Raw genomic sequence first — 83439 nt, 5'->3', positions numbered from 1 at the left:
CACGGAAGAACCATCATAAGTAATCGTGACACCCGATAAACCCAAGGGGTTAGTCGTTGCAATTACTGATTTCCCTGTCCCGTCGTAAGTTTGAGCAAGACCACTTAAAGCAATCGAAGCCGTGCCTTTACCAATTACCAGACTGCCTGTCGCATCAGCTGCAGTATAGTTCGCATTGTTCAAACTTGCAACTACCGCATAAGTTCCCGCAGCTGTAGGTACTATTGAAGCACCATCATAAGTAATTGTAACACCCGATAATCCTGCTGGATTAGTAGTTGCAACTACTGATTTCCCGGTCCCATCGTAAACCTGAGAAAGACCACTTAAAACAATTGAAGCCGTACCCTTACCAATTACCAAACTGCCTGTTACATCACTGGCACTGTAGTTTGCATTATTCAAACTTGCAACTACCGCATAAGTCCCTGCATCTGCAGGCAATACAGAAGAACCATTGTAAGTCACAGAAACGCCCAGCAACCCCAATGGACTAGTGGTTGCAATAACTGATTTTCCGGTCCCATCATAGACCTGAGAAAGACCGCTTAAAGCAATTGAAGCTGTTCCTTTTCCAATCACCAGATCTGCACCGGCATAGGTAATCGCATAATTATTGCCAAGTGTTAGGGTATTCAGCTTAATCGCATAATTCCCCACATCTTCACCTGGATCACGATTAAGGCTTCCGGAAAAATTATCACCGGTTAGCGGTGCAGAACTGGTTGTATAAGTCAGTGTCGGATCAGTAGCACCGAAAACCTTAGTTTGGGCATTTGCAGTAATGGTAATTGCAATACCTGTTATATTTGCACTGGTAGTAAGCGTCGTACCATTCAATTGATAATTAAAGGCTTTCAATCCTGCAATACTAATATTACTCAACGTAACTGTTTTGTTCAGCCCTGCGTTCTCATTGTCAAAAGCTGCCGTATAACTCACCGTCAGATCGTAATTATTGATCCTGTCATCGGTTATATTTACAGTTGCAGTAACATTTTTGTCGTAAATTTTATTAATCCCGGCTGCGGTTATGGTTAACACCCTTGGACTTACTGTACTTGAGACCACAGCTTTGGTCACATCAGCTGTCCCCAGACTCCCCACCACAATATTCCCTGTATAAGTCCCTGCTTCAGCATCTGCTGACAATCTTAAATATATTGTTGTCAAAGCTACTGATCCGCTTGTCTGAGCTAAAGTAACTGTCCTCGAAAAACCAGTCGTAGCAGAGCGGGAAACTTCAAACCCAACAGGAGCATTAACCTTTATATCTGCTGATAAACTGCTGCCTTCAACATTAAAACTGGTATTTACTGATGCCGTCCCATAATCGGTATTTAAGGCCGTAACTGTCCCTGTTACCAAAATTGAGGAGGGTATAGCAACAGCAATATTTACGTTCGTTGCACTGCTGCCACCTTCATTATAGGCCGTCACTGTAAAATCCTTTGCAGCAGAAAGCGTAGTTGGCGTACCGCTGATTTTGCCGGTGGTCTGATCAAAGACCAAACCATCAGGCAGTTCCGGACTAATTGTATAACCTGTAGTAGTAATCTTTTTAAGCTGCGGATTAGTATTGTCCATTTCATATACATTCCCCTTTACATCTACTGCCAGACTAGTGGGACTGTTAAAGCCAGAACCAATCGTACTGATGCTCCCATCTATCGCCGATATTCTTTTAACCGCATTCTCCGTTCTCGCGCTCACATAAATATTTCCGATCGGATCTATCGCAACCCCAACAGGAACACCGAGATTTGCCACAACAGACATAGAACCATCTGAGGCCGAAATCTTTTTAAGCACATTATTTCCACTATCTGACACATACAAATTACCTGTTGCATCAACTGCAACCCCTAAAGGCCGGGAAAATCCAGGGCCAAGGTTAATCATTGCCTCGGAAGTTATTTTGAACACATTGTCAAAACCAGAAGAAAAGTCCGTTACATATACATTTCCCGCGGCATCTGTTGCCACACCCCTCGGGCCATTATAAAGACTGCCATCGCCAACATAAGACATGGCATCATCAAGGGCTCCGACTTTCATCACCTTCCTAAGAAAAGCATCGGCCACAAACACATTTCCGGATGCATCCAGCGCAATTCCCGCCGGTGCATTAAAGCCCGATCCAAAATCTACCCTCACATTCCCCCCCGGTGGAATTCTTGATACCTTACCATAGACCCCGTCGGAAACATATATATTGCCTTTAACATCTACTGCCAGGCCATTAGGACTGCTAAAACCTGAAGCCAGGCTAACCACACTACCATATACCGTTGCAGGTACCGCCCCTCCCGTATTGACCGGCAATACCGGAGTAATTGCCGTCCCTAATGCGAATACCTGTTGACCATAACTAATCACAGGTGTAGCAGGCAGTATATTAACTGCAGCCGGATTTCCTGAAGCAGTGCTGCTCAGATATTTTTCACTTCCCGGCAAACCATCATATTCAAAAACGATGACCTGATAAACATTTGGAGCTTCCAAACCGGTAACATCTACAGTAGTCCCACTCCCCTTATATACACAATACCAATCTGCTCCTAATTGTGATCCGGAGCCAAAAACCGGATTAGCAGTATAACTGACATCAGTTGCAGGATAAACATTACCAAGTGTATTTTTAGCAACAAATACCAGCCTGGACTCCCCATCCCCTTTTGTCCAGCTGATGGTAGCTTTTGTGGAGCTCTTATTGGTAAATACAATTGTTTTTGTCTGTACAGACGGGACCTTAAACACGCTTATCTGAAGATTTGCTGTACTACTTCCTCTGGAATTATAGGCCGAAACCGTGTAGTTTTTTGCCACAGAGAACTCAGTAGGTGTACCGCTGATCACACCTGTTTGCTTGTTAAAATTTAATCCCGCAGGCAAAGCAGCGCTGATCTCATAGCCACTCAGCGCCAATTTGCTGACTTTTTTTACACTTCCCAATGAAGTGATACACAGATTACCGAAAAAATCTATTGCCAGGCCGCCAGGAAGATCTAACCCCGTTACCAATGTACTCAACGTACCATCAACAGCCACCTTCTTCACCGAATTGCTCCCCTGATCACTCACATAGATATAGCCAAGAGCATCCAACGTCAGCCCAAAAGGCTTGTTAAACCCCGCCCCCACTGTACTGATCAAACCATCAGTAACTGAAATCTTTTTAACCAGATTGGCCCCTCTGTCAGCGACATATATATTTCCCTCAGCATCCACCGCAATACCCGTAGGTTCCACAAAATCTGAAGAAACCACCACCCGCGCAGCTCCCGAAACCGGTAATTTTGTAACCGAATGCTTTCCTTGCTCAATCACGTAGATAGTGCCAGATGCATCCAATGCAATGCCCGTCGGTGAATCTAAACCACTCGCAATTATACTCCCATTAAGAGAAGAAGTAATTTTTTGAATGGTACCATTCCCCACGTAAGTCTGATACAGGCTTCCCAATGGATCAATTGCTAATCCTTCTCCACGGGGATACGCAGGCACAAGAGATGAAGGGTTACCATTAGGAGCGATTTTCTTAATGAGATCATCTTTAAGATCCGAAACATATAAATTCCCAAACCCATCGGCTACGATACCCGGTGAGTTAATACCTGATGCAATTGTACTCTGCTCGCCATAATTATAAGCAGGCACAGCACCTCCGGAATTAACAGGAATAAGATTAGTAATGGCTTTCCCCTGCACATATCCCTGGGGTGTATGATAACTGATCGCCGGAGATTGTTGCGGTATAAATACATAACCAGGATTGCCGGGAGAAGAACCGGATAAATACTGCGGACTTCCGGTATTATTATACTCAATCACCATCACTCCATAGGTATTACCTTCCGTTAAACCACTCACATTTACTGAAGAACCATTTCCATTATAAACACAATACCATCCGCTTGAACCAATCTGATTACCGGATCCAAATACCACATTGCCACTGTAAACCATCCCATCAACAGGTGTTACCGCTTCTACAGCAGGCTTGCACATAAATACGGCCCTTGATGTTCCCAGACCTGAAGTCCAGCTCACCGTAGTTGCCTTATTCGTTGTCCCACTAAACTTAATGTTACCTGCAGAGGGATCCACTACACCAATATTGACAATTGTCTTACTGAGTCCTCCGGTATTATAAGCGGTAATCGTATAATCTGTGGCTGCAGAAACCACCAATGGAGTACCACTAATAATTCCGGTCCTACCATCAAAGCTAAGTCCTGCAGGTAATGCCGGACTAATCGTATATCCATTGGTAGAGACTTTCACAATCGGAACATCAATAAATGGACTGCGATAGACCACATAGAGGTTTCCCGCCCCGTCCATGGCAATTTTTTCCAGAATGTGATATGGCCCGGTTACAGTGCTGACTGAACCATCCAACACAGATATTTTTTTGACAACCCTTGCCGAATAATCACCAACATATACGTTACCAAGCGCATCTGTCGCCAAACTGTTGGCCATTAAAAAATCGTAACCTATAAGCGTTACGTTCCCTTCCGGGCTGATTTTTTTGACCTTATCCTGGTTCAATTCCGTCACATATAAATTTCCTTGTAAATCAATGGCCATACTCAGAACCTTGCTAAGCGGACTATTGACCACAAAATCAGACATCGAACCATCAGCCACAGAAATCTTCTTAATAGCGCCCCCAAACAGTGACAGATAAATATTGCCATCAGTATCGACACATACACCTGTACCATCACTAAATCCTGAAGCAATCACTGACATCGTACCATCCGAAGCCAGAATCTTATAAAGTTTATTATCAAAAATGATATAAACATTTCCTGCCAAATCTGTTTCAATACTTGCTGGCTGACTAATACCTGAACCAATAATTGTGGTACTGCCATCTGACGCATTAATTCTTTTAATCTTACTGTTGTTGCCTCCGATATAAATATTACCCGCAACATCTGCTTTTAAATCCATAAGATATGCGGCATCACACTTGCCAAAAGCATTAGGGGCTCCATAAATTTCGGCCGGCACATTCCCCCCGGTATTATTCGGAACCGCTGTATTTAAATGTTTTGCAAAAAAGGTTTTCGCCCCCCCATAACTGATTGCCGGTAGTTGTGGCAACACCGCGAGATTAGCCCGGTTACCAACACCTGCAGTCGCAAAATAATGTTCGTTTCCAGGCAGCCCGTCATACTCTACGACCATTACCTTATAACTCTGACCGGTAATCAGGCCTGTCACGTTAACAGAAGAACCGGTGCCATTATAAACGCAATACCAACCGCCAGAACCAAGCGCCGTACCTGAACCAAAAACCGAAGCGGCTGTATAACTGCTGCCATTCACAGGGCCGGTATTACCACCAATATTTTTTGTCATAAAGACAAGTCTGGATGATCCATTGCCATTTGTCCAGTTCAGCGTAGCTGAAGTTCCGGTTTTATTGGAAAAAGACACATTACTGGCCTGTACCGGGGGGGTAGTAACACTGATGTTCAATATTGCTGTAGCCTTTGAGCCAGTATTATGATGAGCAGTAATGGTATAATCAGTTGCCGCGCTTGCCACATTTGGCGTCCCGCTAATCACCCCCGTAGAGCTATCAAATACCAAACCCGAAGGCAGCGCCGGACTAATATAATAACCACCATTTTGCTTTGCCTGAGCCAGCCCAATGGTGTAATTCTGCGTAGTCACACATACGTTTCCGGAAGCATCCACAGCAACACAACCAAGTGTCGGATTACCGACGGTACCAATATTTGTTTTAACTCCATCTACGACTCTGTAAATGATGTTATTGTATTGCACTACATACAGATTCCCTAAATTATCAGCTGTCAGGCCAGCGATAGATGTAAAGCCCTGGCTAACGATCGTAAGCCCCGATAAAGGCACCGGAGCACTCCTGTCCAAGGGTATTTTATAAATGATATCTGATCTCCCCTTTCCTGTCGCATATAAATTACCTGCAGGATCCATCGCCAGCATTCCCAGATTCGATACTGCACTGCTGATCAGTGTCACGCTGCCATCCTGTGCAGAGATCTTTTTAATATTATCGACACTGTTTTCAGCCACATAGATATTACCTGCACGATCTGTGACCACACTATATGGATAATAAAACCCGGTACCTACCATTGTTTTCACTCCTGCCGGCGTAATTTTATAAACTGATCCCGGATCTGAAGAATCGAGAATGTAAGTATTACCCAAGGCATCAATATTCAATGATTTGGAATTATAATTATCCGGACTGAACTCAGTATATGAACCACCACCCGGAGGTATCCGAATCAGCTTATTCATCATAATGGTATACATGTTTCCCGAAGGATCAATCGCTATCGGCCCCAACGTATAAGCTAGCGGATCAAATATTTTAGTTTGCACTGCTGCATATCCAAAAGGAGATACATTATTTGCTATAGGTGTAACTGCTGTAATCGCTGTACCGGTCTGGTAAACTTTCGGGCTGTTACCATAACTGATTACAGGTGTTTGCGCGGCTACTGAAAACGGTAGCAGCAGCTTTATCAATAGGATCAATAAAGCTGCCCGGTATTTTACCGTTTTCATTAAAAAAAGAGCGTATTCTAATAAGTAAAGTTTATTCATATCATCATTGGATTCAATTGTTCGATACCACATTTCGAAAATGAGCGCATGGGTTTAAATATTGTTTTCGAAGTAAATAACCGGGACTGCAGGGGCGATTAAACAGTCGGGGAATATTTTGTAAAGGAACAGAAGTCCTGATGAAAAGCTGAAAAACGGGTATCGACAAAGTGTATACATGCCGATTTATTTCACAGGTACAGTAAAGGAGAAATGATTAAAGAATAATGCTGAAATAAAGGAGGTTAGCTCATATTTACTGCAAACTTGTTCATCTTTTTATTTAACCTTGCCTTTGCCTGTCTGACGCTGGCCGGTTCAATATTGAGCAATGTGGCAATTTCCTTTGTAGAGAGATTGATATGGAAGTAAGCATATAACCTCAACTCATTATTGGTCAGGCTTGGATGTTTAACACGAAGGTTTCCGAAAAAATCAGGATGTACCTGTTCAAAATGAAGCTTGAATTTCTCCCATTCTGAATCAAGATACTGACTATCCTTTATGGAGCTCTCTATATTTTTTAAAGCCGGATATTTATCATCAGGATAATGCTTACTAATGTCCTTGATCTGGAGCTTCAGATCGGAAAGCAATTTGTTTTTCTGGTGGATGTATACACTATTACCGACCAGTTCCCGTTCATTCGCTTCCAGTCTTTGCTGCAGGAGGTCGTTCTTATTCTTCTCTTCCCGAATGGCATTAATGATCTGCTGATTTTCTTCCTCAGCAAGCAACCGTTTATATCCTGTTACAGCGATATCTGTTTCCAGTTTTATCGTTTCCTGCTCTTTTAATCTAAGCTCTTCATTAACTATTCTGACCCGTGCAACCAGGGCAACGGCGAAGGTAAGAATCTGAGAAAGTATAGCCAGTTCCGGTAAAACAGAAGTGTTGTTGGTATAGGTTGGGGCCGAATTAATGATGTAATAGCATGCTAAACCAGCCCCAAAAATCAGAGGCAGTGTATTTGCCAGTAAAAAATATTTTGCGGCAATGATCCTTCTTTTGTAAGCCGCCATACTGGTTAAAAAGATGGTAAGAACAATAAGCAACACTAAAATATTGTCCATCATCAGGGTATAATGATCCAGATAATACCACCCTGTGATGGTTACTATTGCCGGAATGAATCCGTAAGCCGCATACACATAAATCATGTATTTCAGTACCCCGTCGTGTACAGGTAACAATTTCTTAGTATTCAGGTAAGTTCTGGTCAATTGGATCATGCCAAAAAAAATCAGAATTATACCGATGTGAAGCAAAAAGGAATTGAGGTTATAATGATAAACAGATCCATCTGTATTTAATCGTAGATTATATCCCGTAAAAGGAATCAATGCATTAAAGAAATGCTTAAATGCAGTAATAAAGATGATTGCCCCGATTTGAATAACCAATCCATAAAGATAAATCTGCTCCTTTAAATGAAAATAGATATATAGATTATAGCAGCTGAAACTAAGTAATACCGCAATACAAATGTACCAGGTAAGCCATGAAATCTTTTCACGGCCATCAAATGAAATCTCTTTATTCAACAGGATAACAGGAGCTATAGCATGTCTATAAGACTTGATGTCAGAGACATCGACTTTAAAATATAATACATTTTTTGTCTGCCCCTTAAAACTAAAAGAGATAACACCTCTTTCCCTTTGCAGATCTGCTACCGCTGGTCCCGAAGTACGACAAATCCATTTTTTATGGAGATCATCAAAAGAGTAAAGAGAATAATTGAGTGGTACAGAAAGAGAGATGCGATAGTGCTCCTGATTAGGATAAGGGTTTTCTATGATCGTTTTTATCCAATAATAATCTGCGCCAGTCCTGTTCAAAGAACTGTTATTCCTAAAAACAAGAGTAGTATCGTTAAGAATTTTATCGAAACTGTAATGCTGGTCAGAAAGCACGCCATAAGTCCTGACCTGCAAAAATTCAGCATTAGTTAATACCTGTATATTTTGTGCTGATGATGCAAAAGAAATACAGAAGAGGAAACAACATAAGTACTTTTTGACAGAAGAAGGCATTGTTGCGGTGTGTACTACATTTAAGGCTAAAGTTAATGTTTTATCTACAAAACCACCAAATATTTATCATGGGTTTATCACCCTTCTTTTTCTCTTTTTGTAAACGACTTTAAATTAGATTTGTAAGATGAGCTATGTTAAACAAATATTCTTCTCCCTTGTGGTTTTACTTGCTTTCTTTTCCTGCAAAGACAAAAGACATGATAAAAGCAAAGAATACCTGCTGGACGCTTATGCTTTTAATCTTGTTGCTGATGTGACCTTCCGCGAACAGAGGTTGGCGGCTTTTATGCGAAAAGCAATTCAGGAGAAAAAGAAAATCATGATAAACCCCAATAGAGTCGATACGGTGTTTGGGAACAAAAAGTATATAGATGATTATGACAAGGGTATCCTCAATGACGGTTTAGATTCCATATTATTAGTTGGCAAAAAAAAGCCTGTTGAACATCTGGATAATCTGACCAGGGAAGAAAGCAGGTATTTGCAGGAAAAAACAACCGATTTGGCAAATGTATTTCATCAGATACAAACGACTTACAAAGCCTTTGATAATTATTACAGAAGCAATAGTTTTAATCTGGACAAGGGAAAAAAGGGATTTGCTTTAATAGATTCTATTCAGCGCTTAGACATGAGGTTTACCGCTATAAGCGACAGTATTATTCTGAAGTCGGATGTGATTTATCGCGATATATACCTCATACCGAAAAACACCAGGCCCTCCGCAAAATGTGCATCAGCAATGAAACAAGCTATAAAAACCAGCAACAAATTCAACGCGTTGCTTGACAGCCTTACTTCAGGAACAAAACCCTACAATAAAGCAACGCAAAAAGATATTGCCAAACTAATGGAATCTATCGAAAAAGCGGCGTACGCAGACCCTACTACAACGTTATTCCCTTTGGCACAGAGCAAATTGTTTTGGGAGTACCATTTATATGCCAGATTTAGAGATTTGCAATCTACAATGACCATATATACCTACAGCTTCCGGCACAACAGGCCCACAAAAGAAGATCTTGATTATTTAAAAGATATTGAGCAGCGCATGAAGCATTGCTATGCGCTTTATATAAAGTTGTAGAAGAAAATAAAGAGTAATAAGACCAACTTCTATCAGAAGTAAATAATCCATCATTTAATACAAATTGTCCATTTTTAAAGATGAGCTCATATCATAGCTTTATTAAGCAATTAAACCTATGAATCTAAAACTAGTAAAACATCCCTTTAATGGTAAGATGGTAATTGGCATCATAAGCCTGATCTTACTATTGTCATCATTTAATAAGGGCTATGCTAAAAATATTGCCACTATAACTTTGGATACGGCTTCTCTGGAAAATAAGTCTGCGGTTGTACCTGCTGGTGCCCGATTTATCGCTGCCCTGAAAAAAGGGAAAAAGATCACTATCGTCACTATGGGCACCAGCCTCACTGGTGGTGAATGGTGCTGGCCTGATGTGATGATGAACAACTGGCTCAAAAAAGCGTTTCCCGGACAAATCACCTTCTTTAACGAGGGGGTCAGTGCCTCCTCTTCCAGCGTGGGTCCCAACAACAACCCCGCCCTTTCCGGCTTAGGTAAGCTTCCTGTTGTTATCGCCCATAAGCCAGACGTGGTATTCATTGAGTTTACTACAAAAGATGCCTACCTGCCCTATAAAATCTCGTTGGAGGACTCAAGGAAAAACCTCAATTTAATCATCGATAAGATCCTTTCTGCTAACCCCAATACCGAGATTATCCTTCAAACGATGAACACAGTAATGGACAAACCCGGCTCAGGATCCCATGCCTCCGATCGCCCTAAGCTTGCTGAGTATACACAAGGTTATAGGAATGTTGCTAAAGCCCGGGGACTACTTATTGTTGACCACTATCCCAATTGGGAGAAGCTGATGAAGGAAAATCCGGGAGTCTTCGATCAACTAGTACCTGACCGCATCCACCCGCAGCTCTCAGGCTATAAGAAAATTCTTCTGCCTGAATTAAAAAAAATACTGGCTCCTACCTCAGCAGCACCAGATAAATGAAGATATTGACCAATTATAAAACAGCTTTCTATAAAGAATCATCAAAGAACTAAAACTAATTTTCTTTTGTTGCTACAACACATGAACTGTTTCTGTAGAGAATACTGCACCCAGTCTGGATTATTCCATTAACCAGCTCAACCTGTCTGATGACTTCACAAATGCTACGATAGATTCTTACGGGCTAATCTGGCTCGGCGAGCAGCTCAAAATAATGAAATAGAGCTAATTATTAAGCAAATCGTATCAATATTTCTACAGATCATATCGATCTTAAAAGGCACGGGTATCTTACATTATAATTGAATTATATTTAATCTAGTGAAGAACACTATCCTCATGTTCAATGACGATAACACGCTTCATTATTTAAAAATAAATTCTCTCATTATGGCAAATAACGGACAAAACCACATCTACCCTGACCATCCTGTTTTCGTTAAACCAACAGCACCTCAGGTTATACTTGTCCCAGATTCCCAAATATGAGCTTATACGAAACCAAACTTACGATTGTCGTTCCATGCTATAATGAGTTTCAAAGATTCCCCACCCCTATTTTTAAAAATTACATTTCCAGCAACCCTGCTATTTTGTTCTGTTTTGTTAACGATGGAAGTACCGATGATACCCTCTCTATTTTAAATGAATTGAAGATCCTGAGCCCCGGAAATGTGCTCATTCTGCCTTTATCCATAAATGTGGGGAAAGCAGAAGCCATAAGATTTGCCGTGAACCATAATAAAGGCGAAAAGAGATCGGAGTACATCGCCTTTCTGGATGCAGATCTGTCTACCCCTATCGGGGAACTCCTGAGGGTTTTCTCTATCATGAAAAAGCAAAACCTCCTGCTCGCTTTTGGTTCCCGTGTATTTGTTTTCGGGAGCAACATCAAAAGAGTAGCCTTACGTCATTACTTCGGACGCGTGGTTGCTACTATGACCAGTTTGATTTTAGATCTCGCCATTTATGATACCCAATGTGGAATCAAAATATTCAAAAGTGACCTGGCCGAGCAACTCTTTTTCAAAAAATTTATAAGCAGGTGGCTTTTTGATGTCGAAATATTTGCAAGAATAAAGATGCTGTACAGCGCAGATCAGCTGACCGGGATTATGAAAGAGGTTCCACTGATCGAATGGATCGAAAAAGGAGATTCCAGGATAAAATTCATTGACGTGATCAAAGTCCCCTACCTGCTCATGAAGATCAAAGTCGCTTACAGAAAGAACGGCCGTCACTGGCTAAAGAGCTGACAAACCTTACGCTTAAAACCAAATATAAATGAAAAATGAGAAAGAATTCACTGCACTGGTAATCGGGGCAGGCCCTGGTGGACTAACAGCTAGTTATGAACTACTCACCAGGACAAATATCAAGGTCATCGTTTTTGAGGGATCAAATCATATTGGAGGTATTTCTAAAACCATTAATTACAAAGGCAACCGGATCGATATCGGAGGGCACCGGTTTTTCTCAAAATCCGAAAGAGTCATGGAATGGTGGAAAATGTTTTTTCCCATACAAGATGTATCGCAAACTGATCCCCAGCCCGTGATTGCTGAGAAGCAGTACCCTGATCAGGCAGCTTTGAAAAAAGCCAACAACGTAATGCTGATCAGAAATCGGCTCTCCAGAATTTTCTATTTGCGCCGCTTCTTTGATTATCCTTTGAGTCTTAGTCCAAAAACATTAAGGAATCTGGGAATTACCAGAATTGTAAAAATTGGATGGGGCTACACTTTAATCAGGTTCTTCCCTATTAAAAATGAAAAGAATCTTGAAGATTTTTTCATTAATCGCTTTGGAAAAGAACTTTATACTACCTTTTTTAAGGATTATACAGAAAAGGTCTGGGGTATCCCATGTGATCAAATACAATCCGATTGGGGCGCCCAGCGCATAAAGGGGTTGTCTGTATCCAAAGCCATTTACCATGCCATAACTATGGCCTTCAAAAAGAATTCATCTATAGAACAAAAGAAAACTGAAACCAGTTTGATCGATAAGTTTATGTATCCTAAGTATGGTCCCGGTCAGCTATGGGAAGAAGTTGCAGAAATTATAAAAGAAAAAGGTGGCCAGGTTATTCGCAATCATACAGTCAACAAAATTGAATGGATCGACAAAGATCACGTTCAGCTCACCGTTTTGGATGTATTAAAAAACGAAAGTAAAGTCTATTCAGGAAATTACCTGTTTTCAACAATGCCGGTAAAGGACCTGATCAACAGTATGGGAAATACGGTTACAGATCACATCAGACGCATAGCCAATGGACTGCCTTACAGGGATTTTATGACAGTTGGACTACTGCTCAAAAAATTAAGGATAAAAAATAACGGAGACTCTGATCAGAAACTGATCCCGGATAATTGGATTTATATCCAGGAAAAAGATGTTGCTATCGGAAGATTACAGATCTTTAACAATTGGAGCCCGTATATGGTTGCAAATCCGGATCATGCATGGGTTGGACTGGAATATTTTTGCAATGAAGGAGATGATTTATGGTCTATGAAAGACGAACAATTTATTAAGTTCGCCATTGACGAACTCGTTAAAATTGAGATTGTATATCATGAAGATGTTTTAGACAGTACATTGCTCCGGGTACCTAAGGCCTACCCTGCCTATTTTGGGACTTATAACGAGATTAATGATGTCATCGAATTCACCAATTCGTATGAGAACATGTTTCTTATCGGCAGAAATGGCATGCATAAATACAATAACCAGGACCACTCGATGTTAACAGCAATGGTTGCGGTAGACAATATTATCGGGAATCAAACAGACAAAAGAAATATGTGGGAGATCAACACAGAAATGGAATACCATGAAAAGGACAAGAAAGCCAAATCCAGCATTTAATCTCCTGAGGGTAGAATCAAAAATATTTTTCATGGCATTAATTGTGTTTTTTATGGCAGCCACATTTGTGCTGCTAAAAAATAAAGCTACATTTTCAAATGCTACAGTAATTGGCCCCAGAGGAATAGTTGAACATATTGGAATACCTTACAGCTCAAACCAGGATGGGGATATAGGCATGTATACCTATAGCGTGACCTTAAAAAACTCCATCCTCTTTTCAGGGACGCTTCACGTTACCCCCGACGATTGTATCACCAGCATCCGCATTAATGGTCAGCTCCAACCTGAACTGCTAAAAGAAACGCAGCATATCTGTGATTGCATCAATGGTCTTTATATCGATCTCAAACCTTACCTCAGTAAAGGCAACAATCAGATTATTATGGAAATCCGGAATACCCATGGATTTTACGGCCTGAAGATGATCGATAAGACTTTCTACGAAAAATATACCATTGGTTTATGCCTCATTTTTATACTCCTGTTTGTTAACCTGAAACAGCTGTTCCTGTACCTTCGCGATCAGTTTTATGTTGTTTTCCAGCAAAATCCATCGTTGAGCTGGCTGCTCAGTGGGCAACTGCTCGTATTCGTCCTCCTCATTCTGGCCGGAATGCGCCATGACCTTGCTGCCCCCTGGTATAAATGGTCAATTATTGCCTTGTTGATCTCTTGCGTATGGGTTCCTTTAAATCTCTCGATTTATAAAAAATTCCTGTACGGGAAAGCCGCATCTTTACTCTTTCTGTTTTCCATATCCATTTCAGTGGCTTATCTGATCGTCTTACCGCACGATGTCTTTTCTTATGACTATGAAGGTCATCTAAGCTATATCCGCTACATTATGGAAAGAGGTCATGTACCAGTTTCTTCAGGTGGATGGTCGTTCTACCACCCATCCTTATACTACCTCAGCATCACCTTACTCTTAAAAATAACGAATGCCGGAGGTTACTTTACACCGGAAGAACTTCCCAAAATCATCCAGGCCTGCTCCCTTCTCTTTTTCATGGTCTACATCTATTTCTCCCTGAAAACTATAGACAAGATATTCAGAAGTTTGCCTGCTTTAGCTGATAAAAAGAAAGACAGGATATTCAAAACTGCCTACCTGCTGACGATTGCTATTTTTCTTTACTGGCCATCGAATGCCATCGTTTCAGTAAGAGTAGGGAACGATATTCTGTTTGATCTTTTTTATGCAATGTCATTTTATTTTATCGTTTGCTGGTGGTTTTCGAAAAAAACAGGCGCATTTGCAGCTGCCTTGATTTTTGCAGCTTTGGATGTCTGGTCCAAGACGAACGGCCTGATGTTGTTTGGGCTGATTGGCTGTTTACTGGTAATCAGATACTTCCTGGACAAAGAAAAGACAAGGGATAGAACAAGGTACTTTTCAAAACTGTGTCTTTTAGGGATCTTCTCCCTTTTTGTTGGTTATTATGCATTCCAGGAAAAATTTGAACGCCTGAAAGCCGACCCCGATATGCCTATAATTGTCGGAAATGCCAATGGCTTAGGTCCGGGTTTTCTGGTGGAAAACAAACCGGCCAATTTTTTCTTCTTAAATCCTGTTAAATTCATCAATATCCCTTTTACAAGTTCGCTTGATCCTACAAAGGGAAGAGAGAATTTTTGGTTCTATTTAACAAAATCAAGCCTGTTTGGTGAATTTAGCCCAGAGGGGGAACATACGGTCTGGTTTGCGAAAATACTAAGTTTCTTTTTCCTGCTTTTCTGGACAATAGGGAGCATGAGTTTCTATTTTGCTTTCAAACAAAAAGAACCTTACACACCTGTCCTGGCCAATATCTGCCTGTTGATTATTGCCATGATCGTATTCAGAATCTATTACCCTTATTCCTGTTCTAATGATTTCAGGTATATCTACCCCGCCGTTCTTCCTTTTGCGATCCTCACGGGAAGCATCCTGTTATTTTTGACAAACAGCAGATGGCTGAGGTATCTGACTATGGGAATTATGCTCTGTTTTTTAATTGCGGCAGTGTCTTTTCAGCTGAATGTCCTGCACGGTTATCCGATCCATTTATAATGAAGAAAGTCGTTAAGAAAACAGACCTGGATGAAAAGTGACAGCAGGTAAAAAAGGATGAGGTAATTTTTAAAGGGATCAGCAAATTTCAGGACCAGCAAAGAACAAAAAAACGTCACATAAAACGTCAAGGGTAAAGTATGCTGATATACACCTGTAAAATAAACACAAAAAATCAGGAGTAGCGCGAGTGCCAGTATCTCGGACTTTTCAGGTTTAAAATTCCTTACCAGCCAAAGGATGTAGATGAGGAAAAAGGGGCTGCAAAAAAGATGTCGGTTTAAACTCCATATATTTGTTGCCCCCTTCACATTGAAAGTGAAGAAAGTATCCAAAAACGTCGTTCCTGCCAGGCAGAGTGCAGAAAAAACAACCGCTTTGGGGAGGTTATGAAATGGATAGAGATCCCGGCGGCGGACCGATAAAAAAATCCATTTCAGGCAATGAAACGCAGCGATTGATCCAATCACAAACGCTGCACCATCTACTCCGATGATCCTTTCCGGATCATAAGTAGTTAATGGGAACTTTGGAAAGATCCAGTGTCTTTTCCAGAACTGTTGGATGTCGAGAAAATAAAACCACCTACCCGTTTGCCGGAATTGTACGCAGGCAGAAATCATTAGTCCTGCAGTGCATGCAGCAATACTATAGAATAGATTTAAAAGCAGTCTCCATTTCGGTTGTTTTTTATCATAAGTCAATATTTCCGTAAGTATTATTGCCGGTATGAACAAAAGAGAAACAGACCTTACGGTAGCTGCCAGCAGAAAACCGGTGATCTTAATCGGGCTGCACTTTAACCGATAGCCCAATAAGATCATTGCCGCAAACATAAAGGACAAGGATTCTGAATAAGGTAATGCAAAAAAAATAAAAGATGGGCTGCCAAGCACGATCAATAAGAAAATTGGGGAGACTTCTTGTTTCCTGATCAGCAAATAAAATGAAGTGACAAAGATGGCCAGATTGAGCAGACAAATGGAAACGGCCGACAACTGGCTTAATTTCCACAGGAATGGGAACAGCGGAAAAAAAGCCATATTACAAACTTGTGAGGGCACAAAAACATAGCCCTTCTCCCTGATATCATGATACCAAAAGGCATCCCAGTTCAATAAATTTTGTTCATCCGGAACCGCATCTATCACTTGAAAATGAAGTAGCAAAAGGTACGCGATGATAAAAATATTGAGGTGCAAAAAAATAATGAAAGGCGTTCTGTTCATTTGAAAGGCATTATCTGATCTGATAAATCAAACCGTTCCTGAGTTAATTTTACATGGTTATTTTTCCGAAAGGTAATGAGGTAATTCGCTCCAAAATTCCATAAGAATACGATGACCGTTGCCAGGCATTTACTGAAATAAAATTCATGATGTAACTGCTGATGGGCCACATAGATAATGATGCTATGAAACAACAAACCTATTGCTGAAACACCAATAAATGTTAAATAAAGATTAAAACTGAGCTTTTTTGCTTTTCGGAATGTCCAGAATGAATTGAGGTAGAAATTGTTCGAAGCAGCGACGAAAAATCCAATGGTATTTGCCACATACAGATTTTGATCCAATATATCCTTCAGAAGAAAAGTTAGGGAAAAGTCAATCGCCGTTCCCAGCAGACCAACCAGTCCGAATTTAAAAACTTTACCGGCGATCTTTTTTAGGTGTATCAGGTCCATATCAAATCATTTAATTAGCCATTGTGCAAAACACAGGTTTACTCTGATTCATATAAAATGAGGTTTGCTTCATTGAGCGTTTGATCATAAAACCTGAGGATTTGCTGTACAAAAGGCCGGAAAGTTTGATATCTGAAATGCATGTGCTCCCTTTCCAGCAGCCTGCCAAGCGCAGGCTTATTTATATTTTCAGCCGGGATCACCAACAGCACTTTACCTTGCTGTTTCTTTCTTTCCAGCCCCTTTAAATCATCCAGATTCCGCAGGGCGAGGAGACTAACGGAACCATGACGATAAAATGTATTTTGTGGGGTAATGTCCTGATAAGGATTAGCTCCTTCCGGATAGATCAACTGAACTTCTTGTTTACCATAATGCCGATAGATGTAGGCAGTCAGTTCAACTTTAGCCAGGCCTGCTCCTCTGCAGCTGATCGCGACCAGTCCGCAAAGGTTATAGCAAAAAATTACAAACAGCCCTACAGCTAATGCCAGTGCATTACTTTTTGGTAATGAGGTACTGACATATTGATAGCCTAAGACGACGAACAATGGCACCAAATTGGCCAGAGGGAACAAAAATCGCAGTTCTTTATGCGGAATCACCGCATGAACCAGCAAAAAAGGGAATAGCGCCCATAAACAGATGTGTCTTGGATTTTTAAGGACAATGATCAGTAAGGAGAGGATGATGAATAACCCAAAAATCCCCGGTGCTTTAAAGATGTAGATAAAATACTGGTACCAGGGTGCAGTACCAAAACTGGAAGCGATATCCTGAAGGATATTGGCTTCAAAATAATTATACAACGTAAACGATGGCGATCCATAAAACCAGCTGTCTACACCTATCCCCAGCAAAAGAACCACTAAGATACATCCGAAAAGGACGAGCATCTCCCGGTAGTTGAGCCTGGCAACAACAATCAGCCAGATCAAAACCCCGAAAACCAGCAAGGCAGATTGAAATCTGAATAATATGGACAGCCCCAGCGCGGCACCTAAAAACAGCAACCAGTTTAATGTCCGCTGATCAGAGACCTTGAATACCTGCGTCAAGGACATTAAAAAGCATAAGCCCGACCAGCTCTCTGAGGAGAAACGCACATTAATGTAAGGTAGAAACCATAAAAAATAAGACAGAAAGATAAAATATGGAAACAGGTTTTTAGAGAGGAAAGGCCTTTGCGTTTCCACAAAGCGGTTAATGACCCAGATGGCGCATCCTGCACTAATTAACCTCAGTAGAAATGCGATGAGATAAGGGCTTTCGATTCCAATAGCATACATCCCCTTAAACAACAGGAAACATAAAGATGGTTGTAAAGCAGACCTTATTTGTGCGTTGTACTCCCATGCCAGTTCTGACACTTGTACCTTTCCGGCTTTGAAACCCGCAAATTCGATGATCTGGAAATGTTCATCCCAATGATGATAACCGGTACTATTCCAGGCCACAATCATATAAACGATCACTACAATAACCAGAAAGTAACCTGAATTTTCTATTTTAAATTTTGTCATTGCGGGAACAGATCATGTTAAACTGATTTATTTGGAGCCAAATTGCCGGGGATAGAACGCAACGCTGAACATAAAAAATTGCTGCAGGTTATTCACTGTTCCTAAACTGATGGTGTTGTTGTCTACGTAACTGATGACATTGGTCCTCTGACGCAACAGGTCATTGGCAGAAAACTTTAACTCCAGCTGCTCCTTTTTTAACATCCTATAATACAGGTTGATGTTCCATATTAAATTTTGTACACTTTTTGCCCCTGTGCTTTCATTTATATTATAGTGCATCTGATTAACGAGCGTGACGCGTTTTGGCCATGACAGATGAAAATCAGAACCAATCGACCTGTAATTAAAACTCAGTTTCTGCGTACCCGATTCACTTTTTATGCGGTTGGTATACCATGAAGTACCCGCATCCAAATCAAGCTGCATACTTTCTGAAAGTACATAGTTGATCTTCCCAAGGACCCTGTAATTTGCATTATCAGACTTACTCAACAATCCGTTCAGATAATATGGGTTTTCTGAGAAGTTGGCATAAGGCATTAATAAAATGCTTAAAGGGGCAGAAAACATCTTAAAAGAACGCATATACTGACCAGAAAAATTGATGTATTTACGCCCATCCAAATTCATCGTATACCCTACTCTCCTCCCCTGGTGATCATAAAAACTACTGTCCGTAAAGCCATCTTTAAAAGCACCAGCTTCTATATCCAGTTTAAACATTCCTTTTCCCGGCCTGTTATTGGAAAAATTTAACCTGACGCTTTGCTGATACTGCTGTTTTAACCCCCTATTGCCTATTTTCATATAAACTTGCTGGGCACTGTCAACAAGCGGGGCTAAATTCTCTATGCCGGGAATTTCGGCAGAGGTGTAATAACCGAGCGAAAAACTTCGCTCATACTTCCCGGCTTTCTGAATGGCATAAGTTAAATTTGCAGAAGGCAGCGCAGTATGATAGGTTCTGCTGATGTTTTGAAAACTTTTCTCCGATTTATTCCTTTGACCAATGACTTGCATTTCCATAAGAACTTCGAATGAAAGCCGCTCATCAGATCGCTGGGCAATATTTTTACCGAAATTGCCATTGAATTTAATTCCCGGCCGCTCTGTTAAGATCTGATAAGTACTTTGATTAGACAAATAGGAATTGAGCGAAGTATACGCTCCACTTTGCGCATCCAGATTATAGACCAAATGATCATTTGACTGCCGGAATTGTGATGCATTGTTGATCAGTTTCGTTTGAATTTTTCTGGCAATTCGTAAAAACTGAGAGACATTTACTTCTCCGTATAAAGACTGACTAATTCCAGTTTGATCAAAAAGGGACCTCCGGTTAAAATCAGTGCTATTCTTCGGACTTCCATTGGAAGAAAATTCACGAAGCATCGTGCTGTATGTATTTTCATTATGATAACGGTTGTTCTCGAACTCATATTTAAGATAAAAATCCTGATATAATTTAGTATCAATACTACTTCTGAAATCGGCATATAACTTCAATCTTTTATTATGATCTGAAAAGTCATTTTTCGTGTTGTATTCGCTGAGTAATGATCCTGTACCATTTAAAGTATTGCTTTTATTTTCGTTTTTATTTCCGGAATTACTTTCTTCGTATTCAGGGGCAAAAAAGAAGGACTTAAATTTCTTATTTACACCAATTGAGCTTCTTAAACTATGCTTATACCGGTAATTACTCCCATTTTCAACATTGTTTCTTTTCAATACATCGTCTGTTAAGGAAACCACTTCATTGACATCTTTTAAAGTTTCATTATTTGACCGGAAACCAAAATACCGGGACTTCGATGTCACTGCTTTGTTTACATCCAGGTCGTAATTAAATCCCCAGGCAGAAAATTTATTCAATCCTTGCTTATAGAAATCAGACTGGTACTTCGAGTTGTCACTTCCTCCGGGTTTGTACACGCTTAGGCGCAACATATCGTCGATGCTGTAAGTTTCTTTATTGGTATTATTTGTAGCAGCCATTAAACTAAGCTGACTCTTAGGAGTAAAAGCATTCAGGGCCACATTACCTTCATATCTCCCCTCAGTTCCTATTCCAGCTCCGATTTTTCCAAACAAGCCCTTCTTTTTACCCTCTTTCAAAGCAATGTTCATCGTTACCGTTGGTGTTCTGATCTCAGAATCGGTATGACTTTGATCATTGTATACCTGAACCTTGTCAATAATGTCTTTAGGAAGGTTTCTCATTGCAATAACGGGATCCGATCCAAAGAAAGGTTTACCTTCAACCAGAAGGCGGCTTACAGCTTTGCCATTCACCGTAATTTTGCCATCGCCCCATACTACGATGCCAGGCACTTTTCTAAGCATATCTTCTACCACCGCATTTTCTTTTGTTTTGAAGGCTTCAGCATTGATTTCCAACGTATCCCCACGCATCACCATTGGCGGACGCTGTGCAACGATCTTTACCTCTTCCAAATTGTTTTCTCTCTTCAACAGAAACAATTCTCCAAGTTCAATTTCGGGGACTTTACTACTGAATCTTATTTTCTTATAAAACGTAGTGTAGTTTACATGGCTCAGACTTAAGGTTAACGTACTGTCCAGGGGGAGCCCTTCCAGTTTAAATGAGCCATTCGCTTTTGTAAACAGATAGGTGAGAATTGCAGAGTCCTTTTGTAAATAGATCGTAACCGTAGCCGCTGAGACAGCAGATTTTGACTCCTTGTCTTTTACTATACCACGTAACAGCCCTTTTACCGGGTTTGAATTTGACTGTCCAAAAGACAAATACCCGAAAAAGCAAATCAGCATCAACACAATAACAGCCGTCTTTTTATTCATATACCGGAACATTTAAATACCTGAATATTTCTTTAAGATATTCTGTGGTCTGGTAAGGCACTTCTTTAAAAGGAACAAATATTTTGGTGGCTTTGAAGTCTGGGGTTAATACAAATAAGAAGGGCAGGTTTTTGTTTTCCAGGGGCAAGCCGAGGTTCGTTCCCGGCAGGCCATAGGTGGCAAAAGCATATTTCTTGTTTCGGGTTTTAATTAAGAAATCTCTTTCCGTGTAGATGTCTGTCAGAATCAGCACTTCCGGAAGCTGATCACGTTTAGTAATCCTGTTGATCTGCGAAACCACTGAATCTACACAAACCTCACAATCAATGTGAGAATACCTCAATATTAACTTAGGTTGATCTCCAACCAGTTCTTTCAAAGAGCGGGCTTGGCCTTCGGGAGTTTTAACCAATGTTTTATTAGAGACCAATTTATTATCGCTGGGAATAACCAGGGTTGGATATAAGTTGTAAAAAGCAGATTTCAGCTTTACAATCGGTCCGTCATCCGCCACTTTCGGAGCAACAATTACCTGCTCCAGTCTGGCTTTAGGTTTCATTAACAGGAACACCAATGTGGTGGTTGTAGCCATCAGCAAGGTCAGTGTCAGATTTAGTAAATTATCTTTGTTCATATTTTATTGCTATAAGTTCATGCCCTGCCAATTGTTGACCAGATTGAAGCTGTAATACGCGATGACGATGATATAGATTGTACAGCACCCGATAATTGCTTTATTGCTGAAGGTCAGCTGCTCAAAACGGATATTTCCTCCAACTGCAACAACGGCCATCATTAAGAGGCCAAAGGATGATAAATACATATACCTGTCGGCCACCACAGCAGCCCTTGCCAATGGAAATACCTGGATAGACAATAATAAATGAGCGAAAAAAATCCCTATACATAAGAGATAAAAATTGAAATTTTTCCCGCCCATAAGTAATCCCCTCAACTGCCATGAAAGTAAACCAAACACTATAGGATAAACATAAAATTTAAGTGGCAAAGCTTCTCCGGCAACATTTGGAAAGGGATAATGATAATGAAGGTTGATAGGGACGAACAGGTTAAATACATAAAAACACAGGCAATAAAAAGTCAACACAATCCGCTGGTAAAAAGGATACCGGGTAATGTCATGGCTCCCATCTCCATAAACAGCCGCATAAACGGTGACCAATCCAAATGCCAACGCCAGTGCCATAAAGGGCAGCATATAAACAATGGTCCGTTTCAGGTCCACCTTATCATACTGCCGGTCGTAGCAATAACGAAATACCAGAAACATAACCGATAACAGAACGGCTTGCTCCTTGGCTAAAAAAGCCAGTGTGAACGCTAAAATACTCAACAAATAATATCCTCTACTCCCATTCACATAAGCCTTTATAAACCACATAAAGGAAAGCAGCCCAAAGAAACTGAACAGCAATATTTTTGAGGCAGAAATCCATACCACTGATTCAACATTGAATGGCAGGATTGCCCATAGCACACTGACCACATATGCCAGCACCATTGCATTATTGATATGAAACAACCTGAATATGGTTTTAGAAATGATATAAATTAATACCGTATTCGCTACATGCACGAAAAAAGAGATTAAATGGTACCAATAGGGATCGTATCCATTGATTTTATAAATCAGATAGTAATACAGCGTATTTAAAGGAGCGTATTGCAATGAATTGATATTCGTAAATACCTTTTTTAAAAATTCAGGATCAAATTTTGCCGGTCTGACCAGGACGTCATCTAATAACATCCATTGATCGTCTACATTTGCAAAGCGCAACTCATTCAGTCCTTTATAAATCAAAGACATCAGAATAACCAGCAGGAATACAAAAGGAAGCTTGTTCTTCATATCAGAATAAGGCCATCTTTAAGGGTCTATCCACTCCTAAAAGATGGCTTGAGATAATGGTTAAAATTGGACCTGTTATTTTGTTCCCGTACCGGTACCTCCTGGTGTTGTACCCGTACCGGTTCCACTTCCCGTTCCGGTTCCGCTACCCGTTCCGGTTCCACTTCCTGTTCCGGTTCCGCTACCCGTTCCGGATCCTCCACCCGTACTTGGTACGAACAGATCCTCACATAAATCACCAATTGGTCCAAGAGGTGGATTCAGGATCACTTCCATACAGGACCGTTGCATATTCTCATCCTTTACGCATGACCTTACAGTTGCCTGAACGCTCATTTTTGCACGTTTATACTTAATGCCAACCTCTTTGCCGTCTATCACAACAGTTGCTGATGCTCCGGTCAAACTACAATAAACACAATCTACGGTCTTCTGTGTGCCATTCACATATCCATACACGGCTGGAAGAACCTGGGCACAATTACCCGTTGGGGCCTGAGCAAACAAATTGAATTGTACGCTTAAGCTAAATAGAAAAGAGGTTGCTATCGTAACGAAGAACCACTTCTTCCTGTTTGTTAATTTATTTTTCATAAAATTTAAATTGAAGGTTATAATTATATTTGGATAGACGTTGAGCCGACTTTTATTGTGATTCTTTCTTCACATATAAAAGTGTCAATACCGGATTCTGAAAATTGGTTCCGGAGAAAAACTTCTTCAAAACAGGAGGCAAACTCTTGTCCCACTGCTCGTTGCCACTCAGGTACAACTTAGCTTTGAATAATGATGAGGAAGCCACTAAAGAAACAAGGGCCTGATCAGGTTCTACCCCATAAATTCTCCCTTCTGTTAAGGGGAGTTTAAAAGAAAGCGAATCAGATACGATTGTTCCTATTGAAAATAATTTTTTGCTGGACAAATTGTACAACAGATAATTGTGCAGATCGAGGCCATTTATTGGCCGAAAAGTAATGTAATTCCCTACCTTATAGAAATCTGCAATCGCATAAACGAATGGTTTATGTTTCTCCAGATACCTGATCCGCTTCCCCTTGTATTCATCACTGATAAGGAAATCAGCGGGTAAGACATCCTTCATTGGCAGTACGAACCGGTAACTATTGAATAATTGTCCGGCACTATCTATCTCGTAAACATTATAGTCATATGGTAAAGTCAAGGTCACTTTTCCGGCATGTCTATTATAGAAATATTGAGATACCCCATAGAGATCATCCGGTCCTAAACCAATGGTATCTATGGGTAAATACCATTTTTTTATTTCCTTTTGGTTGGCAACGACAATCCTGCTGCGTTCGGCCTCTTTATTACGGGCAAAATATTGCGCTGCGGATCTATACAACATCTGGTCCGTCGACCGGTAAAAACAAGTATGGTTTTCAGATAGCGCATAGTATCCCTCTGAGTTGAAATCTTTCTTTACCTTTTTAAGGAATTTGCCATCAAAAGCGTAGTAAAAAATATAGTCCGTATGCTGATCGGCAAAGATGACCTGCAGCTTGCTTTCATTTACGGCGAATTTATCGATCTTTTTATAGCTGTCTTCTACTTTATGGCCCCGATTAGAGATCTTGCTATAAAACCGGCCATTCTTAGTAAACAGCAAAATAGAATTTGTCGTCTCGTCAGCAATAATATAATAGCTTTTGGTGACCTCCAGTTGATTAATATTTGAAAACATACTTTCTCCTGTTGTTTCCAAAGGCAGATATACCACCGAATCCAGTATGGCAGAACCTAAAGGATCTTCTTCAGTTTTTGCGGGATCAATTTTCAGCAACTTTAAACTTGCCGTGTCGGGAAGGTAAGTGGCTTTTAAAGGAGGCCTCTTGCCTCCTGTAGTACAGGAGACAAGCAAAATTGCCATCAATAGAAAAGAGCCAAAGCAATATACTCTATTTAGAGTTTTCTTGCAGGTGTGAGCGTATAACATTCAATAGTTAGTTTATAGTAAGATATTGAGCTATTTTTTCAGGTATAGAAGTGTAAGCACCGGATTTTGCAGTTGATCGCCTTTATAGAAATTCTTTAAATGTTGTGGAAGCTGCTTTTCCCAATTTTTGTCTTTACGCAACTTTTCTTTCGCACTGAAGAGCGTTGAAGCCGATAAAGCGGAAATGAAAGAGTTACTATCTGCAACGCCATAAATCCTACGCTGCACAATCGGGAGTTTAAAACAGGTATGATCTGGCATTATTTCAATCATGGAGATCAATTCTGCCGTCTGTAAGTTGTACAAAAGAAAGTTGTGCAGATCCATGCTGTTGACCAATCTGAAAGTAACCAATTTATTTCCCTGATAAAAGTCCGTAATGGAATATACCGCGTTCTTATTATTATTGAGATAGGATATCCGGTTTCCTTTATAAATTGGATTTTTCATAAAGTCATTGGGGAGGCTGTTCATTGCCGGCAATACAAACCGATAGGTACTGGTCATCTTACCTATGCTGTCAATTTCATAAATATTATAATTGTAAGGAATAGAAAGTGTAATCTTGCCGCTATGGTTATTATAAAAAGTCTGGGCTACCCCATACAAATCATCTAAAGCTACAATTGAGGTATCTAAAGGCAAATATCCATACCTGATTTTTTTCAAACTGTCCACAACCAGAATGCTGTTTGTAGCCTCCTTTGGCTTTGATTCAAAAAATGCTTTATTGGAACGATAAAGCATTTGATTGGCACTCCTTAAATAAATATCCAATCCCGTAGACATGTGATAGAAATCTTCTCCGGAGATGACCTTTGGCGTTTTCCTAAGATACTTACCCTCAAAAGAATAGTAAAACCTATAAAAAGAATGGGGATCCAGAAAGGAGATTTCTTCCTTTTTTTCATCGACCACAAACTTCCCGATCTTTTTGTAGCTGCTCTCCACAGTTTTATCGCTATTAACTATTTTATTATAGAACTTTCCATCTTTAGTAAATAAAAATATCGAGTTTAAAGACTCATCAAGGATGACATAACATTTCCTGGTCACCTCCATTTGGTCAATGCCGGAAAATATACTTTGTTTTATAGTTTGTAAGGGTACATAAACTACAGAATCGAATAGTTCAGCTGTCGGAGTTTCTAAGGTTGCTGATGAGGGATCTATTCTAATCTCTTTTCTGCTCAGGGAATCAGGAAAATTTTGGACGTTTATAGCTAAAGTATGATTTTGCGCCTTTGTTTGTAAAAAGAAAAAAAAGACAAGTACAGATAAACTAAATCTGACAGACCTAACCAGAGAGCTATGGTTTCTCATAATAATAAATTAACTATAATATTTGGTTACTTATTTTTTTAACATTATCACACAATTACCTTGTATTCAATGATAATGTAAAGAAAAGTGTTTAACGCATTGCCAATTAAACAAATCGTATCAATTATTCCACAGATTGTATCTATCTTTTAGTTATACAACAAAATTTTGCTAATTGTAATTTTAACTTGCGCATAATCGGACCTGGAAGCTCCCCAAAAGCTGCTCATTTAAAGGCACAATTCTCGACCAAACGTATCGCCAGTCGATAGAAAAAATTCACTTTAAATGGTCATATAAAAAAGTCAATATTAACGGAGATTCAGATTGCGAAACAATCATTAATGGTTTCAATTCGATTGACTTAGCCAAACGTCTCATCATTTCCCGAGTTGAGTAGATTGTAGCACTAACTGTCAAAAAAGGCTGTAAAATGAAACCGCACAAGAGGAAAATTAGGGTATTAATTTGCTCCCTAAATTGTAATTTTCGTTATTTTCCTCTGCCTAAATATGAGCCCGAATACTATTAACGAATGTTACAATTCGTTAAATAATGCTAAAGGGAGACGGCAAACGACACCATCTCCCCTTGGAAAAAGTTTAATCGTTAGCTTTTACTACAGGTGATGCCGGTACGGTTTCCATAACCGGACTCATCTGCATCCTTGGCATCATAATTCCACCCGCATTGCAATTCTGAAGGTTTGACATCATGTCCGCAGCCATCAAGGTTTGCGGCGTTAAATTCCGGGGCAAGAGCAGGATCAGGTTTTGCGCATCCTTATTGTCGCCAAAAAACACAAATTCCTGAACGTTGTCTTTAGTCCACTTACGCATAAAAACTTCTTCCATAGAAACCGTACGGCCATTAAATTTAGCAGGGCCAATACTTTTGCCAGGCTTCAAATCACTCAGGTCAACCAGAAAGTACCTGCCCAATGGCAACTGTTGTTCCGATTCCATAGTTCTTGCTGTAAAGATCGGAGATTGTTGGGCTGCAAGTCCTGGTACAGTCATCTCAATTTGTTGTGCATATGCTCCAGATCCGAACATCAGCAGACACAACCCTAAAAATTGCTTTTTCATATCGCTTATTTAAATATTGTTAAGCCAAAGATCTGACGAAGAAGTGTTAAGCAAAGTTAAACTATGTTAAGAATCTTAAACTGTGGTGGCTTCCCACCGAATGTTAATTTTTTATTCCGTAATCTTCTTATCTCGTAGTAAAAAAATTGATTGGAGACTCGACGAAAAAATCTCCGGATTTCTTGCTCCAGTCTTTATTGAGGCCAAGCATAATAGTTCGGCCGGATTCCGTTGCATCAGTGAAATCATCCATACTTTCAGGATCTAACGGATTACATCTGTGAAATATCTTATCAAAGTCAATTACAAAGAACTTAGGTTTGATAGCATAGTTTCCTTGATATTGCAGTAGATTGTTGTAAGCAATTTTGCTTAAATCATCGAATTTGTAATCATATATGAACATTGAAAAACCTTTTTTAATATGTTGATCAACGATGTGCCGGATCTTTTCATCTTTTAATGCCAAAAAGAGATATATAAGCAGTATTAATGAACCTAGTTTAGGTGTAAGCAGATCATCAAACAAACCTGTTTTTGAGATATTCAAAATAATGCGGTCAGTAATTTCAGCAGTCCAGCCAAAGCGCTTGAAAGCCATGTAACAACACATATAAAAATGTATGCTTAATATAAAAATGCTGATGAGCCTCGTAAATTCAATGATCTTTCGTAGGCTCTGTGTATCTTCTCCTGCATTCATATAGTTTCGTTTTATAAGGTTAATCCTCTTCTTCTTTTTTTCTCTTGCGCTTAATGTTTGGTAGGTAGTCAGAAAGTGATTTTCCAAGAAGATCATCGGGAAGGTTAGTGTTTGCTGCCGGTTCCAGATAGGTTTTTCCATAAGCTTCCGTTCTGGCGTCTAAATACGTCCCTGGCGTATTTGAGGGCTTCAGAAAGGCTCTTACTCTGTCTTCAGAACCCCTAATCATCATAGATAAGGCGTTAGCGCTGTAGCGCTTATCTAAATCACTACCCTTGAATACCACCTTATTTTTATGATCGACAAAAGTTACCCCATAAATGCGCCCTTCATTATTTTCTCTGGTGACAAGGTTGATTCCTTGTTTTCGCAATTCATCGGTAAGTGTCGCTTTCGTTAACTTTTGATATTTTAACAGCACTTTATCAATGCGGGCATTAGTGCAGTTTTTTTGATTGTCTTTTTCATGATGATGCCCCTTCCGGTAGTTTAACTATATCATCATGCTTGTAACAAAGGAGTCCGCCAATTTTTGAAAAAAGAACTATCCCATTACGTCTAAGAGTGGCTAATGTTCCGGCCGATATACTCAGAAGAGTGCGAACTTCATAGCTTTTAATCCATTCCTTTTGCTCTTCTTTCTTGTTTAGTTTGTAACCTGGCCTTTTTAATTCCGCAAAAAGTTCAATTTTAAACTTCTCCAGATCATCTTTTGTGATTAAATCAAATGCTGACATATAGGTGATTTTAAGTTATGACAGCAAAATTTGGATTATAAAAGTTTTTAAATTGGTGATTATTTAGGTAGTACCCAAAGATATTTTACGATTAAGCTAGATACCCCATTAGTAATAAGAACAACATAAACACAAAACTCCCCTTGTTAATTCTAGTTTAAGAATTATATCCAACCTATTTTTTTCCTCCAGAGATTGTATTCTTCGTCTTGATTATCAATTAGCTGAATTTGATCACAATCAGGAATGAGCTGGATCTGCTTTTCAGACAATTCTGGTAAACCAACTTCTGATCGATAGATGTTTATTTTTAAGGGATTTTCTACAGGGAAAAGTACATCTTTACTGATCATCTGTGTTCCATATTTTTGAGGTTTACTTCTATACACTTGGATTCGGTCATATAAATATGCAATGTTTTTTGTAGCGATATCTTGCTTTTGTTCTAACATTAAAGAATAACATTCTTGCATAAACTCTGGTTCGCCAATAGCATGCTGAACGATAAGCCAAGCAGCGTCACTAGCCTTGTGTCCTACCTTATTTATAGTAGGATACCCTATTTCAGAAATAATTTTTTTTAACACTTTACTATTGGCTTGGTGAACAGCTTCCATTTCTGGATGGTAGCCTTTAGAAAGTTTTCCTTGATTTAGCAATTTCTGTCTTACAGATAAATCATTTTCTGCTAATTGGACTAGCTTAGTTGCTATTTCTTGATATAACATATAATGAGGTTTTTAAAGAGTAATGGCAATTGTAAAATGTTCTCTTGTGGTTACGCCACTTCAAGAAGCTCAAAAAATATGGAGCCTCATTTTTCTTAAATATTGTCAAGTTTGTAAATCTCAATCAAACGTTAGTTAATAATAGTTTTTTATAACTTTTTACGATAATATCGTTTTTCCAAACCTTTTGGAAAATCTGTTTCGGTTCCTATTTTTTCAAATCCAAGTTTTTCATAAAATTCAGGTGCCTGGAATGAAAATGTGTTCAAGCTGATAAACCTGCAATTCCGATTTTTCGCCTCTTTTTCCGCCTCTATTATTAATTTTCGCCCAATTCCTTCGTTTCTGTTTTTGGGTATAACAACACATTTATTAATTTCTAATGTTCCCCAAATTGAGCGTCCATACAGGCCGCCAACTATTTCATTTTGTTCATCTCTTATTATTATCTCAATAGACTTATTAATTTCATTTTGAAACTCTTGTGTTTTACTTAAATTATATTCAAAGAGTAATTCAGCAATTCTGGCATATGATTTTTGATCGATTGTATCTGCTACTTTTATATTCATATCTTCTCAGGCTTTTGTTTTTATGTTTTTTCAAGAATGTACTAATGCTATAAGACACTATTTATCTGTATTTAACGCACTATTTGACTTTTATCGCTACCATATCATACATTGCTGAATTTATGTGAACTTCTACTCTATTGCCCCATACTCTTTTATTTACCTCTAAAAAATCTTACATATTAAAATATATCTTTACAAACTGAACATATTATCGCGTATTCAATACAACCTAAAACACGGGTAAACAGCAAAAAATTCATCGCTATTATTAAATTTTTAAAGCCATATCATTGTGATTTTTGATATGGCTTTAAAGTTTACTGTTTTACATTTATAGGCATTTTTTGGAATAAGTTTATATCGTTATGGTGGCCTAAGCCCAAGTTACCAAACCTATTTCTTCCTGTACCAAAAAAGTCTCCTTGTGTAGTAATTACAATAGTAGAATTAGACTCGACACCTTCAGTGATACCTGAAATGGTATTACCTTGAAGTGTAACATGCTGAAAGGTATTACGGTTTATATTATCACCCAAACCTAGTTGACCGGACTCATTATCACCCGTCACATATAACTGACCTGAGGTGGTCAAGGCTACCGAGTGTCCAAGATAACTGCGAATCAATTTGACCCTAGTCACGGATGTAACCTTTACAAATCCCTTTTTATTAGTATCTCCGTTTGAACCGATTCCAAGCTGCCCTTCTTCATTTTTTCCTGCTGCATAAAGTACTCCAGAGCGTGTTAATATAAAACTACTTTCTCTACCAGCGGTTACTTGCGTTAAATCTGCTGCTGCTACACCTGTTGGCAATTTAATTTCCGTAAACTTAAACTTTTTCCCCTTACCACCCAGCTGCCCATATTGATCAGAACCGCTAGCTAAAAGTTTACCATCTGTAGTGCGCACAAGCGTATGATTTCCTCCGCAAGAGATTTCTGCAATTTGGTACCCATCTAGGCTGCGGACAGCGACAAAATTGATATGATTTTCGTCATCTCCCATACCTAATTGACCATAATCGTTAAAACCTGCTGCAAATACTTTACCCGATGTTGTCAGAATGAAGGCATTGAAATTACCACCAACGATCTCCTTGATTGTACCACCATTAAAATTCACTTTGGTAAAAGCAGTATTGTCTTTAAGTGTTCCTGATCCCAACTGACCATCTCCCCCATCTCCAGCCGCATATAAAGAACCATCATTAGATAGTAGATACGAGCTATTTTTACCCACAGCTATTTTTTTTATGTTAATAGCTAAAGGATCAGTTAGTTTTTTAAAATTATGAGCATAATAATTATTTGTTACTCCCCCTTTGTAAGTTATTTCAAAATCTTTTTGAAATCCAAATCCCATTTCACCATAGCTTAACTCTCCGGTACCATAGACTTCTCCGGAAGCTGTTAGTACAAGACTATGTAGTCCTTCGGTCGAAAATTGTATAGCATGTATTGTTGAGGTTTCGGTGCCTTTCGCTACTAGAGTTGACTGCGCATTAATATTTTCATTAGGCTGCACATCAATATTGTCCTTACTGCAAGAAGATGCAACTGTAACGCAAAGTAGGAGCACTATAAGTGGTCTGATTTTTTTTTTCATTTTTCTGGCAAATTTTGTGTTATTATTTAAGTGGATTTATTATTTTCATTTAAGATTTCTTGTGATTTTCTTAACCTAAAATCACAAGAACAATTCGGTACTTCCATTATATAGTTTTATTCCTTTTTGACCTTCTAAGGCCCCGAATTATGGATTTTAAAACTTCTAAAATTAAATTGGCGGATGCTAATTTTAAGTATGTGCTAACGAATTTATACGCAATTGACCTTCTATAAATGCTAATTGTAATTCATTAGAAACAAAAAGTTGCAAATCATCTTCTTTGTAGTCTCTGGATTGAAATCCTGTTGTTTGTTTCGGGGTAAAATCTAAAACAATCTCTTCAAATGGAAAGTCTGAAAAGCTACCAATAACCTCATCTAATTTCATTTCACTTTCTGAAAAAATTTCAACGATATGTAGAACTTGTCGTTCCAATTGTGCTACAACGACACAATTTAATTCATCAATAAAATAAATGGCATCTTTAAAGCCCATTTGCGGATAGGCATAACAGTAAAAAAAACTCAGGCCTTTGTTTTTAGTTTGAAATTTAGAATTGGTATTGTTTTTTTCTACCAGCAGTTCAAACAGTTTAAAATCTTTTCCATTTTCCAAATTCAACTTCCGCTTTTTGTACTTTTGAATAAAATCAGTATTCCTTTTGATTTGAAAATGCTCGAATTCCGGTACAGGAATAAGTCCGAACTTTGGATAATAATCCAATACAGTTTCATTAGCAAACAAAAAAGTACCTTCTATTTTGTCTTTGAAATCAACCGAAATACGTTCCATTAAAAACCGGTTCAAACCCTGTTTCTGATGATTCTCATCCGTCATCACTGTACCCAGCTGCATCAATGTTTTTTCTGCTTTTTCGAACAAGCTTACTGTGATATGAGACACAATTTTATCGTTAACAAACAAAGAGTATAAAATGCAGTTATCTCCCCAAAAGCCCGATTGATAATAGTTTTCGAAATCAAACTCCCAGAAATGTTGAGTCATTCGATTGAACTCCATTCGAAGTTTTTCATCATGTTGATATTGTATAAATAAGGTGTAATTTTTGTCTTTTATTTTTATGTTTTCTGTTTTCATTTCTTTTCTAGGCTATGAGTATGGCATCCACGTTCCGAATAAAATCCTTTATCGAAAAGACGTCCAATCTGCTATATTTACTCGTGTAAAACTTGATCTGATGACAACAACATTTCGCTTGAAATGATCTCAAACTATTCTTAAGACTGATTGGATAATATGATTTCATTATCTTGAAATTATTGAATTTGACTGCTTGCAAAAATATGCCTATTCAATCAAATTCAATATCCATTACCTTGGGCATTATATACAATTTGTAATATCTCATGATTTGTTGCTAATTTTAAACCTTAATTTTAATAATAGATAATGAAATCATTATTGACCTTAGATGATGTTTACACGCTTTATAAAATTGACCATTCACTAAAATCAGGAGGAATGTTCATTATGCATCACAATAATCATTCGATTCAGGAACTCTTAGGTTTTAGACACCAGTTTGACGGATTATTATTGAGTTTTGTATTGACAGGTACAGTAAGAGCGCGTATCCATTTTTTAGAACATGATGTTAACAAAGGCGATGTCGTTGTAATGCTACCCCAACTGATGATTGACATTCAGAAGTTTAGCAAAAATAGTGAAATGCTTACAATCGGACTTTCCTTAGACTACATAAGTGCCTTCCCAACCTTGAGAGAATTCATCACCAGCGACCAACTCCGCTGGCAGCCTGTGATTCAATTGAAAAAAGAAGAGCTAATTTTGCAACAAGAATTCATTAATTTCATGCGTAAGTATTATCTTAATAGTAAGAGTTCAAAAAAAGATGAAATTTTGCGCTACTTTACATTTGCACTCATTACTTCCATTTCAGAAGAATTTCCCGGCTTATCACAAAGCATGAATTGTTCTATCAGTCGTACGCAAGAAATTATTGATGATTTATATGCACTTTTGTCAAAGCACGCTAGTCAACAACGCACGGTAAAATTTTACGCCCAGAAATTGAATTTAACACCTCAATATCTAACAACTTTAGTAAAGCAAGAAACCGGAAAATCTGTGCTTCAATGGATTGACCATGTATTTACAATACGAGCCAAATCAACATTAAAAATATCAAATTCATCAATTAAGGAAATCAGCAATGAATTTCATTTCACAGATGTAAGTTCGTTTTGCAGATACTTTAAAAGGAATACAGGTCTTTCGCCAAAAAAATTTCGGGATGGTTAGAATTTGACTATACTACTAGTTATGGCCAAACATTTCTTTTTACATACAATTTGTAAAGTAACGTCTCAATAACACTTGCTTGAGATGTGCTTTTTTTCCGACATGTGAATATCGCTCTATTTATAACTTTGGATAATGTCTATAAACTGTACAATCTTGATCCTTCAAAAAAGACGGAAGGGATTATTACATACTTTATTCAGAATTAAAACTAAAAATTGTAGATGATTTATATCCTCTTTTGTCAAAGCATGCTAATCAACAACGCACGGTAAAATTTTACATCTTGAAATTGAATTTAACACCGCAAAATTACAAATTGAATGTAACCCCCCAAAATATGTCAATTTAGAGGAGGTACTACTTCTGTAAATTTGTAATCAACTTTAAAAATTGATTCAATAAGCCCCTCTTTTTTGATAAAGTATTAAAATAGTTGATTCGTTTTCTATAGTTGTTTCCTTCTGAAAAAGAAAATCGTAAAGCACAGGCTAATATTGGCATTTAGAATGGCGGAGATTTTAAATAGAATAGTTTGCTTATTAAATAGATATAAGTTTATCTTAAATATTACATAATGAATAGTTTTAACACAAAGAGTGTATTTATAATTGGAGTTACAGGATATGTTGGTGGATCAATTGCAGTGAAATTATTAGAAAAAGGCTTCAGGGTTTATGGTTTGGTCAGACATGCAGACGATATCGAAAGTGTAAAGAATTTAGGTGTAAAACCCGTACATACAAAGCTTGATGGTAACCCAGAAGGTTATACCATTTTACAAAAAGTAGAGATCGTAATCAACGCTGCCGATTCAGACGACACTTTCCTAATTGCTTTCATCTTAAAAGCTTTAGAGGGAACTGATAAGATGTATATACATACATCGGGAGGGGGGATTGTCGGAGATAAGGCGGAAGGGAAATATCCCGGTACAGAAATCTATGATGACATTCCCCAATTTCCGCTATTAGAACGAATGGGACGAGTGGTTATTGATAAGGAAGTCATTAGCTATAGTAAAAAAGGCGTTTATACCGTCGTTATCTGTCCTACCTTAGTTTATGGCATTGGGAAAGGGATAAAAAAGGACTCTTCTCAAGTTCCAGCACTTATCAAAGCAGCAGAAAAAAATAAAAATGTTGTTCTTATAGGTTCGGGAGCAAACCTTACTTCGAACGTGCATATTGATGATTTAACAGATTTATATGTGCTGGCTATTGAAAAAGCTAATTCGGGAAGTTTCTTCTTTGCTGAAAATGGAACAGTTTCATTCTTGGAAATAGGCTATTCAATTATTTCTCGGTTAGGATATAAACAGGACACTATTCAACAGCTTTCAATAGAGGATGCCATTGCGCTCTGGGGGCCAATAATGGCACATTTTGGATTAGGTTCAAATATTCTCGTCAATTCTGACCGAGCCAGGAAAGAATTGGGATGGCATCCTAAATATGATAACCTGTTGCAAGAAATAGCTTCTAATTGAAAACACATCATTGCACTAAATGCAATAAATCCGGGGCGCTTTTGATCCCATTTCTACGCCTTGCTTTAGTTCATTCCAAAGCAAGGTATAGCTATACGCTTAACAGTATAAGTCAATTTTAGAATTTAATATGGAACAAGATATATTTAAGATCGCATCGGAGACTTTATCGTAACAACGGACTACATGGGCGAAAGTATCGTAAATGATTAAAAAAGGCGGTAAAACAAAAAACTCAAGTAGTCATTTTTACTTTTTTTGAAGGACAATTATAGCTGAAAAAACAGGGTGTAGAATAGGGCATAAAAACCTTAACATTCCTTGTTTTTCTTTGATATGACTAAAACGAAAAAACCCTCTAGACTGTGACATTTAGAGGGTTTTTGATAGAATTTGATATCTATATCGTCGGGGTGGCAGGATGCCGTACCGACGTTTTAAATATCTTATTTTCAACCACTTACATCCTCCTGAAACATCAGGGTGTAGATTAGGGCATAATTCATTTCAAATCAAATCAGCATAAACCATTTTATCAACTTGTATAACTATCGTCCAATAGTAAAGTATAAACAACTGCTTATTTGGTGTCTCAAAGATAGGTTTTTGATGTCGTCCAGCAAAATAAACTTTAAATAAAAATGTCATAATTTGCTAAGTACTTAGGTTTCTCACAGTTCAGTCAACAACTCAATAAGATAGAATGGCCTGAAGACTTAAATCAAATAATCGCATGGAAGAATATCTAAACAAAATACATTCCGTTTCAACACCTTGTTATAAGTACATTTAAAATAACCCTAAAACACTTCTTAGATAAAAAGAAATTACCTCGCTATACATATAGGTGCTGTTCATCCGTATAATATGTCTTTATGCCCAATATAACTTTCATTTTAATAGTCCATCTGGTTGGACTATCCTTTTTATCCGGATTGTGAATCATCAACAAATCAGCCCCTGCTTCAATAAATTTCCAAGAGGTTATCTTTCTTGCTTCTTTGATGGCATCTAATAAAACATACTTAATTGTTTTATGGAGTACTTTTATCCTATCCAAAGGAATTTTACCTGCTATAGAAAAAGGTGAGATTTCTGCATACCAAAGAATTTCATCAGCATAAGCATCTCCGATTCCTCTAATCAATCTCTGATCCGTCAAAACGTATTTAATTTCTTCTGAACGATTAGTAAATAGATCGACTAAGTACTCAACAGTAATATCCTTACTCAACACATCCGGAACGGCCGTATGTATAGGGTTCAAACGAAACTTACACAAATGCTGAATATCTTTAACAGATAGAATTTGCCCTCCACTAAAATAAAAATCCATTAAACCAGCTTTATCTTCCTGATCTAATGCAACCACAAACAATTCTGCAGAAGCCGATAAACACATTTCCAGAACAGCATGATTCCTAAATTGAAAGTACAGAGAAAGACCTTCACGCCATACTTTTTTTAAATCTTTTCCAATCAAACTATCCGTCAGCTCCGTAATCGAAACATTTATATATTTCTTATGCGGAATATCCAGCCTTAGCAGCACCCTATTTTTGAACTTCCGCTCAAACATTTCGGCACAAACTTCTAAATAAGGTAATTCTAACATAATCTGATCAGGTACTTGATGGACATTGAACATAAAGGTACAGCGACCTGGAAGATTCTCTTCCATCTTTGAACAATTCAGTATTGATCTAAATCAATTTTAAGTCAATACCTATCATAACTTATAGAGAACTTCAAAGAGTCTTCAGATTTTAACACCATATTTATATCATGAAGTTTCTAATTGTTGAAGACGAAGAAAGCTTAAGAAAAAGTATTGATCAGTATCTGACGGCTGAAGGAAATATTTGTGATCATGCTGCTACTTATGAGCAAGGTTATCAAAAGTTATCGATTTATGATTATGACTGTATTCTGCTGGACTTAACCCTCCCCGATGGAGAAGGGCTTCAGCTATTAAAGTATCTTAAAAAGATTAATAAAACAGATGGTGTGCTAATCATTTCTGCACGCAATTCTCTGGATCAGAAAATTGAAGGCCTGAGCCTTGGTGCGGATGATTACCTGATCAAACCATTCCACCTGTCTGAGCTTTATGCAAGGATACAATCTATCGTAAGGCGCCGGCATTTCAACGGAAACACCATCATCCATTTCAATGAAATAGAAATTGACACCGCCGCAAAGGAAACTAAGGTAAATGGAAAAACGGTATACCTGACCAGAAAAGAATTTGATTTGCTTTTGTATTTCATAGCCAATAAAAATAAGGTTATTTCTAAAGCAGCTGCAGTAGAGCACATTTGGGGTGATGATGCAGACATGGCCGACAGCTTTGACTTCATCTATACCCACATTAAAAATGTAAGAAAAAAACTAACAGATTCCGGTTGCAAGGACTACTTTCAATCTGTTTACGGAGTTGGTTATAAATTTGCAGATGTATGAAATTATTCAGCAGCTATAACAGGATCTTGTCTATCATTACACTCACAGGACTACTGGTAATAGGATTTCTTTTTTATCAAACGCTCGGACAATACCTCAACAAACAGATTGATGACCATCTTTTCGAGGAACTCCTCGAAGTAGAGGACTTTACGCACGTTAAAAATATTCTTCCATCTCCAGACGGTTTTGATGATGTCATTGTTGAATATAAAAAAATACACCAGGTAACGAATAAACGCAGGTTATTTGCAGACACCAATTTCTATAACCCTAAAAAGAAACACACGGAATCTGCAAGATACCTGAAAACAGAACTCAACTTAAACGGACAGCCCTACCAGGTCATGATCATTGCTTCGAAATTTGAACGGCAAGAACAAATTAAAAGCATTATCCTCATCATTTTACTACCGGTAATTATTTTATTATTGATCTTGTGGCTGGTCAATAGAATACTCATCAAAAGGATGTGGTTACCGTTCCGCGAATTGTTATCCAACATCAAAGCATTCAACATTAACCAGGAAAAAGTCTTCGAGCCTATTCAAACCAATATTGAAGAATTCAAGGAATTGAACAAAGCCGTTCTGGATGTATCGTTAAAGGTCAAATCAGATTACAGGGAGATCAAACTATTTACCGAAAATGCATCCCATGAGATGATGACACCACTTGCAGTCATCAACTCCAAACTCGACACCATGCTGCAATCCAATACCCTTGGTAAAGAAGAAAGTGAAATTCTGGCCGATCTGTATAAAGCCACTTCGAAACTGACTAAATTAAACCAATCACTCCTGCTCCTGGTGAAGATTGACAACAATCAACTTCAGGATAAGGAAAAGATCGACCTAAAGGCACTAATTGAGGAGAAGCTTAATTATTTCCAGGAATTCATCCAAAAAAGAAGCCTGCAAGTACAAACCAATATGAGCCCCTTTTCCATCTCTGCAAACCGTTCCTTAATGGAAATATTGATTAACAACCTGCTCAGTAATGCGATCAGGCACAATTACGACGGGGGTTCAATTCAGATTACATTAACAAAGGATAACCTTATATTTTCCAACACCAGCGCCCAATCCGCACTACACCCTGGAAAGATCTTTGAAAGGTTTTATAAAGACAATACATCTGAAGGAACAGGGCTTGGGCTGGCCATTTTAAAACAGGTATGCCTCAGACAAAACTATAAACTAAGTTATGGTTATGAGCAGGGCTACCACCAATTTAAGATCAACTTTGACGGTCCTGAAAATGAAATCAGATGACAATCCTTTAACATTTTTTAACGGGTAACTTCATAATGTCTTCAGAATTCGTCTTGATCTTAGACTCATTATTTGATTTGATGAACTAATCGTAGACGAAAAAGTTCATCAGTTATAAAGAACAGGATGAAACTACTACTGATCACATTATTATCCCTACTTCCAGGCAAATTAATCTGGACAAACAACTTTGCGCGGGCGCAGCAAGAAGCGAAAGCTAATCATCAATACATTCTAGTTAATTTCTCCGGCTCGGATTGGTGTGGCCCATGCATCCGTTTAAAAAAGGAAATCCTCGAATCGGAAGTTTTTGAAACTTATGCCAAAGACCATTTGGTATTGGTACGTGCTGATTTTCCTCGTCAAAAGAAAAATCAGCTTCCCTCTGAACAAGTTAAACTGAATGAGGCGCTGGCAGAAAAATATAACCCGAATGGCAAATTTCCCTATACCCTACTGGTAGATGAAAACGGAAAAGTTCTGAAGTCATGGGACGGCTACCCCAATGAAAGTCCTGAAAAATTTGTTCAGCAAATTACCAGTATGGAATCCGGTAAATAATTAAAGGTATGGCAAACACAGCTTACAACCGGGTATTAAAACTTATGGGCAACCGTTTTGAGTTCACCGTCATTGCGGAGAATGAATCTATCGGCGAAAAAGCAATTGACGCAGCCGTAACAGAGGTTAAAAGGATTGAAGACTTGCTCAGCACGTTCAAAGACAGCAGTCAGACCAGCCTGATCAATAAATATGCTGGTATAGAAGCAGTCAAAGTGGATCAGGAAGTGATTGAACTTATCGGGCGTGCAGCAAAGATATCTGACATTACCCAGGGTGCCTTTGACATTAGCTACGGCTCTATTGATAAAAGCCTCTGGAATTTTGATGTGAATATGACTTCCCTTCCTGATTTTGAAACAGCGTTGCAATCCGTAAGCCTCATCAATTATCAGAATGTAATTATAGACCCTGAAAAATCTACTGTAATGCTAAAACATAAGGGTATGCGCATCGGATTCGGTGGTATCGGAAAAGGCTATGCTGCAGATAAGGCCAAACAAGTATTACAAGGTATCGGAATCGAACATGGAATTGTAAATGCCGCAGGAGACCTGGTTACCTGGGGAAACCAATCGGCCGGCAAGCCCTGGACTATTGGTATTGCTGACCCCGACCAAAGCGACCGTCCATTCTCAGCACTCAACATTAGCAATATGGCCATTGCGACATCTGGCAATTATGAAAAATACGCTACAATCAATGGTCGCAGGTACTCACACACTATTGACCCGAAGGCTGGTTTACCCGTTAGTGGAATAAAAAGTGTAAGCATCATTTGCCCAAGTGCCGAGCTCGCCGATGCCCTGGCGACCCCCGTAATCGTTATGGGCGTACAGGTAGGCCTTGACATGATCAACCAACTGCGACAAGTAGCCTGCATCATCATAGATGACCATGACTGCTTGTATACTTCCAACAATATTAATGTAAAACAATGATATGAAAACTTCCATTCCAATATCAGTGCTGCTAGGCACAGGATTTTTTATCCTTAGCCTGCTTAGCGCATGCGCAACAGTCAAACCCTATCAAAAAAACAAACTCAACGATGCTGAAATGGCTTTATCATCGCGAACGGTTCAGAAATTTGAACAGAGTTTCCAACTATACAGGGAAGGTGCTTCCGGGGCCAATGGTGGCAAAAGTGGTGGTGGTTGCGGCTGTAACTAACTGAAATCATGAGAAAGATTTATCTGCATGTACTCATGCTGTTCCTCGGTGTTTTAGGTGCCCATGGACAAATTAAAATTAAAACCAATCCTGCCGATACCAGCAACTACCAAAGCAGAAAGCTTAAGATTGACGAAATTAACCTGGTATCGGCCTATTACCATCAAACTGGTAACAATTCAGCTGTTACTGGCGGTATTGGAACAGAGAAACTATCAGATTTTGCCAATACCATTGATCTGCAATTGTCTAAATACAACAAAGCAGGTAACAAAAACACTTTTTTGTTTGAACTGGGCGTAGACCATTACACTTCGGCTTCGTCGGATAAGATAGATCCAAGTACGATTTCTTCCGCATCCATGGCCGATACGCGCGTGTACCCATCTTTAAACTGGACACATAGTAATGAAAAAACAGGTAATGCTTTCGGATTTACGGGCTCTTTTTCAACTGAATATGACTATCAGTCATTAGGCGCAGGCTTTAACCTCACCCGGTTATCAAAAGATAAAAATACCCAGTTTGATTTTAAACTGCAGGCATTTTTAGATACCTGGAAAGTTATTTTACCTATTGAACTGAGATCCGCAGCAAGTCTTGGTAATGGCCACGAATCCAGAAGTGAAGGCTCCAGCCCACGAAATTCATTCAGCGCGTCATTGGCGCTTTCGCAAGTGATTAATCAAAAACTACAAGCGCAACTTATCATTGAACCTGCTTATCAAAAAGGCTTACTGGCCACCAAATATCAACGTGATTATTTTACAGATGGTTCTTTAAGAGCAGAAACCCTACCTGATCAACGTTACAAATTGCCTATCGCTGCAAGGCTCAACTATTTTGCCACAGATCAGGTGATTGTGCGGACGTACTACCGGTATTTCATGGATAACTGGGGCATCAGGGCACACACAGCGGAAATAGAAGTTCCGGTGAAACTGACCTCGTTTATCTCCCTCAGTCCTTTTTATCGCTACAATAAACAGACCGGAACCAAATATTTTGCACCTTATGGACAGCATGATCCAGCAGCTCAATATTTCACCAGCGATTATGATCTCTCTACATTAAATAGTGATTTCTATGGCGCCGGTATCCGGCTTGCACCACCACATGGTGTATTCGGCTGGCAGCACTTAAATATGTTAGAACTGAGATACGGGCATTACAGCAGATCTACCGGTTTGGTTTCGAACATCATTACTTTAAATCTAAAAGTAAAATAATGGAAATCCTTAACCTCAACAAATAGAAGACATGATCAGGAAAGTACTACTAATTTTCGCCATGCTGATGCTCGTGGTACAGCTCTTCAGACCGGGAAGAAATATCTCTACCTCAGCTTCGCCAAATGCAATTGAAGCAAACTATAAAGTTCCAAAAGAAATTGGGGTGCTTCTTCGAAGAAGCTGTTACGATTGCCATTCCAATAACACGATCTACCCCTGGTATAGTAATATCCAACCGTTTTCATGGTGGCTGCAAAGCCATGTCAATGATGGCAAAGAAGAACTAAACTTTGATCAATTCAACAGTTATAATATTAAAAAGAAAAAGCACAAGCTGGATGAAATAGTTGAAGTGATTGAAAAGGATGAAATGCCTTTAAGTTCCTACACATTAGTTCATAGGAAAGCGGTGCTTTCCGCTCCGGACAAAGACAAAATCATTGCCTGGGCAAAGGGACTTAATAACGCCATTAATTAATGTCATTAGAAAAGCAAAATATCATGGAACTAGAGGAGCATTACACGAATAGAAGCGGTTGGTTAAGGGCTGCAGTTTTAGGTGCAAATGATGGCATTCTTTCTACAACCAGTTTAGCCATTGGCATTGCAGCAGCCAGTACCACGCGTGAGCCTGTAGTTCTTGCTGCGCTAGCCGGGCTGGTAGCAGGGGCACTGTCTATGGCTGCAGGGGAATATGTTTCCGTAAGCTCACAATCTGATATTGAAATTGCCGATCTGACAAGAGAAAAACAGGAATTGGAAAATATGCCTGAAATTGAGCTGAAAGAGCTGGCTAAACTTTACCAGCAAAGAGGCCTTGAAGAAAACCTGGCTATGCAGGTTGCTAAACAGCTCACTGCCCATGATGCTTTGGGGGCACATGCCAAGGATGAATTGGGCATCAACGAAATCACACAGGCAAAACCAATGCAAGCTGCTCTGGCCTCAGCGGGCTCATTTATCACGGGAGGCATGCTCCCAATGCTGGTTTCCATCTTTGCTCCCTTAAACTTAATGGTCATTTACCAATATGGTTTTTCGATTATATTTTTAGCCGTATCCGCGATTGTAGCTGCAAAGGCCGGCGGATCAAATATTGGCAAAGCTGTTGTCAGAATTTGCTTCTGGGGAACCGCAGCCATGTTAATGACTGCTGCTGTGGGCTATTTTTTTGGTATTAAAACAGCGTAGAATTTCTATTCTATCCTTTTTTCTGCTTATAATCTTCGTCATCTAAAATGATGATCTCCATCATGCTTTTAGTCAAATGGATACGCGATTTTTAAGGTATCTATCCTAAACACATGTCTTTAAGCAACTTTAATATTCAGGGATTATCAAAGCAGGAAGTCACCGCGTCAAGATCAAAAGATGGCTACAACCGCTTAACCTACAAAAAAGAAAATGGTCTTTTAGATGCCATTAAAAACCTGGCTAAAGAACCTATGGTCATCTTGCTAATGGTCGCCGCAGTGATCTATACGATTAGTGGTAAACCTGGTGATGCCATTTTTCTGGCATCTGCCGTTGTTTTAGTATCAGCCATCTCACTTTATCAAGACTCCAGAAGCCGGAATGCACTTGAAAAGTTAAAAACGTACAGTCAACCAAATTGTAAAGTGATCAGAGATGGTCAGGTTGAGGAAATTAAAAGTGAAGAAATAGTCATTGGTGACCGCTTAATAGTTGAAGAAGGCACTTCCATCACCGCTGACGGCAGTATCATTCATTCCAATGACTTCTCGGTTGATGAGTCTATACTGACCGGGGAATCTCTTTCTGTATGTAAAGACAAGAACAGCGACGATCACCAGGTTTTCCAGGGTACAACAGTTGCAAGTGGGCTGGCTATCGCAACGATTACTGCGATTGGCAATGAAACCAAATTAGGGAAAATTGGCAAGAGCCTGGAAGCGATCAAAGAAGAAAAAACTCCACTCGAAAAACAGATTAACAATTTCATAAAAAAAATGGTGATTGCAGGTGCAGTCATTTTTTGCATTGTATGGGTCATTAATTACTTCAATTCCTTCAATTTATTAGATAGTCTTTTAAAAGCACTAACCCTTGCAATGAGTATTTTACCTGAAGAAATACCTGTTGCTTTTACCACTTTTATGGCATTGGGCGCATGGAGGATGATGCAAATGGGCGTTGTTGTCAAACAGATGAAAACGGTGGAAACACTCGGTAGCGCAACAGTGATCTGTACAGACAAAACAGGAACAATCACAGAGAACAAGATGAGTCTTGCTAAACTTTACCTCTTATCTTCCGATAAAATAATAGCTCCTGATCACGACCTTGACGATACGGCAAAAGCCCTGATTCGAATGGGCATGTGGGCCAGTGAACCTATACCGTTCGATCCGATGGAAGTCGCCCTCCACGATTCTTATACTAAAACCACCTTTCAGGATGAACGGCAGCAGTATAAAATGATTCATGAGTATCCTTTGGGGGGAAAGCCTCCCATGATGACCCACTTATTCGAGGAAAAAGATGGCCTACGTATCATTGCAGCAAAGGGTGCTCCTGAGGCCTTAATTGCAGTATCAGAACTTGACAATACAGAAAAAGAAAAGATCGTCGCTGCCATCAACCTGCTTGCATCCGCGGGATACCGCCTACTGGCTGTGGGCAACGCTGATTTTAAAGGAGCAGCATTCCCAGATCAGCAGCAAAAATTCAAGTTTAAATTTATTGGCATTGTAGCTTTTTATGATCCGCCAAAGCAACATATTGAGAAAGTATTAAATGATTTCTACCAGGCTGGAATTAATGTTAAAATCGTTACCGGTGATAATGCAGCAACGACCATTGCCATTGCCAGACAAATTGGATTCAGGGGATTTGAAAAAAGCATAACTGGTGAGCAGCTCATGAAACTGTCGGATAAGGAACTTCAGCAAGCTGTATTGGAAACCAATATATTTTCCAGGATGTTCCCGGACGCGAAGTTGAAAATTATTAATGCATTAAAATCAAGGAACGAAATCGTTGCAATGACCGGTGATGGTGTTAACGATGGTCCTGCATTAAAGGCAGCCCATATAGGAATTGCTATGGGGAAAAGAGGAACAGAAATAGCAAAACAAGCAGCTTCACTGATTTTATTGGATGATGACCTCGCCCGAATGGTAGATGCTATAGCAATGGGAAGAAGAATATATGCCAATTTGAAGAAAGCAATTCAATATATTATTTCCATTCACATCCCTATCATATTAACGGTTTTCGTTCCCTTAGCATTGGGTTGGATTTACCCCAATATCTTCTCACCTATTCACATTATTTTTCTTGAACTTGTAATGGGCCCAACCTGTTCTATCATTTATGAGAATGAACCAATAGAAAAAAACACCATGCTTCAAAAACCGCGTCCTTTTTCTACCACATTTTTCAACCGGAAAGAATTAACCACAAGCATCATCCAGGGATTAATGATCACCGCAGGAACCTTGATAACCTATCAATTTGCCGTTCAAAATGGCTATAGTGAACAACTTACAAGGGCCATGGTATTTACCTGTTTAATAGCTGCAAATATATTGCTCACGCTGGTCAACCGATCTTTCTATTACTCACTGTTCACCACTATAAAGTATAAAAACAACCTGGTATTCCTCATTATCATTGCAACTGTTCTTATTTCGGGCGCTATACTCTACGCCAAACCATTAACTGCATTCTTTGGATTTCAGCGGATGAACTTAATGCAGTTGTCTCTTAGTATAGGAATCGGGTTTTTATCCGTAATCTGGTATGAACTTGTAAAATGGAAAAAAAGGCTGATAAATATCACCTCCATCGATGATTTCTTACGGTAAATCACTTTGATTTAGCGAATAGATTTGCATGTGATTAAATTCTATTCCCTTCTTTACTGCCTCATTCCGGACGATCGTCCTTAAAAAGGTCTCTATTAGAACATACTGAATTAGAATACGCCGATAAAAAAGGCAGGAACCATTAGTACAAAATTTAGATAATGAATTTATTAGAAAAAAACTTATTAAAGTTAGGTCCTCTGGGGGAACATGCTCATTATGCACATGGATATTTCGCCTATCCAAAATTAGAAGGTGAGTTAGGCAATCAAATGTTTTTTAATGGCAAACAGAAACTGGTTTGGAGTTTGAATAATTACCTGGGTCTTGCCAACTGTACTGAGGTAAGGAAAGCAGATGAAGAAGGTGCGAGACAATACGGACTTGCTTATCCTATGGGTGCGAGAATGATGACGGGTAATACCATTCTTCATGAAATGTTGGAAGAGAAACTTTCTTCTTTCGTAAATAAAGAGGATACATTTTTACTTAACTACGGATATCAGGGTATGTTATCGATCATTGACAGCTTGCTGGATCGTCAAGATGTTGTTGTATATGATTCAGAATCACATGCCTGTATAATAGACGGTCTAAGGTTGCATATTGGAAAACGTTTCGTTTATAAGCATAATGACATTCAAGATTTTGAGAAACAACTCATCAGGGCTCAAAAACTGACTGATGTGAGTAAAGGAGGGATACTTGTTATTACCGAAGGTGTATTTGGTATGCGCGGAGATACTGGAAAATTAAAAGAAATCAGCGCCTTTAAAAAGCAATATGATTTCACCTTTCTCGTCGATGATGCCCATGGTATTGGTGTTATGGGAGCAACTGGAGCAGGGACTGGCGAAGCTCAGGGTATTCAGGATGAGATTGATCTGTATTTTGCCACTTTTGCAAAATCTTTTGCTGCGATTGGCGCCTTTGTTTCCGGAAAAAAAGAAATTATACAATACTTAAAATATAACATGCGTTCCCAAATTTATGCCAAAGCATTACCGATGCCGCTGGTATTTGGTCTGCACCAACGGCTTAGCTTGATTAAAGGAAAACCAGAACTTAGAAGTCAGCTGTGGGAGATTACCAGACAACTGCAAAAAGGACTTAAAGAAGCAGGCCTTGAAATTGGCAATACTCAATCTCCTGTTACACCAGTTTACTTAAATGGCTCAATTGATCAGGCAACAGCATTGGTAAGGGATCTTAGAGAAACACATGATATATTTTGTTCTTTGGTCGTTTATCCGGTAGTTCCAAAAGGAATGATCATTCTAAGGTTAATTCCGACGGCTAATCATACTAAAGAGGAAGTTGACCGGACTGTGATCGTATTTAAGCAAATCAAGCTTAATCTAACTGCTGGAAAATACGACAATCAACTTCAACTGTCTTAGGAAAACACTCATTTACAACAAATAGATCAGTTTATGATAAATGGAGAAAAACACTCACTAGCGTATTTAGGCATTAAGAGCAACAGAACTGTCCATTGGAATATTTCTACATTTGACTTGATCAGCAATGCGGTCCTTGATCTTCAATGCGAACTCACTTCATCAGGAGCATTGGCCTGCAATACGGGTAAATTTACCGGACGATCACCAAAGGACAAATATATTGTAGCAGATGATCTGACCGAAAAAACCATATGGTGGGGAGAAATAAACCATAAGTTTTCTATACAATCTTTTGACAATCTTTATAAGAAAGTCTCAGTTTATTTATCAAACCGGGAAGTTTATGTTAGGGATGTCTTTGCATGTGCCGCTAAAGACTACAGACTTAAAATAAGGGTTGTAACAGAACATGCCTCTCAAAGCCTTTTTGCTTACAATCTTTTTTTAAGACCGAATACTCAGGAATTATCAAAATTCGCTGAGGATTGGGTAATATTATCTGCACCTGGTTTTAATGCTAGTCCCACAGAGGACGACATCAGATCTGAAAATTTCACGGTTATCAATTTTAAGAAAAAAATCATTCTAATTGGTGGTACTGCCTACAGTGGCGAACTTAAAAAAGCGGTATTTACCGTTCTAAACTACATCTTACCGCAAGAAAGAAATGTATTACCGATGCATTGCAGCGCAAATATCGGTAAACAGGGAGATACAGCCATTTTCTTTGGATTATCAGGGACAGGAAAGACGACACTTTCAGCTGATCCTGCAAGGAGGTTAATTGGCGATGATGAACATGGCTGGGATGCCAATTCTGTTTTTAATTTAGAGGGTGGATGTTATGCAAAGTGCGTCAATTTAAGTCATGAAAAGGAACCACAAATATTTAATGCCATTAAATTTGGAACTTTGCTGGAGAATGTTTGCTTTTACCCACAAGGTCAGATCGTAAATTATGCTGACACCTCAATAACCGAAAATACAAGAGCAGCTTATCCTATCGATTTCATGGAGAATATAGTTGAACCTTCTATTGGAAAACCACCTGAAAATATATTTTTTCTGACTGCAGATGCTTTTGGTGTGCTACCACCAATTTCAAAATTAAATGTTCGTCAGGCGATGTATCATTTCATTTCTGGATATACGTCAAAAGTTGCGGGAACGGAAATTGGGATTCAGGAACCACAGATTACTTTTTCAGCGTGCTTTGGAAAACCATTTTTACCATTGCATCCAGTACGATACGCTTCAATGTTGGGTGAAAAGCTTAAAAGTGCAGCTATAAAAGTATGGTTGATCAACACAGGATGGACTGCCGGGAGTTACGGGACTGGCGAACGTATTAAATTGGAGTATACCAGAGCAATGGTTACTGCTGCCTTAAATGGTCAGTTAGACTACGTCGATTTTCAAAAACACAAGCTATTCGAGGTGGAAATGCCAGTGAGCTGCCCAGGAGTTCCTACAGAGATGCTAAACCCTAAAAATACCTGGGCTGATAAAAAAGAATATGAGATAACAGCTAAAAATTTAGCTGATGAATTTGCGAAAAACTTTAAAAAGTATAAAGAATATTAAACATACAAATGCACATTGATTCCCTTAATCTAGTATACTTTGATAAAGATACCAGCTTCGACTATTTATATCCAAAGCGCATTCAAAACCTTTCAGAAAGACATTGGACTCCCTTAGAAATAGCTAAAAAATCCAGTGAATATCTGTCAGCACCAAATTCAAAAGTTCTAGATATTGGAAGTGGAGTAGGCAAATTTTGCATCACAGCAGGTTTCTTTGAGCCTGAAACTCTGTTTTATGGAGTTGAGCAACGTAAGGATTTATTTAATTTAGCCGAATCGGTAAAAAACACTTTGGATCTGCCAAATGTAAAATTCATACACAATAATATAACGAATCTTGATTTTGAGCTATTTGATTCTTTTTATTTTTTCAATTCCTTTTATGAAAACATCATGCCAGATCTGGGTATTGATCATAAGGTTGCAGCAAATTCAGAATTATATAGCCATTATACAAACTATGTTTATCAACAGTTAGATCAGATGCCATCAGGCACCAGGTTGGTTACGTACCATGGGTCAATAAAACAGATTCCTTCAAGTTATAAGCTTATTGACAATACCCACCATTTCGCACTTAAGATGTGGATGAGGGAATAGAAATTCAAGCTGAATAACCTTACATCGGATAAAGGTAAAATATATTAAATATACCTACTCATAGGTATTTGCGTTACTTTGCTGATCAGCGATTTTTACATCTAATTAAGCAAACTTAAAATGAAAAAAATCCTGACAATTATTGTACTCCTGTTTATGGTGCAGGTAGCCAATGCTCAATCGCATATTTCGAAAAGTGAATACGCCCGTTATAATTGCAGATTTGCACCTAAAGGTTCTAACAATGCAGAGGGAAAGTTGATGTGTCCTGCCTGTGAAAAAGAAAATGACGATGCCAGAAAAAAGAAAATCGCTGATGACAAAGCGGCTGATGAAGCCAGTAAAATAAAAAACGAAAAGCTGAGGGCCGAAAATGCAATTGCCTTTAAAAAGAAACAGGCTGAAAATGCGGCTAAGAATAAGGTAACGGAGGTCTATGTGAACATGGCCAAAACGCCTGTAGCTGACAGCAAGAAGCCAGAACCACCTGTAAAAAAAGGACCAGTTAAACTGGGTAAAGATATACAACTCTACGCCGGTTGGGGAATGGGTATGTTTACCCACAATGGTCGGACAAATTTCTTTTTAAACGAGAATAAGGATACGGTATTAAAAAATAACAACTATTTAGAGGCTTATGCCGTAATGGGCGAAAACAAGAATAATTTTCCTAAGAACATAGGTATAGTGCTTTTAAAGGAAACCAATAAAATATCAAACGGAAGAGAGCAGAATGTTGCCGATATCGTAGACCTTAAAGGGAAAAGGTATTTTAACGACAATACCATTAGTACCATTTTCCACCTGGCAGATGATTATTTTGTCGTGTGCAAGAGCCCAACTCTTCCTGAATGGCGTTCTTATGGAAACAATTATACCGGTTACGAAAATGTTGAAATTTATAACCTGAAAACCAAGAAAAGTATAACATTAAATAAAGATCAAGGACGGTTTGTAAGTATATCCATCTATGTTGGCGGCCGAAAAATGGGCGAACCTGGCCTTGAACCCTTTCTTTCGCGTGTATATATCAATTATGATGAGGATGTGTATTGTCTTAATGCCAATAGAGAAATGGTAGTAAAAAAAATACTAAAAGCAGATAGGTAATTGGGTTAACTTTGTCTATCATCAGTAATAAAAAGAAAAACCATCTCCCCCCCTCCCTCATGTTTAGACTATTTAAAAGAAAGTAAAAGAGTCGGAAACCTTCCAAAACTACGATCAGGAATATGACTTTACCTGGCTTGATATAGGTGCAGAGAATCCGTTTAATAAGCGGATCCTCGATATCAGAAGTTTCACACAACATATGCTTTCTTTCACTAAAGAGGAACACCTGGCTGGGTTATTCAATAAGCAAAGGCACAGCATTGGACGAGAATTGATTGACATTAAAATATCCGGAAGTAAAACTATTAATGTCAACCTCGTTTATCCACATAACGGATCAAAAATCGAAGGGGCTGCTTATAAAGCAAAATGTATGGAAGATAAATGGGATATTTACGGATGGAACAACATTATCTATCTCACCAGAAGTTGGACTGGTGAAGTTGTTTATAAGGCATTTATTAATGTTACCGACACTAGTTTTGAAATCCAAAAAATAGAATACAGCCCCGATGAGATTTCCCTTTTGATCTTTCAGTCCCCACAACCCGTTTTCCTCAAAAATCTCCACATCAGAGGTAGCCTCAGAATGATCAAAAACTCCCCATCCATAATCAAAATCAGGGTGGTTAAGAAACTCCTTAAAATTTTCGAATCCAGGTGCACTATCCCTTGAGAACAACGATAATTTTAAATGCCCGGGATCTGCTGAGTCCATAGCCTTAGTGATTACCAAATTGTTATTCTGAATATCTTCAAGCAAATCTGTTGCCTGTTCATGATGGCTTTCAGTGTTCGTATTGAATACATCCCAGGCATCTAAGTTGAAATAATCCTGATCCAGCTTAACCAAATAGTCGAAAATACGCGCTTTTGCAATTGTGAATTCTTCCGGCCTCTCGATCAGCTCACTCTGGTGTTTTTCAATAAAGTTATAAAACCTTTTAAGATTTTCTATCCCTGTCTCGGCGGGATAAAAAAGACCAGAATTCTTTCCAGGAGTATGGATGTTATAGTTGTTCCCTCCGATCAGCCCTTCCCCTACTAGTAATGGGTGTAAAAAGACAGGAAGCCCATACCCGATCTCGACCATCATCAGATCCTCATCAGCAGCTTCTCCTGGATAGTTAACATGATATAAATAGATTCTATGAGACATCAGCGACGCATTATTTCAAGTCAAAAAAACTTACCTTTTCCAAATATTTAACAGACAATACCCTATATTTTTTCTTAGGTAGTTTAAATACCCCTGTCATCCAAAGACTTTCCACCGTATCCGAACCTGTAGTAACAGGGTAAGGTATTGACACCAGGGAGATGCAAAGCGTATCTTTCCGGACATGCTGCTCGGAAACAATGTCAGAATAGAGCTTATTTGAAGGAGGGTGGGTAACAAGAAATGTAAAGTAATGATTAAAATCAACAGTAGCAGTACTATCCGTACCGCCTCTCTTATCATACGAATATTGCACGATATTTAGCAAGCTGTCTTTACTTAACACAGGAAAAAAAACTACATTATCATAAAGAGGGACTCCATTCTTTGCCACAAGTGAATCCGGATCGACCAGCACCTCCGCACTCTGCAAATGGTTTTTACGCGCAGCATTTATACTGGAATTGTTATACATCTTCAGGAAAGCAGAACCCATGCTTTCTTTATAAGGTGAAATACCACCGACAATGCGAAAAGACAAGGGCACTTCGATTTTTTCTACCTTTTCCTTTTTCGGTTTACAGGAGGTAATCAGAACAACTAAAACTAAGGGGATACAAAACTTGGATACTTTCATGTCTGTGAATCTTATATAAGATTGATTAAAAACTCATGCTATGACTTGGTAAGCCAATAAATGACCAGCGCAATAACGGCAAGAATAAAGAATGCCAGAAGTGCGTCCCGCATGTAAGATTTCCGTTTAAAAACATATTCATTTCGATGAATATAAAACGCACTGAATACACTTGGATTCACACTAAGGTCAGGCCTGAAATGAGCAAGACCTAATAAAAAGGTTGAAATCAATGTGAAACGGTTGAGATAAATGAAATGAAACGAATGTCCTGCGGCGCCAAAACTATCAGATTCTACATCAACTTTTTCATCTTTCATCATCCACCATTGCAACATTTTCACTCTGGATTTATAGCCAAGGACAAAATCATTAACATCATGTAAAGGCTGTCCGGCTTCTTCATTCGGGTTCTTGCAAAAAGCAGTCCAGGGCACCTGTTTTACAATGTGGTTCTTATCCCTGTAGTAATATATAATTCCGGTTTCGTCAATAATGATTCCGGTATGCCCATAAGACTTCTGTAAATAAACAAAAAGGAAAATGATCAGTCCTGCTAAAATCACTGTGATCAGAACGATGCTTATCTTCAGTATTACTGGCTCCTTATCCGGTGTAAAAAGCCAGATTACAGCATAACTTAACATCGAAATTATAACCAAACCAAGCCCACCCAATATAAAGACGAAAAGTACATTAGCCACTACATTGGGTTTGGACTCACAGGGCTTAAAAAGAGGTAGGTTGAGCTTATTTTCCATTTATAATCAAATCAATATCATCTCCTGAGTTTTCGAAATACTCCGGGATATTGTCATCAGGCAAAATGTCATTATAACGGGCTAATTTCCTATTCTTTATAATTCCTTTAGCCGAATAAACGCCCATTAAATAAAGTTGCAGATTTTCTCTATCTCTGGGAACTGGTATATTAGCTTTAGAGGGGGAAAGAGCTGCATACCAATAATACGATTTACGCAATTGCGGATACTTTTTCAATAGGCCTTGGGTATGGCTCGCAGAATCGGTTCCCTCCTCTCTATATAGGTCATCAGCATCAACTGCAGTAATTGTCATAGTAGTTATGTTTTTTTTTAATAATTCATACGCTTTGGTGTAGGTTTCAAAATCATCTTCAGTTGCAATTGGTTTATCTTCAAATGACCATAAGACCAGAGGGACAACTTTCACCAAATCACCATCAATTCTAATCACTCTATGTATCGCATTATAATGATGCGTACGGAAATAGTTGCCCCCGCCTACATCAAGTGTTTCCCCCTTTGAAAAAATGAAGCTGCCCACCTGCAGCTTATGCTCCTTTGAAGCCATTGCTCTTTTCCATAAGAACTGCTTAACCGGCCCCACATAAAAGCAGTAACAGGAAACCAAAACCAGAATAACGATGATTATTTTCTTTCTTTTCACAAATCATTTATTTACCGGACCTAAAGATCGGGATTCCTGTTCCAATCCTACTGTCAATCCAAGCGAAATGAAGTACTTCTCACAGGGATGGTCTATTAAAAATGTTAAGATATACTGCCGGAATTTTAATGATATTGCTCCCGATATGCAGACGGAGTACACTTGATCAAGCTCTTAAACTGACGGTTAAAAGCCCCTTTGGAGTTAAAGCCACAAATCATAGAAAGTTCTTCAAGTGTAGTTTCTGACTGTTGCTGTTGTAGCAGTTCACAGGCATGTGCTACTCTCAGCCCATTGATATACTGATAAAATGTTTGTTTCATTTTAATGCCAAAAACCTGGGTTAAATGATGTTTTGGTATTTTCAGGCGTTCAGCCAACATGCCCAAAGAAAGTGAATTGATCAAAAATAACTCGTCCCTCTTTACTTTTAAAACAAGCTCCTTTTCGTAAGCAATCAACTGCTCATCAGTAAGGGAGGACGATTTATATGACAGGACCTCCTCCACTAAATGGTCAGCAATTCTACTTACACCAGAACCGGAGGAAGCAACAATCTGATTAGAATCCAGTTTCATCCTGGATAAATAATAGGCGAGTATAACTGTCATAAATAAAAATGTAAACAAATAAACCACAAGACGTAAAAAATAAACAGCAATACTCTCTTCAGCCACTGACATCTTAGAAAAAAGCACGACCATATTCATCACCCCAACAATCAGAAACATCACTTCCATAAAAACAAAGATCCAACGCTCCAGTTTTAGCTTGCTGATCAATATCATTCTTTTTGAAAACAATAACCATAAGCTATAAGCCAATAAAGAAAAAGACATCTGCGCATAAAACAAATTATTGAAGATTTCTAATGCTTGTTCCTTGCTTTCCCCCTTGATAAAGAATAAATAAATCAGATTAAAAATAAAACTCAGTATAAATGGAACACAATGTAGGCCTGCTTCTTTTGCTGAAACTTTATGATTGGTTAAAAATTGTGCAGAGAAATATAATAGTGGACCATACAACAGACTGAAAGGAACCATTCTGTATAACCAAACTTGATCTTCAAAATATTCCATGTGCAGGTAAACCATTCCTATATTGACGGCAATTAAGATGATTATTGCTCTCAATACCCCATCAAAATCAATTCTCTTTTTTAAAAAAAATGTCAAAAAAAAGGTAATTATACTGATCAGTATAATTCCGGTTAATAAATAAGTTAATATTCGGACATCAGGCATAGGAGACCATTAATTCAGATCTAACTTTTTTTGATATTCATAAGGAGAACAACCCATTTTTACCTTAAAATAATGATAAAACGAAGCTTTTGAGTTGAAACCACAGGAATAACTGAGGGTTTCAATTTTCAGTTTGTGCTTGTTATTTTTCATCAGTTCAATTGCATGTTCAATACGGTATTCTGCAAGAAAAGTATAAAACTTCTTTTGAAAATACCGGTTAAAAAGTTGTGATAATTTATGTTCTGAAATACCAAGTTCCTCAGAAAGCCTGGAAAGTGAGAAATCAGGATCTAAATACGTCATGTTGTTTTTAAAATATTGCAAAATTTCTGTCGAATGCTGCTGGATGTATTCAGTAGAAAGCAACGATTTATCATATCCACCAGGTTCTAAATTCATACTGCGAGCTTCAATATTCATGCCTGAAATCGCATTTCTGGTTACAAAAAGGTAACGTACGATTGTGATCGCAATTACCGTAAGTAATCCGTAGGAAAATAAACGAAAATCTATCCCTGTATGAATACGGAAAATGACTACTGAACCGTACAAAATCACCATCATAAGGGAGATCAGGATATAAACGGCCGAGGTAATGATCACCAAAAGTTCTGATTCGGTTACCATAGGTGTATCTGACTCATTTTTTGGATTCCACATATTCACAAGCGTAAAAAGGCTATAAAACAACAAAGAGAAAATAATCAGAAAATAAGCATCCTGATAACGCAAAAATGCCAGCTTCATTACTGGCTCATTCCAATCCTCCCTGGAAATCAAAAAAGAATATAGAAAACCGACGATAAGAAAGGGAATAAAATGAATCAGGTCTTTCCGCTGTAATGAAGAAACTGACCGGAGAATGAGCTGGCTACTCAGAAAAACCAATGGGCCGAGCAATAATAAGCCAGGATGCCAAAGACGGTTGACAAACACAATCCGATGGTCAGTTAAACGAAAAATGTAAGTGTAAATAAAGAGAATTAACAACAAGGTAAGCCCACTTAAAAGACGAAAGGGGTTCTTAGTTATCCTTTTAAAAACAGCAAAAAGCTTAACAAAGGTTAAACTTTTGAAATGGGTCATAGGAGATTCTTGATTCACGAAGATACCTGTTTTCAGCTTATTTGTAGAGAACTTAGTGGATTTTCAAATATCTTAATTACAGCTATAGCTAAAATGAATAGATTCTGATGCTTTATTAGGTGTACTTTGATGGCTGCTGATCTGAATAATATTTCCCAGGTGATCATTTTTATAAGTAAAAGAAATTGCAGAAGCTTCTGAGCTTGTTCTCTTGACAAAGAGATTTCTAGACTTTTTACCGTAATATCCTGATAAAGGGCCTACAAATGGAAAAGGAGCAGTGGTCAGTCCGTATAAAATGTAGTTCTCAGGAACAGGCTGAGCCCCGTAGCTGAATTTTGTCGTATGGAGATCCGGCTGCGCGAGCATACTTTCTGTTATTTGGGTTAGATTACCATCGTTAAAAGTGTATTTTGCGGTTTTGTGATAGGAGGAAAAATGAGGAGAAGAAGTCTTTATTTCGCTGAGATATCCATGGTTGTCATAAACGTAATCTAACCTGTATCCTTCAGAAATACTGGATATTATTCTCCTATGATAATCAAGGCTATGTTGAACTTTAACGGTATCTTCCTGACCGTAAACATGCTTTTCAATAATCTGATTGCTGGCAAATAGGTATTCGGCAATACTAGTTTCTCCCACTTTTAAGGTAACAAGACGCTTCTCCTGGTCATATCCAGCTATAATTTTCTCATGGGAGCTCTGGTTGCCATTAAAGCTAACAGCCGATAATCGACAGGCGGTATCGTTTGATCTCTTTACTCCCCCCATCTGTCCACTACAAATGGAGCAGTTAGAGAGTACTGATGAAATTAATAATAGTGTTAATTTATTCATATTGCTTACATAATTTTAAGTCCCATCTCCCAACGAAGAGAATGGGACCTTAAAAAAGAAATTCTGAGCTTTGCAGGTATACAAAATTGTCTTATAGTTTCCTGAAATACAGCCATAAGTTAAGAGAAGTAAAAGAACCAATAGTGGGGCCACATAAAAGAAGGTCTTATTCATGATTAATTAGGGGATAAATTCACTATGAAATCACAGTTCTTATTATGCATTTTAATTGCCCCGTCTATTGGTTAATTATAAATAGCTACAAATATATTTCACAAAGTCTGCCATTCATGTCTCATCCATGTGAGAGGTACACCATTCCTCTTGGATCGAACATCATCATTACATAAAACAAATATTTTCGCATTCAATAGAAAATACCAATATGAATAATCACCTATGCAGTACCTTTTTTTTCAGTAAGAAGTACATTAAAAAGTTTCTGCTCATTTTCAGCTTATGCCTGCTTTCTGTAACCGGAGTAGTCTGGGCCTGCTCGGATGGGGATTATGATGACAGTGAATATTCTAATTTTAGTCCCGAATCCTTTGTTGCCACCCAGTACTCCCCATTTTTCTATACCAGTTACTACCATTATTACGGTTCGGCAGATGACGACAATAACGCACGTTACAATGCTGTTGTAACCGCCGAATGGAATACCTATCTCAAAAGCAATATTGATCTGAAATCCTTGTTATTCAAATCTGATTTTCCGCAAATTGATTCTGTTCTTCGTTATTTCAAAGGAAAAATCAAAGTACTTCCTAAGGGAATACCAGATGTGAAATCGGCAGAGGTGAATCAGAAATTAATGGGCAACTTCCTCGCTTACCTCCAACTGGCTAAACTGTGCGAGATTTTTGCCGTCAAGAATGTTAATTACTGGGAAGAATCTGATCAAAAAAATGCGATGTCAATTCCAACCGGAGTGCTGAATGACCTTGCCCGGGGATTTAATGCTGCTCCTGATCAATTTATCAAACAAAGAATCTGGTTCCAGATTATCCGATATTATTATTTCGATTCCACCGGAAAGTCAGAACAAAACGCCACAGAGAATAAACGGAGGGTAGTTAAATTTTTCGACGCCTTTAAAAATATATTCCCCAAAAACATCACTTACTATAGAGCAATGGGATACGTAGCTGGATTTTATTACCGACAAAAGGATTTTGCCACCGCTAATTATTTATACAGCCTGGCATATAATTTCTCCGCCGAGATGAAAATCCCGAATAACTGGAGTTTTCATCCGCAGGAAGAATCAGACTGGCAGCAAAGCCTGAAAATGGCCAAAGATAAAGAGGAACAGATTACCCTATGGCAAATGCTGGGCATCAATAGTGATGCTCCCCGTGCCATTGAGCAGATCTATTCATTAAATCCAAAATCAGAAAAGCTGGATCTCTTACTTAGCCGTTTGGTTAACATTTCGGAGTCGACTTTACGCAAAGATACAGCGCATAGAAAATCGCTCCGTAGTAATACCGAATTGCTGAGCAAAATTGCCCTCAAAAACAATACTAACAAGCCTTTTTTCTGGAATCTGGCGGCCGGTTATCTAAATACAATGACCGGCAACTATACTCTTTCAAAAGCATTTTATAATAAAGCAAAAACACAACTGCCTAAAAACGATAAGCTGATTGTTGCGCAGTACAAAATTCTGGACTGGATCTTATACCTTTCACAGCTTAAAAAGATCGATGCAAGAGCTGAAAATGACATGACCGGATCTATCAACTGGCTGGCAGATTTAAAGGAAGGAAAGGACTCCATTGGTAATCTCAGATTTAAAGAAGCAGTCGCCATGAGCACCCAAACCTTATCAGTCTTATACCTTAAACAAAGCGATCTGGTAAAAGCAAACTGTTTCCAGTCATCTACTGCCTTTTACGCAGATCATCAAAACATAGAAGCTTTAAAGGCATTAATGATCAAACCTAAAAAAACGCCTTTTGAGGTTGCGATGCTCCGTTATTATCATTTATCTATGGACGATTTGGAATACCATCAGGCATTGATGCTGGTGTATAAGGACAAAATAAATGAGGCAGTAGTTTTAATGGACAAGTCAGGAAAGAATGCCTTATTTAAGCTCCCCGGGAACCCCTTTATCAGCCATATTTACGATTGTCATGATTGCGATTTTGCCAGCCCGCAAAAGAAAAAATACACGCCCCTCAGTTTTGTAAAGACCATGCAGGCGATTAAAACTGAAATTACTGTCGGAAAAAATGTATATAACAATGCCTATCTATTGGCCAATGCCTTTTATAACATTACCTATTATGGAAATGCACGTACTTTTTATGAGAATGCAATAACGAATGCAGAGCTGACATCAACATTAGATCTTCCTCCAGCATTCAGGCAGACCTTTACTTCTGGAAAACTGGCCGAAAAGTATTACCTCCTCGCCCGCGCAAACGCTGCAAATGCAGAGCAAAAAGCAAAATGTACTTATATGGCCAGTAAATGTGAACGCAATGAAGTTTATAACAGCTGGTACCGGGATCAACCTGAGAAATTAGAATGGGGAACTGAGGGTTTTGGAGAAATTCCAAAAGGCAGGTATTTCGCTGAATTGAAAAGTGAGTATCATCATACAAAGTATTATCAGGAAATACTTCAGGAGTGTGGCTATTTTAAAAAGTACGCAAATAAATAAACATTTTATATACATATATGTCACTACGTATTCATCTTCGAAATATAACATCTCCCACCTGCCCTTAGCGGAAATCTATAAGGACAATGAACAGTTTAAAAATGAAATTTTATATAAGTATCACCTTGAAAAGGCAAGGTTGGCAGGATTATAAATGAAAAGAAATGATGGATTAAAACGGTTGCTGCAAGGCAAGACAGATTACAAGAAAATGTTCAAATCTATTTTATTTTCCTTTTTTATGCTGCTCATTATAATTACTGTTATGGCATTATGGGATGCTCAAAAATCAGGAAACAATTCCGGTAATAAAAAGATAGATCCACCAGATTTCATTCCTGGCAAATATTCGGGTGTAGTTCCTGTTTCTGAAAATCGAAAACTAGAGGTTTGTATAGAATTTAAGTCGGATGCTACTTTTAATCTGAAGGAACAGCTGATCGACCCAGCAGCTAAAAGAAAACCTGATTTGATCGTTGACACCGGTACCTGGACATTAGATCTGATTTCCAAGGAGGTTCAATTGAAATACACATCAAAAACAGCTCGTCAAACCACATTCAGTATACTTAACAAAAGTACAATCCAAATGCACCGTTCAAGTCAGGGCAGACAAAAGACCGACGGAAGTACATATAACTTATACAAGATCAATAAATAAACTACAAAAGCATACACCATACTAAAATCAAAAAATGAATAAAACCTTAATTTCATTGACAATTGTAGCATTCGCAACCATTAATCAGGTTAAAGCACAAACAGACCATATAGAGCATAAAGTTACCCTCCAGCAAAAATCGACTAAAGAGCTTAAAGACATTGAAAGGGCAAAGGCCTGGTTAGCCCATTCGGTTGAAGATGATCTAAATAAAGCAAATGGTCTTGCGGAAAACACAAATGAAGAAGCTGAAGGAGGGCGAAAACAAATTTACGCCGATAAATACATTGCTTATAAGAATGATGCTTTTGAAGTGGGTATGGAGGGAAAAATGACATTAAAGGCTTTCCAAAAAAAATGGTCAAAAGATTTTGATTGCCAATACGCCGGTATAGGTTTTGGTTGTTTAGTACCCATAAGTGATTATGGATTGATAAAAGTTAGCCGCTGTATTTTTACCAAAAAAGTTGGCCTGACTTATGTCTTTGAAACAACAATCACCGATACAGATGCTAAAATAGGTTACAAAAGAGACATTAAGGTGGTCCCTTCCGGAAAAGCATATCTGATTGAAGATGTTTTGGAATACAATTAATTCAGGTTTTATGAGAAATTTACTTACCATAGTGATTTTGTTGTCCATTTTCGGCTCATTTTCCTGCAAATCAAACATAAAAACGAAACAGTTTTTAAAAGATTCCTGCAAGATCCTTCAGACAGACTCGAAATTTTTAAGTCCAAAAACGGCTATCGAAAACCTGACTGCCGCTTATGACAGTCTGGGAAGAATAGTAAGCCGGAAGTCTGCCGGTAAGGATCTGTTTAGCTACTCCTATGCTAAGGATGAAATTATTGAAAAGTACGAATTCGAGGACAAAGGAAAACAGTTGATCACTTTTCACCATAAACTGGACGATCAGGGAAGAATCATCAGCTCCTACAACTCAGACCTGAGAACAGATTACAGTTATGATAAAGAGGGTTATCTGGCCATAAAGAAAAGCAGTTACTCCAATTCTTCTGATTATGAAAAAATCACAAAATATACCATTACAGGGGGCGAATTACAAAGAAAAGAAGATACGGGAGAAGCTTATCTTAGTTTGGACACGGTCATTTTCAGTTCAGGTACAGATACTTTTCCTAATAATTTTTATTGCCTGATTGATCACCTCCCCTACGAATTGACCGGAGAACTCAGACATTATTATGGTAAGCCCTTAAAAAAGCTACCGATTAAAAGTGCGATACATGGAATGGCTCCGGTTTATTATGCTTATAAAAAAGACTCAAAAGGGAATGTTATTCAGGTGAATATGCTTGTAAAATATAAAAAGGAAGAAATGGGACTAATCAACATTACCTACAGCTGCAATTAAATACCGTTTAAACATCGTTAATCAACGAAACATTCAGGGAGAACCGTCAGCGTTTTTATTCCATAAGTTAACATTTAAATAATCCTGACTAAACTTTGTCCAAATACTTTTACGGGTAGTAATAGGGATAAACTACTTATGGTAAAGGATTATATTAAAGTCTCTGATAAGGTTTTAATTGAAGAATGTAGTGCTGGAAACATCAAAGCTTTCAATCAGTTGTTTGAGCGTTATTTTGGTCTGTTGTATTCCTTTTCTCTCCGCTATGTAAAACAGGGAGAAATTGCAGAAGAGTTGGTCATGGATCTGATGCAGAACATTTGGAAAAAACGAACTGAGCTCAACATAAAGACTGAAGTAAAAACCTATCTTTTCAGTGCCATGAAAAATGTACTGTTTAACCACATCCGTAAAAAAGAACTGGTTGTCGTAGACTTAGATATTTTAGGAGATGCCTTTCCAGCATCAACCTCCACTGCAGACCAAAATCTGGCGTACAAAGAATTGGAAAAAATTTACCAGTTAAAACTCGCTGAATTAAGCCCTCAGCGCATGAAAATTTTCAAACTCAGCCGGGAAGCAGACCTGACCTATCTTCAAATTGCCGACCAAATGAATCTTTCTGTAAATACGGTTAAAAGCCATATGTTATTTTCGCTAAAATTCTTAAGAGAAAATATCAAAGAAAGTGTGTATGTAATCATTTGTCTCTTCCTATTTTTCTTTCACTAATTTTTTTCAGTTCGGTTCACCCTCTCCTGCATAAGTTGTGTCTTGTATAATGTAGGATAATCATCATGAGCTCAGAACCAGATAAAGCAATTATTAAAAAATATCTTGATGGTGAATGCACCGGAGAAGAATTGATTAAAGTACGCGCGTACCTTAAAACAGAAAATGCCCAACAACTATTTAATGAGATCTGGAATGAAGAATGGTCTGAAAAAATAAATTCGGTACCTGAGCCGGCTGCCCCCTCCCAAATGCAGCGTTGGAAAGAAATGATGGGGCAACGTATTCCTGATTTCGCGAGCGCTCAACCTACAGGCATTCCCTTTTTTAAGAGAAATAGGTTCTGGCAATATGCAGCCATCTGGCTCGTCGTTCTAACGGCTTCAGGTATGCTGGCATTGAACTACAATTATAAAAAGGAAAGCCCAAAGATCGCCTTTGAAGAAAAAATCAATCCAAGAGGCCGGAGGACGATCATTACCTTGCCTGATGGCTCTACAGTACACCTGGGAGCCTCAAGTAAGCTGCGTTTCGCAAAAAACCTGCTTGGGCCAACCAGGGCAATTGAACTCGAAGGTGAGGCCTTTTTTGAAGTAGTAAAAGCCCCAAACCGCCCTTTTATCGTACACACAAAAGCAATTACCACCCGTGTATTAGGAACCTCCTTTATGGTAAATGCATTTAAGGGTAAACCGGCATCCGTATCCATCAGCACAGGAAAAGTACAAGTGGCAAGAAACACCGGAAAGAAATCTATTCGTATAGCCACTCTCCTTCCGGGTGAAACGGTGACCTGGAATGAAGAAAAGCAAGCTTCTGTTTTAGGCAAAGTAAAGGCCAGTGATATCAGCGGATGGAAAGAAGGCAGACTCTTCTTCCAGGAAACCAGACTTACCGATATCGCCGATGTATTGGAAAGATGGTACAATGTAGACATAAAAATCACCCATAAAAACACTGCTCAGAAACTAGTCAAAGTAAACCTCAGCACCAACATTTCCATTGATAAAATAATGAAAATACTCAGTGTCGCTGGCGACTTCAAATACAAAATTCAAAATGATCTTATCACCATAAACTAAGAAACCAGAAAGGATAAACATGGAAAAGTAGAAAAAACGCCCCACTAGAACAGTGGGGACGCATAAAATCATCAAGGGACTGCTTGTTTTCGAAGACGCACCAGTCCTGAGATAAAATATTAACAGATATCCGCCAAAGGCGAAAACCCATAATGATCAAAAATATGCAAAAACTATTACATCTGCATGTTTCTTTTCCATATATGCTACAGCTCAACCGGGCCTGGCTTCATTGTAAAAGAGAATTTAAACAGATGGCTGAGGAGAATATTCTCTCAGATAAAATCAATTTCTTTATGAAGTGCTCGTTTCTTCTGATTGCGATTAACCTAACATTCGTTGGAGTCCTTTTTGCCGGGAATCTGCTGGGTCAGAATCTCAATCAAAAAATCAAACTCGATCTCAAAAATGCCACTGTAGAAAGTAGCCTTTCGGCTATAGAAAAACAAAGTAACATACAAATCAACACACAAGTAAGCCTGATTAATCAGCTCACAAAAAAAGTAAATATTACTGCAACTGAAATAACAGTAGCAGAAGCATTAAATGCAGTATTAAATCACACCAACCTGCAATTTAAACTCATAGAAGGCTATGTAGTTATCACAAAAAAGCCTGTTCAGCAGCGGATCACCGGAAGAGTTATTGATGCCCTCAGTAAAGAAACCCTTCCCGGTGCCTCTGTAAAGGTTAAAGGGTCGGGCGGTGGTACCACTACAGATTCTGACGGGAATTTCAGTCTGCAAACGCCCTCTGGAGAGGTCATCCTCCTGGTCGCTTTTATTGGCTATCAAAATAAAGAGCTGAAAGTAAATGCTTCTTCAGTCAATATCACAGTTGCATTGGTTCCAGCCCAGACCACCCTGACGGAAGTTACTGTCCAGGCCAGACGAAACACAAGTACTGATGTTGCGGTATTAAACGAACGCAAAAAATCTGCTGTCATTCAGGATGCAATTTCTTCAGCAATGATTGAAAAGACAGGAAGTATTACCACGACTCAGGCCTTACAACGGGTATCAGGTGTAACCATCACCGACGATAAATATGTGGCTATCCGTGGCTTGGGAGACCGAAGTGTAATCGGACAGCTCAATGGAGTCAGGCTGGCTTCCTCTAATCCGGACCGTAGCTCAATACCTTTGGATCTTGTTCCGGCCTCCCTCCTGGATAACATTACTGTTTATAAAACCGTGACCCCCGATAAGCCCGCAGATGCTGCTGCAGGAATTGTAGAATTAAAAACCAAGTCCATTCCGGATAAAATGATTTTTGATGTTGTTGCGCAATCTGGCTTCAATTCTAATATTGGCATTGGCGGCAATTACAATAGCTTCTGGAATAGCGAAATGGGTCCGTTCGGTGGCAAAATAAAGGATAAAAACTTGAGCCAGGACTTCAAAAATCTATCGCATCAATACAAAAACGGACTGGAAGATATCCAGGCATTGATTGCCAATAGTGGGTATAATCCAGCTTCCAGAGCTGAGGTATCCCGTATCAACAATATCATGCAAAGTTTTGATCCGATCATGACGACAACATACCGAAAGGCCCCGATTAATCAGTTGTATTCGGCTACTTTTGGCAACAGTTATCAGGTTTTTAAAAACCATCGTTTAGGTGTTATTTTGGGTGGAAACTATTACCGCCGTACCTCAGACATTTACCAGGGCACGCTTTCACAATACAGTATATTCCAGGGCCTGGTTACCGGAAATCCGCAGATATTCAGCCCCAGAAATATACCCAACTTTACCACCCCCAACACCTTACGCATGGGCCGTTCAATTCTCTTTGCAGAGAATACGGGTACAGAAATCCTTAACTATGGAACGCTTGCGGGTTTGGCCTATCGCTTTAACTCCCGTCATGAAATCAGCTTTCAATACCTGGGAAGCTGGGGAGCTGAAAACGAAGCCACCAATTTGTACGGAACTTACCTATATAGTGCTTTACCTGGTACCGCAACCAATAGCACCTATTCTCTAAAACAAACACGTCGAAACCTGCAAACCTTCAATTTACAGGGGGAACATAAATTGTTAAGTTCTGATTACGCTCCGGTATTAAGTTACAATATCGCCAAATCTACCTCTTACCACAACAACCCGGATTTTCGTTTTGGAAGCCTCGTTAATTATAGTCCACCCGGAGGTGCAACCTATATCGACCGTAGTCCTACTGCAGGAAAAAACGGACACCTGGATTACCTCTATACCGATCATCTTTATGCCTTATCATCAGGTTATATTAACGGCTTCGGGCCTTATGGCATCATGCAGGCTGAGCCAAATGGTCGTCGCTGGAGAACTATGAATGAAGATAACTATAACTACAAAGCGGATTTAAGCATTCCATTTCCTTTATTCGGACATAAACAAACCTTTAAAACCGGGTTCAACTATCTGAACCGCGACCGGACCTTCAGTGAAAACGTGCTGTTTTTACCTGGCTCTAACTTTTCTTCGTCAAAAGAAGCCATGCTTTATCAGGCACAGGGTGATTTAGACAGATTGGTAAGTAATGATATTATTGGGGTAAAAGTACCTACTGGATCGGCTGGTGAAGGACAGTTACCCCTGGGCGGCTTTCTATACAATACCTTAAAATCACCCAATAACTACAAGGGGTATTTCGAAACCAAAGCCATTTATGGAATGCTGGATCTTCAGGTTACTGATGAGTTGAGGGTTGCAGGTGGGGTTCGATTCGAAAAAACAGATATACAGTCGGTCGTAGATACGGCAAATATCTTTCTTGATCCTGCATTGACTGCTCCTGATGCTAAAGGAAACCGGATCCCTATTGTATTGATCAACCCAAATTCCAAATACAAAACCAATTACATGCCTTACTATTCCCTGAATGCAACTTATACGCTAAAGGAAAACATGAACTTCCGGGCGGCATTTAATACGGCTTTAGCCAGGCCCGAGTTAAGGGAAATTACCAATGTATTTGAGTTTGATGCTTTCCAGATGGGTTTAGTCGTAGGAAACAAAGACCTCATCAATCAAAAAACGGAGAACATTGATTTTCGCTGGGAATGGTTCCCCGACAAGGGGGAGGTGATCGCCTTATCCGCATTTGGCAAAAGACTCAACAACCAGTTAATCAAGGTATATAGTCTGCGGACTGAGGGTATTGATGCCCGTTTTCCGGAATTCCCGACCATTCAGTTCCAGAATGACCCCAACACCGGTTACGTATGGGGGCTCGAACTGGAACTCGTAAAAAATCTGGGTAAGCTATGGCAACCCTTATCGTCTTTTAACATGGGCTTTAATCTCTTGCTTGCACAAAGTGAAGTGAAGAAGACACAACAACGGTTATTGGCAAACCGGATTATTGACCGGTATGCCTCAGAGAAAAGTCCATTATTTGAGCAAGCCCCCTACTCAGTCAACACCTGGCTTAACTTTGAGTATGCCAAATGGGGCACCAGCCTTACCGGGACATTCAATATCGTAGGCGAACGATTGATTCAAATCAATTTAACCGGAGAGCCTGATTTATATTCCAGGCCTGTTCCAATGCTAGACTTCGTCTTCAGTCAGAAGTTAAGCAACAGAGTTCTTTTAAAAGGTTATGCAAAAAACATACTTAATCCAGCCATTAAAACCGTTTATGCCAACCCTGGAAGCAACGGAAGATGGTATGGAAACGAATACATTAACCGCAGCTATAAGCGCGGAGCAGAAATTATGGTAGGATTCACTTACAATCTATTTAAGTAATGGGAGTAATTAGAAATTTTATATACATTTTGTCCTTCGCCTTGATCTTGATCACTTTGCAGGCCTGCAAGAAAGATAAGATCGGGTTTCAGGAAGACAACAGGATACAACAGGAAGTCATAAACACTTCAAAATTAAGGGTAATTAACCTGATTGACATGAACCAGGTGATTGTCAATAACCGGGATTCTTTGACCAATTTCATACAAGATGATGGCTCTGGTCAAAATTACCTGAAGCGTACCAGGTACTTTTCTTTGAATGGGCGTTTGGGAAAAACATGGAATATCCCACAAGCAATATTGAATTCCACAAAGGCTACAGATATCAGGTTGGAGGCTAATGGCCCGCAATTGTCTATTGGTAAAGTCAGTTTTCAGGTGAAGGAAACCGATACCCGGGCCAAAGATTATTATGTCTGGACATCAGAAAAATTTGTTGAACCTGACTACCCGCAGTCCAGGGTCCTGGAAATCCCCAGAGATGAAACCGGCCCCCAACGCGCCGGATATTTTAAAATAAGGATCATCAACCTCGCTGCAAAGATTAAGAGCTCAGGGCAAGGCACAACTCCGGACACCGAAGACCTGTTAGATCAGTATACCCTCAGTTATGCCAATGGCGACGCCATACATCAGCGGACCAGTCAGATTGCTCAGGGAAAATGGTCTGAATATGTAGAAATACCCTATGGAACCTATCAATTCCGGGTGCTAACCTCTGATCAACGTCAGCTTCCTTATGGTCAGAATCCACCTGTTGCTGAAACAACAGCTGCCGTTGATCCGGCTACCTCTTCTATCACCGAGCGATTTCAAAAAGGGCAATATATCTCCTTTGCGCCAATTAAGAATTACATGCCGGGTGGGGTTTATACGATCGTGATCTCTCCCAGAAGTTTAAATCATTATATGGATGAAGGAGGAAGCTTCATTCCAAATTTTCAAAATGCTTTTGAAATCATTGAAGACATTGCTCCTCCGGCAAATATTACCTTAGCACATTTACAGGCGGTGAACGCTTTGCCTGGTAGCAGTGACATCAGCCTGAGGATAGCTGGTCAAATTATTAACCAGATAGCTTATGGTAAGGCGAGTCCATATCAGATGTTTACCAAAGGCAGTTACAAACTGGAAGCACTTGACGCAAACCAAAAAGTACTGGCAACGACTGATGTGCTTCTCGATGCAAATGATAATGTTTCTGCATGGGTCAATCAAAATGCACAAGGGCAAACTCAAATCAGCGTTGCTCATAACAATTTAACCGGATACTGGTATGTTCCAGGTGGACAGGACAATGCGGTCTATAATCAAATCACACAGCTTTTCCCTTTTAATGCCCGTTTTTTTAATTTCTGTCCTGAGGAACCATACCTCACTTTTGCTCAGCGTACCGGGGAAAAAATAGGTGCTGGTGGTGGTGCTGAACAGCAGTATTATACGGAACCTGCTGCATTTCAAAACCTGCAACCCGGACAAGTAATCAACAGGTACCCTTATGTGAATATGGGTGGGGCCATTACAGCCCCTTTTAATATCTATGCTTTTCAATCCAAACCTAATTCGGTTCCCGGCAACTGGCTGCCAGACCTAAAAAATATCAGCGGGCAGGATTTCATTGCCAATAAAGATTTGTATACCGTACGTGGAAATTTACCTACACACGAACGGGGTTACTATTCTGTTGCCCTGATTGGCAGTTATAAAGCGACATCACCAGCACATAAGCCAAAAATAATTATCATAAAACACAATCAATAACATGAAAAATTTTGGATGTAAAAACAGGATATTCTTGCAGTGCGCAGCCCTATTGTTGCTGCTGTTCATAACTTCCTGCAGCAAATTTGAACATAGAACTGTTACTGATCCCGCTTATTTAAGGGTTTTTAACAATTTAGATTACATCGTTACCCTTGCTAATAAAGATGAACCCTTACCCTATCTGGCCATGCTGATCGACCCACAGCTAGATAGCAAAGGTATCCCAATTGGCGCAGGCATTGTAGGTGACTTTCTGGATACACGGAGGTTTTATGCCCCACCATTCCCTACTTATACAGGGAATGTCAATGCCTCAAACTATGAATTTCCAGGCAATGCCGACGTGCTCGTTGCTCCTGTCACGAACGGTTTCAATTTAGCCAGCTGGGCACAGGTACCTTCCGGACAGCACCGGATCATGTTTGTGCTCCGGCCAAGAACGACCACCCCATTTGCACAATTGGAAGAACGATTCCGCAAGCAAATCACCGTTGATACCACTCTTAATTTAGAAGCGAAGGAGGTTTATACCATGCATGTGCTGCAGAAAGATTTCAAAACCAAGGAAAACATAGCATACCTGCGTAAAGAAAATTTTTACAAACAGGGCTTTGCCAACGACAGGGTATATGTGAATTTTTACAATTTAAGCAGCAAAGGTTTTTGGCAGGCTCCTGCTAATCAAAAAGCCAACACGCTTGGGCTCAATTTTACAGGCACCCCCTTTGGCATTCAGGACGAAATGAATATCTATTGCACCTTATTTGACGACTTAAATAAGAGCAGTTTTAACGAGAAACCACCTATACCAGGGTATATAAACCAATTATGGGGAACATTAACCCGTAATGTGACCGATGCATCAGTCCATCCTTACTATAGCTTTCCATTGTTTGTAAATCAGCCTCCAGAGGAAATAGTCAGCAATATCATGCCTGCTTTTACTTTCGCCCTTCCGGGATTAAATCCCGATCAGGAATTTCCTGGTGGCGATACAAAAACTAAAATTTTGCAGGTCAGGTGTAATGCTACCATTAAAGAAGACTTTGATTACTCCCGGAATTTTGGCAAACAACCCTTAAACAACCTCATTATCACCACCCATTCCGGTAAAAATAAGTCGCAATCATTCGCCACTATAAATACCATCGAGGTAGTCAATGGAAAGATTTATCTGACCAGTGTACAGCGGACATTCCCAGCTCCGGTCTATTAAAATGAGGATAAAAACAAGGCTTAGGCCTGCTGTCCAAAACATTTATTTAAAACAAAGAAGATGAAAACAATACCAAAATTTAAACACCATAGCTTTCTCCAATACCTACTGATGGTGGTACTGTTTTTTATGGCGGGCTGTAAACACGAAGAGATCAATTTAGATCAAGAGAACGAAAACTTTAGAACTGCTACCGACTTCATAAAAAACAATTACGACCTCACCTTCTTTTCTGCAGCGATCAAACGTGCAGAGCTGGGTGATAAACTGAGTCAAACCAAAGGAATAACCCTGTTTGTACCAAATGATGATGCATTTAAGGCGGTAGGGATTAACAATGTCGCAGCGATCAACCAAATGGATGTTGAAACGGCAAAATTACTGGTTCAGGCACACGTTACGACCAGTCTGATTAATTCAAGTGCAGATAACATTCCAAGCAGCACTATCGATAACCGTTTTGTAAACCTGAACGGCGATTTTCTTTACCTCGCCGGAACTGAACGTCCCAGTTATTCGCCGGCATCTTTTCAAATGTATGTTAATGGTGCTGAAGTTCCCACAATGGGTCGCGATTTGCCTCTTTCAAATGGCATTTTACATATCATCAATATGCCTTTACAATATGCACATGGTGACCTGCAAAGCTATTTAATCAAAAACACCAGGTACAGTGTATTTTGTGATGCCCTAAAAAAGTTTGGCCTTTGGGATAAATTAAAAGGTTCTGGTCCATACACAGTTTTCCCGGTAAGCAATGAAAAACTGGCCGATGCCGGTATTACTCCATCATCCCTAAGCACGATGAATCCAGTTGATTATCACCCTTTTCTCTTTAGCAGCTACCTCATTCCCGGTCATGTACTTACCCAGGATCCCGTGGTACTTTTTCCAATGGACTTCTATCCAGGTCCAGTTGGTATATATGGTGAATATGTCTTATACCACACAGGTGATGATGACTACCGGACCGGAATAGGGAGGAAACTGGGCGACTATCCCCTTAACAGAGTCATGACCGGAGTTTTCATCTATGATGTAAAAAAGGACAACACTTTAAATACCAGATATATTATGTCCAGTAAGATGGGCTTAATCAGCGTAGAATGTACCAATGGTGTTGTAAATGAACTGGATGAGGCGCTTGTTTTTCCCGCAGATGCCAGGAAATAAACAACACCCTGGTGTTGGTACATTCAAACAGAAATTAAGCATTAATTAAAAGACAAAACAATGAAAACTAAGACATTACTTAGCCATGTCAGGATATTTTTTTCTTTCCTTATCGCAGCAATAGTGTTGGGTTCGTGTGCAAAAAAAGAGTTTATGCCACCTGCGCAGGGCGAAGAAATTCCTTTAACCCCGGTAAAAACCAGTACAATGGCGGAAATTTTAGCTACTCCGGATTATTCTGTCTATAAAATATTGTGGCAGAAGGCGGATATGGATCAATACCTGACCACACATAAAACGGCTACCTATACCATTTTACTATTAGACAACAATACTTTAAACCAAGCGGGCATTACCGCTGCAAACGCAGCAAATTTACAGGATACCCTGGCAAAAAAAATAATCCGCTATCATGCCTTGCGAAATGCAGTAGATTTCAATGTTGTTAAACAAACATCAGGAAGTACCAATCAAAATACGTTTTTAACCGATCTTATTTACAACCGTGGAGATTATTTGTATCCACTGACGATCAGCTATGCCAATTCAGGATTTTTAATAGATGGGCAAACCGCAGAACTTGGGGAGCAGATTACATTAACCAACAATAACATAGCCATTCCCCTAAAACACTTGTTAACAGTCCCTGCTGATATGTGGGGTATGGTTAGCAAAGATCCCAGGTTTACCATTTTCCTTGATTACCTCCGTTGGCGGGATCAGAGATATAAAGAGATATTTTTTGAAGCTACAGGAATTCACCTGACTCAGGCAAATGATTATATCCTTAAACTAAAAAATACGGAATTTGATCCGGACCAGCCATTATCTCAGCTTAGAGTGATGCGCTATACCATGCTAATGCCAACCAATGATGCTTTTAAAAAATTAGGTTTTAATACAGCAGATGATCTGATTGCCTTTAATAAGAGCAGAACTGAACCCAAAGTTGATCCTGAATCCTGGTCCTTCAGCGGGGACTTTACTGTCGATAGCTTACTCAGCTATCATTTACTTTGGCCTACCGGACGAGGTTATAAGGACGGCCTGGAGCAAAAGGTGCTGCAGTTCCAGCCGATTTATAGTTATATGATGACCAATCAGTTTTTTGGACCGCTCAATAATCTTCCCGAATTCAACTTTGATTTTCCTCAAGGCAATAACAGTCCACCAAAAATTGGCATCAAGGGCTCAGCTTATCCTCGGGCAAATTTTATAGAGAAAGACATTAGAACCATGAATGGCCCATTACATGTCCTGGATGCCATTTTGGTACCTGAAAATTTTAAACTTAAGTAAGCTGTCAATTATGAAAAGAAATAAATTATTACTCATTTGTCTGATGGGTTTCACCTTACTTTTTCAAATTTCCTGTAAAAAAGAAGCTGTTGCTCCCCCAACGGACAATGGCCTTCTGGCCAATATCATTCGCGATAATTTGAATTTAAAAATGTTTGAAACCTTATTGGTAAAAACAAATAGAAGGGATAAGCTGAAAGAAAAGGGGCCCTTCACTTTATTGGTTCCCTCGGATAAGGCATTTACTGACTTAGGATTTGCCGGTCCTGCCGCTTTACTGAACGTTGATGTTGCCTACCTGGCCCGTATTGCTGATTTTCATACATTTAATGAAATTCATGATCTGAGTCTTCTCCCTGTTGGTTATAACCAGCCAATAGAATTTATAAAGGCCCGTAAGTATTATTTCACCAAACAAATTACAGGAAAAGACACTGTAACGGCTATAAATGGGGCCAAGTTATTGCCTCAGGTGAAACGGGCATCAAATGGCATACTGTACGTTCTGAGTCAGGTGATAGAGGCCAACCAGTACGCTGATGTCACCGAAGCATTAGGCAATGCCTCCAACACTTCGCTTTTTAATTTTGCACTGAAGCAGGCCGGCATGTTAACTACCCTACAAAATGTTCAGCAAAACTACACCATTTTTGCTCCTGACAATGCCGCGATGCAACAATTGGGATTCGTTACACTTGAGGACATCAGGAATGCGGACCCGACAATGTTAGTCAATTTTGTAAAAGCGCACCTCATTACAGGATTCCATTTTATTGTTGATTATGAACTACAAAGCTATCCTGAAAATTCACCAATCATGATCAATTCATTATCGGGTATACAGATGATGGCTGAAAATGTGGCCTACTACATTTATAACAATCCTAATGCGCATCATATTGTCTTGAAAGCTCCTCACTTCCAGCCAGGAGAGGAAGCGATACTCATCCGGCAGGATGTATTATGTGGCAATGGAATCGTTCACGTACTCAATAAACCACTGGCACAGCTCCAGTAACCGGCATCTAATTCTAAAACAGTTCAATCCTAACAATCAAGATGAAAAATACTTATAAAATATATAGTGGCTATCCGCTTCTGGTGCTGATTCTGTTATTGTGTGCTTTCTCCCTGAGTGCACAAGAAACAGGAGGCACCCTGGCGGGTCAGGTTACGGATCCTAAGGGTGGTCCACTACCTGGCGCTACCATCACTGCAATTCATACCCCTTCGGGAACACGTTATGCACTGTCAACAGACGCAGATGGTCGTTATACACTGAACAACCTTCGCATTGGCGGTCCTTATGCTGTAACAAGCGCTATGATTGGGATGCAATCCGACAAAAAGGAAAACATAACGGTAAGACTTGGTGCAGCGCAACTGCTCAATTTCAGATTGCTGGAAAACAATCAGCAATTGGCTGAAGTAATGATCTCTGCCCATGTTTCCCCTGGACAAGCCAATACTTATGGCACTGGCAAAAATATATCTGCTGCGCAAGTCAGGAATATGCCTACAGTAAGCCGTAGCTTAACAGACATTACCCGGCTTACGCCACAAGGTAGCCGCGACAATAGTTTTGGAGGAACAAACTTCCGCTACAATAACGTAACCATTGACGGGGCAATTAATAACGATGCCATCGGTTTCAGTCCATCGGCAGGTGGACAAACCGGAACCAGTGGGATGACCGGCAGCAGTACCCGAACCAATTCCATTTCACTGGATGCGATTGAAGACATGCAGGTTTACCTTGCTCCTTTCGATGTTAAGATTGGTAATTTTACAGGCGGAAGCATCAATGCCGTAACCCGAAGTGGAACCAATAGCATATCCGGATCAGTTTATGGCTTCGGCCGAAATGCAGCCATCACTGGTAAGGACCGTGTTGGGACTTTAGGCGTCATGAACAATGATTTTTATGATTACCAGACAGGACTTCGCATTGGTTTTCCCATCATCAAAAACAAACTTTTCTTCTTCAGTAATGAAGAAATCACCCGCCGACAGGATCCGACACAGCTCTTTGTCGGCACAGCAGAAACTGCGGGAATCATGAGTGTATCAGATGCAGAGCACATAAAGAATACCACCATTTCCCGATATGGAAACATCTTTGATGCCGGAACAGCAGGCATTTACAATAATTGGAACCGTTCCTCCAAATTTTTCAATCGTTTGGATTGGAACATCAACGATCAGCTCCAACTGGCGATCAGAAACAATACCATTCTGAGCAAAGCGACTCACATGGACAGGGATCAGCAGGATTTCCGGTTCAGTAGCATGGCCTTTGAGCAAAAGAACAACCAGAGCAGCACTGTTGCAGAATTAAAAAGCCGTTTTAATAATCAGTTAAGCGGAAATCTGGTCCTGGGGTATACGATGGTGAATGATAATCGAACCCCTTTGAGCGACCCCACACTTCCACAGGTTCAGATACAAGGCAATACTCCCGGAACAACCATTTATCTTGGAACAGATCGCGAAGCCAGCATCTTTGACATGAAGCAAAAAACATGGGAACTGACAGCAAACCTAAACTGGAATCTCGGCCGACATAAACTCTTGTTAGGTACCCATAACGAATTGTACCGCATCAACTATGGTTTTGTGAATAGCTGGAATGGAAGAGTGGACTACCTGAATATTGATGATTTTCTGAATAACAATCCTTACCGGGTCCGGGGAAGCTACAATTATACCGACAACACCCGGGATTACATTTTAAATAATCCTGCGGCAAATTTTAAGGTAAACATGTATAGCTTATACCTGCAGGATGAAATCAGACTCAGCGACAAATTGAGCATCACTCCAGGATTAAGAGCCGACCTTACCTATCTTCCGGTCCATCCCGAATTGAGCAATAAGGTGAAAAATATCCTCACAGATCCTGATTTTGGTTCTACCTATACCTACACCCCTTTAAATCGCCTGCAAAACAACTTCTTAAAGAAAATACAGTTGTCGCCGAGAGTTGGTTTCCGTTATGACGCCATGGGAGATCAAAGTCTGATCTTAAGGGGAGGCGCTGGCATATTTACTGGTCGCATACCGTTTGCCTGGCTGGCTTACGCCTACTATAACACCGGCGATAGCTACGGTGCCTTTGATCAGAAAGCTGATCAACAGCCTTTTACTCCTGGCAGTGACCCAATCCGTCCAAACCCGAATGCAATTGGCAATTTTATCTCTCAAAATGGGACCATCATCAACAACCCAAATAGCGGGCGGACTCAGGCCGATCTGGTAGACAATGATTTTCTTATGCCTAAGGTATTCAGAGGAAGTTTAGGTCTGGATTACAGCATGGAGAAGGATTGGAAATTTACAGTTGAAGGGATGTATACCAAAAACATCAGAGATGTATTATTCCAACAGCTAAATACCCGTGATAATCCAAAATGGTATGGCTACGATACCGAACGTCAACAGCCCTTATATAGCGGTTCAGTAGATCCCCGTTTCTCAAACATTTATCTGTTGAGCAATACCAGTGAAGGTTATCGTTATAGTCTGACGGGCACCATCAGTAAAACCATACTGGAAAAGCTGAATGCTACTATATCCTATACTTATGGCGAATCGAAAGACCTGAGTAATGGGGTTCGTAACTCCATGGAATCGAACTGGCAGTTGAATCAATCTTTACTTCCAAATAAACCATCATTAGCCTACAGTAATTTTGACATCCGCCAGCGGATCGTAGCGAACATCAGCTATAACCTAATCTGGGAGAAGGCTGGAAAAACCAATGTAAGCTTGTTTTTGAGTGCGCAATCAGGCAGCCCCTTCAGTTACGGAATCGTAAACAATAGTATACAAGGACTTCCGCAGCAGGTATCACTGGTTTATATTCCCAAAAGGGAGCAGGCTATTAACAATTTTCAGGATAAGGCTGCTACAGCGGCACACCCGGCGCAGACTGCTGCAGAACAAGCGACCGCCTTTAATGCCTTTATTGATGGAAATCCATATCTGAATAGCAGACGTGGAAATTTTACAGAAAGAAATGCTGGGAGAACGCCATGGAATGTACAGGCAGATTTGCATCTGGCACAGGACCTGTTTTTCAACAAAAGTAAAACACAGTACCTGACGATAACGGCAGACATCACTAACCTGACTAATCTGATCAGCAAAAACTGGGGAGTCCAATATTTCTCCGCAAACACATTCAATTCCACGAGTAGTGTAGGTCTTACGCCTACACTCTTTCCTCCACAACAAAATGAAGGAAACATACCAGTGTATACGTTTAACAATCCGGGAAAACCGTATAGCATAGATTATTTCAGTTCAAGAGCCCAATTGCAACTGGGACTTAGGTATACGTTTTAACTACCTTATTATTCAAACGCTCTAAAACATGGTTATCAGCACCAAACAAGAGGCCTGGAATCGTAAGATTTCAGGCCTCTTGTTTTTTGTAGTTGTAGTGTTTTTACCTGTTTCTATAGGTTATGCTTACCATCTTACTCATTCCACTAAATGATTATTCTTTAACCAGCTTCTCATTTACTAGTTAGAATTAATAAGCAACACAGCAACAACAAAGTCCGACATCTATTTACAATTCAAGAAATTCAATCAACTCTATTGCTGCAGCCCGACCGGCACGATTTGCGCCAATAGTAGATGCTGATGGACCGTAGCCTGTTAGGTGGATACGCGGATCTTTAGCGACCTGTGTGGCTAATTTTCCAGACATTTCAATTCCATCTCTATCATTCATTAACTTTAAGGGGGCAAGGTGATTTAAAGAGTGACGGAAACCCGTATTCCAAAAAATAATATCAGCATCGAGTGTAGTTCCATCTTCCCATCGAACGCCTGTTTCAATGATTTCTTTGAACATAGGTTTCCGATCTAAAACTCCTTTATTCAACATTCCTTCAATAGCAGGTGTGATGGGCAAGCCTGTTACAGAAACCACTGACTCAGGTGGCAAGCCCTCTCTTACCCTTTTCTCTACTAAAGCTACCGCTTCACGTCCAATTTCCGGCGAAAATTCATATTGTCTAAAATCAGGAGGTCGACGGGTAACCCAGGTAGTTTGAGTAACTGCTGAAATTTCACCGAGTAATTGAATAGCTGAAATGCCACCACCTACAATGATCACATGCTTTCCGATAAATTCTTCAGCGTTTTTGTACTCGCCAGTGTGCAGTTGCTTCCCTTTGAATTTTTCCCAGCCGGGATATTTAGGGCAGTGTGGGGTTTTCCAGGACCCGGTAGCATTGATCAATCCGCGAGCACTAAATTGAATTCCAGTTGTTCGAATGATAAATCGCCCGTTTTGCTCAGTAACATCGGTCACTCTTATGGGACGAATAATTGGAAGCCCAAAGGCTTTCTCATATTGTTCATAATATTTGGGGATTGCAATATTCGCTTGCAATTCTGTTTCCTTAGTATTAACAGCATCGGAAAAGGCCATTCCGGGTAAGTCATTGATGCCGTTTACATTGCTTAATGTTAGAGAATCCCAACGATGTTGCCAGGCTCCACCCGGACTAAATTCATCATCTAAAACAACAAAACCTTTTCCAGGCTTTATTCCCTCTCTTTGTAAATTGTAGGCTGCTGATAAACCGGCTTGTCCTGCCCCAATCACAACAATATCTACTTTATAAAAAACATTTTTATCAGGTATCATAGATTAACTTTTATAGACTTTACTCCAGCAACTCTGATGCTAAAGTAAAGGTAAGGAAGCTTTTAAAGTGTCGCGTTGATCTATGTTAAATAAACCTAAAGATCTTCCATCAATAGAATCCGATTTTCCTTTGTCATAATTAAAAAGAGATCAAAACAAATGCCATTTATCAATATAATCTATTAAAAAATGCGATCATTTAAATCAGTTTTTGGTTTTTTAAGCTGACATAAATTCTTAATTTACATTAACCTTTTGCCTTAACCTAATCCATTTTTTGGATCCTATTGGGTGCCTAACTTTATCCTATTGAAACCGAAAAAAAAATAGAGTCACAAACGAAGACCCAGGTTGTTTAATTATAAACTATAAATCTAAATATTATGGCAGTATTAACAAGGATCAATTCTGATGAGGTAGCAATTCTTTTTGATCGACCACCAAAGTGGCTTATTCCAAACCGTTAAAGACATCGATGTGACCGCACTACGTAATAACGTAGCCGCTCTCGCTAAAGTAGCTGCAATTGAAAATATCCCGGTGTTTACCACCGCTTCCGAGCCTAAGGGACCTAATGGGCCATTAATGCCTGAAATTCATGAGCTGGCACCTCATGCAGTATACATTCCGCGGAATAGCAAAATCAATGCCTGGGATACCCCGGCTTTTGCAGGTGCTGTTAGAAAATCAGGTAAAAAGAAACTGATCATCGCTGGTGTATTGACCAGTGTTTGCGTGGTCTTTCCTTCCATTTCTGCAAAATCTGAAGGTTTTGATGTATTTGCAGTCATTGATGCTTCAGGTGATATGAGCCCAATGTCTACACAGATCACTACCGCACGTTTGGCATTGGCCGATGTTGTGCCGATCAGTACCGCGGCCGTATTGAGCGAAATCCAGAAAACATGGTGTAGCTCAATTGTTCTGCGAACTTCAGAGAGATTGGGGCAGATCAGAAACTATTCCCGGATTTACGAAATTATTCATCGAAACCGGTGGTACAGCAGGCATCCAGTTCTCATATGACAAAGCAGAATAACACATTTTTAAATATTAATCATAGTTCCGCTTGGGTTTCCCTACCGGAACTATGCCTAACTCTAGCTTCAATATGCTGATTAGTTTACTTTATTTTCACTACTACTTTTCCCTTAGCACGTCCACTCTCTACATATTCCATCGCCTCATTAATCTGACCGAAAGAAAACACCTTGTCCACCACAGGCCTGATCACATTCTGTTTAATCAGATTGGAAATTTCCTGTAATTGTTTACCATCCGCCCTCATAAACAGAAATGAATAGTCCACATTTATTTTTTTAGCCTTTTTGCGAATTCCGTAGCTGATCATTGATAAGATAATCTTTACAAACCAGGCCGCTCCGATTGCTTTTGCAAAATCTGGTGTGGGTGGCCCTGAAATAGAGATCGCCTTCCCTTCCGGTCTTAAGATGCGTAGTGATTTTTCAAGTGTCCTGGTATCCTGGCTGTTCAAGACCACATCATAATCTTTCAGGATGTCTTCAAAATCTTCCTTTTTGTAATCAATCAAAATATCTGCTCCAAGTTCCTTTAACATTGCAAAACTCTTTTCACTTGCAGTTGTGGCGACCGTTGCACCAAGGTGTTTCGCCAGTTGAATGGCAACCGTACCTACTCCACCTGAACCTGCCTGAATAAATACTTTCTGGTTCTTTTTCAGATTCGTCCTTTCTACGAGCGCCTGCCATGCGGTTAAGGCTACTAAGGGAATGGAAGCCGCCTCTTCCATGGTAATATTGTTTGGTTTTAGTGATACATCATCCTCTCTAATGGCTATATATTCGGCAAATGTACCAATGTTGAAATCGGCAACACGAGAATAGATTTCATCCCCTACCTTGAACTGTCTCACCTTTGTTCCTACCTCGGTAATTACACCCGCTACATCATGTCCCAAAATGAGTGGCAACTTATAAGGTAATATTAACTTAAATTCACCAGACTTCAGCTTAGCATCAAGCAGGTTTAGACCTGCAGCATGAATCTCTACCAGCACTTCATCTTCTTTTATGATTGGTACAGGAATATCACTGAGCTTCAGAATTTCTTTTTTATCATATTTTTGTATGGTGAACGCTTTCATATTGTAGTTATTTTGACAAGTGTATAAGTTACGATTTTAAGTCTGCATTTATTTTCTTTGGATTGATCAATCCAAATGCAAGCTTTGGAAAAAAGCGGTTGAGCATATAGATTATTTTAGAATCGCCCACCCGAATGGTGTATTGGTCTTTAACCAATCCATTTATCAGTGCTTTGACCAGCTTTTCGGGGCTTATCTTCTTATCATCCCTATCGGCCACCATATCCGTATCTACTAAAGGCGGCAACAGTTCAAAAACCTTCACATTGGCATTTAAGATGTTTAAATGTCCCCTTAAAGATTTGGTGTAAAAGGCCAGTGCGGCTTTGGATGCCGAATAGGTGGCCTCAATCATTGAGGGTACCATACTTAGGATTGAAGTAGTATTGATGATTGCACTTTCCTTCCTTGATTTGAGCATCTCCATGAAAACGTTATTTAGACGGACTACCCCCAGGTAATTCACCTCCATCTCGTATTCAGCTCCCTTGAGATGGTCATCATTTGCAATACCCAAATTTTTGGGCGGAACACCGACACCTGCATTGTTGTATAAAATATCAATGCCGCCCAGCGCTTTCACCTTGTCGAAAAGCGCGTTCGCGTCATCCTCATTTCCCACATCACTCTTTATTGCAGTCAGCGCCGGATATGCTTTTTTTGCCACATCCAGTTTACTCTGGCTTCTACCCGTAATGATGACTTTTGCTCCGACTTCCAAAAACTGTTTTGCCGCTTCCAGTCCAATTCCAGATCCGCCACCGGTAATGAGTATTGTTTTTCCGTTTAATTTCATAATATGTTTGAATTATATTGATTAATAGGACCTGTTCTGTAACAAACGGAACAGAAGATATACATGAAGTCGCCCAAAACATTTTTAATGGTTAAATGCAGGATAATCTGTATATCCTTTTTCGCCAGGTGTGTAAAATGTACCCTGATCTGGCTGATTAAGAACTGCGTCTGTCTGGAAGCGTTCTACCAAATCTGGATTGGCAATAAATCGAACGCCAAAAGACACCAAATCTGCGTCGCCTTCATTCAACACTTGACCTCAGTTTCCAGCCTTGAATTTGTTGCCTGGTATAAATACCGGAAACATTTATTACGCCAATAGCTTCTCCACTGATAAAGGTACCTTCTGTAATAATAAGACCTGCGCTTGCTCTTTGTTTATAATAAAGCGACGTAAGCGCTGTAGCTGTGTTTTCAGCATTTGCAGAACGGCACATGGTCATCGGAGCCATGATGATGCGATTGTTTAATATTAGTCCATTTAGACTATGAGGTTCAAAAATCAATGCTGTTTCCATTGTACCTATAATTTAATTTTGTAAATTTGCTTGCGTTTTGCAAGTGCAAATATACAAACAACTTTCATTTTGCAAGTTGTTTTATAAATTATTTTATGATGGATATAAAAATGAGGTCTGATTGCCCTATTAGCTGCTCACTCGATATTTGGGGAGACAAGTGGTCATTACTTATTGTTAGAGATTTAATGTTTTCAAAACAATGTACCTATGGTGACTTCCTTAAATCGGATGAAAAAATAGCTACTAATATTTTGGCTTCCCGATTACAAATGTTGGAAATGAATGGGTTAATTACTAAACAAGACCACCCCGAAAGCAAAGCAAAAGTCTTATACAAGCTTACTCAGAAAGGGATTGACTTGCTTCCCATAATGATCGAGATTAATTTATGGGCTGATAAATATTTTACGTTGCCTGCAGAAAGGAAAGAAATACTTGCGGAAGTAAAAAAGGACAAGGAAGCATTTATAAAGGAAAAAACAATAGAGCTGCAGAGGCATACGAATTAATTGAATTCATTGTATGTAGAAGATGTCATTTCAAGTTTCCTTTGAAAAATGTTTCCAACCTGTCAAAAGGAATTAAATCCGTTTTATCATATAAATCAACGTGCCCTGCTTTCGGAACAATGACCAGTTCTTTTGGTTCAGCCGCATGTTTGTTAGCGTGATACAAGAAAAAAAGTGGGTGTGGAACAGGGCATAAAAACTCGATATTCCGTTGCTTTTCTTTGATATGACTAAAACGAAAAAACCCTCTAAACTGTGACATTTAGAGGGTTTTTGATAGAATTTGATATCTATGTCGTCGGGGTGGCAGGACGCCGCACCAATACCATAAATATCTTATTTTCAATCACTTAAATCCAACTGAAACATCAGGGTGTAGATTAGGGCATAAATCATTTCAAATCAAATCAGCTCAAACCATCTCCAATAGTAAAGT

At 39.2% G+C, this 83439-nt stretch carries 68 protein-coding genes; 35 read left to right on the top strand and 33 right to left on the bottom strand.

Annotated elements, in window-relative coordinates; all coding sequences use genetic code 11:
- A partial coding sequence (locus BUC20_RS14585) for an MBG domain-containing protein (RefSeq protein ID WP_073231712.1) occupies nucleotides 1-6579 on the bottom strand: 6579 nt, incomplete at its 3' end.
- Between the two features lie 284 nt (nucleotides 6580-6863).
- Nucleotides 6864-8555: a 7TM-DISM domain-containing protein gene (locus BUC20_RS14580; RefSeq protein ID WP_159441107.1), complete on the bottom strand. Its 1692-nt coding sequence runs from the start codon at nucleotides 8553-8555 to the stop codon at nucleotides 6864-6866.
- Between the two features lie 226 nt (nucleotides 8556-8781).
- Between BUC20_RS14580 and BUC20_RS14575 the strand changes: the two genes are divergently transcribed.
- The 5 genes from BUC20_RS14575 to BUC20_RS14555 all read left to right on the top strand — a co-directional run bounded on the left by BUC20_RS14575 (nucleotide 8782) and on the right by BUC20_RS14555 (nucleotide 15626).
- The gene (locus BUC20_RS14575) at nucleotides 8782-9744 is read left to right on the top strand and encodes a hypothetical protein (protein WP_073231710.1); all 963 of its coding nucleotides are present in this window, start codon (nucleotides 8782-8784) and stop codon (nucleotides 9742-9744) included.
- 118 nt (nucleotides 9745-9862) lie between these two features.
- Nucleotides 9863-10696 (top strand): SGNH/GDSL hydrolase family protein, encoded by an 834-nt coding sequence (locus BUC20_RS14570; protein WP_084528879.1) that lies wholly within the window; start codon nucleotides 9863-9865, stop codon nucleotides 10694-10696.
- A gap of 485 nt (nucleotides 10697-11181) precedes the next feature.
- Nucleotides 11182-11952 carry a glycosyltransferase gene (locus BUC20_RS14565; protein WP_073231709.1) on the top strand — a complete coding sequence of 257 codons (771 nt, stop codon included), beginning with the start codon at nucleotides 11182-11184 and terminating at the stop codon, nucleotides 11950-11952.
- A gap of 28 nt (nucleotides 11953-11980) precedes the next feature.
- Entirely contained in the window at nucleotides 11981-13570 is a 1590-nt protein-coding gene (locus BUC20_RS14560; RefSeq protein ID WP_073231708.1) for an NAD(P)/FAD-dependent oxidoreductase, read from the top strand.
- A gap of 52 nt (nucleotides 13571-13622) precedes the next feature.
- Complete coding sequence (locus BUC20_RS14555) at nucleotides 13623-15626, top strand: hypothetical protein (RefSeq protein WP_159441106.1); 2004 nt, start codon at nucleotides 13623-13625, stop codon at nucleotides 15624-15626.
- Here the strand turns inward: BUC20_RS14555 and BUC20_RS14550 are convergent.
- From BUC20_RS14550 to BUC20_RS14470, 17 genes are all read right to left on the bottom strand, one after another.
- The gene (locus BUC20_RS14550; RefSeq protein ID WP_073231706.1) at nucleotides 15608-16855 is read right to left on the bottom strand and encodes a hypothetical protein; all 1248 of its coding nucleotides are present in this window, start codon (nucleotides 16853-16855) and stop codon (nucleotides 15608-15610) included. The genes BUC20_RS14555 and BUC20_RS14550 overlap by 19 nt on opposite strands.
- Complete coding sequence (locus BUC20_RS14545) at nucleotides 16852-17313, bottom strand: GtrA family protein (RefSeq protein WP_073231705.1); 462 nt, start codon at nucleotides 17311-17313, stop codon at nucleotides 16852-16854. Before BUC20_RS14545 ends, BUC20_RS14550 begins: the two co-directional genes overlap by 4 nt.
- 38 nt (nucleotides 17314-17351) lie before the next feature.
- Entirely contained in the window at nucleotides 17352-18836 is a 1485-nt protein-coding gene (locus tag BUC20_RS14540; protein ID WP_073231704.1) for a glycosyltransferase family protein, read from the bottom strand.
- Nucleotides 18837-18863: 27 nt separating this feature from the next.
- Nucleotides 18864-21662 (bottom strand): peptidase associated domain and porin domain-containing protein, encoded by a 2799-nt coding sequence (locus BUC20_RS14535; protein ID WP_073231703.1) that lies wholly within the window; start codon nucleotides 21660-21662, stop codon nucleotides 18864-18866.
- The gene (locus tag BUC20_RS14530; RefSeq protein WP_073231702.1) at nucleotides 21655-22296 is read right to left on the bottom strand and encodes a hypothetical protein; all 642 of its coding nucleotides are present in this window, start codon (nucleotides 22294-22296) and stop codon (nucleotides 21655-21657) included. The genes BUC20_RS14535 and BUC20_RS14530 overlap by 8 nt, the downstream gene beginning before the upstream one ends.
- A 9-nt stretch (nucleotides 22297-22305) precedes the next feature.
- Nucleotides 22306-23535, bottom strand: a complete 1230-nt coding sequence (locus tag BUC20_RS14525) for a hypothetical protein (protein ID WP_073231701.1) — start codon at nucleotides 23533-23535, stop codon at nucleotides 22306-22308.
- A gap of 75 nt (nucleotides 23536-23610) precedes the next feature.
- Nucleotides 23611-24129, bottom strand: a complete 519-nt coding sequence (locus BUC20_RS14520) for a hypothetical protein (protein WP_073231700.1) — start codon at nucleotides 24127-24129, stop codon at nucleotides 23611-23613.
- A gap of 52 nt (nucleotides 24130-24181) precedes the next feature.
- A complete protein-coding gene (locus tag BUC20_RS14515; protein WP_084528877.1) occupies nucleotides 24182-25492 on the bottom strand; it encodes a 6-bladed beta-propeller in 1311 nt (436 codons plus the stop codon).
- A gap of 30 nt (nucleotides 25493-25522) precedes the next feature.
- Entirely contained in the window at nucleotides 25523-26815 is a 1293-nt protein-coding gene (locus BUC20_RS14510) for a 6-bladed beta-propeller (protein WP_073231698.1), read from the bottom strand.
- Between the two features lie 602 nt (nucleotides 26816-27417).
- A complete protein-coding gene (locus BUC20_RS14505; protein WP_073231697.1) occupies nucleotides 27418-27903 on the bottom strand; it encodes a hypothetical protein in 486 nt (161 codons plus the stop codon).
- Nucleotides 27904-28030: 127 nt separating this feature from the next.
- The gene (locus BUC20_RS14500) at nucleotides 28031-28606 is read right to left on the bottom strand and encodes a YWFCY domain-containing protein (RefSeq protein WP_073231696.1); all 576 of its coding nucleotides are present in this window, start codon (nucleotides 28604-28606) and stop codon (nucleotides 28031-28033) included.
- Between the two features lie 19 nt (nucleotides 28607-28625).
- Nucleotides 28626-28979, bottom strand: coding sequence for a hypothetical protein (locus BUC20_RS14495; protein ID WP_143166801.1), 354 nt, complete (start codon nucleotides 28977-28979; stop codon nucleotides 28626-28628).
- A gap of 91 nt (nucleotides 28980-29070) precedes the next feature.
- Entirely contained in the window at nucleotides 29071-29343 is a 273-nt protein-coding gene (locus BUC20_RS14490; protein ID WP_073231694.1) for a DNA-binding protein, read from the bottom strand.
- 164 nt (nucleotides 29344-29507) lie between these two features.
- The gene (locus tag BUC20_RS14485) at nucleotides 29508-30071 is read right to left on the bottom strand and encodes a DUF6624 domain-containing protein (protein ID WP_073231693.1); all 564 of its coding nucleotides are present in this window, start codon (nucleotides 30069-30071) and stop codon (nucleotides 29508-29510) included.
- Nucleotides 30072-30220: 149 nt separating this feature from the next.
- On the bottom strand, nucleotides 30221-30643 hold the full coding sequence (locus BUC20_RS14480) for a GNAT family N-acetyltransferase (RefSeq protein ID WP_073231692.1): 423 nt from the start codon (nucleotides 30641-30643) through the stop codon (nucleotides 30221-30223).
- Between the two features lie 320 nt (nucleotides 30644-30963).
- On the bottom strand, nucleotides 30964-32253 hold the full coding sequence (locus BUC20_RS14475; RefSeq protein ID WP_073231691.1) for an RCC1 domain-containing protein: 1290 nt from the start codon (nucleotides 32251-32253) through the stop codon (nucleotides 30964-30966).
- A 192-nt stretch (nucleotides 32254-32445) separates the two neighbouring features.
- On the bottom strand, nucleotides 32446-33354 hold the full coding sequence (locus tag BUC20_RS14470) for a GNAT family N-acetyltransferase (protein ID WP_073231690.1): 909 nt from the start codon (nucleotides 33352-33354) through the stop codon (nucleotides 32446-32448).
- A gap of 312 nt (nucleotides 33355-33666) precedes the next feature.
- On the opposite strand from BUC20_RS14470, the gene BUC20_RS14465 reads away from it, so the two are divergent.
- Both BUC20_RS14465 and BUC20_RS14460 read left to right on the top strand, forming a co-directional pair.
- Nucleotides 33667-34539 (top strand): helix-turn-helix domain-containing protein, encoded by an 873-nt coding sequence (locus BUC20_RS14465; protein WP_073231689.1) that lies wholly within the window; start codon nucleotides 33667-33669, stop codon nucleotides 34537-34539.
- A gap of 577 nt (nucleotides 34540-35116) precedes the next feature.
- On the top strand, nucleotides 35117-36028 hold the full coding sequence (locus BUC20_RS14460) for an NAD-dependent epimerase/dehydratase family protein (protein ID WP_073231688.1): 912 nt from the start codon (nucleotides 35117-35119) through the stop codon (nucleotides 36026-36028).
- An 835-nt stretch (nucleotides 36029-36863) separates the two neighbouring features.
- On the opposite strand, the gene BUC20_RS14455 is transcribed toward BUC20_RS14460, so the two are convergent.
- Nucleotides 36864-37709, bottom strand: coding sequence for a DNA-formamidopyrimidine glycosylase family protein (locus BUC20_RS14455; RefSeq protein WP_084528875.1), 846 nt, complete (start codon nucleotides 37707-37709; stop codon nucleotides 36864-36866).
- A gap of 104 nt (nucleotides 37710-37813) precedes the next feature.
- Between BUC20_RS14455 and BUC20_RS14450 the strand changes: the two genes are divergently transcribed.
- The 13 genes from BUC20_RS14450 to BUC20_RS14390 all read left to right on the top strand — a co-directional run bounded on the left by BUC20_RS14450 (nucleotide 37814) and on the right by BUC20_RS14390 (nucleotide 51260).
- On the top strand, nucleotides 37814-38491 hold the full coding sequence (locus BUC20_RS14450) for a response regulator transcription factor (protein WP_073231687.1): 678 nt from the start codon (nucleotides 37814-37816) through the stop codon (nucleotides 38489-38491).
- On the top strand, nucleotides 38488-39765 hold the full coding sequence (locus BUC20_RS14445) for a sensor histidine kinase (protein ID WP_073231686.1): 1278 nt from the start codon (nucleotides 38488-38490) through the stop codon (nucleotides 39763-39765). Before BUC20_RS14450 ends, BUC20_RS14445 begins: the two co-directional genes overlap by 4 nt.
- Nucleotides 39766-39891: 126 nt before the next feature.
- Entirely contained in the window at nucleotides 39892-40326 is a 435-nt protein-coding gene (locus tag BUC20_RS14440) for a thioredoxin family protein (protein WP_073231685.1), read from the top strand.
- A gap of 8 nt (nucleotides 40327-40334) precedes the next feature.
- Nucleotides 40335-41267: an FAD:protein FMN transferase gene (locus BUC20_RS14435; RefSeq protein WP_073231684.1), complete on the top strand. Its 933-nt coding sequence runs from the start codon at nucleotides 40335-40337 to the stop codon at nucleotides 41265-41267.
- Nucleotide 41268: 1 nt separating this feature from the next.
- Nucleotides 41269-41499: a DUF4266 domain-containing protein gene (locus tag BUC20_RS14430; RefSeq protein ID WP_073231683.1), complete on the top strand. Its 231-nt coding sequence runs from the start codon at nucleotides 41269-41271 to the stop codon at nucleotides 41497-41499.
- Nucleotides 41500-41507: 8 nt separating this feature from the next.
- A complete protein-coding gene (locus tag BUC20_RS14425) occupies nucleotides 41508-42728 on the top strand; it encodes a DUF3570 domain-containing protein (protein WP_073231682.1) in 1221 nt (406 codons plus the stop codon).
- A gap of 31 nt (nucleotides 42729-42759) precedes the next feature.
- Nucleotides 42760-43209, top strand: a complete 450-nt coding sequence (locus BUC20_RS14420) for a heme-binding domain-containing protein (protein ID WP_073231681.1) — start codon at nucleotides 42760-42762, stop codon at nucleotides 43207-43209.
- A 23-nt stretch (nucleotides 43210-43232) separates the two neighbouring features.
- A complete protein-coding gene (locus tag BUC20_RS14415; RefSeq protein WP_073231853.1) occupies nucleotides 43233-43922 on the top strand; it encodes a VIT1/CCC1 transporter family protein in 690 nt (229 codons plus the stop codon).
- 113 nt (nucleotides 43923-44035) lie between these two features.
- Nucleotides 44036-46561 (top strand): cation-translocating P-type ATPase, encoded by a 2526-nt coding sequence (locus BUC20_RS14410; RefSeq protein ID WP_073231680.1) that lies wholly within the window; start codon nucleotides 44036-44038, stop codon nucleotides 46559-46561.
- Nucleotides 46562-46722: 161 nt separating this feature from the next.
- Nucleotides 46723-47961, top strand: coding sequence for an aminotransferase class I/II-fold pyridoxal phosphate-dependent enzyme (locus tag BUC20_RS14405; RefSeq protein ID WP_073231679.1), 1239 nt, complete (start codon nucleotides 46723-46725; stop codon nucleotides 47959-47961).
- A 33-nt stretch (nucleotides 47962-47994) separates the two neighbouring features.
- Nucleotides 47995-49548 carry a phosphoenolpyruvate carboxykinase (ATP) gene (pckA, locus tag BUC20_RS14400; protein WP_073231678.1) on the top strand — a complete coding sequence of 518 codons (1554 nt, stop codon included), beginning with the start codon at nucleotides 47995-47997 and terminating at the stop codon, nucleotides 49546-49548.
- Between the two features lie 8 nt (nucleotides 49549-49556).
- Nucleotides 49557-50150, top strand: coding sequence for a class I SAM-dependent methyltransferase (locus BUC20_RS14395; RefSeq protein ID WP_073231677.1), 594 nt, complete (start codon nucleotides 49557-49559; stop codon nucleotides 50148-50150).
- A gap of 120 nt (nucleotides 50151-50270) precedes the next feature.
- A complete protein-coding gene (locus BUC20_RS14390; RefSeq protein WP_073231676.1) occupies nucleotides 50271-51260 on the top strand; it encodes a cell envelope integrity TolA family protein in 990 nt (329 codons plus the stop codon).
- Between the two features lie 340 nt (nucleotides 51261-51600).
- On the opposite strand, the gene BUC20_RS14385 is transcribed toward BUC20_RS14390, so the two are convergent.
- The 8 genes from BUC20_RS14385 to BUC20_RS33910 all read right to left on the bottom strand — a co-directional run bounded on the left by BUC20_RS14385 (nucleotide 51601) and on the right by BUC20_RS33910 (nucleotide 57837).
- Complete coding sequence (locus BUC20_RS14385) at nucleotides 51601-52359, bottom strand: hypothetical protein (protein WP_143166800.1); 759 nt, start codon at nucleotides 52357-52359, stop codon at nucleotides 51601-51603.
- A 73-nt stretch (nucleotides 52360-52432) separates the two neighbouring features.
- Nucleotides 52433-53059: a hypothetical protein gene (locus BUC20_RS14380; RefSeq protein WP_073231674.1), complete on the bottom strand. Its 627-nt coding sequence runs from the start codon at nucleotides 53057-53059 to the stop codon at nucleotides 52433-52435.
- 38 nt (nucleotides 53060-53097) lie between these two features.
- The gene (locus BUC20_RS14375) at nucleotides 53098-53820 is read right to left on the bottom strand and encodes a hypothetical protein (protein WP_073231673.1); all 723 of its coding nucleotides are present in this window, start codon (nucleotides 53818-53820) and stop codon (nucleotides 53098-53100) included.
- Nucleotides 53810-54487, bottom strand: coding sequence for a hypothetical protein (locus BUC20_RS14370; protein ID WP_143166799.1), 678 nt, complete (start codon nucleotides 54485-54487; stop codon nucleotides 53810-53812). The genes BUC20_RS14375 and BUC20_RS14370 overlap by 11 nt, the downstream gene beginning before the upstream one ends.
- A 125-nt stretch (nucleotides 54488-54612) precedes the next feature.
- Nucleotides 54613-55665: a helix-turn-helix domain-containing protein gene (locus BUC20_RS14365; RefSeq protein WP_159441105.1), complete on the bottom strand. Its 1053-nt coding sequence runs from the start codon at nucleotides 55663-55665 to the stop codon at nucleotides 54613-54615.
- A 78-nt stretch (nucleotides 55666-55743) separates the two neighbouring features.
- Nucleotides 55744-56673 carry a helix-turn-helix domain-containing protein gene (locus BUC20_RS14360; RefSeq protein WP_073231670.1) on the bottom strand — a complete coding sequence of 310 codons (930 nt, stop codon included), beginning with the start codon at nucleotides 56671-56673 and terminating at the stop codon, nucleotides 55744-55746.
- A gap of 222 nt (nucleotides 56674-56895) precedes the next feature.
- Nucleotides 56896-57663 carry a hypothetical protein gene (locus BUC20_RS14355; protein WP_143166798.1) on the bottom strand — a complete coding sequence of 256 codons (768 nt, stop codon included), beginning with the start codon at nucleotides 57661-57663 and terminating at the stop codon, nucleotides 56896-56898.
- A 15-nt stretch (nucleotides 57664-57678) separates the two neighbouring features.
- A complete protein-coding gene (locus tag BUC20_RS33910; RefSeq protein WP_159441104.1) occupies nucleotides 57679-57837 on the bottom strand; it encodes a hypothetical protein in 159 nt (52 codons plus the stop codon).
- Between the two features lie 211 nt (nucleotides 57838-58048).
- On the opposite strand from BUC20_RS33910, the gene BUC20_RS14350 reads away from it, so the two are divergent.
- The 13 genes from BUC20_RS14350 (at nucleotide 58049) to BUC20_RS14290 (ending at nucleotide 77732) form a co-directional block, all read left to right on the top strand.
- Nucleotides 58049-60337, top strand: coding sequence for a hypothetical protein (locus tag BUC20_RS14350; RefSeq protein WP_073231668.1), 2289 nt, complete (start codon nucleotides 58049-58051; stop codon nucleotides 60335-60337).
- Between the two features lie 154 nt (nucleotides 60338-60491).
- Entirely contained in the window at nucleotides 60492-60998 is a 507-nt protein-coding gene (locus BUC20_RS14345) for a copper resistance protein NlpE N-terminal domain-containing protein (RefSeq protein WP_073231667.1), read from the top strand.
- A 34-nt stretch (nucleotides 60999-61032) separates the two neighbouring features.
- A complete protein-coding gene (locus tag BUC20_RS14340) occupies nucleotides 61033-61593 on the top strand; it encodes a hypothetical protein (protein WP_073231666.1) in 561 nt (186 codons plus the stop codon).
- A gap of 10 nt (nucleotides 61594-61603) precedes the next feature.
- On the top strand, nucleotides 61604-62377 hold the full coding sequence (locus BUC20_RS14335) for a hypothetical protein (RefSeq protein WP_143166797.1): 774 nt from the start codon (nucleotides 61604-61606) through the stop codon (nucleotides 62375-62377).
- Nucleotides 62378-62515: 138 nt separating this feature from the next.
- A complete protein-coding gene (locus BUC20_RS14330) occupies nucleotides 62516-63109 on the top strand; it encodes an RNA polymerase sigma-70 factor (RefSeq protein WP_073231664.1) in 594 nt (197 codons plus the stop codon).
- 65 nt (nucleotides 63110-63174) lie between these two features.
- Nucleotides 63175-64191, top strand: coding sequence for a FecR family protein (locus BUC20_RS14325; RefSeq protein WP_073231663.1), 1017 nt, complete (start codon nucleotides 63175-63177; stop codon nucleotides 64189-64191).
- 296 nt (nucleotides 64192-64487) lie between these two features.
- Entirely contained in the window at nucleotides 64488-67931 is a 3444-nt protein-coding gene (locus tag BUC20_RS14320; protein WP_073231852.1) for a carboxypeptidase-like regulatory domain-containing protein, read from the top strand.
- Nucleotides 67931-69694 carry a DUF4397 domain-containing protein gene (locus BUC20_RS14315; protein WP_073231662.1) on the top strand — a complete coding sequence of 588 codons (1764 nt, stop codon included), beginning with the start codon at nucleotides 67931-67933 and terminating at the stop codon, nucleotides 69692-69694. The genes BUC20_RS14320 and BUC20_RS14315 overlap by 1 nt, the downstream gene beginning before the upstream one ends.
- 1 nt (nucleotide 69695) lies before the next feature.
- A complete protein-coding gene (locus tag BUC20_RS14310) occupies nucleotides 69696-70913 on the top strand; it encodes a hypothetical protein (RefSeq protein WP_073231661.1) in 1218 nt (405 codons plus the stop codon).
- A gap of 60 nt (nucleotides 70914-70973) precedes the next feature.
- Nucleotides 70974-72086, top strand: a complete 1113-nt coding sequence (locus BUC20_RS14305; RefSeq protein ID WP_084528871.1) for a fasciclin domain-containing protein — start codon at nucleotides 70974-70976, stop codon at nucleotides 72084-72086.
- Between the two features lie 60 nt (nucleotides 72087-72146).
- Entirely contained in the window at nucleotides 72147-73385 is a 1239-nt protein-coding gene (locus tag BUC20_RS14300) for a fasciclin domain-containing protein (protein ID WP_073231659.1), read from the top strand.
- A gap of 10 nt (nucleotides 73386-73395) precedes the next feature.
- Complete coding sequence (locus tag BUC20_RS14295; RefSeq protein ID WP_159441103.1) at nucleotides 73396-74403, top strand: fasciclin domain-containing protein; 1008 nt, start codon at nucleotides 73396-73398, stop codon at nucleotides 74401-74403.
- Nucleotides 74404-74444: 41 nt separating this feature from the next.
- Nucleotides 74445-77732, top strand: coding sequence for a TonB-dependent receptor (locus BUC20_RS14290; protein WP_073231657.1), 3288 nt, complete (start codon nucleotides 74445-74447; stop codon nucleotides 77730-77732).
- Nucleotides 77733-77961: 229 nt separating this feature from the next.
- Here the strand turns inward: BUC20_RS14290 and BUC20_RS14285 are convergent, their stop codons facing one another.
- Nucleotides 77962-79050 carry an NAD(P)-binding domain-containing protein gene (locus tag BUC20_RS14285; protein WP_073231656.1) on the bottom strand — a complete coding sequence of 363 codons (1089 nt, stop codon included), beginning with the start codon at nucleotides 79048-79050 and terminating at the stop codon, nucleotides 77962-77964.
- A gap of 429 nt (nucleotides 79051-79479) precedes the next feature.
- Here BUC20_RS14285 and BUC20_RS14280 point away from each other — a divergent pair, with 429 nt between their 5' ends.
- The gene (locus tag BUC20_RS14280) at nucleotides 79480-80076 is read left to right on the top strand and encodes an isochorismatase family protein (protein ID WP_084528867.1); all 597 of its coding nucleotides are present in this window, start codon (nucleotides 79480-79482) and stop codon (nucleotides 80074-80076) included.
- Nucleotides 80077-80173: 97 nt separating this feature from the next.
- Here the strand turns inward: BUC20_RS14280 and BUC20_RS14275 are convergent, their stop codons facing one another.
- The 3 genes from BUC20_RS14275 to BUC20_RS14265 form a co-directional block, all read right to left on the bottom strand.
- Complete coding sequence (locus BUC20_RS14275) at nucleotides 80174-81175, bottom strand: NADP-dependent oxidoreductase (RefSeq protein WP_073231655.1); 1002 nt, start codon at nucleotides 81173-81175, stop codon at nucleotides 80174-80176.
- A 28-nt stretch (nucleotides 81176-81203) separates the two neighbouring features.
- Nucleotides 81204-81971 (bottom strand): SDR family oxidoreductase, encoded by a 768-nt coding sequence (locus tag BUC20_RS14270; RefSeq protein WP_073231654.1) that lies wholly within the window; start codon nucleotides 81969-81971, stop codon nucleotides 81204-81206.
- A gap of 244 nt (nucleotides 81972-82215) precedes the next feature.
- Nucleotides 82216-82491 carry an oxidoreductase gene (locus BUC20_RS14265; protein ID WP_073231653.1) on the bottom strand — a complete coding sequence of 92 codons (276 nt, stop codon included), beginning with the start codon at nucleotides 82489-82491 and terminating at the stop codon, nucleotides 82216-82218.
- 95 nt (nucleotides 82492-82586) lie between these two features.
- Here BUC20_RS14265 and BUC20_RS14260 point away from each other — a divergent pair, with 95 nt between their 5' ends.
- Nucleotides 82587-83003: a winged helix-turn-helix transcriptional regulator gene (locus tag BUC20_RS14260; protein ID WP_073231652.1), complete on the top strand. Its 417-nt coding sequence runs from the start codon at nucleotides 82587-82589 to the stop codon at nucleotides 83001-83003.
- A gap of 25 nt (nucleotides 83004-83028) precedes the next feature.
- On the opposite strand, the gene BUC20_RS34185 is transcribed toward BUC20_RS14260, so the two are convergent.
- On the bottom strand, nucleotides 83029-83265 hold the full coding sequence (locus BUC20_RS34185; protein WP_143166796.1) for a hypothetical protein: 237 nt from the start codon (nucleotides 83263-83265) through the stop codon (nucleotides 83029-83031).
- Nucleotides 83266-83439 lie beyond the last annotated feature (174 nt).

This window comes from Pedobacter caeni (assembly GCF_900129215.1).
GTDB classification, from domain to species: Bacteria; Bacteroidota; Bacteroidia; order Sphingobacteriales; family Sphingobacteriaceae; genus Pedobacter; species Pedobacter caeni.
The sequence above is the reverse complement of the archived record's forward strand: the minus strand, read 5'-3'. Positions and strand labels throughout refer to the sequence as shown.

What these genes read in the sequence shown, in the direction of transcription:
- BUC20_RS14340 (WP_073231666.1), top strand. Translation starts at nt 61,033, where the DNA reads ATGAATAAAACCTTAATTTCATTGACAATTGTAGCATTCGCAACCATT.
- BUC20_RS14315 (WP_073231662.1), top strand. Translation starts at nt 67,931, where the DNA reads ATGGGAGTAATTAGAAATTTTATATACATTTTGTCCTTCGCCTTGATC.
- BUC20_RS14530 (WP_073231702.1), bottom strand. Translation starts at nt 22,296, where the DNA reads ATGAACAAAGATAATTTACTAAATCTGACACTGACCTTGCTGATGGCT.
- BUC20_RS14490 (WP_073231694.1), bottom strand. Translation starts at nt 29,343, where the DNA reads ATGTCAGCATTTGATTTAATCACAAAAGATGATCTGGAGAAGTTTAAA.
- BUC20_RS34185 (WP_143166796.1), bottom strand. Translation starts at nt 83,265, where the DNA reads ATGTCACAGTTTAGAGGGTTTTTTCGTTTTAGTCATATCAAAGAAAAG.
- BUC20_RS14330 (WP_073231664.1), top strand. Translation starts at nt 62,516, where the DNA reads ATGGTAAAGGATTATATTAAAGTCTCTGATAAGGTTTTAATTGAAGAA.
- BUC20_RS14475 (WP_073231691.1), bottom strand. Translation starts at nt 32,253, where the DNA reads ATGAAAAAAAAAATCAGACCACTTATAGTGCTCCTACTTTGCGTTACA.
- BUC20_RS14335 (WP_143166797.1), top strand. Translation starts at nt 61,604, where the DNA reads ATGAGAAATTTACTTACCATAGTGATTTTGTTGTCCATTTTCGGCTCA.
- BUC20_RS14535 (WP_073231703.1), bottom strand. Translation starts at nt 21,662, where the DNA reads ATGAATAAAAAGACGGCTGTTATTGTGTTGATGCTGATTTGCTTTTTC.
- BUC20_RS14345 (WP_073231667.1), top strand. Translation starts at nt 60,492, where the DNA reads ATGAAAAGAAATGATGGATTAAAACGGTTGCTGCAAGGCAAGACAGAT.
- BUC20_RS14485 (WP_073231693.1), bottom strand. Translation starts at nt 30,071, where the DNA reads ATGTTATATCAAGAAATAGCAACTAAGCTAGTCCAATTAGCAGAAAAT.
- BUC20_RS14305 (WP_084528871.1), top strand. Translation starts at nt 70,974, where the DNA reads ATGAAAACAATACCAAAATTTAAACACCATAGCTTTCTCCAATACCTA.
- BUC20_RS14325 (WP_073231663.1), top strand. Translation starts at nt 63,175, where the DNA reads ATGAGCTCAGAACCAGATAAAGCAATTATTAAAAAATATCTTGATGGT.
- BUC20_RS14575 (WP_073231710.1), top strand. Translation starts at nt 8,782, where the DNA reads ATGAGCTATGTTAAACAAATATTCTTCTCCCTTGTGGTTTTACTTGCT.
- BUC20_RS14510 (WP_073231698.1), bottom strand. Translation starts at nt 26,815, where the DNA reads ATGAGAAACCATAGCTCTCTGGTTAGGTCTGTCAGATTTAGTTTATCT.
- BUC20_RS14465 (WP_073231689.1), top strand. Translation starts at nt 33,667, where the DNA reads ATGAAATCATTATTGACCTTAGATGATGTTTACACGCTTTATAAAATT.
- BUC20_RS14395 (WP_073231677.1), top strand. Translation starts at nt 49,557, where the DNA reads ATGCACATTGATTCCCTTAATCTAGTATACTTTGATAAAGATACCAGC.
- BUC20_RS14455 (WP_084528875.1), bottom strand. Translation starts at nt 37,709, where the DNA reads ATGGAAGAGAATCTTCCAGGTCGCTGTACCTTTATGTTCAATGTCCAT.
- BUC20_RS14450 (WP_073231687.1), top strand. Translation starts at nt 37,814, where the DNA reads ATGAAGTTTCTAATTGTTGAAGACGAAGAAAGCTTAAGAAAAAGTATT.
- BUC20_RS14570 (WP_084528879.1), top strand. Translation starts at nt 9,863, where the DNA reads ATGAATCTAAAACTAGTAAAACATCCCTTTAATGGTAAGATGGTAATT.
- BUC20_RS14405 (WP_073231679.1), top strand. Translation starts at nt 46,723, where the DNA reads ATGAATTTATTAGAAAAAAACTTATTAAAGTTAGGTCCTCTGGGGGAA.
- BUC20_RS14545 (WP_073231705.1), bottom strand. Translation starts at nt 17,313, where the DNA reads ATGGACCTGATACACCTAAAAAAGATCGCCGGTAAAGTTTTTAAATTC.
- BUC20_RS14375 (WP_073231673.1), bottom strand. Translation starts at nt 53,820, where the DNA reads ATGGAAAATAAGCTCAACCTACCTCTTTTTAAGCCCTGTGAGTCCAAA.
- BUC20_RS14425 (WP_073231682.1), top strand. Translation starts at nt 41,508, where the DNA reads ATGAGAAAGATTTATCTGCATGTACTCATGCTGTTCCTCGGTGTTTTA.
- BUC20_RS14480 (WP_073231692.1), bottom strand. Translation starts at nt 30,643, where the DNA reads ATGAATATAAAAGTAGCAGATACAATCGATCAAAAATCATATGCCAGA.
- BUC20_RS14520 (WP_073231700.1), bottom strand. Translation starts at nt 24,129, where the DNA reads ATGAAAAATAAATTAACAAACAGGAAGAAGTGGTTCTTCGTTACGATA.
- BUC20_RS14320 (WP_073231852.1), top strand. Translation starts at nt 64,488, where the DNA reads ATGAAGTGCTCGTTTCTTCTGATTGCGATTAACCTAACATTCGTTGGA.
- BUC20_RS14390 (WP_073231676.1), top strand. Translation starts at nt 50,271, where the DNA reads ATGAAAAAAATCCTGACAATTATTGTACTCCTGTTTATGGTGCAGGTA.
- BUC20_RS14500 (WP_073231696.1), bottom strand. Translation starts at nt 28,606, where the DNA reads ATGAATGCAGGAGAAGATACACAGAGCCTACGAAAGATCATTGAATTT.
- BUC20_RS14540 (WP_073231704.1), bottom strand. Translation starts at nt 18,836, where the DNA reads ATGACAAAATTTAAAATAGAAAATTCAGGTTACTTTCTGGTTATTGTA.
- BUC20_RS14440 (WP_073231685.1), top strand. Translation starts at nt 39,892, where the DNA reads ATGAAACTACTACTGATCACATTATTATCCCTACTTCCAGGCAAATTA.
- BUC20_RS14430 (WP_073231683.1), top strand. Translation starts at nt 41,269, where the DNA reads ATGAAAACTTCCATTCCAATATCAGTGCTGCTAGGCACAGGATTTTTT.
- BUC20_RS14565 (WP_073231709.1), top strand. Translation starts at nt 11,182, where the DNA reads ATGAGCTTATACGAAACCAAACTTACGATTGTCGTTCCATGCTATAAT.
- BUC20_RS14310 (WP_073231661.1), top strand. Translation starts at nt 69,696, where the DNA reads ATGAAAAATTTTGGATGTAAAAACAGGATATTCTTGCAGTGCGCAGCC.
- BUC20_RS14275 (WP_073231655.1), bottom strand. Translation starts at nt 81,175, where the DNA reads ATGAAAGCGTTCACCATACAAAAATATGATAAAAAAGAAATTCTGAAG.
- BUC20_RS14550 (WP_073231706.1), bottom strand. Translation starts at nt 16,855, where the DNA reads ATGAACAGAACGCCTTTCATTATTTTTTTGCACCTCAATATTTTTATC.
- BUC20_RS14270 (WP_073231654.1), bottom strand. Translation starts at nt 81,971, where the DNA reads ATGAAATTAAACGGAAAAACAATACTCATTACCGGTGGCGGATCTGGA.
- BUC20_RS14290 (WP_073231657.1), top strand. Translation starts at nt 74,445, where the DNA reads ATGAAAAATACTTATAAAATATATAGTGGCTATCCGCTTCTGGTGCTG.
- BUC20_RS14555 (WP_159441106.1), top strand. Translation starts at nt 13,623, where the DNA reads ATGGCAGCCACATTTGTGCTGCTAAAAAATAAAGCTACATTTTCAAAT.
- BUC20_RS14460 (WP_073231688.1), top strand. Translation starts at nt 35,117, where the DNA reads ATGAATAGTTTTAACACAAAGAGTGTATTTATAATTGGAGTTACAGGA.
- BUC20_RS14385 (WP_143166800.1), bottom strand. Translation starts at nt 52,359, where the DNA reads ATGATGGTCGAGATCGGGTATGGGCTTCCTGTCTTTTTACACCCATTA.
- BUC20_RS14300 (WP_073231659.1), top strand. Translation starts at nt 72,147, where the DNA reads ATGAAAACTAAGACATTACTTAGCCATGTCAGGATATTTTTTTCTTTC.
- BUC20_RS14525 (WP_073231701.1), bottom strand. Translation starts at nt 23,535, where the DNA reads ATGAAGAACAAGCTTCCTTTTGTATTCCTGCTGGTTATTCTGATGTCT.
- BUC20_RS14260 (WP_073231652.1), top strand. Translation starts at nt 82,587, where the DNA reads ATGATGGATATAAAAATGAGGTCTGATTGCCCTATTAGCTGCTCACTC.
- BUC20_RS14515 (WP_084528877.1), bottom strand. Translation starts at nt 25,492, where the DNA reads ATGTTATACGCTCACACCTGCAAGAAAACTCTAAATAGAGTATATTGC.
- BUC20_RS14415 (WP_073231853.1), top strand. Translation starts at nt 43,233, where the DNA reads ATGGAACTAGAGGAGCATTACACGAATAGAAGCGGTTGGTTAAGGGCT.
- BUC20_RS14410 (WP_073231680.1), top strand. Translation starts at nt 44,036, where the DNA reads ATGTCTTTAAGCAACTTTAATATTCAGGGATTATCAAAGCAGGAAGTC.
- pckA (WP_073231678.1), top strand. Translation starts at nt 47,995, where the DNA reads ATGATAAATGGAGAAAAACACTCACTAGCGTATTTAGGCATTAAGAGC.
- BUC20_RS14350 (WP_073231668.1), top strand. Translation starts at nt 58,049, where the DNA reads ATGAATAATCACCTATGCAGTACCTTTTTTTTCAGTAAGAAGTACATT.
- BUC20_RS14505 (WP_073231697.1), bottom strand. Translation starts at nt 27,903, where the DNA reads ATGAAAAAGCAATTTTTAGGGTTGTGTCTGCTGATGTTCGGATCTGGA.
- BUC20_RS14560 (WP_073231708.1), top strand. Translation starts at nt 11,981, where the DNA reads ATGAAAAATGAGAAAGAATTCACTGCACTGGTAATCGGGGCAGGCCCT.
- BUC20_RS14470 (WP_073231690.1), bottom strand. Translation starts at nt 33,354, where the DNA reads ATGAAAACAGAAAACATAAAAATAAAAGACAAAAATTACACCTTATTT.
- BUC20_RS14295 (WP_159441103.1), top strand. Translation starts at nt 73,396, where the DNA reads ATGAAAAGAAATAAATTATTACTCATTTGTCTGATGGGTTTCACCTTA.
- BUC20_RS14380 (WP_073231674.1), bottom strand. Translation starts at nt 53,059, where the DNA reads ATGAAAGTATCCAAGTTTTGTATCCCCTTAGTTTTAGTTGTTCTGATT.
- BUC20_RS33910 (WP_159441104.1), bottom strand. Translation starts at nt 57,837, where the DNA reads ATGAATAAGACCTTCTTTTATGTGGCCCCACTATTGGTTCTTTTACTT.
- BUC20_RS14285 (WP_073231656.1), bottom strand. Translation starts at nt 79,050, where the DNA reads ATGATACCTGATAAAAATGTTTTTTATAAAGTAGATATTGTTGTGATT.
- BUC20_RS14355 (WP_143166798.1), bottom strand. Translation starts at nt 57,663, where the DNA reads ATGAATAAATTAACACTATTATTAATTTCATCAGTACTCTCTAACTGC.
- BUC20_RS14420 (WP_073231681.1), top strand. Translation starts at nt 42,760, where the DNA reads ATGATCAGGAAAGTACTACTAATTTTCGCCATGCTGATGCTCGTGGTA.
- BUC20_RS14435 (WP_073231684.1), top strand. Translation starts at nt 40,335, where the DNA reads ATGGCAAACACAGCTTACAACCGGGTATTAAAACTTATGGGCAACCGT.
- BUC20_RS14445 (WP_073231686.1), top strand. Translation starts at nt 38,488, where the DNA reads ATGAAATTATTCAGCAGCTATAACAGGATCTTGTCTATCATTACACTC.
- BUC20_RS14265 (WP_073231653.1), bottom strand. Translation starts at nt 82,491, where the DNA reads ATGGAAACAGCATTGATTTTTGAACCTCATAGTCTAAATGGACTAATA.